This is a genomic window from Caballeronia glathei, from assembly GCF_000698595.1.
GTDB lineage: Bacteria > Pseudomonadota > Gammaproteobacteria > Burkholderiales > Burkholderiaceae > Caballeronia > Caballeronia glathei.
In genome coordinates this window covers 1-106,495 of the sequence record NZ_JFHC01000024.1, presented here as the reverse complement: position 1 = coordinate 106,495, position 106,495 = coordinate 1, and the positions used below count along the sequence as shown (strand labels likewise).

General features: G+C 63.6%; 86 protein-coding genes and 1 pseudogene. 28 read left to right on the top strand and 59 right to left on the bottom strand.

Going from position 1 to position 106,495, the window contains the following annotated elements:
* Positions 1–216: 216 nt before the first annotated feature.
* The 5 genes from BG61_RS39765 to BG61_RS16860 all read right to left on the bottom strand — a co-directional run bounded on the left by BG61_RS39765 (position 217) and on the right by BG61_RS16860 (position 4,477).
* Positions 217–522 (bottom strand): DUF1634 domain-containing protein, encoded by a 306-nt coding sequence (locus tag BG61_RS39765; protein WP_232256358.1) that lies wholly within the window; start codon positions 520–522, stop codon positions 217–219.
* Positions 523–539: 17 nt separating this feature from the next.
* Positions 540–1,403: a sulfite exporter TauE/SafE family protein gene (locus BG61_RS16875; RefSeq protein ID WP_035936674.1), complete on the bottom strand. Its 864-nt coding sequence runs from the start codon at positions 1,401–1,403 to the stop codon at positions 540–542.
* 18 nt (positions 1,404–1,421) lie between these two features.
* Positions 1,422–2,168, bottom strand: a complete 747-nt coding sequence (locus BG61_RS16870; protein ID WP_035936675.1) for a GntR family transcriptional regulator — start codon at positions 2,166–2,168, stop codon at positions 1,422–1,424.
* Positions 2,169–2,307: 139 nt separating this feature from the next.
* Positions 2,308–3,885: an MFS transporter gene (locus BG61_RS16865; RefSeq protein ID WP_232256360.1), complete on the bottom strand. Its 1,578-nt coding sequence runs from the start codon at positions 3,883–3,885 to the stop codon at positions 2,308–2,310.
* Positions 3,857–4,477 (bottom strand): isochorismatase family protein, encoded by a 621-nt coding sequence (locus BG61_RS16860; RefSeq protein ID WP_035936678.1) that lies wholly within the window; start codon positions 4,475–4,477, stop codon positions 3,857–3,859. Before BG61_RS16860 ends, BG61_RS16865 begins: the two co-directional genes overlap by 29 nt.
* Before the next feature lie 117 nt (positions 4,478–4,594).
* Between BG61_RS16860 and BG61_RS16855 the strand changes: the two genes are divergently transcribed.
* Positions 4,595–5,209 carry a LuxR C-terminal-related transcriptional regulator gene (locus BG61_RS16855; protein ID WP_051672580.1) on the top strand — a complete coding sequence of 205 codons (615 nt, stop codon included), beginning with the start codon at positions 4,595–4,597 and terminating at the stop codon, positions 5,207–5,209.
* 281 nt (positions 5,210–5,490) lie between these two features.
* Positions 5,491–6,909 carry a pyruvate kinase gene (gene pyk, locus BG61_RS16850; protein ID WP_035936680.1) on the top strand — a complete coding sequence of 473 codons (1,419 nt, stop codon included), beginning with the start codon at positions 5,491–5,493 and terminating at the stop codon, positions 6,907–6,909.
* A 90-nt stretch (positions 6,910–6,999) separates the two neighbouring features.
* Here the strand turns inward: pyk and BG61_RS41935 are convergent, their stop codons facing one another.
* Positions 7,000–7,767, bottom strand: coding sequence for a hypothetical protein (locus BG61_RS41935; protein ID WP_129572237.1), 768 nt, complete (start codon positions 7,765–7,767; stop codon positions 7,000–7,002).
* Between the two features lie 689 nt (positions 7,768–8,456).
* Between BG61_RS41935 and BG61_RS16840 the strand changes: the two genes are divergently transcribed.
* A complete protein-coding gene (locus BG61_RS16840) occupies positions 8,457–10,829 on the top strand; it encodes a mechanosensitive ion channel family protein (protein ID WP_370818092.1) in 2,373 nt (790 codons plus the stop codon).
* Positions 10,830–11,028: 199 nt separating this feature from the next.
* On the opposite strand, the gene BG61_RS16835 is transcribed toward BG61_RS16840, so the two are convergent.
* Both BG61_RS16835 and BG61_RS16830 read right to left on the bottom strand, forming a co-directional pair.
* Positions 11,029–11,427, bottom strand: a complete 399-nt coding sequence (locus BG61_RS16835) for an RT0821/Lpp0805 family surface protein (RefSeq protein ID WP_035936682.1) — start codon at positions 11,425–11,427, stop codon at positions 11,029–11,031.
* 157 nt (positions 11,428–11,584) lie between these two features.
* A complete protein-coding gene (locus BG61_RS16830) occupies positions 11,585–12,604 on the bottom strand; it encodes a hypothetical protein (RefSeq protein ID WP_035936684.1) in 1,020 nt (339 codons plus the stop codon).
* 501 nt (positions 12,605–13,105) lie between these two features.
* Here BG61_RS16830 and BG61_RS16825 point away from each other — a divergent pair.
* The gene (locus BG61_RS16825) at positions 13,106–14,092 is read left to right on the top strand and encodes a hypothetical protein (RefSeq protein ID WP_051672578.1); all 987 of its coding nucleotides are present in this window, start codon (positions 13,106–13,108) and stop codon (positions 14,090–14,092) included.
* Positions 14,093–14,331: 239 nt separating this feature from the next.
* On the opposite strand, the gene BG61_RS16820 is transcribed toward BG61_RS16825, so the two are convergent.
* From BG61_RS16820 to BG61_RS16760, 13 genes are all read right to left on the bottom strand, one after another.
* Positions 14,332–15,249: a DUF2950 domain-containing protein gene (locus tag BG61_RS16820; RefSeq protein WP_035936689.1), complete on the bottom strand. Its 918-nt coding sequence runs from the start codon at positions 15,247–15,249 to the stop codon at positions 14,332–14,334.
* A 12-nt stretch (positions 15,250–15,261) separates the two neighbouring features.
* Positions 15,262–16,599, bottom strand: a complete 1,338-nt coding sequence (locus BG61_RS16815; RefSeq protein WP_035941745.1) for a DUF3300 domain-containing protein — start codon at positions 16,597–16,599, stop codon at positions 15,262–15,264.
* Between the two features lie 265 nt (positions 16,600–16,864).
* Complete coding sequence (locus BG61_RS16810) at positions 16,865–18,205, bottom strand: ArsB/NhaD family transporter (RefSeq protein ID WP_035936701.1); 1,341 nt, start codon at positions 18,203–18,205, stop codon at positions 16,865–16,867.
* 17 nt (positions 18,206–18,222) lie between these two features.
* Entirely contained in the window at positions 18,223–19,260 is a 1,038-nt protein-coding gene (locus tag BG61_RS16805) for an amino acid ABC transporter substrate-binding protein (protein ID WP_035936704.1), read from the bottom strand.
* 622 nt (positions 19,261–19,882) lie between these two features.
* A complete protein-coding gene (locus BG61_RS16800; RefSeq protein WP_035936707.1) occupies positions 19,883–20,608 on the bottom strand; it encodes an amino acid ABC transporter ATP-binding protein in 726 nt (241 codons plus the stop codon).
* A 70-nt stretch (positions 20,609–20,678) separates the two neighbouring features.
* Positions 20,679–21,335, bottom strand: a complete 657-nt coding sequence (locus tag BG61_RS16795; RefSeq protein WP_035936710.1) for an amino acid ABC transporter permease — start codon at positions 21,333–21,335, stop codon at positions 20,679–20,681.
* Entirely contained in the window at positions 21,332–22,000 is a 669-nt protein-coding gene (locus BG61_RS16790) for an amino acid ABC transporter permease (RefSeq protein ID WP_081868096.1), read from the bottom strand. The genes BG61_RS16795 and BG61_RS16790 overlap by 4 nt, the downstream gene beginning before the upstream one ends.
* A gap of 31 nt (positions 22,001–22,031) precedes the next feature.
* The gene (locus tag BG61_RS16785) at positions 22,032–23,117 is read right to left on the bottom strand and encodes an ABC transporter ATP-binding protein (RefSeq protein ID WP_035936840.1); all 1,086 of its coding nucleotides are present in this window, start codon (positions 23,115–23,117) and stop codon (positions 22,032–22,034) included.
* Between the two features lie 43 nt (positions 23,118–23,160).
* A complete protein-coding gene (locus tag BG61_RS16780) occupies positions 23,161–24,021 on the bottom strand; it encodes an ABC transporter permease (protein WP_035936712.1) in 861 nt (286 codons plus the stop codon).
* Complete coding sequence (locus BG61_RS16775) at positions 24,018–24,944, bottom strand: ABC transporter permease (protein ID WP_035936714.1); 927 nt, start codon at positions 24,942–24,944, stop codon at positions 24,018–24,020. The genes BG61_RS16780 and BG61_RS16775 overlap by 4 nt, the downstream gene beginning before the upstream one ends.
* Positions 24,941–26,029, bottom strand: coding sequence for an ABC transporter substrate-binding protein (locus BG61_RS16770; protein WP_035936715.1), 1,089 nt, complete (start codon positions 26,027–26,029; stop codon positions 24,941–24,943). The genes BG61_RS16775 and BG61_RS16770 overlap by 4 nt, the downstream gene beginning before the upstream one ends.
* A gap of 86 nt (positions 26,030–26,115) precedes the next feature.
* Complete coding sequence (locus tag BG61_RS16765) at positions 26,116–27,564, bottom strand: aldehyde dehydrogenase family protein (protein ID WP_035936718.1); 1,449 nt, start codon at positions 27,562–27,564, stop codon at positions 26,116–26,118.
* Between the two features lie 38 nt (positions 27,565–27,602).
* Positions 27,603–29,333, bottom strand: coding sequence for a 5-guanidino-2-oxopentanoate decarboxylase (locus BG61_RS16760; RefSeq protein ID WP_370818093.1), 1,731 nt, complete (start codon positions 29,331–29,333; stop codon positions 27,603–27,605).
* A gap of 246 nt (positions 29,334–29,579) precedes the next feature.
* Between BG61_RS16760 and BG61_RS16755 the strand changes: the two genes are divergently transcribed.
* Entirely contained in the window at positions 29,580–30,455 is an 876-nt protein-coding gene (locus tag BG61_RS16755) for a LysR substrate-binding domain-containing protein (protein WP_035936725.1), read from the top strand.
* Positions 30,456–30,688: 233 nt separating this feature from the next.
* Here BG61_RS16755 and BG61_RS16750 read toward each other — a convergent pair whose 3' ends face one another.
* From BG61_RS16750 to BG61_RS16740, 3 genes are all read right to left on the bottom strand, one after another.
* Positions 30,689–31,102: a DoxX family protein gene (locus BG61_RS16750; RefSeq protein WP_035936728.1), complete on the bottom strand. Its 414-nt coding sequence runs from the start codon at positions 31,100–31,102 to the stop codon at positions 30,689–30,691.
* A gap of 111 nt (positions 31,103–31,213) precedes the next feature.
* The gene (gene wrbA / locus BG61_RS16745) at positions 31,214–31,816 is read right to left on the bottom strand and encodes an NAD(P)H:quinone oxidoreductase (protein WP_035936730.1); all 603 of its coding nucleotides are present in this window, start codon (positions 31,814–31,816) and stop codon (positions 31,214–31,216) included.
* Between the two features lie 79 nt (positions 31,817–31,895).
* Positions 31,896–32,621, bottom strand: coding sequence for a pirin family protein (locus BG61_RS16740; protein WP_035936733.1), 726 nt, complete (start codon positions 32,619–32,621; stop codon positions 31,896–31,898).
* A gap of 136 nt (positions 32,622–32,757) precedes the next feature.
* Here BG61_RS16740 and BG61_RS16735 point away from each other — a divergent pair, with 136 nt between their 5' ends.
* The gene (locus BG61_RS16735) at positions 32,758–33,657 is read left to right on the top strand and encodes a LysR family transcriptional regulator (RefSeq protein ID WP_035936735.1); all 900 of its coding nucleotides are present in this window, start codon (positions 32,758–32,760) and stop codon (positions 33,655–33,657) included.
* Between the two features lie 130 nt (positions 33,658–33,787).
* On the opposite strand, the gene BG61_RS16730 is transcribed toward BG61_RS16735, so the two are convergent.
* Positions 33,788–34,285 (bottom strand): winged helix-turn-helix transcriptional regulator, encoded by a 498-nt coding sequence (locus BG61_RS16730; RefSeq protein WP_035936738.1) that lies wholly within the window; start codon positions 34,283–34,285, stop codon positions 33,788–33,790.
* A gap of 119 nt (positions 34,286–34,404) precedes the next feature.
* On the opposite strand from BG61_RS16730, the gene BG61_RS16725 reads away from it, so the two are divergent.
* Entirely contained in the window at positions 34,405–35,595 is a 1,191-nt protein-coding gene (locus tag BG61_RS16725; RefSeq protein ID WP_035936841.1) for an MFS transporter, read from the top strand.
* 499 nt (positions 35,596–36,094) lie between these two features.
* On the opposite strand, the gene BG61_RS16715 is transcribed toward BG61_RS16725, so the two are convergent.
* Positions 36,095–37,513, bottom strand: a complete 1,419-nt coding sequence (locus BG61_RS16715; RefSeq protein ID WP_081868095.1) for a DUF2252 domain-containing protein — start codon at positions 37,511–37,513, stop codon at positions 36,095–36,097.
* A gap of 530 nt (positions 37,514–38,043) precedes the next feature.
* Entirely contained in the window at positions 38,044–38,949 is a 906-nt protein-coding gene (locus tag BG61_RS16710; RefSeq protein WP_035936743.1) for a LysR substrate-binding domain-containing protein, read from the bottom strand.
* A 121-nt stretch (positions 38,950–39,070) separates the two neighbouring features.
* Between BG61_RS16710 and leuC the strand changes: the two genes are divergently transcribed.
* The 3 genes from leuC to BG61_RS16695 all read left to right on the top strand — a co-directional run bounded on the left by leuC (position 39,071) and on the right by BG61_RS16695 (position 42,549).
* Entirely contained in the window at positions 39,071–40,483 is a 1,413-nt protein-coding gene (gene leuC / locus BG61_RS16705; protein WP_035936746.1) for a 3-isopropylmalate dehydratase large subunit, read from the top strand.
* Positions 40,476–41,114 (top strand): 3-isopropylmalate dehydratase small subunit, encoded by a 639-nt coding sequence (gene leuD / locus BG61_RS16700; protein WP_035936748.1) that lies wholly within the window; start codon positions 40,476–40,478, stop codon positions 41,112–41,114. The genes leuC and leuD overlap by 8 nt, the downstream gene beginning before the upstream one ends.
* Before the next feature lie 112 nt (positions 41,115–41,226).
* Positions 41,227–42,549 carry a 2-hydroxycarboxylate transporter family protein gene (locus BG61_RS16695; RefSeq protein WP_035936751.1) on the top strand — a complete coding sequence of 441 codons (1,323 nt, stop codon included), beginning with the start codon at positions 41,227–41,229 and terminating at the stop codon, positions 42,547–42,549.
* A gap of 120 nt (positions 42,550–42,669) precedes the next feature.
* Here the strand turns inward: BG61_RS16695 and BG61_RS16690 are convergent, their stop codons facing one another.
* Positions 42,670–43,284: a TetR/AcrR family transcriptional regulator gene (locus BG61_RS16690; protein ID WP_035936754.1), complete on the bottom strand. Its 615-nt coding sequence runs from the start codon at positions 43,282–43,284 to the stop codon at positions 42,670–42,672.
* 84 nt (positions 43,285–43,368) lie between these two features.
* Between BG61_RS16690 and BG61_RS16685 the strand changes: the two genes are divergently transcribed.
* Positions 43,369–44,496, top strand: a complete 1,128-nt coding sequence (locus tag BG61_RS16685; RefSeq protein WP_035936756.1) for an MBL fold metallo-hydrolase — start codon at positions 43,369–43,371, stop codon at positions 44,494–44,496.
* Positions 44,497–44,693: 197 nt separating this feature from the next.
* On the opposite strand, the gene BG61_RS16680 is transcribed toward BG61_RS16685, so the two are convergent.
* A complete protein-coding gene (locus tag BG61_RS16680) occupies positions 44,694–45,611 on the bottom strand; it encodes a LysR family transcriptional regulator (RefSeq protein WP_035936758.1) in 918 nt (305 codons plus the stop codon).
* Between the two features lie 110 nt (positions 45,612–45,721).
* On the opposite strand from BG61_RS16680, the gene metE reads away from it, so the two are divergent.
* Together metE and BG61_RS16670 are read left to right on the top strand one after the other, a co-directional pair.
* Positions 45,722–48,013 carry a 5-methyltetrahydropteroyltriglutamate--homocysteine S-methyltransferase gene (gene metE / locus BG61_RS16675; protein ID WP_035936846.1) on the top strand — a complete coding sequence of 764 codons (2,292 nt, stop codon included), beginning with the start codon at positions 45,722–45,724 and terminating at the stop codon, positions 48,011–48,013.
* A 560-nt stretch (positions 48,014–48,573) separates the two neighbouring features.
* Positions 48,574–48,921 (top strand): BON domain-containing protein, encoded by a 348-nt coding sequence (locus BG61_RS16670; RefSeq protein WP_035936760.1) that lies wholly within the window; start codon positions 48,574–48,576, stop codon positions 48,919–48,921.
* A gap of 307 nt (positions 48,922–49,228) precedes the next feature.
* Here the strand turns inward: BG61_RS16670 and BG61_RS16665 are convergent, their stop codons facing one another.
* Positions 49,229–49,432 carry a hypothetical protein gene (locus tag BG61_RS16665; RefSeq protein ID WP_035936762.1) on the bottom strand — a complete coding sequence of 68 codons (204 nt, stop codon included), beginning with the start codon at positions 49,430–49,432 and terminating at the stop codon, positions 49,229–49,231.
* Positions 49,433–49,525: 93 nt separating this feature from the next.
* Between BG61_RS16665 and BG61_RS16660 the strand changes: the two are divergent.
* Positions 49,526–50,020, top strand: a pseudogene (locus BG61_RS16660) (LysR family substrate-binding domain-containing protein); the annotation flags it as partial.
* 23 nt (positions 50,021–50,043) lie between these two features.
* On the opposite strand, the gene BG61_RS16655 reads toward BG61_RS16660, so the two are convergent.
* Positions 50,044–53,337: an adenylate/guanylate cyclase domain-containing protein gene (locus tag BG61_RS16655; RefSeq protein WP_035936764.1), complete on the bottom strand. Its 3,294-nt coding sequence runs from the start codon at positions 53,335–53,337 to the stop codon at positions 50,044–50,046.
* A 276-nt stretch (positions 53,338–53,613) separates the two neighbouring features.
* Here BG61_RS16655 and BG61_RS16650 point away from each other — a divergent pair, with 276 nt between their 5' ends.
* Positions 53,614–55,842 (top strand): SulP family inorganic anion transporter, encoded by a 2,229-nt coding sequence (locus tag BG61_RS16650; protein WP_035936767.1) that lies wholly within the window; start codon positions 53,614–53,616, stop codon positions 55,840–55,842.
* 188 nt (positions 55,843–56,030) lie between these two features.
* Here BG61_RS16650 and BG61_RS16645 read toward each other — a convergent pair whose 3' ends face one another.
* The 5 genes from BG61_RS16645 to BG61_RS16625 form a co-directional block, all read right to left on the bottom strand.
* The gene (locus tag BG61_RS16645; RefSeq protein WP_232256362.1) at positions 56,031–57,140 is read right to left on the bottom strand and encodes a MurR/RpiR family transcriptional regulator; all 1,110 of its coding nucleotides are present in this window, start codon (positions 57,138–57,140) and stop codon (positions 56,031–56,033) included.
* 43 nt (positions 57,141–57,183) lie between these two features.
* Positions 57,184–59,349, bottom strand: coding sequence for a phosphocholine-specific phospholipase C (locus BG61_RS16640; protein ID WP_035936769.1), 2,166 nt, complete (start codon positions 59,347–59,349; stop codon positions 57,184–57,186).
* Between the two features lie 552 nt (positions 59,350–59,901).
* Positions 59,902–60,723 (bottom strand): class I SAM-dependent methyltransferase, encoded by an 822-nt coding sequence (locus BG61_RS16635; RefSeq protein WP_035936852.1) that lies wholly within the window; start codon positions 60,721–60,723, stop codon positions 59,902–59,904.
* Between the two features lie 120 nt (positions 60,724–60,843).
* Positions 60,844–62,709 (bottom strand): biosynthetic-type acetolactate synthase large subunit, encoded by a 1,866-nt coding sequence (ilvB, locus tag BG61_RS16630; RefSeq protein ID WP_035936771.1) that lies wholly within the window; start codon positions 62,707–62,709, stop codon positions 60,844–60,846.
* A gap of 552 nt (positions 62,710–63,261) precedes the next feature.
* Positions 63,262–66,093: a 2-oxoglutarate dehydrogenase E1 component gene (locus BG61_RS16625; RefSeq protein WP_035936774.1), complete on the bottom strand. Its 2,832-nt coding sequence runs from the start codon at positions 66,091–66,093 to the stop codon at positions 63,262–63,264.
* Positions 66,094–66,863: 770 nt separating this feature from the next.
* On the opposite strand from BG61_RS16625, the gene BG61_RS16620 reads away from it, so the two are divergent.
* Together BG61_RS16620 and mug are read left to right on the top strand one after the other, a co-directional pair.
* Positions 66,864–67,892 (top strand): GlxA family transcriptional regulator, encoded by a 1,029-nt coding sequence (locus BG61_RS16620; protein ID WP_035936776.1) that lies wholly within the window; start codon positions 66,864–66,866, stop codon positions 67,890–67,892.
* Between the two features lie 270 nt (positions 67,893–68,162).
* Positions 68,163–68,720 (top strand): G/U mismatch-specific DNA glycosylase, encoded by a 558-nt coding sequence (gene mug / locus BG61_RS40100; protein ID WP_081868094.1) that lies wholly within the window; start codon positions 68,163–68,165, stop codon positions 68,718–68,720.
* A gap of 120 nt (positions 68,721–68,840) precedes the next feature.
* Here the strand turns inward: mug and BG61_RS16615 are convergent, their stop codons facing one another.
* Complete coding sequence (locus tag BG61_RS16615) at positions 68,841–69,797, bottom strand: LysR family transcriptional regulator (protein ID WP_035936779.1); 957 nt, start codon at positions 69,795–69,797, stop codon at positions 68,841–68,843.
* A 573-nt stretch (positions 69,798–70,370) separates the two neighbouring features.
* Between BG61_RS16615 and BG61_RS16605 the strand changes: the two genes are divergently transcribed.
* The 4 genes from BG61_RS16605 to BG61_RS16590 all read left to right on the top strand — a co-directional run bounded on the left by BG61_RS16605 (position 70,371) and on the right by BG61_RS16590 (position 75,750).
* The gene (locus BG61_RS16605) at positions 70,371–71,045 is read left to right on the top strand and encodes an antibiotic biosynthesis monooxygenase family protein (protein ID WP_035936784.1); all 675 of its coding nucleotides are present in this window, start codon (positions 70,371–70,373) and stop codon (positions 71,043–71,045) included.
* A gap of 455 nt (positions 71,046–71,500) precedes the next feature.
* A complete protein-coding gene (locus BG61_RS16600) occupies positions 71,501–73,126 on the top strand; it encodes an MFS transporter (protein ID WP_035936788.1) in 1,626 nt (541 codons plus the stop codon).
* A gap of 12 nt (positions 73,127–73,138) precedes the next feature.
* Entirely contained in the window at positions 73,139–74,215 is a 1,077-nt protein-coding gene (locus BG61_RS16595) for an HlyD family secretion protein (protein WP_035936790.1), read from the top strand.
* Positions 74,212–75,750 carry an efflux transporter outer membrane subunit gene (locus tag BG61_RS16590; RefSeq protein ID WP_035936792.1) on the top strand — a complete coding sequence of 513 codons (1,539 nt, stop codon included), beginning with the start codon at positions 74,212–74,214 and terminating at the stop codon, positions 75,748–75,750. The genes BG61_RS16595 and BG61_RS16590 overlap by 4 nt, the downstream gene beginning before the upstream one ends.
* A 131-nt stretch (positions 75,751–75,881) precedes the next feature.
* Here the strand turns inward: BG61_RS16590 and BG61_RS16585 are convergent, their stop codons facing one another.
* Positions 75,882–76,709 carry a c-type cytochrome gene (locus tag BG61_RS16585; RefSeq protein ID WP_051672576.1) on the bottom strand — a complete coding sequence of 276 codons (828 nt, stop codon included), beginning with the start codon at positions 76,707–76,709 and terminating at the stop codon, positions 75,882–75,884.
* Between the two features lie 406 nt (positions 76,710–77,115).
* Between BG61_RS16585 and BG61_RS16580 the strand changes: the two genes are divergently transcribed.
* Positions 77,116–78,150 carry an alpha/beta fold hydrolase gene (locus tag BG61_RS16580; protein WP_051672575.1) on the top strand — a complete coding sequence of 345 codons (1,035 nt, stop codon included), beginning with the start codon at positions 77,116–77,118 and terminating at the stop codon, positions 78,148–78,150.
* Between the two features lie 222 nt (positions 78,151–78,372).
* Here the strand turns inward: BG61_RS16580 and BG61_RS16575 are convergent, their stop codons facing one another.
* Positions 78,373–78,837, bottom strand: coding sequence for a hypothetical protein (locus BG61_RS16575; RefSeq protein ID WP_129572238.1), 465 nt, complete (start codon positions 78,835–78,837; stop codon positions 78,373–78,375).
* A gap of 376 nt (positions 78,838–79,213) precedes the next feature.
* On the opposite strand from BG61_RS16575, the gene BG61_RS16570 reads away from it, so the two are divergent.
* Together BG61_RS16570 and BG61_RS16565 are read left to right on the top strand one after the other, a co-directional pair.
* Positions 79,214–79,606, top strand: a complete 393-nt coding sequence (locus tag BG61_RS16570; RefSeq protein WP_169743307.1) for a DUF302 domain-containing protein — start codon at positions 79,214–79,216, stop codon at positions 79,604–79,606.
* A 261-nt stretch (positions 79,607–79,867) separates the two neighbouring features.
* Complete coding sequence (locus BG61_RS16565) at positions 79,868–80,260, top strand: cupin domain-containing protein (protein WP_035936795.1); 393 nt, start codon at positions 79,868–79,870, stop codon at positions 80,258–80,260.
* 76 nt (positions 80,261–80,336) lie between these two features.
* Here BG61_RS16565 and BG61_RS40095 read toward each other — a convergent pair whose 3' ends face one another.
* The 5 genes from BG61_RS40095 to BG61_RS16545 form a co-directional block, all read right to left on the bottom strand.
* Positions 80,337–80,474 (bottom strand): DUF3563 family protein, encoded by a 138-nt coding sequence (locus tag BG61_RS40095; protein WP_075584170.1) that lies wholly within the window; start codon positions 80,472–80,474, stop codon positions 80,337–80,339.
* A 283-nt stretch (positions 80,475–80,757) separates the two neighbouring features.
* Positions 80,758–81,156 (bottom strand): COG4315 family predicted lipoprotein, encoded by a 399-nt coding sequence (locus tag BG61_RS16560; protein WP_035941737.1) that lies wholly within the window; start codon positions 81,154–81,156, stop codon positions 80,758–80,760.
* A 262-nt stretch (positions 81,157–81,418) separates the two neighbouring features.
* Positions 81,419–83,215 (bottom strand): sigma-54-dependent Fis family transcriptional regulator, encoded by a 1,797-nt coding sequence (locus tag BG61_RS16555; RefSeq protein ID WP_129572239.1) that lies wholly within the window; start codon positions 83,213–83,215, stop codon positions 81,419–81,421.
* Complete coding sequence (locus tag BG61_RS39270; RefSeq protein WP_051672573.1) at positions 83,212–86,337, bottom strand: PAS domain S-box protein; 3,126 nt, start codon at positions 86,335–86,337, stop codon at positions 83,212–83,214. Before BG61_RS39270 ends, BG61_RS16555 begins: the two co-directional genes overlap by 4 nt.
* A 490-nt stretch (positions 86,338–86,827) precedes the next feature.
* Positions 86,828–88,339, bottom strand: a complete 1,512-nt coding sequence (locus tag BG61_RS16545) for a CoA-acylating methylmalonate-semialdehyde dehydrogenase (protein ID WP_035936801.1) — start codon at positions 88,337–88,339, stop codon at positions 86,828–86,830.
* Between the two features lie 108 nt (positions 88,340–88,447).
* Between BG61_RS16545 and BG61_RS16540 the strand changes: the two genes are divergently transcribed.
* A complete protein-coding gene (locus BG61_RS16540) occupies positions 88,448–89,389 on the top strand; it encodes a LysR family transcriptional regulator (protein ID WP_035936867.1) in 942 nt (313 codons plus the stop codon).
* A 72-nt stretch (positions 89,390–89,461) separates the two neighbouring features.
* Here BG61_RS16540 and BG61_RS16535 read toward each other — a convergent pair whose 3' ends face one another.
* From BG61_RS16535 to BG61_RS16515, 5 genes are read right to left on the bottom strand one after another with little or no spacing between them, the layout of a single operon-like run.
* The gene (locus BG61_RS16535; RefSeq protein ID WP_035936804.1) at positions 89,462–90,313 is read right to left on the bottom strand and encodes a carbohydrate ABC transporter permease; all 852 of its coding nucleotides are present in this window, start codon (positions 90,311–90,313) and stop codon (positions 89,462–89,464) included.
* A gap of 10 nt (positions 90,314–90,323) precedes the next feature.
* Entirely contained in the window at positions 90,324–91,238 is a 915-nt protein-coding gene (locus BG61_RS16530) for a carbohydrate ABC transporter permease (protein ID WP_051672572.1), read from the bottom strand.
* Between the two features lie 56 nt (positions 91,239–91,294).
* The gene (locus tag BG61_RS16525; protein ID WP_035936806.1) at positions 91,295–92,533 is read right to left on the bottom strand and encodes an ABC transporter substrate-binding protein; all 1,239 of its coding nucleotides are present in this window, start codon (positions 92,531–92,533) and stop codon (positions 91,295–91,297) included.
* Positions 92,534–92,566: 33 nt separating this feature from the next.
* Positions 92,567–94,498, bottom strand: a complete 1,932-nt coding sequence (locus BG61_RS16520; protein ID WP_035936809.1) for a beta-galactosidase — start codon at positions 94,496–94,498, stop codon at positions 92,567–92,569.
* An 8-nt stretch (positions 94,499–94,506) separates the two neighbouring features.
* On the bottom strand, positions 94,507–95,646 hold the full coding sequence (locus BG61_RS16515) for an ABC transporter ATP-binding protein (RefSeq protein WP_035936812.1): 1,140 nt from the start codon (positions 95,644–95,646) through the stop codon (positions 94,507–94,509).
* A 276-nt stretch (positions 95,647–95,922) separates the two neighbouring features.
* Here BG61_RS16515 and BG61_RS16510 point away from each other — a divergent pair, with 276 nt between their 5' ends.
* Positions 95,923–96,945, top strand: coding sequence for a LacI family DNA-binding transcriptional regulator (locus BG61_RS16510; protein WP_035936814.1), 1,023 nt, complete (start codon positions 95,923–95,925; stop codon positions 96,943–96,945).
* 113 nt (positions 96,946–97,058) lie between these two features.
* Here the strand turns inward: BG61_RS16510 and BG61_RS41930 are convergent, their stop codons facing one another.
* The 5 genes from BG61_RS41930 to BG61_RS16490 form a co-directional block, all read right to left on the bottom strand.
* A complete protein-coding gene (locus BG61_RS41930) occupies positions 97,059–97,442 on the bottom strand; it encodes a hypothetical protein (protein ID WP_129572240.1) in 384 nt (127 codons plus the stop codon).
* A gap of 310 nt (positions 97,443–97,752) precedes the next feature.
* The gene (locus tag BG61_RS16500; RefSeq protein ID WP_129572241.1) at positions 97,753–98,220 is read right to left on the bottom strand and encodes a hypothetical protein; all 468 of its coding nucleotides are present in this window, start codon (positions 98,218–98,220) and stop codon (positions 97,753–97,755) included.
* Positions 98,221–98,465: 245 nt separating this feature from the next.
* Positions 98,466–99,320 carry an SMP-30/gluconolactonase/LRE family protein gene (locus tag BG61_RS40090; RefSeq protein WP_075584169.1) on the bottom strand — a complete coding sequence of 285 codons (855 nt, stop codon included), beginning with the start codon at positions 99,318–99,320 and terminating at the stop codon, positions 98,466–98,468.
* Between the two features lie 34 nt (positions 99,321–99,354).
* Complete coding sequence (locus BG61_RS44005) at positions 99,355–99,555, bottom strand: hypothetical protein (protein ID WP_232256364.1); 201 nt, start codon at positions 99,553–99,555, stop codon at positions 99,355–99,357.
* Between the two features lie 277 nt (positions 99,556–99,832).
* Entirely contained in the window at positions 99,833–100,678 is an 846-nt protein-coding gene (locus BG61_RS16490; protein WP_035936821.1) for an alpha/beta fold hydrolase, read from the bottom strand.
* Positions 100,679–100,941: 263 nt separating this feature from the next.
* Here BG61_RS16490 and BG61_RS41925 point away from each other — a divergent pair, with 263 nt between their 5' ends.
* Positions 100,942–101,190 carry a hypothetical protein gene (locus BG61_RS41925; protein ID WP_129572242.1) on the top strand — a complete coding sequence of 83 codons (249 nt, stop codon included), beginning with the start codon at positions 100,942–100,944 and terminating at the stop codon, positions 101,188–101,190.
* 85 nt (positions 101,191–101,275) lie between these two features.
* Here the strand turns inward: BG61_RS41925 and BG61_RS16485 are convergent, their stop codons facing one another.
* The 3 genes from BG61_RS16485 to BG61_RS16475 all read right to left on the bottom strand — a co-directional run bounded on the left by BG61_RS16485 (position 101,276) and on the right by BG61_RS16475 (position 103,767).
* The gene (locus tag BG61_RS16485) at positions 101,276–101,596 is read right to left on the bottom strand and encodes a DMT family transporter (RefSeq protein WP_035936823.1); all 321 of its coding nucleotides are present in this window, start codon (positions 101,594–101,596) and stop codon (positions 101,276–101,278) included.
* Positions 101,597–101,806: 210 nt separating this feature from the next.
* Positions 101,807–102,259, bottom strand: coding sequence for a carboxymuconolactone decarboxylase family protein (locus tag BG61_RS16480; RefSeq protein WP_035936824.1), 453 nt, complete (start codon positions 102,257–102,259; stop codon positions 101,807–101,809).
* 755 nt (positions 102,260–103,014) lie between these two features.
* Positions 103,015–103,767, bottom strand: a complete 753-nt coding sequence (locus tag BG61_RS16475; protein WP_035936826.1) for an SDR family oxidoreductase — start codon at positions 103,765–103,767, stop codon at positions 103,015–103,017.
* Between the two features lie 97 nt (positions 103,768–103,864).
* Here BG61_RS16475 and BG61_RS16470 point away from each other — a divergent pair, with 97 nt between their 5' ends.
* On the top strand, positions 103,865–104,782 hold the full coding sequence (locus BG61_RS16470; protein ID WP_035936828.1) for a LysR family transcriptional regulator: 918 nt from the start codon (positions 103,865–103,867) through the stop codon (positions 104,780–104,782).
* 95 nt (positions 104,783–104,877) lie between these two features.
* On the opposite strand, the gene BG61_RS42820 is transcribed toward BG61_RS16470, so the two are convergent.
* Both BG61_RS42820 and BG61_RS16465 read right to left on the bottom strand, forming a co-directional pair.
* A complete protein-coding gene (locus BG61_RS42820; protein ID WP_158447200.1) occupies positions 104,878–105,021 on the bottom strand; it encodes a hypothetical protein in 144 nt (47 codons plus the stop codon).
* A 110-nt stretch (positions 105,022–105,131) separates the two neighbouring features.
* The coding region (locus tag BG61_RS16465; RefSeq protein ID WP_035941736.1) for a catalase at positions 105,132–106,495 on the bottom strand (1,364 nt) is incomplete at its 5' end.

Here is a 106,495-nt window from a genome sequence, read left to right as displayed (position 1 = left end):
GGACGCCGCGCTTTAAATCGGGCACGGGGCGTTTCAGCGCCCCTCACCAGGCCATTCGAATCAGCTATCGGCCGGGCTGAAATCGTCATGAACGAGATCAGCCCTTACCCACTTCGCTCGCCGGCAGCGACGCTCGACCGGCCAACACCGGGCATCGTGCCGCCACTCTGGCACTGGCTATATTTTCTGCCCGCTATCTCAGCGCGTGAACTCGGTTCACGTTGCGCCGATCATCGATCCGGCGACCACAATCACCAGCACCAGTGCGGCAATCGCGCCGAAACGATAGTCGCGTTGATGCACGAAAGCGCCGAGCATCAGTATCAGACGCATGATCGGGAGGAGGATGAAGAGCGCAATCCCCGCGGTCATGACGTGGGCGGCAACAGCCCCTGTTTCGAAGGGCCAACTGCGCGCCCATGGACCCGGCAGCGCCATGGCAAGTCCCGCAGCAACCGTACTTGCGGCCAGCCACGTCCCATAGTGCAGAAGTCCGGCCAGCCACCGTTCAAGCTCGGCCACGTCCGATTCCGTGCGTCTCATGCCGGAGCGCCGAAAAGGCGAATGCCAAATGCTTCGAGAAGCATCTGTACCGCAAGGACCGCGAGCACGAAGACGAAAAGCACGCGCAACTTGTCGCTCGATACCCGCATGAGGACACGGGCCCCGAGGATCGCGCCCACGACTGATCCGAGCGCCACGGGTGCGGCGATCACGGTCACGATTTCGCCGCGCAGGAAATAGGCGCCGGCACTGGCCGCGGCTGTCACGCCGATCATGAAATTCGAAGTCGCAGAGGAAACCTTGATCGGCAGGCGCAAGGCCATGTCCATGGCCGGAATCTTGAGCACGCCGCTGCCGATGCCAAGCAGCGCTGAAATCAGTCCGGCGCCGTACATCAGGACCATGCCAAGCCCGATGCGATGCACGCGATATTCGATCTCGCGACCGAGCGCGTGATCCGGGTAGCGGGAATCCAGACGCAACGATGCACCCCATGGAGTCGTGCTCGCCGCGGTGACGGCAACGACAGGATCGGAACGCCTCGCAAGCATTTGCTGCGCTGACAGCATCAGGATCACGGCAAAAATGAAATAGAGCAGGGGTACCGGAATGAGACCGCTCATCACCACGCCGGATAACGCTCCTAGCGTCGTGGCGGTCTCCAGAACAATCGCAAGCCGGACATTGGTCAACCGGCCACGAAGAAATGGCGCGGCGCCGCCGCAGGAACACGCGATCACCGAGACGATGCTGGCACCGATCGCGACATGAATGTCGATATGCCCGAACACGGTCAGGATGGGCACGATGAAAATGCCGCTCGCCATGCCCAGCATTCCCCCGAGCGCGCTAGCCCCAAGCGACATGGCAAACAGCCAGAGTGCATGACCTGTATCCATGGCAGATCCCGCGCCGCCCTATCGGCCGTGCGGCTTGCGCCGCGTGAGGCGGGTGACGAACTGGATCTGGTCGCCGCGATAGTGCAACTTCTCATAATCGACGGGACGACCCTGCTCGCTGTACGACGTGCGTTCTATGAGAAAGATCGCGCTACCCGCCTTGACCTCAAGTGCTCGCGCGACAACCTTGTCCGCAGCGACCGCTTCGAGTCGGTACTCCGCTTCCATGAGTGGCGTGTCGTACTTCTGCTCGAGCAACGAGAAGATCGGCTCGACCTCCAGGTCGTTCTCGATGATCTTCTCGCCGAGGTCCTTCGGCAACCATGTCTCATCGAACGATAACGGTGTCCCGTCGGCGATGCGTATGCGCTGGATGTGGACCACCGGCGCACCGGGCTCGAGCGCGAGCTTGCGAGCAACAGGAACGCTCGCGTTTTCAAATTGCTTGACGAGCAGTCGCGCCGTGGGATGGCGGCCATGCACGCGCATATCCTCGACAAATCCGCTCAATTCAGTGAGCTCTTGCGTCAAGCGCGGTTGCGAAACGAACGTGCCCTTGCCGCGGCGGATTTCAATCAATCCCCGGCTGATCAGATTCTGCACCGCCTTCTGAAGCGTGGTCCGGCTTATACCGAACGCCGACAGCAGAGTGGCTTCATTTGGCAATTGCGTTCCCGCGGGGTAAGTCCCGTCTGCAATACGGGACATAAGCGCGGTTTCTACCTGCGCGTAAAGGGGAAGCTGGCTGTCGCGGCTCGTGTTCATAGTGATATCATGACGTCATGACGTCCCTACGTCAAGTCGCGTAAATCGCCACTTCCGGGACACACGGCAACGACTCAGGTCCGTCCGCTTCGGGACAGAATCCGCCCGCCGTCGCCACGGCCAGATCGAGGACGTGATATCAGCAACTGAGCGGAGTCGTCGCGGCCAGATCCCTTCGGTGCGTTTCCGCAAGCATCAGCAGCGCGCCAGTCGAAACGACCGCCGAGCCCACCATGAACCATGCGACGGACGACCCCTTCCCGGTTGCGGAAAGGAGTGCCGTCGTGATGATCGGCGTCGCCGCGCTGCCTAACAGGCCGGAGAGCATGTAACTGACCGACAGGCCCGAGTAGCGAACCTGAGTGCCGAACAGCTCCGCGAGAAAGGTCGCGATCGGGCCGTAGTTGGCGGCGAACGCGGTCATCATCAGCAGGTAGCCCAGCAGCGCGAACGGAAACTCGCGGGTGTCGAGCAGCCAGAAGAGCGGAAACGCCAGCAGCGCCTCGGCAACGATCCCGCCGACGATCACGGGCTTGCGGCCGATAAGATCCGAGAGGCGTCCGAAGGCAGGCAGCATCAGGATGCACAGCGCGCAGGAGATGAGCGCGATAGTCAGCATTGCGCCGCGGGAAAAACCGAGTGTCTGTGTCCCATAGGTCAGTCCGAACGCGACGATCAGGTTGAACGACGTACCAGTCGACATCGTGGCAATGCCCCCGAGCAGTACCTGTTTCCAGTGCTTGCTCAGCAACTCGGCCAGCGGCACCTTGACCTGCGCGTCGGCGTCCTTGACCTTGCGGAACGTCGGTGTCTCCGACGTGTTCAGCCGAACATAAAGCCCGACGAAGACCAGTAGCACGCTGACGAGAAAGGGGATGCGCCAGCCCCATGCGAGCAGGGCCCCATCGGCCAACACCGCGTTGCTCAGCAGAAAAACAAGATTGGCGATCAACGTGCCCGCCGGCACGCCAATTTGCACCCATGAACCATAGAGGCCACGCTGGTTCGCGGGTGCGTGCTCGACTGCCATCAACACCGCGCCGCCCCATTCGCCACCGAGCGCGAGACCCTGCACGATGCGCAGCGTGAGCAGCAGAAGCGGCGCCCAGATACCGATCGACGCATAGTCCGGCAACAGTCCAATGCAGAACGTGGCAATGCCCATCATCACCAGCGACACGAGCAGCATCGACTTTCGCCCTAGCCTGTCGCCGAAATGACCGAAGAGTGCAGCGCCCACGATACGCGCCAGATACGCCGACGCGAACGTGCCAAACGCGAGCAAGGTTCCGATCAACGGCACAGAGCCCGGAAAGAAGACCTTATTGAACACGAGTGCCGAGGCCGTCGCGAACACGAACAGGTCGTACCATTCGACCGTCGTGCCAATGACGCTCGCGACGGCAATTCTCTTCATGCTGTGCTCGGCTTTATCCGTTTCGAAGGTGCCGGCAACGGTGCGGGCTGGATTCATGGGATGCTCCATGGGTAAATTGAGCGCGCGCCGGCTATCCGATCGCCGTCCGCAGAACTGGGCACGGTTCGGGCAAGAGGCGTTGCGGGGCGTATGGGTTCGTATGGGTTCGGTCGGCGGATCCGACCGTCGATTTGAAAGCGCGAAGTCGCGTACTGCGCCGATCGCGCTTCCTGAACTCCGGAGGCGGATACCCGCCGTGGGTCCGCGGGGACTATCTCGTCGACTGCCTGATATACGCAATCACTTCGTCAGCGCTCGACACATCGGCATATCGCCGGCCTACATCGCGCAGATTGTCTCGGTGCGGGCCTTCCTCGATGTCGCCCACACAGTCCTCCGGAACAATCGTGCGGAAGCCCCATTGGAAACTGTCGATAGTCGATGCCCGAATACATCCGCTCGTATTGCAGCCCGTGATGACGACCGTCTCCACGCCCTCCTTGATGAAGTACGGGACTACCGGCGTCTGGAAGAATATCGACGGCCCGGACTTGCAAACCACTACGTCGTAGTCTTCATCGTAGATCTGCGGGTCCAGGGCCGAGCTTGGATGATCGAGTCTGAACTGATCGCGGACAGCGGCCACCTTCCAGTGCGGCATGTCCCGCTCGCTTTTATAAGCGGTGAAACATGTGGCGATGGGTACGTTGTGCAGGCGAGCAACTTTAAGAAGGCGCGCGGTGTTTGCAAGTCCGCGCATGACGAGCGGCGCGCCACCCAGCGGGTATTTCGACTCGGTGAAGGCCAATTGATAGTCCACGACGACGATCCCGACCTTACCTTTCATGCCAATCCCCACCGCTCCATACGAGCGATTTTTGTAGTCATCCATTTCTTCCTCCGTATCAACAGGTTGAATGTCATTGCACGTACGAGTCTACGAGTGCAGAATACGTACACCAATACGTATCGATTACGTACGGAGTCACCCTTACTGCGAGGAGGTGGTATGGACGGAATGCCAGCCGGCGCGCCCGCGTCCGGGCCGATCAACTACGAACAGGTTTTCGCGCACGCGCCGGTCGCGCTGATGGTCACGCGCCAGCGCGTGATATCCGCCTGCAACCGGCAATTTCTGGACATGTTCCGGGCGACCAGCGACGTACTGATCGGCCAGTCGGTCCGAATCCTGTACCCCAACCAGGTGGCATTCGAGCGATTCGGTGCGCGGGTGATTCCGGCGCTGAAGAAGTTCGGTCGAATCACGGAGCCCCGAGCCATGCAGCGGATCGACGGCGAGCTTTTCTGGGTGCATGTCACGGGTGTCAGCGAACACCGGGCCGATCCTTATCGCGAGGCGCTCTGGGTCTTCTCGGAGATGGGCGTTGCCGCGAGTCTGGCGGGTGGTGCAAGTTCGGCCAACAAATTGATCGCAGAGGCCAAAAATTCAATGACCAGGCGCGAGCGCGATGTCGCGGCATTACTCATCCAGAACCAGACCGCGAAGGAAATTGGCATAGCACTGGGTATCAGCCCCCGAACCGTCGAGGTCTTTCGGGGAAAGCTGTTGAAGAAGTTCGACGCTCCCTCGACACACGAGTTGGTCAAGACACTCCTCTCCTGAGGTCGTCCGACGAGAACGAAGTGCTGGTTGATATGGCCGGTGCCGGATTCGAATCGGCCCATTGGGCGATATCGCACACCTCTCACTCATGAATCGAAGTTAATGATGCTTTGAGTTCAGCGCCGGTTTTCGAGTCCGGATGTGGTTAAAGTTCGGTCACACCTACACCACATGAAAGACGGAGACATGAACACCTACCGCATCGCAACCATCCCCGGCGACGGCATCGGCAAGCAAGTCGTCCCCGCTCAGCACGGCGATCTTTCAAGGAGTCTATAAAGATGCGCCGCACTCGAAATGCCAAGATCGTCGCCACACTGGGTCCCGCGAGCACGAGCCGCGAAACCATCGAGTCGCTGTTCAGTGCGGGCGCCGACGTCTTTCGGCTGAACTTCAGCCACGGCACGCACGACGACCATCAGCGCCGTCTCGAAGTCATCCGGTCCATCGAGAAGGACGCGGGTCGGCCCATCGGCGTGCTGCTCGATCTTCAGGGTCCGAAGCTGCGGATCGGCACGTTTTCAAATGGCCCGGTTTCGCTCGTGAAAGGCGCGGCCTTCCGGCTCGATCTCGACGCGACAACGCCCGGCGACGTCACCCGAGTCGCGCTCCCGCACCCCGAAATCTTCGCCGCCCTGAAGGAGCAGACGAACCTCCTGCTCGACGATGGCCGCGTCCAGTTGCGCGTCGAACGGTGCGGGCCGGACTTCGCCGAGACGACCGTGGTCGTCGGCGGACCGCTGTCGGAGCGCAAGGGCGTCAACGTTCCCGATGTGGTCCTGCCGCTCTCCGCGATGACGGAGAAGGATCGCCGCGACCTGGAATTCGGCCTCACGCTCGGCATCGATTGGCTCGCGCTCTCTTTCGTGCAGCGTGTCGAGGACATTCTGGAGGTGCGCAAGATCGTTGGCGACAAGGTCGGGATCGTCGCCAAGCTGGAAAAACCGGCGGCGATCGGCAGCCTCGATGCGATCGTCGACGAGGCGGATGCCGTGATGGTCGCGCGCGGCGACCTCGGCGTGGAGATGCCCGCCGAGCAGGTGCCCGCGATTCAGAAGCGAATCGTTCGCGCATGCCGCAAGGCCGGCAAGCCGGTGATCGTGGCTACGCAGATGCTGGAGTCGATGGTCACGGCGCCGGTGCCCACGCGGGCCGAGGCGTCGGACGTCGCGACTGCCGTCTACGACGGCGCGGATGCGGTGATGCTGTCCGCCGAATCCGCGAGCGGCAGGTATCCCGTCGAGGCCGTGCGGATGATGGACCTGATCATCTCGCAGACCGAACACGACCCGTACTACCGGGAAGTCATCGCGGCGTCCCACGCCGCCCCTCGCGCGAACCCGTCCGATGCGATCGGCTACGCGATGCGCCATGTAACGGGCCTGCTGAATGCCGTCGCGACCGTTGCCTACACCAGCTCCGGTTATTCGGCGCTGCGCATGGCACGTGAACGGCCTTGCGCGCCGATCGTCGGCATGACGCCGCAGGCGGGAACGGCGCGCCGACTCGCGCTCGTCTGGGGTGTGCATCCGGTCGTGTGCAAGGAAGTGGTCGATGCGCTGGAAGTCAGCGAGCTGGCATGCGAGACCGTGCGCGAGGAAGGCTTCGGCACAACGGGCGAGACCGTCGTCATCTCCGCCGGCATGCCGTTCGGCACGCCCGGCACGACCAACCTTCTGCGCATCGCACAGGTCAAGTGAGGCATCGCATGGCACGCATCAAGGATCTTCAGGGATTCGAGCTGCTCGATTCCCGGGGCAATCCCACGGTTGGCAGTGGTGACGCTGCCGTCAACTCTGCCAGCCGAACGCCTGGACGACCCTGATGCGCTGCTGCGTCGTGACCGATGCCCGGATCGCACCTGGCATCGGGAGCTCCAGGCTGTGCCAGTCGCGCCGCGGCACAGCACTCGTTGCGTCCGGCTCCCCGACGAACTCGCAACGCTGTGCCCGCTGCTGGCTCGTCTGACAGGCGCGCACGAAGACCTCGTCCCATGGTTGCGCATCGTTTGCGGATTGCGATCGGGCATCGCCCGCCATCGGACTCGCCAGCCCGACGCCCAGTTTCCCTGCGCTCGCAGCGATCACGATCCAGATGCCCGACTGCCCGATATCCACGGCGAGCGAGCGTCCGTTGCGCGAATTGACCACCGCAATCCGGTCATCGGCCAGATCGGCGATGGCGATGTCCTCGGGCGCGCAGGCCAGCACATGGGACAGCACGAAGCGCACGGTCGCCCGCGCGACCGCGAAGCGCCGGCCGATTGCAGAGGTCGGATACGACCGCATGCGTTTTCGTTCCGCGCTGGTCAGGCACCGGTCCTTGTCCGTCGCGGAAATCAGTCTCCACTCGCCCCGCAGGCGCCAGACAAACAGCTCATGTTGATCGGGAAGGCGAGCCCCTTTGGAACTCGATCTGGAGAATGCGTGGAGGTTCCACTCCACCGTGGAATCGACGTGCTCGAATGGGCTCTCGCTTGCGCTCCGGCTGGGTTGCACGTCGTTGTCCTGGGTGGTTGCTGTCGTTGGTCGGAGGATGCTGGCTCTGGATACGGTCATTCGGATGCGGCGCGAGCGTGGCATCGGTCTTCGATTGACTCTCGATCCTGCAACGGCGCGCCAACGACCAGGATCTGCGTCTGCGAAGCGCCACCGCGGATATTTTGCGCACACAAGACTTAGGAGAAACACAGCATCGCCTCGTTTCGCGATCGCGAACGACGCGCAGGCGGTGGCGGGCGTCACCGCAATGCGCTTGCCGCGTGCGCTTTGCCTGGCCGCGCACCGAGAGCGATGGCACCATCCTTGTGCACCCCTATGCCGCTTTTATGTACCTTGCGAATCACATCGATCCCGCTCCCATGCTTTGGCCTCTTCGAACACCGGCTTCGTCGATGCATATGGCAGAGCAGCATTTGATGCAGTAATCTTTGGCGAGAGCCGGATGGGCGTCGCTTTCGCCACAGGAAGGTTTCATCCGGGCTTCAGGACATCGGATCGCCGCGCAATGACGCGCAGCAGGCGCCGCAATGCCTGCGCCTCAGGCGATCAGCCACAATCTCGGTCAAGCAGGGCGACCTCTTCTGCAAAGGATCGCCATGAATGCATCCACCGGACATGAACCCGGCAGTACCCTGATTTTCGCTCGCTCGCGGACTTGTCCTGTTTTTCGCGGCCGTTGTCCACGCGCGCGTCCCTTTCAGGCTCGCGCGTGGCGGGCGGCGTGGATTGCCTGCGTATGGCTCGCGGTGTCGAGCCTGGTTCTGGCGACACCGCGCGTGACGCTGGCAGCGGGTACGCCTCTGTCCGCCGGGCTGCAGCGTCTCGTCGACGGCACCAAGGGCGCGTCGGCGCCGTCTGCTTCGACGGCGCAGGCCGCATCCGCGCCGTCCGCTGCCAGTCAGGCCGAGCTGGCGCGCTCGCTGGACAACCTGATCGGCACGCTCGACAACGACGCACAGCGCACGGCGCTCGTATCGCAGCTAAAGAAGCAGCGTGACGCCGCACAGGGCGCAACACAGGGCACCGCGCAGGGCGTGGCGCCCGAAGTACCCGCGGAGCCCAAACGCGATTTGCTGGGGACGATTGCCTCAGGCATCGCATCGGTCGAGGCGAATCTGAACGAGGGCCGCACGCCTCTGCACTACTGGTCGGGCCGCGCGCGCGCGGCCGCGAGCGAGTTGAAGGCGATCGTCGCCGGGGAGCGGGGGGAGCCGTTCGGCCAGGTGATTCTCGGAATGCTGGTTACGCTCGCCGCCTGGGGCGCCTGCGCTGCCATCCTGTTCTACGGGCAGCGGCGCATCCGTGCGCGCTATCGCTGGGATGTCTCGCTGGTGCCCAATCCGACATCGCTCGAACTGCTCAGCTTCGGACTGCGGCAGACGGGCCCATGGATCGCCGCATTCCTCGCGGTGCTGCTGTTCGTCGGGGCCAGGTCCGATGCGCTCGGCTACACGCTCGGGCTCGTGATGGCGTATTCGATCGTCGCGGGCGCGGTCTTCTCAGCCCTCTGCACGATTGTGTTCTCGGTGTTCGGCACGGCACACCGGCGCGTCGCGGTACAACTGCTGCTGCCGCGCGCCCGCTCGCTGCTGTTCGTGATCGGCGCATGTGGCGCGCTCGGAGACGCGGCTTCGAATCCCGACGTGACCCAACTGCTCGGCGCGAACCTGGCCGGACTCGTATCGACGTTCGCCAACATGGCGGCTGCCATTTCGAGCGCGTACTTCGCACTCGCGTATCGCCGGCCGGTCGCTCACCTGATCCGCAATCGCGCCTATATCCACCGGCATGATCACAAGCTGGCCACGGAGGCGCTCGAAATCCTCGCGTCGCTCTGGCACATACCCATCCTGTTGATCGCAATCGCCGCGATCATCGCGATGATCGACGGGCGTGGCATGGAGGGGGGCGTCCTGCAACCCTCGCTCGTCAGTGCGCTGCTGCTCGTGCTCACGCTGTTCCTGTCGGCCCTCCTGCTTCATCTGACGCGTGCACGGAACAGCCGGGCACAACGCCGCACGCCGCATCTGATGAGGCTGCTGCGCTTCGGTGGCATGCTGCTGATCTTCGGGATATGGCTCGCGTACATCCGGTTCGAACTGGACCTGTGGAGCGGCCCGGTCGCGCGGCTCCTCAAGCACGGTGCGATGACGCCGGGCGTCAAGTACACGTTGATCGCGCTCACGACGACCGTATTCGGTGCGTGGTTCGTGTGGATTCTGATCGATACGATCATCCTCGAAGCACTGAGCCCGAGCAGCGCGCGCGCCAAGTCACTCGATCCGGGCGTGCGCGGGCGCACGATATTGCCGCTCGTGCGCAATGCAATGTTTGTCATTGTTGTCACGATCGCCGCGTTCGTCGTTGCCGCGAGCCTCGGCGTCAATCTGACACCGTTGCTTGCGGGCGCGGGCGTGATCGGTCTCGCAGCCGGGTTCGGGGCGAAGTCGCTGGTCACCGATCTGATCACCGGCCTCTTCATCATTGCCGAAGAGACGATCTCGGTTGGCGACTGGATCGACATCGACGGCGGCCATGCCGGCACGGTCATAGACCTGACGATCCGCACGGTCCGCCTGCGGGACGGGCAAGGTGCGATCCATACCATTCCCTTTTCGCAGATCAAGATCGTGAAAAACCTGTCCCGCGACTTCGCCTACGCGGTATTCGAAGTACGGGTAGCGTTTTCGGTCGAGATGGACGAGGTCAGGCGCCTCATTGTCGAAGTGGGCGCCGAAATGATGGCCGATGCCCGTTTCCGCAACGAGATACTCGGGCCTGTCGAGGTGTGGGGACTCGACCGGTTCGACGCCAACTGGATGCTGGTCAAGGGGCAGTTCAAGACGCGGCCGTTACAGCAGTGGAGCGTGGCGCGCGCGTTCAACGAGCGGCTCAAGCGCAAGATGGACGACGCGGGCATCGAGATTCCCATGCCGCAGATGCAGGTTCACACGTTGCAGAAACCGGCGGGCGGATCGCCGATGCCCGACAACGTGGAAGACGACGAGAGTCGAGGCGTCTACGGTGCGGATGTCGCTATCGGCTACAAGACCGGCACCACAACGCCTTCCGCCGCGCACGTGCAAGAGCCGCCCCGCACACGGCCTGCCGCCGGTTGAACATCCTGGCTGGCCTCCGGTTCTCGCATCCGGGCTGCGTGGACTGCGATCTCCCTTTTTCTGCGTTGCGCATGCGTCGTGATGCGGCGCAGCCGGAGCCGAAGCACAGGAAGTGCTTTCGCCACAGGGTGTGACCTCGATGGCAGGCCGGACTCGCAACCGCGAGGCCGACCGCCCAGCGTGAGTACACGAGGCCGTGCTACTTCTTCTGTATCTTCCACTCGCCGCTTCCCGTCCTGCATACGTTGGGCGTCCAGGACTGGGACTGCCCTTTTGCGTTCGCGACCAGCGTCACGTGCCGGCAGGTCACGTCACCGTGTTTCGTCGTATCTCGCGGCGTGACGGTGCCTTTGATGCTCACAGGATTGCCCGTTCCCGCGTTGCTCCAGTCGAGCGACTCCCCGTCCTGCTTCGTGTTGAGCGCCACCTGTGCCGCGCTGTTCAGCGCCTGGCGGTCCTCTTTTTTCATGTAGGTAAGCGGCGTGTCGTTGAGGAAGCTGAGATTGTGGGCCCATGACGGCGATCCCCACGCAACCAGCACCACACCCGCAATCAAGCCAGCAAAGCCGCGCGTCACCGCGCGAGATGTCATCGACATGGACAGCCTCCACAAGGTTGGAATTCTCGTCGTGTGAACGGGTTGCGAGGCCAGATCGATCGGTTGGCCCGATGCTTCATCAACTGTCGTCCACGTCCGGCGCGCGATTCGCTGCGGGCCCGGTGCCTTTACGCGCATACCCTCTCTCCCGCGAAGCTCAGAGGAGCCGCGCCGCCTCATCGAACATGTTGCCTGTCGGAAGCAGGTCCGTGCGGGCAAAGCGCACGATTGAAAACGCCCGCGTCTCCTGCAATGGCCCCGGAATCCGCGCCAAAGGGAACTCGATTTCGTCGCCCGGCTGCGAGCTTGCATCGGTCATCACGACATTCATCTTGTCGAGGCGCAATCGCTTTACGTCGACGTGAATGCGCGAAGCCGGCGCCGCGAGCACATCGTGAACGTGATCGAACTTTCGTTCGAGTGCGTCCATCGGCAATCCGAGGTTTTCGAGGTTACGGCTGTTTTCCTCGATCCGCGCCTGCAGCCGGGCGAGCTCGCCGACATCCACCGCAGGCTCGCCGCCGAGAACCGCACTCATACCCGCGCCCTGACGCTCGAGCAATTGAAGCCGCGTCCTGAGCAGCGCACGCTCCTCCTCGAGCACTTCTCTTCGCGAAGCGTCGTCGGCGACGCCCTGCAGGCCGTCGAGCACCAGCTGGTCCACGACACGTCGCACGATGTCGTCCCGCAGTTCAGCGTCCGTGCGGGCACAAATCCTGACCCGGTGATCGCTGAAGCTGACCGTCGTCTGGACCACGTCCGGACGGGCGTGTTCCCCCACTTGCGCGACACCCAGCACGCGGCGCTCGATCATCGCCATGCTGAGCACCGCATATGCGTGCGTCATGTCCGGATTGTCAGCGAAAAAGGCCCGCATGTCGTGCGAGCGGCTGAATACGAGCGCTACGTCGTCTGGAATCGCAAAGAAAGCGTGGATACAGGCATCCGATGACCATGAAGCGGCATTGGCATCTCGCGATCCGGGCAAGGAGGCCACCAGCCTTCCGACATGGTCGATGCACGTTCCGACAGCGGGCGCCATGCGGGCACGGTACTTTTGAACCAGCGCAAGCTGCGGGTCGAGATGCACGATTCGATTCAGCGTCGCCGTCACCCGCTCGTCAGCGGGTTGCGCACTCGCGCGCTCGTTGCGCTTCAGCCAACCGAAAATGCCCACATTGTGTCTCCTGACGGGCCGGCCAATCTTTGCGGGACGGCACTACGTGCACCTGGATCGTTCGGTTCTTCCAAAACAGGTTCCGTATCCACAACTTCAAGCCGCGCAGCACGTGCGGTCGCATGTCCGATCGTTCTACACAGTTCGGTCCGAGTTTTCAAGCCCCCCGGCGTCTTCCGGAGAATGCTCGCGGGCGCAGTGCGCTGCCTTCAAACCATTCTCACTCATTCGTCCGAGGCTTGCCCGATCCTGATTCCGTCAACCTGAGCAAGGTCCACGGGTCCGCTGCCATATGAAGCCCCGGCTGGCCATCCCCATTCCCTTGCCGATTGTGCATACGGGTCAGGACTCGGCCCCGTTCGACACTGTAACTTCATGGCACATCAATACCGAAAGCGCGCGTCCAATATGGCGGCGATTGTGGTATAGACCATCTGTGCACTTGCATCGACAGTTCTTTGAGGTGATGGAAACGGCCAACCGGTAACGACGTACTTGGACATGCCAAAATCCAAACGCTCCTTATCTCGTCGCAAAACAACGCCCGCATGGTGTGCCCTCACCTTCGTCCTCTACGGCACAGTCCACGCGCAGACCACACCCAATGCACCTCCAAGCCGGGAAGTGGTGGGTGCAAACGTCAAGGGCCACGCCGACGCGGTCCTGGCCGTCATGACGTATACAACCGTCCCGGATGTCACGACAAGTTCGCTATCGATCAACAGCGGCGCCACTGGAAATCCCGGATTTGGTCAGACGCAACTGGGGGGCGGCTTTACGATCAGCCGCACCTTTCCGCTCTATCTGGAAGGCACGGTAGCCTATAGCCGCTACGATCCGACCTTCATCGCAACCGACGGGTCCACACAGCGGCCGCTTCCCGCCAAATGGAATACCGCCAGTACGACAATCGGTATCGGCTGGGATTTCCCCATTACTGACGAACTGCGGTTCAGACCGATCCTCAACGGCACGCTGGGCCGCGTGGCGAGCGACCTGAGAGTGGCGCAGTCGATCATCAATCGTGCAAAGGACGCGAACCTCCAGTTTCTGGAGGATGGCGCGCTCAACGCGTACGGCTATGGCGGATCGCTCATGCTCGACTATGAGCGTTACCGGGAAAGCTATGAAATCGATGTCGAACTGCGTGCCACCGACATCTACTTGCGCAGTTTCGGCAGTTCCTCCGAGGCTGTTCAAGGTTCGGCGACGGCACAGCAATTCAGCCTGTGGGCAAGATGGCGCGCGCCGACGGGCCTTCACGCCCTCGACAAACCCGTACGCTACGTGCTGGAAACCGCCTATTCGCATTACTTCGGCGAGAGTGCCGGCGTGCTCGGCTTCAATGACCTCACATCGCTCGGGGTCGGTCTCGAACTCGACAGCAGCAAGTACCCCGTGATCGTCACGCGCACCCGCGCGATGGTGCGGTACGTCTTCGGACACAACGTACACGGTGTGTCGTTTGGATTCGCCATGAGTTTCTAGCCGGACATGTCATTTACGGCATGCCCGCACGAGCCGAAATTCCAGCGCGGCGGGTCGATCGCTTATTCGATCGCTTCTTCGATGCCCGCCTCGCCTTCACAAAAGCGTTCCGTGCTTTTCCTGGTCACGCATGCGCCGCCGGCAGCAAAGCGCAAGTGCGTTGATGCGAATGGTCCTCGTTTGACCGGTCAAAGCCGGTGCGCCATCGTGGTGCCTTTTCGTCCACGCGGCGTGGTGCATCAAGGGGACACCTTTGCCCACCCGGGGTCGGGGTCGAACGATGTCATCGCTGCCGCCTGCTTTGCACTTTCGGGGCCGAGGTCGCGCTCGTAGACCTGCCCGTCATGACTGACCATGAAGCTCTTGATGCCGGTATCTCCGTAGCGGGCGGGCCAGGCAATGACGGCGAAGCCGCCGAACAGCTTGCCGTGCGCAACATAGTCATAGGCGCCGCCCGGGGCATGCGAGCCTTGCGAGGTCAGCAGCTTGTAGTGGTAGCCGTAGTAGCCCGGCTGCGCGGGATTGCGCGTGCCCGCCGTCATGAAGGCAGCGCCAAGGGGGCTCGGCTTGTCATCGGGGCCTGTCGGCCAGTACAGACCATCCCGCTTGCCGGGCGAACTCGACAGCTTCCTCGCATAGGAAAGCACGCCACTGCCGTCGTGGTCCGTCATGGCGTATTCGCGCTGCGCATCGTAGACCGCCAGCATCGTCTGGATAACGGCAAGCTCGTTGCGCCCGATGCGGCGCAGGCGCATTTCCTCGGCCCCGGTCCGCGTGTCGAAATGCCAGCCCTTTGAAGTCTTCACGAGCGGGATGGGCAGTGTCCAGCCGTCGTTGCCTACCGCGATGTCGACATGTTCGCTGTCCTTCGGCCGAAGCGCGTGAGACGTGTCCCAGGCCGTCAGGAAGCGGCTCCGGATTTCGGCACCCACAGGCGGGATGATCTCCCGAAAGTTGGCACCCAGCAAAGCCTTCAGCGTGGCCTCGTCGTTGTTGGCAACGGCATTGCCGAACGAGGTCATTGCCTCTTCCGGGGACCTGAACTCCTTCTGCGCATGGGCAGCCGCGGGCGACCCGAGGCCGAGCACAAGCGCCACGGCAACTGAACTGCTGATGGCGGCGAGCCGGGCCGCGGAAAATCGTAGTCGTGCCTGCATGCTTGTGTCTCCCTAGCGCCTACGTCCGCCACCGCCCCCTCGCATCCCGCCGCCACCGCCGCCACCGCCTCCCCTGCCGAAGCTCGAAGACTGCATGCTGGATTGGCCGCGGTTGAAATCGCGCTGCGAGGCGCCACCGGCACCCACACCCTGGAACGCATTGTCGCGACCGGCGCCTGCGTAGCCTCCGCCACCGCCTCCCGCACCGGGCCGGTCGGAACCCGCCGCGCGATTGCCGGCATTGGCAGTACTCCCTTCACGGCCACGGCTACCGACGCCGGCACCAGCACCGGCACCAACACCGGCATTGTTGGCTCCGCCCCCCCGGTTGCCCGCCCCCGCGTTGTTGGTGCTGCCCGCGCGATTGCCCGCGCCAGCCCGGTCGGCTACGGCGGTGCGGTCGCCCGTGCTGCCGGTGCGGCCACGGAAGTCGCCGCGCGCGTCGGCTCCGGGGGTATTCCTTGCAAATTTCTCGCGGGATGCGTTGTCCCGGTAGGCGACGCCCTGGCGATGGCTCGAGTCATGCTGCCATTTTCCACCCTCGACCTTGGTCCGATCGAAGTTGCGATCGATATTGGTTGCCTTGTTGACGTTGATATTGACGTCCCCACCGCCCCAGTTGCAGTTTCCGAAGATGGCTCCCGCGGCGGCAAGGCCGATCCCCCAGGCAAATCCGGTGGCAAGCGCGGCGCCGGGATAGTAAGCCGGCGACGGCGGCCAGTAATACGGAGGATATGACGGATAGCTCCACGCGCCGTACACGACCGTCGGGTTGTAGGCCGGCACGTAGATCACCTCAGGGTTCGCCGGTTCGATGCGCACAATGGTCTGCGTGACTTGCCCGCCAGCGGGCGGAGGCTCCACGATCACCTTCTGTTGTTCATTGGACTTCAGGTTGCCCGATTCCTGAGCGCGTGCGCGCAGTCGCTGCACCGCAGCGAGCACGTCCTTCTCCTGCGCGAGGAACGCGTCGCCGAGCTTCTGTGTCCAGTCGAGCTTGTCGTTCATCGGCTCGAGGATTTGCGGAAACGCGACCAGCGATTTCACGCTCACATCCCACGGCTGATTCTCTACCGCCTTCACCGCTGCATCGCCCGTGATTTTCGGATTCGCCTTGACCCAGCGCGCGGCATGCACGATTTCCAGCGGATAGGTCGAAGCCATCAGAACCTGGGATAACACTGAGTCCGGATAGAGTGCGATCGGCGCAACCAGAGCCTCTATTTCTTCGGGCTTGAAGGTCGGTGGCGGCGGCTCACCCTGCGCGCTTACGCCGCGAGAATTCATCATCAGCGCTACGAGGAACCACATACAGACCGCGAGAGACAGTCGGTCACTCCACCGGGTCATGGCTGCTCCTTCCAACGTGTCACGATGCCAGATTACGCGCGGATTTCATATTGCCGTTGCAGGTTCCTGAAAAATGGCTATCCGTGTTTCTGTCGCAGTGTGGCTTTAAATAAATGTTAGACCATCGCAGGCCTCCTGGGGAGAGCAAAGCCGCGATCGCTGCTCGCGCCACATGTCCCCGGCAACACGCGGTTTCGCCAATGCCCCGGTCCGTCACGTGGCATGTGCATGACGAGCCATAGGCGCCAGGCGATTCCAAAGCCTGTCAATTCACCCACCGCGACAGCACGAGGACATAAACCGCCGACGCAGCGAGCTGCACCACGGTGATGGGCAGACCAAAGCGCAGGAATGTCGAGAATGTGAGCGCCCTGCCATGGCGCGCGCAAATGCCGGCGGACACGATGTTGGCGGACGCGCCGATGAGCGTGGCGTTCCCGCCCAGCGTCGCGCCGAACATCATTCCGACGAACACCGGAATCGTGGCCGCGGGCCACTGGGTGAAGCTGGCGCTCAGTGCGGCATCGGGCACGGCTTCGGCTGCTACCAGGTAGCCTTTCACGACCAGGATCGACGCCGCGGCGACGGGCACGTTGGCGAGCACGGCCGAAAGCAGCCCGATACCGCCTATCAGCGTCAACGCAACCAGCGTCAGTTCGGTACCAAACACTGCATAGAGCTTGAGCGCCAGCTGCGGCAGCAGCCCCGTCTTCGCCACCGCCTGGACGAGGCAAAAGATGCAGCCCAGAAACAGGAGCGTCTTCCAGTCGACGTCGCGCAAGACGTTGTCGGTAGGCTCGACCTTTGCGGCAAAGCCCACCAGCAGGGCCAGCGCGCTCGCGATCATCGCGACCATCGGAGGCACGACACGCGTCGGCAGACGCTCGCCAAGAACGAACAGGACGATCATCGTCGCGAGTACCGCAAGCGCGCATGCGGCGTAGACCGGCCGGCCGAGCCGCGCGTGAGCAATCCGGGGAGGAAGCGGCCGGCGCAGACGCCAGATGTCGCGCATCAGCCACGGCAACAGCGGCACGATGACGAGCAACGCCAGGACGCCGCCAAGGCTCACGCGCCGCAGATATTCGCCAAAGCTCATGCCGATCGAGCTGCCGATCAGAAAGGTCGCCGGATCGCCCACCAGCGTCAGCAGCCCGGCGGCGTTGCTGACTATCGCGGTCAGCACCATCGGCCCGACGATGTCTGCTTCGAGCGCGGTCGCAACCCGGATGATGATGGGCGCAAGCAGGATGACCGTGGTCGCGTTGGGCAGGAACGCGCATATGGGCGCGACCAGCGCCATCAAGAGGAGAAGGAACCGCTTGCCGCTGCCGCCTGTCGCGCGCAGATAGATGTCGCCGATCAGTTCGAAGAGACCCGTGGTTGACAGGATGCGCGCGACCACCATGCCGCCGAAGAGCAGACTGAGCGGCCCTCCGGAAATGCTCGTTGCGCTCAGCAGGTCGTCTTCGTTCAATATGCCGAGCGCGATCAGCACGCACACGCCTATCAGCGCGGCCACGGCCATGTCCACGATGTTGAACGCGATCGCGAGGATCACCGAGGCGAACACCCCGAGCACGATATAGATCTGCAGTTCGCTCATGAGCGCGCCCCGGCGAACTAGCGCACAGGTGGCGCATACATCAGGCCACCCTGTGTCCATAGGCGGTTGAGCCCGCGATCGAGACCGAGCGGGCTCTGCGCACCGAGGTTGCGCTCGAAGATCTCGCCATAGTTCCCTACGCTCAGGACCGCGCGCTCGACCCAGCCCGGTTCCACTCCGATCGCGATGCTCACATCGGCCCCCGGCTCCAGCGCTCTCGCAATTGCCGGATCGCGCATGCGCTCCTTCACGTTCCCCTGCGTAACGCCGTACTCTTCGGCGGCAATCAGGGAGAACAGCACCCAGCGAACCAGCATCACCCACATTTCGTCCGTGGCCCGGACGACCGGCCCGAGCGGTTCCTTGGCAATCCGCTCAGGCAGGATTACATGCTCCTGCGCACGGCCAGTGACAAGCAGACGAATAGCGGAAAGGTGGGCGGCATCGCCCGTATAGGCGCTGCAAAGCCCTTTGAAGTAGGCGCTCGCCACTTCGCTAGGCGAATCGAGCACGAGCGGCTTTATGCTCAGCTTCCTGGCGGCGAAGTAGTCCGCGAGGTGCACCTCGCTCGATGTGCCCTTTTCGACGCACACCGTTGTGCCGTCGAGACCCGCGACGCTCGTCACCCCGGATTTCTTCGGGACCATGAAGGCCTGCCCGTCATAAAAGAGGATGCCGGGAAATCGCACGTCCAGCGTACTCTCCCGAGTCAGTGTCCACGTCGTGTTGCGACTGAGCAGGTCGACACCGCCGGTGCGCAACGCGGGGAACCTGGCCGAAGCCTTCAGCGGAACGAAGGCGACGCGCTCCGCGTTGCCCAGTGCCACGGCCGCTACCGCGTGGCAGAATTCCACGTCGATGCCCGCCCAGCGCCCCGCTGCGTTCATGGCCGAGAACCCCGCCACGCCTTCGCTCACCCCGCAGCGCAGGACGCCGCGCGCTTTGGCCTGAGCCAGCGTGTCTCCACGCGCGGCCTCAGCCGGCAGATCGACGATCATCAGGAGCGGCAAGGACAACAACAGCAGGCGAATGATGTTGCGGCGAATGAGAGCCATGAACACCCCGGAAACCCGACTTCAGCTAGATGCTTCTTATGATCCAGCCACGAGGCTGGACGTCTATTGCCGTGTCAATCGGTGTTTGCATCTCAGGTACGCACGGCGCGAATCGTTCTTGCCAGGGACAAGAACGCCGGCCGGTCACGCTTCATCCGCATGGCAGGCGCGCCGACAATGCACAGTTCAGGAGCGATGCCTCGCGAACGGGAGTTCCATGTATACAGTTATAGGCGATCTCCGTCACGCGACAAGGGATTGCCAACTGAGCGCACCTCGTGAGGGCGCCGCGCTGCCGTCCGTTGCCCCGGGCACGGTCGAGCGCGATACCGGACTGGCGCAACGAGACGAATCGCAAGCCTGACGTCTCACGGTTTCCTTGGGAAGTGCGATCGAACAAACCGCATGTAAATGAACATTTAATCCCTTCCGAGCACCGTTCTTCTTGCGGTAGTGACACGGGCAAGTCGGCCGTGCCGCTCGCGGAGCGCACGAAAGTCACGGTTAGCGCGGGCGCTGTCGCCGTGATTCTCGATGACAATGACTGACGCCGGCGTACCCGGATCTCCGTGCGCCAGGCGGCGATGAAGGTCCCGTTCCCGAAGCGGCAGAGGTAGCCCGGTTAATGCAGGATCTTCGCCAGGAAGTCCCTCGCCCGCTCCGACTTCGGATTCGAGAAGAACTCATCCTTTCGTTCATCCTCGACGATCACGCCGCCGTCCATGAAGATCACGCGGTGCGCGACCTTCTTCGCAAAGCCCATCTCATGCGTGACACACATCATCGTCATGCCGTCCTCTGCGAGTTCGACCATCACGTCGAGCACTTCGTTGATCATCTCCGGGTCCAGCGCCGAGGTGGGCTCGTCGAACAGCATCGCGACCGGGTCCATCGAAAGCGCGCGCGCAATCGCCACGCGCTGCTGCTGGCCGCCCGAGAGCTGGCCCGGATATTTGTCGGCGTGAGCGCGCAGACCCACGCGATCGAGCAGCGCCATGCCTTTCGCATTCGCTTCGTCCCTGCAACGGCCGAGCACCCTGGTCTGCGCGAGAGACAGGTTTTCGGTAATCGACAGGTGCGGAAAGAGTTCGAAATGCTGGAATACCATGCCCACTTTCGCGCGCAGCTTCGAGAGATTGGTTTTCCTGTCGCCGACGGACGTGCCGTCGATCCTGATCTCGCCCTTCTGGAACGCTTCGAGACCGTTCACCGTCTTGATGAGCGTCGACTTGCCCGAACCGGACGGACCGCACACTACCACCACTTCGCCCTTCCTCACTTCCGTGGTGCAGCCGGCAAGCACCTGAAAATCGCCGTACCACTTTGAAACATTGCTCATGGAAATCATCTGGAAACCTCGTCAAGGTCATGCCACGCCGGCCGCCACGCCTGGTCGGGCGTCGCGACTGGCGGCCGTCTCAGCGGTGCCGTCCGGTCTGATACCTGCGCTCCAGCAGGCGCGCGTACCAGGTCAGCGGAAAGCACATCATGAAATACAGCATCGCGACCATCCCATAGATGGGAAACGGCCGGAACGCCGTATTGGTGATCATCGATCCGGTCTTGGTCAGTTCGACGAAGCCGATGATCGATGTCAGCGCCGTGCTCTTGACCACCTGCACGAGAAAGCCGACGGTCGGTGCCAGCGCGATCCGCAGCGCCTGCGGCCACACGATGTAGCGCAACTGCTGGCCATAGGTCATGCCGAGACTCGCACCGGCATCCCACTGGCCCCGCGGAACCGCTTCGGCACAGCCGCGCCAGATGTCGACGAGACAGGCGCTCGTGTAGAGCGTCAGCGTCACGGCCGCGGCGATCCACGGCGAGACTTCGATCCCGAGCAACGGCAAACCGAAGAAGCCGAGAAACAGCTGCAGCACGAGCGGCGCGCCCTGGAACAGTTCCACGTACCACTGCACCGCATGCTGGAGCGCACGGCGCTTCGACAGGCGCATCATCAGCAGCACGATCCCGACCGCACCTCCGCCCGCGAACGCGATCAGCGACAGCAACACGGTCCAGCGCGCCGATACCAGCAGGTTGCGTGCGATGTCCCACAGGGTAAATTCGCTCATCGCTTTCTCCCCGCAAAAAGGCCGGAGCCGAAATGGTTCAGCATGCGCCGCAGCAGCATCGCGAGGCCCAGATAGATTGCCGTGATCACCAGATAGATTTCAAACGCCCGGAAGTTGCGCGACTGAATGAAGTTGGCCGCATAGGTCAGATCCTGCACGGATATCTGCGACACGACGGCCGACCCCAGCATCACGATGAGGACCTGCCCCAGCAGCGCGGGAAACACGTTTGCGAGCGCCTGCGGCAGCACGATGTGCCGAAACACCCGCCGGCGCGGCAATCCGAGCGCGATGGCCGCCTGGAACTGTCCGCGGGGAACCGATTCGATTCCGGCCCGGACGATTTCGGTCGCATACGCGCCGAGGTTGAGGGTCATCGCGAGCACCGCTGCCTGCATTTCGTCGATGTGCAAGCCAAGACTCGGCAGCCCGAAAAACACGAAGAAGAGCTGCACGAGGAACGGCGTGTTGCGAATCAGCTCGACGTACGCGCCGACCAGCGCGCGCGACCAGCGGGGGCCCGCGGTGGCGAGGACGGCGCCGGCTACGCCCAGCGCCCCTCCGAGCACCGTGGCCGCCGCCGTGAGCCCCAGCGTGATCATCACACCGCGCGCAAGCACTTCCGCGTACGTGTGCAGATCACTGAAATCAAATGCATAGCTCATGTTGGTGTGCAGGTTTGTGGGTAACGAAGCCTTAATGGGGCGCGCGGGGCGCGCGGGCCGCGATCAGCTTGCACGCGTGCGCGGGCAATTCCGCGACCACGGCCATGCCCGTCGTGAGTCCCGGCGTCTCGCGCGGCGTGGTTGCAGCGGTGAGCGTGAATCCGGCGCACTCGATCGTCGCTTCGAGCGTGGCGCCGACATCGCGGATGAAAGTCACCTTCCCTGCGAGATGATTGCCGCTCACGTCAGACGAAGCAGGTTTGACGCAGACGTCTTCCGGACGAATCAGAAGCCGTATCTCATCCGTGGGCACGGACGCGACGCGTGCCGGATCGGCCACGACGATCTGCTGACCACCCGGCAGGCTGACTCCGCCGCGCCCGTCGTGCGTGGCGGGAAGAATGTTGCCGAGCCCGATGAAGTCGGCGACGAACTCGCTGACCGGATTGCGATAGATGTCGAGCGGCTTGCCCACCTGCGCGATACGGCCCCTCTCCATCACGACCACCTCGTCGGCCATCGTCATTGCCTCGCGCTGATCGTGCGTCACCATGATCGTCGTGATGCCGAGGCGCTGCTGCAGCAGGCGGATTTCGACCTGCATCGCCTCGCGCAGCTTGGCGTCGAGCGCGGACAGCGGCTCGTCGAGCAGCAAGAGCTTCGGCGACGACGCGATCGCCCGCGCAATCGCCACGCGCTGGCGCTGCCCGCCTGAGAGCTGCGTGACGGGCCGGTTTGCCATGTGCGGCAACTGGATCAGTTCGAGCAGTTCCGCGACGCGGCGCGTCTGCCCATTCCTGTCGATCTTGCGCAGCCGCAGCGGATACGCGATGTTCTCCGCGACGCTCATATGCGGAAACAGCGCGAGCGACTGGAACACCATGCCGAAGTCGCGCCGGTTCGCGGGCACGCCGGTGATGTCCCTGCCGGCGAACATCACGTGGCCGGAGGTGGGCGTCTCGAGCCCGGCCACGATGCGCAGCAGGGTCGTCTTGCCGCAGCCGGACGGCCCGAGAAAGCAGACGAGTTTGCCGTCGGGCACGCTGAGGTCGACATCGTCGACGGCACTTGCGCCGTTGAAGCGCTTCGTCACGGACTGCAAGGTCAGATGAGTCATGGTCATTCCTTTGGATGGCGCGAAAACGGAGCGCGGCGGGTTGTCAGAGGGCAACGCCTTCGTCGCCGATCAGCTTTTCGAGCACCCAGATCAATGCGAAGTCGATCGCCACGATGAACACCGCGAACGAGAACACTGTCGGATCGAGCGACGACACGGTGCGGCTATAGAGCCACACGGGCAGCGTCATCGTGTTGATGCCGTACAGGAAGAACGTCACGGTGAACTCGTTGAACGAGATGATGAAAGCGAACAGCATGCCGGCAAGGATGCCTGGCTTCATCAGCGGCAGGACCACATCGAACAGCGCGCGGCGCGGGCTCGCACCCATCACGCAGGCGGCTTCCTCGAATTCCGGGCCGATCGCCGCCACCGATGCCGCGCAGTTCTTGACGGTGAACGGCAGCGCGAGGATCACGTGCGCGATGATCAGCCTGAACACGCCGAGTTCGACGGGCAGCACGTTGAAGACGAGCAGCAGCGACAGCCCGAGCATCACGAGCGGATACACGAGCGGCAGCGCCACCAGTTGCTCGACCGCCGGCTTGCCGCGAAAGCGGTAGCGGCTCAGCGCATACGCGGCGGGCACCGATACCAGCGTCGCGATGAACATCGTCGCGATCGCAACCGTCAGGCTCGTGGTGAGTGCGCTGCCCATCGAGAGCACGTCGCTCGCATCGGGAGAAACAAACGTGTGCCACGCGGCGCGATACCAGCGCAGGCTGTACTCGTGCGGCGGAAAGTCGAGCATGTCCGATGCGCTGAACGACATTGCGATCATCGTCAGGATCGGCAGCGCGGCGAGAAACAGCACGACCGTGGCCAGCAGAGTCGACATCCTGCCGAGGCGGCCGGGCATCGTCATCGGCAGGCGAAACGTGCGCGAAGCTGCGACAGTGCTCATGCTTTCGACCCCTCTTCCAGACGTTGTGTGCGGCGCACGAGCCGCTGGGAAATCGCCATCACGACGAGCGTCGCCACCATCAGCACGAGGCCGGATGCGGAAGCCGCCGGCCAGTTCAGCAGCGGCGCGACCTGATCGTGGACGAGGACGGCCAGCATCGGCACGCGTCGTCCGCCGAGCAGCAGCGGCACCGCGAACGCGCTCGCGTTGTACGCGAAGACGAGCAGCGCGCCCGACACGAGCCCGGGCATCGCAAGCGGCAGCATCACGTGGCGCAGTGTCTGCAGGCGTGTCGCGCCCAGTGTCGCGGCGGCTTCTTCATACGAGCGGGACACGGCGCGCATCGCGCTCGAAAGCGGCAGCACGGCAAGCGGAAAGGCCGTCTGGATCAGCCCGAGCAGCACGCCGTGCTCGCGATAGAGCCACTGCACCGGGCGATCGATCAGGCCGCCCGCGATCAGCGCGTGGTTGAGCAAGCCAGCCGGCCCGAGGATCACGAGCCACCCATAGCCCTGGAGCAGCAGATTCACGAGCAGCGGCAGCAACACGCCCGCCAGCAACAGGCGGCGGGCCAGCCGCGACTCGGTCCGCGCCATCGCCAGCGCGACCGGAATCGCGAGCAGCACCGCGCACACCATGCTCTGGAACGCGAGCCGCATGGTGAGCCACAGCGATTTCAGAAAGTAGCCGTCGGCGAGATCGGCGTAGTTCTGTAGCGTGAAGCCGTGCCACTCGTTGCCCGCGGTGCCGAAGCTCATTCGCAGCACCACGAGCGCCGCGGCCACCAGCACGGCGAGAAACGCGAGGATCGGCGCGAGCAGGAGCCACGGACGTGCCTTCGCGAGCGCACCACCCGATGCGCTCGCGGGCAGTTCGTCGGGGGCGCCGGCGCGCCGGGAGGAAAGCGCGGGCATCATGGTCATGCCGCGAAGATTTCGGTGTAGCGCTTGATCCACGCCGGCTGCACGACGGCGAGCGCCTTGTCGTCGTGAAGGAACGCCTTTTCAGCGATCTGCTGCGGGCTCGGCACGAATGCGCGGCTCTCGGCCGGAATCTGCGCTTTCGAATTCACCGGGCCGTTCAGCACGTCGGCGGCCATCCTGCCCTGCACGCCTGCATCGATGGAATGATTGATGAACGCATGGATCAGATCCAGGCTGCCGGGATGGGCTTTCGGAATGACGGTGAACATCAGTTGCGTGGCGAACCCTTCCTTCATGCCGTAGGTCACGCCCATCTTGTATTCGGGCTTGCGGATCTGCGCGGGAAAGAACGCCGGCGAATAGATGCCCCCGATATCGAGCGAACCGGTACGGAACAGGTCGGCCACCTGATTCGGATTTTCGCCGAGCGTCATCACGCGATCTTTCAGCAGCGCGAGCTTCTTGAAGCCCGGTTCGATGTTCTGCTGCGAGCCGCCGGCGAGCTTGGCCGCAATGATCGCGAGATCGACCGCTTCGGCCCATTCCGGCGGCGGCAGGAAGAGACGGCCGGCATACTTGGGGTCCCACAGCGCTTCGTATGAAGACGGCGGCGTCTTGACCGTCGCGGTGCTGTAGATCAGGCCGTCGGACCACAGCAGGTAGCCGACGCCGAAGCCGTTCGCCCCAGTGCGGTATTGCGCGGGAACGTCCTTCAGATTGGGCAGCTTGTCCAGATCGGGCTTCACGAGCAGTCCCGCGTCGCCGAGACCGGCGGCACCCACGCCCGCCAGCGTGATGACGTCATAGGTCGGACGCTCCCCCGCCGCCTTCACTTTTGCGACCATGCCGGAGGTTCCGTCGGCACGGTCGGCGATCACCTTCGCGCCGGTCTTCTCGGTGAACGTTGCGGCGATGTTGCGCAGTGCGGCCGCACCGGTGTCGTCGGACCAGGTCAACAGCCGCAGCGTCTGCCCGGCGAACTTGCGTTCCTGCGCATTCACGTTGATGAACGGCATCGGCAGCGTGGACGCCGCCAGCGCCGCACCGATCCTCCTGATTGCCTGCCGCCTCTTGATATCCTGCATGGCCGTCTCCCGTTTTGAATGATGCGACCGTGGTCCGACTGAGATCCACCGATCGGTGATGCGTGAACGCACTCCTCGCGCGTCGATCAAGGGTGTCCGATTGCGGTCAGCACCTGCTTGATTTCCTGAAATGCCGCGAGTCCGAATGGACCCAGTTCGCGTCCGATGCTGCTGCGCTTGTAACCGCCCCACGACGTTTGCGGAAAAATCAGCTGCGGCGCATTGATCCAGACCACACCCGCCGCGAGCGCGTCGGCAATCCGTTTGCCCCGTGCCGCGTCGCGTGTCACGACCGTGGCTACCAGCCCGAAGTCGGTGTCGTTCGCGGTATCGATCGCCTCTTCTTCCGTGTCGAAGCCGCGCACGCACAACACCGGGCCGAAGATTTCCTCGCGCCAGATGCTGCTGTCCGTGGGTACGTCGATGAAGAGTGCCGGTGTGATGAAGTAACCGGCGCCCACGGGCGACTCGCCTCCGGTCACGAGCCGGGCGCCTTGCTCCTTGCCCTCGCCGATATACCGCCGCACGCGTTCGAGTTGGGCGCGGCTCGTGAGCGGGCCCATCTGGACGCCCGGCAAAAACGGATCTCCGACCACGGTCCGGCCCGCGCGATCGGCGAGGCGTGCGGTCAATGCGGCGGCGATCGGCCGCTCGACGAGCACGCGCGACGTGGCCGAACACATCTGCCCCGCATTGAAGAACGCGCCGCCTGCCACGAGGTCGACCGCGAGATCGAGGTCTGCGTCGGCGCATACGATGATGGACGACTTGCCGCCGAGTTCGAGACTCACGCCCTTGAGCGTGTCGGCCGCCGTCTTCATCACCGTCTGACCGACCCCGGTGCTGCCAGTGAAAGAGACTTTGGCGACGAGCGGATGCGCGGCGAGCGGCGCCCCCACCTCCGCGCCCGTCCCGGTGACGACATTGAAGACCCCGGCCGGCAAGCCGGTCTCGGCCACGATGGCCGCCAGTTCCAGTTCGGGCAGCGGCGTGACCTCCGACGGCTTGAGCACCACCGCGCAACCCGCCGCAAGCGCGGGTGCGAGTTTCCATGCGGTCGTCACCATCGGGAAATTCCACGGCACGATGAGCCCGACCACGCCGGCCGGCTCGCGGCGTATCACTGCCCGATGCTCCGCGCTCGGAATCGTGACCTCCGACTCGGCGGTGACGTCGAGGGCCTCGGCGAGGCCGGCATAGTAGTCGAACGTCGCGATCACATCACCGACGTCGATCCGTGCCTCTTCCAGCGGCTTGCCGTTGTTCAGCGACTGCAGCGTCGCGAGATGCTCGCCGCGCGCTTCGACTCCGCGGGCGATCGCCCTCAGGTATTGCGCCCGCTCTGCACCGCTCGTGCTGCGCCATGAGCGAAAGGCGCGCGCAGCAGCGCGCACCGCGAGGTCGACGTCCGCAGCGCTGCCCGCATCGATTTCCGCCAGCACTTCTTCGGTCGACGGGTTGACGACCGGCAGCCGCGCGCCGTTCGCGGCGCGGCACCAGCGGCCGTCGATGTACTGTTGTGTATGCAGTTGCATGGGGCTCCCCGAACTGTCGGCCGATACGCGTGAGAGGTTCATGCGGGCACCCGTTCGAACCAGTCGCTTTCGAGAATTTCGATCACGGTAGGGACGGTGCCGCGCGCAGCGCGCTGCAATTCCCCGGCCAGCGCTTCCGGCGACGAGACACGAATGGCGTCGCATCCGAATCCACGGGCAAGCGCAATGAAATCCGGCGTGCGGATATCGACACCGACCGGCGTGATGTCGCGCGCGGCCATGTACTTGCGGATCTCGCCGTAACCGAAGTTGTTCCACAGCACGACGATCAGGGGAATTTGCACTTCGACGGCACTCGCGAGTTCCGGCAGCGTGAATTGCAGGCCGCCGTCGCCGACCAGGCAGACGACCGGGCGACCGGGTGCCGCGAGCTTCGCGCCGATGCCTGCCGGCAAGCCATAGCCAAGCGTTCCATATCCCGTCGACGAGTTGAACCATGAACGCGGCGCCGGTGCGTCGTGGACCAGATTGGCGGCATAGACGGGGCTCGTCGAATCGCCGGCGATGATCACGCCGGGCAGCGCGGCAGCGATCTGCTCGACCAGTCGTCTCTGTGAACGGGTCGGCGCGTCGTAGCCGGCGTCGAGCGCGCCGCGCACCTGAGCGACCCGCGCTGCGCCCCACGTTGAGCGGGACTTTGACGACCCACGCTCGTGCAATCGCAACGCGAGGCTGCCCATTGCCTGCTTCGCATCGGCGACGATCGAGAGATCGGGCTGGAAATTGCGCATCAACTGCTGCGCATCGATATCGATCCGGATGAGTTTGCCCTTGATCGCAAAGCCGCCGTCGAAGACGGTGTCATAGTCGGTTTCTCCCAGCTCGGTGCCGACCGCGAGCACGACGTCGGCATCGGCCACCAGCGCGCGCGTCGGCGGAAGCGACTGGGTCGAACCCACCAGCAAGGGGTGGCCGCACGGCAGCAGACCCTTGGCGTTGATCGTCAGCGTCACCGGAGCCTGCAGGTACTCGGCAAGCTCCAGCAATTCCGTAGCGGCGTCCACCGCGCCGCCGCCGACGAGGATCACCGGCCGCTCGGCTTCCGCAAGCCAGTCCGCCGCCTCCGCGATGGCCTGCGGATGCGCCGACGGCCTCGCCGGCGCCGCCACCGGCACGAGCGACATTCCGTGTGCCGGCTCAACGATCACGTCGAGCGGAATCTCGATATGCACGGGCCGCGGCCGCGCGCTCCCGAACACAGCGAACGCTCGCGCAAGCACCTGCGGCAGTTCGTCCGCGCTCAGCAGCGTGTGGGAGAACGCGCTCAGGCCGGCAAACACGGCCTGTTGAGAGGGCAGCTCGTGAAGGCGGCCGTCACCGCTTCCCAGCTGACGCCGCGCATTGACACTGGAGATGACCAGCATCGGGATCGAATCGGCATAGGCTTGCGCCATCGCCGTCGCGATGTTCGTCAAGCCCGGGCCGGTAATCACGAAGCACACGCCGGGCTTGCCCGTCACGCGTGCGTAGCCGTCGGCCATGAATCCCGCGCCCTGCTCATGCCGCGGCGTAACGTGGCGGATGCGGGACGCCGCGAGTCCCCGGTACAGCTCCACCGTATGCACGCCCGGAATGCCGAAGACGTGATCGACGCCGTAACCTTCGAGCAGGGTGACGAGGGCCTCGCCACACGTGGCGTGCGGTGTGCCGTCACCGGCGCCGTGCGCCATCGGGGGCTGCAATTCGCGCCCCGGCTCTGCCCTGCTCGTGCTGCCGGCGAATGCGCTCGTCGTCTCGGGTAGTTTCATTGTTCGCATGACTCTGGATGGGTTCACCTGCGTTCCAGCCGTCCACGCTCGTTCCCGCGAGCATCAGCGCTCGATGGCGAACGAACCATGTCGCGGCTCGCTTTGCATTACCTGTGGACGCATTCTTGCGATCGGACGACGGCCGGGCAATCGATCTTTTTGCATGAACCGCATGACTTGCGCGCATGGCCGGACTCGGGAGAAGTACTCATCGCGCCCGCGCGGCGGCCACGGTACAGTTGTCCGATGCACCGTTTACCCCCGCTCAATGCATTGCAGACATTCGAGGTCGTCGCTCGCCATCGCAGTTTCACGCGTGCGGCGGAGCAGCTCTGCATCACGCAGGGCGCCGTCAGCCGCCAGATCCAGTCACTCGAGGAGTATTACGGCTTCGCTCTCTTCACGCGTCTCGCGAAGGGACTCAGGCTGACGGTCGAAGGCGAATCGCTGCTGCCGACGGTAAAGGAGTGCTTTGCACGTATCGAGGAAGTATCACGCCGGCTCACGCGCACGCGTACCGATCTCGCGCTCAAGGTGCCCACGTGCGTGATGCGCTGGATCGTGCCGAAGATCATGCGCTTTCAGGCCGAATGCACCGATGTGCAGTTGCAGATCACGACGACATGGGATCACAGCGTCGACTTCCAGAGTGAACCGTTCGATGCCGCGATCATCTACGGCCAATCGCCCGGCGCGGACGTCCATTCGATCCCGTTGTTCGAAGAGCGCCTGACCCCTCTGTGCGCGCCGGAGCTATTGAGCACCGTGCCGCTGTCGTCCGCGTCCGACCTCGCACGGCACACGCTGCTTCATCCGACACGCGATCATCGTGACTGGCGAATGTGGCTGGACTACGCCAGCGTCGAGGGGGTGGATGCAAGCCTCGGACAAAGCTTCGAATCGCTCGACCTGGCGGTGAATGCGGCTGCGCAGGGTTTTGGCGTTGCCATGGGTGACGCCGTGCTCGCCAGCGAGGATCTGGCGGCAAGGCGTCTGACGACGCCGTTCGATATCGTGATGACGACGGGGCAGAAATACTATTTCGTCTATCCCGACTGCGTCGCGCATCTGGAAAAGGTCTCGCGCTTTACTGAGTGGATCGCCGATCACAAGGACGATTGACCGTGCAATCCACGACATGCGTTGCGCGCGAGTGGACGGTGCCGAATGTCGTTGCGTTAGCGGATCGAGGCGTTTGGATACGGTGAGAGCCAAACGCGGTCTTGCGTTGAACTGGCGGAATGAACAACCGCTGTTGAATGATGCCTCCGCCAACAGGAGAGCATGAGATCGATGCACGAATCGCACCTGGGTCAGGCCGAGTCGCGCATCGTCTGCATGCCCGCGCTACACCACTATTTCCTGTCGAACGAGTATTTCCCGGGACCTGTCGCGCACAGAAGAAGCAGGCCGCCGATGATGCTGATGTTCTTGTAGAAGTTGATCATGTTCGCGTACTGCTCCATGCCCGTCATGGTCCAGAAGTGATGGCCGATCAATGCCGTGCCGAGGGTATAGAGCGCAAGCAGCAGCGCGAGCGGACGGGTGTAAAAACCCACGACGATCGCAACGCCCACGCCGAACTCCATCACGACAGCGATGATTGCGGAGAGCGTCGGCGCAGGCGCCCCTGTTGATGTCATATAGGCGACCGTACCGGAGAAGCCGGTCAGCTTTTGCCAGCCGAAATAGACAAACAGAACCATCAGCAGCACGCGGGCTACCAGCAGGAGTTCGTCTTTGCGCTGCTCGAGAGAGATGTATCGCATGGTCGTTTTCACCGGATGTTCGATCGTGGAGTCGTGTGAGATGCCTGCGGCGAGGCGCGCTTCTTTCGTCGCGCAGACGCACCCGGCATCTTCCTCTGGATTATGCAGCGCTCAACGGAAGAGCCGCGCCGCCAGTTCGGCGACGTGCTTGCCTTGATACCGGGCGATATCGAGTTCGTTAGCCGACGGTTGCCGGCTGCCGTCCGCGCCCGCGAGCGTGGTGGCGCCATAAGGCGTGCCGCCCGTGATTTCGTTCATGTTGGTCAGCCCGCTGCACGCGTACGGCACGCCCACGATCACCATGCCCTGGTGCAGGAGCGTCGAATGAAACGAGGTGATCGTGGTTTCCTGTCCGCCGTGCTGCGTGCCCGTCGACGCAAACACGCTGCCGATCTTGCCGACGAGAGCGCCTTTCATCCATAGGCCGCCGGTCTGGTCGAGAAAGGTGCGCATCTGGCCCGCCATGTTGCCGAATCGCGTGGGCGTTCCGAAGATGATCGCGTCATACTCCCCGAGTTCGTCCGGCGTGGCGACGTCCGCTGGCTGGCTTAGCTTGACGCCGTATGCTTTGGCCTGCTCGTCAGGAATCGTTTCAGGCACCCGCTTGAGCGTCACCTCCGTGCCGGCCACGCCGCGAGCGCCATCGGCCACCGCGTTGGCCATCGTTTCGATGTGTCCGTACATCGAGTAATACAAGACCAGTACCTTCGCCATCTCTTCCTCCTGCTGGTTGAGCCCCGCTCGTCGAGTCGGGGCGAATTTGAAACTGCCTATCAGTGGCCCGGGCCGTTACTCAGGCCCATTCGCTCGACACTTCGTTGCCGCGCAGATCGAAGACCAGCACTTCCGCATCGTGACCGTCTGCGAACGTGAGGGCCTCTTCGCCGCGCACCCTTGTGCCGTCGCCTTCGCCGAGCCGGATGCCGTTCACGGTAACGTCGCCGCGCGCAACATGCACGTAGGCGTGCCGGCCGCTGTCCACCTCAAGACGTGCGCTTTCGCTTCCGTCGAACAGGCCGGCATACACGCGTGCGTCCTGCTGAAGGACGAGCGACTCGTGCGCGCCGTCGGGCGAAAGCAGGAGGCGCAGCGTGCCGCGCTTTTCTTCGGCGCCAATGTGCATTTGCTGATAGCGCGGCGATGTGCCCTTCAGCGAAGGCCCGATCCAGATTTGCAGGAAGTGCACGGGATCGACACGCGAATGGTTGTACTCGCTATGCGCGACACCGGTGCCGGCGCTCATCAGCTGAACGTCGCCGGGACGGATGACGGAGCCCGTGCCCATCGAATCCTGATGCTCCAGCGCGCCTTCGAGCACATAAGAAAAGATTTCCATGTCGCGGTGCGGATGCTTGCCGAAACCGCGGCCCGGCGCCACACGGTCGTCATTGATCACCAGCAGGTCGGAAAAGCCGACTTGCTTCGGGTCGAAGTAATTCGCGAACGAGAACGTATGACGCGAACTGAGCCAGCCGTGTTCGGCACGGCCGCGTTGGCTTGCGGGTGTGATTTCGAGCATGGTGATCTCCCTGGAATCGATCGGGCGGCAGAAGGACTCCGTCACTTCCCCGCTTCATTGATGCCAAGTGTAGGTCAACTCAAGCGACTATAATCGCTACAAAACAGGAATCACTGTCACATATAGGTGGACAATCGTGCAACTGGACGATATGCGGATCTTCGTCGCGACCGTGGAGGCAGGCAACTTCACGGCGGCGGCCAACAAGCTGCAACTGTCGAAGCAGTTCGTGAGCCGACGCGTGATGGCGCTCGAGGCCTCGCTCGGCGTGCGTCTCCTGGTGCGCAACACGAGAAAGCTTGCGGTCACGGATCTCGGCTACGAGCTATGCGAACGCGCGCGGCGCATATTGGGCGAGGTCGCCGACGCCGAGCAGGCGATGTCGTCAAGACGTGCCGAGCCGCGCGGCCTGCTGAAAGTGAGCGCGCCGATGTCGTTCGGCATGGTTCATCTGTCGCCGCTCGTGGCGGGTTTCGTGCAGGTGAATCCCGATGTCCACTTCGACGTGGAACTGAGCGACCGCTGGGTGGATATCGTTGGCGAGGGCTTCGACATGGCACTGCGCATCGGCACGCTGGCCGATTCCACGCTGATTGCGCACCGGCTGGCGGTGTTTCGCATGGTCGCATGCTGCAGTCCGGGCTACAGGCGCAGGCGGGGCGCACCCGCGGAGCCGGCCGATCTGCAGCGGCATGCGTGCCTCTTGTACGGGGAGGAAGCGCGCGCGGGTTGGGAGTTCATCGTGGATGGCGTGCCCAAGACGTTCAATGTGCGCGGTCCACTGCGGGCGAACAACGGAGAAGTGATCCGCGATGCGGCAGTCGCGGGACTGGGCATTGCGCTGCTGCCGGAATTCATCGTTCACGACGCCTTGCAGCGGGGAGCGCTCGTGTCCGTTCTGGAGCCCCACGTGCCGCCGCCGCTTACGCTGTATGCCGTGTATCCGCATCATCGGCAGAGTTCGGTGACGATCCGCACGTTCGTGACGTTCCTGAGTCAGCGGTTCACGACGATTTTCGGCCCGTCTGACGCTTAACGATCGAGCATATCGGCTGTTCCCGCGAAACGTCAGCGGAGGGTACCGCCTGCCGCACACGCCGGGCCCGGCTGGCTGGGAGAAACGCATCGGCGTTCGCGCCATCCGGCCTCATCGGCAAGACGGTGGCTCAATCCACCCCGAGGATGGCTCTGTTGCGGGCCTTGAGGGTATCGACCGTCGTTTCCGTCGCGCCCTGGCCCGGTTCGAGACGCACGTCGCGCAGCCCAAGCGTGCGCTCACCCACGCGCAGGCTTACGGGTTCGACGGGCAAGCCGCTGCTGCGCTCGACAACCCGTAGCGGCGCTTCGTGCCCGCACCATTTGTCGCCCCATTGCATCAGCGCGACGAGCGCCGGATAGAGCGCTTCGCCCTTTTCCGTCAGCCGGTATTCGCTGCGCCTCTCGCTGCCCTCGGCCAGCACCTTGACCAGCACGCCATGCTCGACAAGGCGGTTCAACCGCGCGGTCAGCACGTTGCGCGCGATGCCCAGGCGACGCTGGAAATCGTCGAAGCGCGTCGTACCCAGCGTGCACTCGCGCACGACGAGCAGGCTCCACCACTCGCCGACCTCGTCGAGCGCGCGTGCAATCGAGCAGTTCATGCCGTCAAAAGTTTTACGGTGCATGCGGGCATTTTAGTCAAGAAAGTTGCGTCACGCAACTTAATCGGCTATCGTAAGTTGCATCAAACAACTTATCGGGCCGATGCACCCGCAAGCGGCCTGGTGCCGTGAAGGATCTCTACATGGATAAACGCCTCCTCGTTCTGGCCAGCGGCATGTTCGCAATTGGCACCGACAGCTTCGTCGTCGCCGGCGTGCTGCCCCAGGTATCCGCCTCGCTCGGCGTGTCCGTCGCGCTGGCCGGGCAAATGGTCACGCTCTACGCGCTGAGTTATGCGCTGCTGTCGCCGGTCATCGCTGCGGCGGCCGCGCGCTGGCCGCGCAAACGGCTGCTGCTCACCGGCCTCGCGGTTTTCGTGCTCGGCAATGTCGTGACCGCGTTGGCACCGGGCATCGAGCTCGTGCTGGCGAGCCGCGTGCTGGCCGGGCTGGGCGCGGCCATGTTCAGCCCGACGGCGACGGCCAGCGGTGCGTCGCTCGTGCCGCCCGAGCAGCGGGGCCGGGCGCTCGCCATCATCGTCGCCGGTCTGTCCAGCGCCACGGCGCTCGGCGCGCCGCTGGGCACCTTCATCGGAGGCTGGCTGGACTGGCGCGCGACGATGTGGTTCGTCGCCGCCGTCGGCACGCTGGCCGCGGCGGGTGTGGCCTGGCGCCTGCCCCACATCCCGACGCCGCCGCCCGTCAGCCTCGCGCGCCGCCTCGCGCCGCTCGGCGATGCGCGCGTGCTGCTGACACTGTTAACCACGTGGCTGGTGTATTCGGGGCTCTTCCTGGTCTACACCTTCATCGGCTCGAGCTTCGACCGCGCCACCGGCGGCAGCGCGCGCATGCTGGCCGCGCTGCTGCTGCTCTGGGGCGTGGCCGCGACGGTCGGCAACCTGGCCGCAGGCCGGCTGACCGACCGCTACGGCAGCCGCCGCATCATCAACGCGGCCATCGCCCTCGTCGCGCTGGACTTCGTGCTGTTGCCCTGGACCTCGGCCTCGCTCGCGACCGCCGTGCCTGCGCTCATCGTCTGGGGTCTGTGCGGCTGGGGTCTGCTCGTGCCTCAGCAGCACCGCCTGATCAGCATCACGCCCGCCGCTGCGCCGCTGCTGCTGGGACTGAACTCGGCCGCCATCTATACCGGCGTGTCGATGTCCGGGCTCATCGGTGGAGCGGCCATCACCTGGTTCGACCGTCATGCCCTCGGCCTCGTCGGCGCGGCCTTCATCACGGTGGGACTGTTCGTCGCCGAATGGGCGCAGCAGCGTATTGCGACCGATCGTCAGCCAGCCAGCGCGGTCGCCGCGCCGTCGAACACGGGCCGCTGATGCGGTAGCGCGCGGTAGCCTCCATGCGGTGCGTGGCGCAGATCCGCGGGTAGAAACGGTATCTATCGCAGCCTCTCCATCCGGCACGTAGTGCTTTGAAGAAGGAGTTGCTGGCGCATTTCGCGCCAATGACACGCAGAAAACGGACCGCCACAGGTCGGCCGAGCAGGTTCTTGCGGGCCCAGTTGGAGTTCTTCAGCGAACGTGGCGATGATCCTGACCAGAGTGTCCTTTGCGACCCAATCGTCGAGGCATTCTGGAAGCGGCATCACGTGCTTGCGGTCTTCGCCTTCCACGGATCGCTTCATCCGGTCACCCGAGCCGAATGAATCCATTCGGCTTAGGGGTTCAGCGCGTTTTTACACAGGCGCAGCCAATGCCCGCTCGGGGATCTCCGAACGAGCTTGAGTCAGACCATCGGCGTGCGGTCGGGACCGGGATGCCGCGAAGAAACGGTGTCCACGGGAAAGCGCCCGACCGCATCCATGCTGCACGGGACCTATTCTTCGACGAGCGCCTCCACCCGTCCGTCGCGAACCGCCTTCACCAAAGCCGCGTGGTCCCGCTCCGTCTGGTCCGCGTACGCGACGGAAAACGCCCCGATCGCCTCATCGAAGGTGTCACTCTTGCCCAGGTAGCCACTGATGGTCGCGGCGTCCCCTGATTTTGCATGGGCTCGGGCCAGGGTCCAGCCGCAGAGTTCGGCATACCGCTTGAGTTGCACGGCTGAAGCTCCCTCGATGGGGAGGGAGAATTTCATGTCCCGCAACTGTCGCACGAAGAAGTCATAGCCTCGCCGGCCGCGTGCCCATCCCAGGAAGATGTCGCTGGAAGACTGCATCAACCGCTGCCCCATGACGACCCGCTGCCCCTGCAGATCGTATCGGCTCTTTCCGGCGTAGGGTTCGAGGACCGAGCGACCCGCCTCCTTGAACTGGAGAATCAGGGGATGATTCATTTCGTCGAATAACAGCGCGATGTAGCAGCGGGTCCCGACGCTGCCAATGCCAACCACCTTCAGGGCAAAGTCTTCCAGGCGATAGCGATCCAGAAGGACGCGGCGCTCGTCTGAAAGCGACTCACGATAATCGGCCAGACCCTCCCTGACCCGTTCGTCGAAATCCCGCGCAGCGACATGGAAGATGATGGGGGGCTGATCGATTATGCGGTGCCGGCCGGCCACCGCACCGGCAATCTTCGGAAAGAGGTTTTCGAGCACACGCTCGCGGGCTTTTTTTGAATATTGCTCCCGTATTTTTCGTGCCTTTTCATCGGGAGCCATCGCAATGATCGTTTCCATATCCAGCCGGTCGTACCAGACTTCCAGAGGATTCATCCTGGAATACTTACGTAGACTCTCGCGATAGGCCCGCACGCAATCAACAGCGGCCTCACGCGCGTCCACGTCCGACAGGTTGCTGTCTCTCCCGGCGATCACGAAACTTACGGCAAGCCGTTTGAGATCCCATTCCCAGGGGGCCGGCAGCGTTTCATCAAAGTCGTTCAGATCGAAGACGAGGTTGCGCTCCGGGGTGGCGAACAACCCGAAGTTCAACAGGTGGCAGTCCCCGCAGGCTTGCACCGTGACAGCGGTATTCGGCGTGGTGGCGAGATCGTAGGCCATCAGCGCCGCCGATCCGCGCAGGAACGTGAACGGGCTGCGCAGCATGCGGCCATACCGGATCGGAACCAGTTCCTGCAATCGGTTCTTGTTCGATTTTTCGAGAAGGTCGATGGGGTCGCGGTGATCGGTGGAAGGTGTCCATCGGGCGTGACTGGCACGGGGAACACTATCCCGCAACGCCCGGCCGACACCGATTCGAGTCGCGCGGGAGACAAAAGAAGCGGGGACGTCCTTCCTCACCGCTCTCGTTGCAGTCCGTTCTGCTTTCTCCATCGCTCTGGTACCGGTGTGCATGGTTGTCTCCTCAGAGGCTTACGCCATGTGCGTGGTTCTTCTTGACCAATGGTCGCCGTGGTCCGGAATGAAATCGCGGTGCGCGACGTAGCCGGACCCGTCTCGCCGGGCACTCTGCATTAATCATAGTGCTGGCTACATTGGCCTGTCGGGAATGTTTCGGCACACCCCTTCCGTTCCGCACTCGCCCTCGCAGCCTCCCGCCGTTCGATGGACGTCAACGGCCGCTGCCCGGTTTGAAGCAGCCCCTCTGCACAAAAGCGTGTCCGCGCGCGATGTGCTTCAGGCCGTCGAACGCCCGACAGCGTCTGCGTCATCGCCGGGGATCGGGGCGGCCGCGAAAACCGGGCGCAACGGAGCGCCGGCTCTGCGAGAAGGGTCAGACGGTGCCGCCTCTCAATGGCACTACCGCTCGCACGCGTTCCGATACAAGGCGCGCACTCAAAATGTCCACGGCGCCATCTCGATGCAAGGAACCACGGCGTTGACCAGCACACCCGATGAGCCCATCTCCCGAGGTGGCCAGCGATCTATGCACGCACCTGCGACGGCCGCTTGAGATACGCGTCAAGGAAATCGATGAACACGCGCACCTTCGCTGACAGATTGAGCCGCTCGGGATAGATCGCATAAATGTCGGCGGAGGGAAGCGACCAATCCGGTAGCACACGCGCGAGCGTCCCCGCGTCGATATACGACTGGACGTCCCATTCCGAACGCACGAGCACGCCATGCCCGTCCAGCGCCCAGCGTAACGTCGCCTCCCCGTCGTTGCTGCTCATCGTGCCGTGAACTTTCACGAGTTCGTGCCGCTTGCCCTTTGTGAAGTGCCATGTGCCGTATGCGGTGTCGTTCTCTCTCAGGACGAGGCAGCGGTGGCTTCTCAGATCATCGGGGAGCCCGGGAATGCCGTGCTGTTCGAGGTAGGCCGGTGATGCGCACACGAAACGCCGGTTCGTGGCGAGCTTCCTCCCCACGACGCGCTGATCCGGCAACTCGCCGAAACGAATGCCGACATCGAACGCGAATTCGGCGAGGTTCATCGGGCGATCAGTCAGGTCGAGCTGCACTTCCACGTCGGGATACTGCCGTCGAAACTCGGAGAGCGCCGGGACGATGTGACGGCGCCCGAACCCGAACGTCGCGTTCACCTTCAGCAGGCCACGCGGCAGTTCGCGGCTGCTGGAAACCATCCGCTCCAGTTCCTGCACCTGCTCCAGCAGCTTCGACCCCGTCCCCAGATAAAGCTCTCCCTCTTGCGTCATGGCCAACCGGCGCGTGGTGCGGTTGAGCAGCTTCACCCCCAGCCGCCGCTCCAGCTGGCTCAGTCGCGCGCTGATGGCAGGCGGCGTGACGCCCAACTCCCGCGCGAGCGCAGAGAGGCTTCCCTGCGTGACCAGTCGCGCGAAGAATTCCAGGTCGGCGATCGAGTCCATTGTTAAATCAAACTGAAGAGTAGGTTAAAGGAGTCTGCATTTTATCGCTATCGCTACCGAATTACACTCCTTCAAACGGCTGGGTCCCGGTCGTCAAAGACAGCCCGTTCGGAGAGAGACGATGGCACAGACGCTTTATCAGAAGATCGTGGGAAGCCATACGGTTTTCCGGATCGATGAACAGCACGTCGCGCTGTATGCCGACCTGCACATCATGAACGAGTACACGAGCCCGCAGGCCTTTGCCGGGCTCGCCGAAAAAAACCTGTCCGTGCGCTGTCCCGAGAAGCAGATGGGCATCGTCGACCATGTGATCCCGACGCACCCGGTTGCCGTCGACAAGCGCACGATCATGATCGATGCGGCCGCGAACCAGGCCGCCAACTTCACGCGCAATTGCCAGAAGCACGGCACTCACCTGTTCGACGTCACGGATCGCGAGCAGGGTATCGAACATGTCGTCGCGCCCGAGATCGGGCTGATCCGTCCGGGCATGGTCGTGCTGTGCGGCGACAGCCACACGACGACCTACGGCGCGCTCGGCGCGCTGGGTTTCGGCATAGGCACCTCGGAAGTGGAACACGTTCTCGCGACGCAGACGCTCGTCTACAAGGTCGCGCGGGACATGCGCATCCACGTCGATGGCGCGCTTGCCGAAGGCACGACGTCGAAGGACCTCGTGCTCTACATCATCTCGAAGATCGGCGCGCAGGGTGCACGCGGATACGCGGTCGAATACAGCGGCCCGGCGATCGCGGCGCTGACGGCGGAAGCGCGCATGACGTTGTGCAACATGACGGTCGAAGCCGGCGCGCGGGGCGCGCTGATCGCGCCGGACGACACGACGATCAGCTACGTTTCCGGGCGAATCAAGGACTTGCCGCAGGCCGATATCGTCGCGGCCGCCGCGCAATGGAAGCAGCTCAGGTCCGATGCCGATGCGGCCTTCGACGTCACGCACCGCTTCGACGCCAGTGCAGTCGCGCCTTTCGTGACGTGGGGCACGAGCCCGGACCAGGCGATTTCGATTACCGATCGCATCCCGGCGTTGTCGAGCGAACCGCTCGAGCGCCACAACGCCTCGAAGGCGCTGAGCTACATGGGACTCGACGCGGGCGAAGCGATCGACGGCCTTGCCATCGATCACGTCTTCATCGGCTCCTGCACGAACGCGCGCATTGAAGACCTGCGAGCCGTTGCCGACGTCGTGCGAGGGCGCAAGGTTGCGCCGTCCGTGCGCGCGATGGTGGTGCCGGGCTCCGGCATGGTCCGCGAGCAGGCCGAGCGCGAAGGCATCGCGAACACGCTGATCGAAGCGGGCTTCGAGTGGCGCCAGCCCGGCTGCTCGATGTGTCTCGCGATGAACGACGACATCCTTCAGCCGGGCCAGCGCTGCGCATCCACGACCAATCGCAACTTCGAAGGCCGCCAGGGACGTGGCGCACGAACCCATCTGATGAGCCCCGCGATGGCCGCAGCCGCCGCCCTGGCCGGACGCATCGTCGATGTACGCAAGGAGATCAAACATGTCTAGGCACGAAATCGTCGCGGGAACCGCGGCTCCCCTGCCCCTCAACAACCTGGACACGGACCAGATCATGCCGAAGCAGTTCCTCTTCGGCATCGACAAGTCGGGACTGGCACGCGGCGTCCTGTACGACCTTCGCACGGACGCATCCGGCTCGCCGAGGCAGGACTTCGTATTGAACCAGCCAGCCTATCGCGGCGCCCGCATGCTCATCACCGGCGCGAACTTCGGATGCGGTTCCAGCCGCGAGCACGCCGTCTGGGGTTTGCAGCAGGCTGGCTTCGAAGCGGTGATCGCGCCGAGTTTCGGCGAAATCTTCTACTTCAACGCGCTCAACAACCGCCTGCTGCTCGTGACGCTCGATGCATCGATCGTCGCGGCGCTGATCGATCTCGTCAGCGACCCCGCAAAGAGCCAGTTGACGATCGACGTCGAACGCCAGCGTGTGGTGACAGCGGACGGCGCCGAATACCCGTTCGATTTGCCTGCGCGACAAAAGCGCATGTTCGTCGAAGGCCTCGACATGATCGAAATGACGTTGAGCGATGCCGACGCCATCGGCGCATACGAAGCCCGCCACTACGCCGATCACCCGTGGATGAAGATCGACCTTCCGAAACAGCAACGCGCCGCGTAAGAAGAGACGCAAGAGCGTCCCGCCTCTAGTGCGCCGCGGCCCGGAGCCGGCAGAGTCCGGCCGGGCCGCCGGGAGAGCACGCACATGAACGATTCCCCTCAGGAGACATGAAATGGAAAGTACGTCGACGCACGCGAGCGCTACGCCGCTCGGACGGCAAACTACGCTGTCAAACTTCACGGTCGGGGGAATGCCTCTCCCGATGTTCGTTGCAGTGGCGCTCGTCACGATCCTCGCCATCATCACGAAGAAGCTTCCCAACGACATGATCGGAGGCTTTGCGGTGCTGATGCTGTCCGGGCTGCTGCTGGGCGAAATCGGACGCCGCATCCCGCTATTCAGGCACATCGGCGGCCCGGCGATTCTCTGCCTTTTCGTTCCGTCGGCGCTGCTCGGCTACAAGCTGATGGACGATACGGCGCTCAAGGCCATCACCACCACGATGAAGACCGCGAATCTTCAGTATCTGTATATCGCGTGTCTCGTTGCGGGCAGCATTCTCGGGATGAACCGCAAGATCCTCATCCAGGGTTTTCTCAAGATGTTCGTCCCGCTTCTGGTGGGCACGATAACCGCCATCGCAGCGGGCATCCTGGTCGGACTGCTGTTCGGCTACGATCCGAAGCACGTATTTTTCTACATCGTCATTCCGATCCTCGGCGGCGGCATCGGCGAAGGAATTCTGCCGCTCTCGATCGGCTATTCGGAGATCACCGGTGCGGCGCAAGGTCATCTGATCGCCATGATGGTGCCGGCAGCCCTGATCGGCAATGTCGTGGCGATTCTCGCGAGCGGCATTCTGAAGCGATTCGGCGAAAAGCATGCCTCGTACAGCGGCGACGGCATGCTGGTGCGCACGGGAGAAGACCAGGAACTGCTCAAGGCACAAAAGGCCGAATCGGCTCTGGATTTGCGGCTGATGGGGTTCGGACTTCTGCTCGGCTGCACGCTCTTTATTCTTGGCGCACTGCTCGCACCGATCACGGGTATTCCTGGCCCGGTCCTCATGATCATCGCGGCGGCACTGCTGAAACTTGCCCACGCGATTCCCGAGTCGATGGAAGTCGGCGCCTATCAGATGTACAAGTTCATGTCGACCAATCTCACGTTTGCGATCCTGGTCGGGCTGGGAGCGCTCTTCGTTTCATGGGACAAGCTGGTTGCCGCCTTCTCGCCGGCATACTTCATCATCTGCGCCTCCACGGTGATCGCCATGATCATTTCGGGCTTCTTCGTGGGGCTTTGGCTCAAGATGTACCCCGTGGAAGCCGCGATCATCACGGCCTGCCACAGCGGACTGGGCGGCACGGGCGACGTCGCGATCCTGTCGTCGTCGAACAGAATGGGCCTCATGCCGTTTGCGCAGATTTCGACCCGGATCGGAGGCGCGGGCATGATCGTGTTCGCCACCCTGGCCATGAAGTGGTTGAGCTGACACGGCCTCCTGCATCGCCTCGTTTGCAATGAACGCAAGCCGCCCGAGGGGCGGCTTGCGTTCGACTACATCGCGGCGATGCGCACAGGCATCACATTCGTTGCACTCGCCGCGCACCCGTCACGCATAGCGCGCAAGAAACATATCGGCGGCGGATTCCGCCACCTGTCTTCGTTCATCCTTGCTGAGGGGCGGCTGTCCCATCGTCACCTGCGGCCAGAAAGCGAACGCCTTCACGAGACCCTGCAACTGCTGCGAGGCGAACGTCGGGTCCGACGTCCTGAGGCGGCCATCGGCAGCGGCCGAACGTATCCACACAGTCAGGTCTTCCTCGCGTTCGCCCATGCGGGCCACCATGTCGCGCGCGCGATCCGGCGAATGAATGCCTGCTGCAATCGCAACGCGTGCGAGCGACAGGAACGCCTCGTCATTCAAGAGATTCAGCTTCTTCGACAGAAGCTGCAGCAACTGCTCGCGCAATGGCTGACGAGCGGAATAAACCGGCGCCTCTCCGGCGTCGCTCGATTCCCACAGTTGCCGCAGGATCGCCGTGAACAGCGCTTCCTTGCTTGGGAAATGGTTATAGACCGTACGCTTCGAGACGCTCGCGCGGGCCGCGATGCGGTCCATGCTGGTTGCATCGAAGCCGGCGGCGAGAAATTCCTCGATGGCCGCAGCAATCACGGCGGCGCGCTTTCGATCCGTCTGGCGTAGAGGTTTGGCACTGGCATCCATCTTTTGATTTTACACCATGCAGTTTACTTTTATTGCCGGAAAAACTACACTTGGCAGTCTACTTTACAGATCGGGACGCCTTACATGACATCGTTCACCGGTTCCATCCGCCGCGCATTGGGCTTGACCGCCGCGCGACGCGGCCGTGAATTGTTCGACTCGTCGGCTCAGCATGATGGCGAGCGCTTTCGCAACGTCAAGCCGCGTCCCGTCGAAGGAATCGGCAAAACCTTGCGCATCGCGTGGAATGTGCTGTTCAGGAAACCGGACGGCACCGCCCCGGCAGGCGCCCTTCCCGTCGATACGCTGACGCGTGCGCAGCTCGACGCCGCGCCTGAGCGCAGCCTGTATCGCCTCGGGCATTCGACCATGCTGCTCAAGCTGCGCGGTCAATTCTGGCTGACCGACCCGGTCTTCGCCGAACGCGCATCGCCGTTTCGCCGGATCGGCCCAAAGCGCTTTCATGCGCCGCCCATCGCGCTCGCCGACTTGCCTCCGCTGCGTGGCGTGATCCTGTCGCACGACCATTACGACCACCTGGACCGCGAGACGGTCCTCGCACTCGCCCGTACGACGGCCGTGTTTCTGACGCCGCTGGGCGTCGGCGACCGGCTGATCGAATGGGGTATCGATGCGTCGAAGGTACGCCAGTTCGACTGGTGGGAGGGCGTGCACATCGACGGTCTGTCGTTCACGGCGACACCTGCCCAGCATTTCTCCGGCCGCGGTCTTTTCGACGGCAACAGCACCTTGTGGGCGTCATGGGTCATCGTCGATGACGATCTGCGCGTGTTCTTCAGCGGCGACACGGGCTACTTCGACGGTTTCAGGACCATCGGCGAGCGGCTCGGTCCATTCGACGTGACGCTGCTCGAAACAGGCGCCTACGACGCCCAATGGCCATACGTGCACATGCAGCCCGACGAAACCGTACAGGCGCATCTCGATCTGCGCGGCCGCTGGCTGGTGCCGGTTCACAACGGCACCTTCGATCTGGCGATGCACGGCTGGCGGGAACCGTTCGAACGCGTGATGGGCCTCGCCGCCGTGCGAGGCATTCCGCTCGCGACGCCACGCATGGGAGAGCGGCTCGATCTGGCCGCACCGCACCGAGGCAAGCGGTGGTGGCGCGACGTCGCCGAGACCGTGCAGGAACCCGGGGCGCTGCGGCGCTGGTTCTCCTGCCGCAATGCCGGGCAAGCGAATTCGTAGGCTGGGTGCCCGCGCTCACCGATGACGGCCCAGGGCGCCTTGCCGCGCGTCAGTCGCGAGCCCGATGAACCGCCCTCCGGAGCGCCCCTTCGTCATTCGATCCGAAGGAGGCGCTCGCAGCCATCGAGCAGCCGCGAAAGTGCCCGCCTCGCAACCTGCAACCGATAGCGCTTGCGCTCGACGCGCCCTGCATTCCGTCATTGGCGCTTGCCGCGGAGCCTGGCTGTTCCCCAGTCCGCCTCGCGCGCAAGCGCGACAAAGGCAGCCAGATAGTCGATTGCATCGTCCGCTTCGCGGGTGCCGAGAAAGATCTGCTTTGCCACTCCCTTCTTGCCAAGCCGCAGAGGCACAAGCGGCATCCGGTCCGCATAGTCTTCCGCCAGCCATCTCGGCAGCGCGGCGACACCCCGCCCGCTCGCGACCATCTGGAGCATGATGTCCGTCGTTTCAATCACCTTGTGCCGCTTCGGCACGACGTTGGCGGGCGTCAGGAATCGGGTGTAGATGTCCAGCCGGTCAGTTTCAACGGGATATGTGATCAGCACTTCCGTCGAAAGATGCTCGGGCACGACGTACGACTCGCCCGCGAGCACGTGTGAATCGGCCACGACGAGCACCTGTTCATAGTCGAACACCGGCTGGAATCGCAGGCCCGGCTTTTTCAGCGGATCGGGCGTGACGAGCACGTCGATGTCATAGCCGAACAACGCACCGATGCCGCCGAACTGAAAGCGCTGCTTCACGTCGACATCGACGTCGGGCCAGCGTGCGAGATAGGGCGAGACGACCTTGAGCAGCCACTGGTAGCACGGATGGCACTCCATTCCGATCCGCAACGTTCCCCTCTCCCCGTTCGCATATTGTTTCATGCGATCTTCGGCATGCTCGAACTGCGGCAGCAGCCGGTTCGCAAGACCGAGCAGGTACTGGCCCGCCTGCGTGAGACGCATCGACCGCCCTTCGCGCGCCCACACCTGAGTGCCCAGTTGCTGCTCCAGCTTCTTCACGGTGTGGCTCAGCGCTGACTGAGTGAGATTCAGCGCGTCGGCAGCGGCGGTCAGGGAACCCTGTCGTTCCACTTCCCTGACGACCAGCAGATGACTACGCTCGAGCATCGCGCCTCCATGAACAAAGTTAATTGATGCATGAAATTAATCCATTTTTATTCATGCACCGAAAATTCTATCATCGCTTCACTCTCCTTTTCCTGGACGGCATGAATCCGATGGTCACAACACACAACCTGGGTTTTCCGCGCATTGGCGCGAATCGCGAGCTGAAATTCGCACTCGAGCGTTACTGGAAGAATCAGTCGTCACGCGACGAATTGAAGAAAGTGGGCGCGCAGCTTCGCGAGCGTCACTGGAAGGATCAGGCGCGCCTGGACTTCGCACCGGTTGGCGACTTCGCCTTCTATGATCAGGTGCTCGACATGAGCTTCACGCTCGGCAATCTGCCCGGGCGTGTGCGGGACTTCCACGGCGACCCGCTCGACAAGTACTTCCGCGTCGCGCGAGGCAGGTCGGCGCAGGACGCAGACGCGCACAGCGCATGCTGCGGCGGCGTCGCGGCGGGCGAGATGACCAAGTGGTTCGACACGAACTATCACTACATCGTCCCGGAGTTCGACGCGGCGACGCACTTCTCGCTCGACGCATCGCGCCTCGTCGAACAGCTCGCGGAAGCCCGCGCGCTCGGCGTGGAAGTCAAGCCAGTCATCATCGGGCCAGTGACGTACCTGTGGCTCGGCAAATCGAAGGACGACTCCGACAGGCTCGCGCTGCTGCCGCGCCTTCTTCCCGCGTACGCCGCGCTGCTCGACTACTTCACGGCACAGGGCGTCGAATGGGTTCAGATCGACGAGCCGGTGCTCGTGACCGAACTCGACGCAGCATGGCGCGACGCGCTTGTCACCGCGTACGACGCGCTCGAGACACGCAGGGTCAAACTGCTGCTTGCGACCTACTTTGGCCCGTTGCAGGAGAATCTCGAACTGGCGTGCAGCCTTCCCGTCGACGGCCTCCACATCGATGCGAGCCATGCGCGCGATGAAGTCGCCCAGGTCGCGGCGCGACTGCCTGCGTCGTCCGTACTGTCCGTTGGCGTGATCAACGGGCGCAACATCTGGAAAACCGATCTGAACGCGGCGCTGCAATGGCTCGAACCGCTGCATCGCGCGCTGGGCGACCGGCTCTGGATCGCGCCATCGTGCTCGTTGCTGCACGCGCCCGTCGATCTAGACAACGAACAGAAACTCGACGTTGAAATCCGTCCGTGGCTTGCCTTTGCGCTGCAAAAGCTCGACGAGCTGACTGTGCTTGCAGGCGCACTCAACAACGGCCGTGCATCGGTTTCCGGCGCGCTGGCTGCCAATGCGGCCGCGATCGAAAGCCGCCGTGTGTCGCCGCGCGTGCATAACCCGTCCGTCAAGGCAGCTGTCGCCAGCATCGACGCTGCGCTGGGAATGCGCGCGAGCGCTTATCCGCAGCGCGCGGAGAAGCAGGCCGCCATTCTGAAACTGCCCGCCTACCCGACAACCACGATCGGCTCGTTCCCGCAGACGAGCGAGATCCGTCACGCGCGCAGCCGGTTCAGGAGCGGCGAGCTCGATCAGGCGGGCTACACGGCGGCAATGGAGCGGGAGATCGCCCGGGCGGTGAAGGAACAGGAAGCGCTGGGACTCGACGTTCTCGTGCACGGCGAAGCCGAACGCAACGACATGGTCGAATACTTCGGCGAACAACTCGATGGCTACGCGTTCAGCCAGTCCGGCTGGGTACAGTCCTATGGTTCGCGTTGCGTGAAGCCGCCCATCCTGTTCGGCGACATCAGCCGCCCGAAGGCGATGACCGTCGAGTGGACCAGCTATGCGCAGTCGCAAACGAGCAAGCCGATGAAGGGCATGCTGACAGGCCCCGTCACCATTCTGAACTGGTCGTTCGTACGCGACGACCAGCCCCGCTCGGTGTCGTGTCATCAGCTCGCGCTCGCCATCCGCGAAGAGGTGCTCGACCTCGAAAAAGCCGGCGTGCGGGTGATCCAGATCGATGAGGCGGCGCTTCGGGAAGGCCTGCCGCTGCGCAGGTCGCAATGGAGCGAGTACCTGCAATGGGCGGTGGAATCGTTCCGCATCACTGCAAACGGCGTGCGGGACGAAACGCAGATCCATACGCATATGTGCTATTCGGAGTTCAACGACATCATCGCGTCGATCGCCGATATGGATGCGGATGTGATCACGATCGAGACGTCGCGCTCCGACATGGAACTGCTCGACGCATTCGACGATTTCAACTACCCGAACCAGATCGGCCCGGGCGTGTACGACATCCATTCGCCCAACATTCCTGCTCAGGAACACATCGTCAACTTGATGAAGAAGGCAGCGGAGCGCATCCCGCCGGAGCGTCTGTGGGTGAATCCCGACTGCGGGCTGAAAACGCGCGCATGGGAGGAAGTGATCCCGGCGCTGCGGAACATGGTCGCCGCCGCGCACACGCTGCGTCAGGCGCACTGACGTCCCGCTGCTGACGCTGTTCGACTCTAGGCGCTCACGTCGATGCGCCGATCTTCGATCCGCCATGCGTGATCACGTGATCAACGGCCGCCCTCGGGTGGCCGTTGCCGCATTGGCGGAAAGGTCGTTGCCCTGCGCGGCGATTCCGGCGCAGCGGCCCGATGCCGGGCTGTGTTGCTGGCATTCGCCCGCCCGGCCAGCGGCCGCGAACGTCCTGCTGTCGATTGCAGCGAACCCGTACTTTCAACCATCGCCAGCTCCTGGAGCCCGTCCGAAGTCGGCGGCGGCTGTCAATTTTAGAGCGACCGTTCGTCCGAATGTCGAGGCTTCGCGTGTCATGGCCGTCATGCACTGTCCGGCAAAGAGGTCTCTCCAGCGGTTCCAGTCGCGCTTGAACGTGTGCATCGGACGAGGGAAACGCCTACAATTCGATTGCCGAACGTCGTGGCCGCCGGTCATCAACGTCGAGGGGCTCATTTTTTATTGCCTCGCTCGCGTCTGACCAGCGATTTTTGCGTCTCTCACACCCAGCTTTGTTACCCTCACCTGAAGGAGAAGAGATGAAATCCATGAAGACCTACGTTGCCGCAGCGATCGCCATCGGCGCCATTGTCTCAACCGTGCCCGTTGTTGGTGCACAAGAGACAGCCGGAACTTCAGCAACAGCCACTCCTTCGTCTGCGAGAGCGGCAAACAGGCAGTTGGCGAAGCGGGTTCAGTCGACGTTGTACAAACAAAAAGGCCTGGATTCTACTGACATTCACGCCATCGCCCGTGGCGGCAAGATCACGCTGGTAGGCATGGCTCACGATCAGTCGCAGATAGACATGGCGGCGAAGCTTGCCGGGAGTGTCTCCGGAGTGACGTCGGTGACCAACAATCTGACAGTGGAAGAGCCTGGACATTGATGTCCGGGTCCAACCGCATCCTTTGACTGCAGCGGCGCGCTGTGAGAGAGGAAAGGTTATCTCCTCTCGACGGCGACGCCCTTGCCGTGAAAGGCGTCTTGCATGGCTGAGTGAAGAGCCTGCTCTTCTTCAGCGCAGCATTCCTGCCGTCGCGCTGTCGTGCGATGGCCTTCCCTTGCGTTCACGTCGGCATTGCCGCTTCAGCGGCGTAACCGTGTGCGTTATCGAATCCATGCATGCACACACGCTGCGCTGCGTCGTGTGCGCAGCGCAGCGTGTTCGCCACCGGCGTTTGCGCGACGCGCGGTCAATCCTTGCGGTTGAGCAGCTCGCCGACGATGGCCTCCGAGCCGAGATACTCATCGAGCGCGGCAAAGAGAAACTCGTTGACCTGCCTGTCGTCGAGATCGTGCAGCTCGATTCCGCGCAAGCGGCAAATGAGTTCGAGGGTCTGGTCGCATGCAGCAAAAACGTCGTGCACGTCACGCGCTGTCGGGGTTTTCTTGTTCATCCATCGCATATCGGCAGTTTGAACGGAAACTTTAGGCGCAGTTTCAAGACGGAACCGCGGCTCAGATGCGGCATTACATACCGATGAGGATGAATCCCGTGTCCGCCGCAGGTGCGGCAACCGGACTTCGGTTGCTCGCGTCGCCACGCATCCGGGCTCGAAATCCGCGTGGTGCTCAAGGAGCCCTTCGTCGTCGCGCTCCCCGACGACCATCCGCTCGCGGCCCAGCCGTCGATCAGGCCCGCCGATCTTCAGGGCTGTCCTGCGTTCGTGCTTGCGCGGCGCTACGCACCCGGCTTTCACGACGAAATGCTCGTCGCACTGAAACGCGAGGGCGCCGATCTCGACATCGCACAGGAACTCGGTGAATTCACGACAATGCTGGCGCTGGTCGCGGCGGGCCTGGGCATCGGCATGATCCCGGCCGAGGCGGCCATCGCCCTGCCGCCGAAGGTCGTGGCGCGTCCGCTCGAACTTAGCGATCACCGGGCAGGCATCGGGCTCGCCTACACGGACCTCGACAATGCGGCCAAGCGAGCGCTGCTCGGCGTGATGCAGGAGTGCATCGGCGACGCACACGAGAAATAGGCGGTTCCAGCACCGGGCGACCGCTACGAGGCGCCGAAAGCGCTCGCGAGCGCCTCATCCACCGCCGGCAAATACGCGACAAACGCCGCCTCCACGAGCGCCCCGCGCACCCGCACGAGTTCCCGCCGCGCGGCTTCATTCCCGCGCCCTTGCATTGCATCGGCGAGCACGCGCCCGCGCGCCGCGAACAACTCCGCCCAGGGCAGCGGCTCCGCGCGCGTGTAGTCCTGAAGCGCCTGCGCATAACGCCGTATCCCGTCGGCATCGGCGGCCGCAAGCATCGCCTCGATCGCATCGCGATAGAACCACAGATGGTTGTGCCCGACCGCGCCCTGCCGCAGCAATTCGGCGCCTTCAGCAAGCAGGCGCCTGCGTTCGTCAGGATCGTCGACGGCACGGCTGAGCGCGCCGAGCGCCTTCGGAGCGCTGAACTGCGTGCCCACCTCATGACATAGCGCGAGCGCGTCGCGCAGCAGCCTCGCGGCGCGCGCATGCTCCTTCGCGTCGATCAGGACGCGCGCCTGAAGCTCCAGGTTCTGCGCCTCGAAGCGCCGCGCGCCGAGCTGGCGAATCAGCCGCATCTCGCGTTCGAGATGCCGGCGCGTCTCATCGGCATCGCCCAGTTCATGCGCGGCGAATGCGCCCATCGTCTCGCCCAGCATCTCCGCGCGCGGCTGGCCGACGAGCGCCGCGGCCCGCGCCGCCGCCGCGCCGTCCTCGCGCGCCTGCCGCGCCTCGTTCAGATACACGCGGCTGAAGCCGACCATCGACCGGTTCGCCACCTCGATGCGCCCCAGCCCGTGCTCCCGGCTCAGCGCGACGCACCGGCTGAAATGCTCGAACGCCGTGCGCATGCGCCCCTGCGCGTAGGCGGCATCGGCAAGACCGCCGAGCGCGCGTGCCTCCGCTTCCGGCGAGCCGGAACGCCGCGCATGGGCGAGCCCGCGTTCGTGCTCGTCACGGCAACCGTCGATCCTGCCGAGCGGAAACAGGATATTGCCGCGCAGATGATGCAGGCGCGCGAGTTCGGCCACCATGCCGTGGCGCTCGGCAACCTGCTGGGCCGCGTCGAGCAGCGCCTGCGCCTCCGCCAGTCCCTCGCTCACCCGCAGACATTCCGCGAGCCCCAGTTGCGCGCGGCACAGGCACGCTTCGTCAGGCGCGCCGGCGACCGCCGCCCGATACGTATCGATCGATGCGGCGACGTCGCCCAGGTCGCGCTGCAATTCTCCTTTCAGGCATGCGAGCACGTGGCGTTCGGCATCGTCGCGTGCAATCTGCAGACCGCGCGCGATGAGCCGCAGCGCGGCATCGGGCAGCCACGCGGCGCGCTGCGCCAGCGCCGCATCGAGGTAGGCGCGCGGCGCGCGAGCGTCTTCCGCGCGGTCCAGATGCTGCGCGCACAGCACCGGATCGCTCGCCGCGAACCAGTCCGCCGCCCGCCGGTGCAGCTCGCGGCGCCGAGCCCGCAAGAGCGTCGAATAGGCGCCCTCCTGGATCAGTGCATGCGCGAACAGGAAGTCGTCGCCTTCGGGCAGCACCAGCGCGTTCGCAACCAGCCCGTCGCACACGTAGTCCGGCGCGTCGACAAGCTTGCGCAACAGTTCGAGCCCGAAGCGCTGGCCGATCACGGCGGCCGCCTGGAACGCCTGCCGGTCGGGCGCGGGCAGCCGGTCCATGCGCGCGAGCACGAGGCTCTGGATCGACGCCGGCACGGCCTCGTCGCATCCTTGCCCGGCATTGCGCAGGAGCTGCTCGAGAAAGAGCGGATTGCCGTCCGCCCGTTCGATGCACGCAAGCGCGACGCGCTGGCTCGCATCCATGAAGCTCTCGGCGAGATTGAGCGCCTCGTCCCGGCGCAGCGGGCCGAGGTCGATCGTCACGAACGGCGTGCCGCGGCAGTTCGCACGCCATGCGGCATCGAGCGGATCGCCCTCGACGCGCGAGGTCATCACGAGCAGGCCCGGCCCGTTGGCGACCGCCGTGGCGAACGCGGACAGGAAACCGAGCATGTGCGGATCGGCCCAATGCAGATCCTCGACGACGATCATCACCGGGCCGCTCCGGCAGGCGTTCTGCACGAGCGCCGCAGCGAGTGAGCGCTTGCCGCGATTGCGCGCGGCGTTGTCCATCGCGTCATAGAGCGTGCGCCATTCGCCTGTCTGCGGCAAGTCGAGGAGGTCGTGCAGGAACATCAGCTGATCCGCCCCGACGACGCCGCAGGACGCCACGCGCTCCGCTGCCTCGCGCCGCTCGCCGTCGCCCGCTGCCGGCGCGAGCCCGAGCAGGCTGCCGACGATTTCGCGCACCGGCTCCTGCGCCTTGCCCATGCCGAAGTCGAGCACGCGGCCACGATGGATCGTGAAGCCGAGCGGCTCGGCGAAACGCCGCATCTCGTCGACGAGCCGCGTCTTGCCGATGCCCGCCTCGCCGCGCACGTAGACGGCCTGTCCGGCAAGCGCCGCCACGCTCGCGCGCGCGATGCCCCTGAACTGCTCGAGTTCCGCCTTGCGCCCGACGAAGCGGCTGCGGCTGCCGCTCGCGCACCCGCCCTCGACGCCGGTGAGGCGCCACACGCGCACGGGCGCGTCGATGCCCTTGAAGCGCATGTCGCCGAGTGCGTCGGCGCTGACGGACTCGCCGAGCGCGCGATGAACGCCGTCCGCGATCAGCGTGTCTCCGGGACCGGCGGCATCGACGAGACGCGCCGCGAGATTCACGGAGTCGCCGATCACGGTGTAGTCGCGAAAGCCCGCGCGGCCCTGCGTGCCCGCGATCACCTCGCCGCTCGCAATGCCGATGTGCGCGGCGAGCGGGCGTGCCGCGAGCCTCGCGAGGTTCGCGAGCGCCGCGTGGATGTCGAGCGCGGCGCGCGCGGCGCGCAGTGCGTCGGTGTCGTGCGCTCGCGGGGCGCCGAAGAGCGCCATCACCGCGTCGCCGATGTGCTTGTCGACGGTGCCGCCGAAGCCGAGCACGATGCCGTCGACCAGCGCCGTGTAGCGGCCGATCAGGTCGCTCAGTTCTTCGGCGTCGAGCGTGCGCGACAGCGCGGTGAAGCCGCAGAGGTCGGCGAAGAGGATCGTGACCTGGCGGCGCTCGCCGCTGTCACCGGTCGCGGACGACACCGGCGCGAGCGCGGCGCCACGCCCGGCAATGGCCGCGAGCATGCGCTTGCGATGCCCGAGCGACGCGACGCCGAGTTCCTTCAGGTCGGCATCGGTGAGCTGGGCGAGCAGGGGGAGATCGACGTCGTTCTCGGCGAACGCATGCGCGTATTGCCCGAGCCCGAGGCCGTCGAGCCATTGACCGATGTCCATTGCCTTCGCCTTGGGGCTTTCCCTCGTCACATCAGATGAATCGGACGGCGCGTTTCGTCACCGGGTGACAATACAGTGTAGGCCGTGCTGCACGCGTGCGGTATGCGCGGCCGCTGGCGGGGAAATTGACACGCCGGCGCGGCGCGGCGGATACTCGTCGGCGAATCGGCGGTGATCGAAACCCGCAGGCCGCCGGCGCCCGCGGCGCCCTCACCGAGTCCCCCAGAAACAGTCGACACCGCAGCGCAAAGCACCCGCACTCCCCGGGAGGGCGCCGTGAAGCCAGGCACCGCAGGTTCCGAGATCGATCGCGCAGGCGCGCGCGTCGCGCGCGTGATCGGCGACCTCTCCGCGGGCACGATCTCGACGCTCGTCATGCTCTGCTACGCGATGAGCCTCGGCACGATGATCTTCAGCGCCGACCTCGCGCGCTATGCGGAGTTCGGAGTTCCAACCGCGCTCGTCAGTTGCGTCGTGACGGCGCTCGTCATCTCGCTGACGAGTTCGATGCGCATGAACATCGGCGGCCCCGACAGCAACGCGACTGCGTTCCTCGTGGGCGTGGCGGCGGGCGTTGCGAGCAGCGTGCGCGCAAACGGCGGATCGCCCGCCGCGATCCTGCTGACCGTGCTGATCTCGATCGCGCTGTGCTCGATCGTGACCGGCGTCATCCTGTTCCTGATCGGCTCGTCGAAGCGCAGCCGTTCACTGCAGTTCCTGCCCTATCCCGTGATGGGCGGCTTTCTCGCCGGCACCGGCTATCTGCTGCTGACGGGCGCGTTTCGCGTGGTGACCGGCCACGCGCCGAGCTGGCACACGCTGCCGCTGCTCGCGCACCTGCACTGGCTCCCGTGGACGCCGGCGCTCGTCGTCGGCGCGCTCGCGATCATCCTTCATCGCACATGGAAGCATGTAGCCGTGCTCCCGCTCACGCTCGGCTTCGGCATCGTGCTCTTCTACCTGCTGCTGCACGCGGCAGGCATCGGCATCGACGAGGCGCGCAACATGGGCCTGCTGCTCCAGCATGTGCCGGTGCACGGGCTGCAGATTCCCGAGCTGCACCTGCCGAGCTCGCTCGCCAAGGGCGACGTCGACTGGCACGCGATCGGCGCGCATCTGCCGGAGACGCTCGTGGTGACGTCGATATCGGCAATCACGATCCTGATGAACTCGACGGCCATCGGCGCGGCGACGGGCCAGAACGTCGACATGAACCGCGAGATGCGCGCGGCCGGCCTCGCGAACATCGCGAGCGGGCTGCTCGGGGGCATGGTCGGCTATCAGTCGTTCAACCGCACGATGCTCAACGCGCGCGCAGGCGCGACGAGCCGCGCCGCCGGCGTGTTCGCGGCACTCTCGTGTCTCGTGGTGCTGGCGGTGTCACCGGATCTCGTCGCGCTCTTTCCACTGCCGGTGCTCGTCGGCCTGCAGCTTTTCATGGGGCTGCGCTTGCTGATGGACTGGCTCGTCGGCGCGTACGGCAAGCTCGACTGGAACGAATATCTGCTCGTGCCGCTGATCCTCGGCGTGATCGCGTTCTATGGCGTGGTCGCGGGCGTCGTCGCCGGCGTGCTTGCCGCGTGCGTGACGTTCGCGCTGCTGTATGGGCGCGTGAGTTGCGTGCGCATGGAGTTCGACGGCAGCACGCGCACGTCCAACGTCGAGCGCACTATCGAAGAGGCGCAGCGGCTGCAGGAACGCGGCATGCAGGTCTGCGGAACATGCCTGCAGGGGTTCCTGTTCTTCGGCACCGCCAATTCGATTCTGCATCGCGTGCGCGAGCGTCTGGACCGTCACGCGTCGACGCCGGTGCGCTATGTCGTGCTGGACTTCGGGGCCACGAACGGTGTGGATGCGTCGGTGTCGGTGTGCTTCATGAAGCTCAAGCAGGAATGCGAGTCGCGCGGCGCGGCGCTGGTGCTGACCGCGCTTCCGGCACGCTCGCGCCAGCTGCTCGCACGTACGGGCACGTTGAGTCTCGGCATACACGAGTTCGACACGCTCGATGCCGGCCTGGAATGGATCGAGGAGCATCAGCTTGCGGCAGACGCGAGCGCGCAGCGAACCGGCGAGGCCGACTTCCACGCGACGCTCGCGCTTCACTTCACGCCGCAAGCGCTCGAAAGACTGCGGGCGTGTCTGGAGAGGTGCGAGGTCGGCGCGGGCGAGGCGCTCTTTCTGCACGGCGAGCCCGGCGATGCGATGTTCATCGTCGAGCGCGGCCGCGTGACGGTGTCACTGCCGCTCGCCGACGGGCGCTCCGTGCGGCTGCGCTCGTTCGGTCCGGGTACGATCGTCGGGGAGATGGCGGTTTATACACAAAGGCCGCGCAGCGCCGACGTCTTCGCCGACGAGCCCGCGATTCTATGGCGCTTGTCGCTCGGAGCCCTGCAGGCGCTGGAACGCGACGATCCGATGACCGCGCAGCAATGGCACCGGTTCGTCGTGAAGGTGATGGCGTCCCGGCTCGCGATTGCCGACGATGCGCTGAGGGTTGCGCTATGAGCGTGCGGCGGGTCGCGCGACCGCCGGGTATCCGGAGCGCGGAACAGTCGCCGCTACTGCCCCGAAGCAGGGATGGAAGGCCGACCTTCGCTACCGAATGACCAGCCTGAGCTTTCTCTTCGATTCTGTCGCGCCGGTCGTTGCCCTTCTCTTTGCTCCCGGACTCTGCCGGTCACCCGGCCGCTTCTTCAGTACCGTTTGATCGACAACACGTCGAACGTATGCCGCAACGATGCGACCGACTTCTCGTACTCGGTAAGCGCGAGGCTTGCGACGAGGACGTCGACGATCGCCAGCTGTGCAAGGCGGCTCGTCATCGCTTCCGTGCGAAAGCGCGTTTCCCGCGCCATCGTGCACAGAACCACATCTGCGTATGCCCGCAACGGCGATTTGCCTACGTTGGTGATGCAGATCGTGCTAGCTCCGGATTCACGCGCAAGGCGCGTCGCGTCCACGGTTTCGTGGGTGCTGCCGGAGTGCGAGACGGTCAGTGTGGCGACTTTCGGACCGGCCAGCGACGCACTTATCGCCTGCACGTGCGAGTCGACGACCGCCTTCGCGTTCAGGCCGATGCGCAGCATCCGGTACTCGGCGTCTTCGGCGATCGGCGCGGCGCTGCCGATGCCATAGATTTCAATGCGCTCCGCCGCCTTCAGCAACGAGACCGCGCGTTCGACGGACTTGATGTCGAGGGTCGCGGCAGTGTCATGCAGCGTTTGAATATTGCTGTGAAAGAGCTTGCGCACGACCGTCTCCACCGCGTCGTCGGGCTCGAGGTCTTCGTGGATGATCTGCACCGGCTGCACGAGTTCCTGCGCCAGCAGGATCTTCAGTTGCTGGAAGCCGGTTGCTCCGACGCTCTTGCAAAACGCGATCACGCTGCCTTCGCTCGACGCGGTACGCTCGGCGACGTCACTCACCGACATATGGATCACATCCTGCGAGTACTGAGCGATGAAGTCCGCAATCCTTTGACTGGCTGGCCCGAGCGTGGGCCTCAAGCCTTCAATGCGCGTGAGAATCCCCGAGCGGGTATCCGGCTGTACGGCTGAGGCGACAGCGGAGCGGCGAGCGCTGGCCGGCATCGGCCGTGCCGCAATGCCTCGTTGCTTTGCTTTCATGAAACCTTCCGATTTTGATTCACAATAGGCGACCTGCCGCGACGCTGCGGTTCGACGCACTTTAATCCAGATGGACCCATCGTGAAGTATGCAGGAAACAGCAGGGATGGTCGGAAGACAATGGCGTGGGCAATCGCGGATAACGGATGTCGTCAGGTGCCGCGACTGGTTGCGCACTGCGGCGCGGCCGCCACGGGGGGCGGCCGCTTTCGGCGCGTCTTTACTGCTGATTCAGCTCGGTCGCCATCGCCGGGTCGGTGACCGACGGTCTGCCGGTTTCCATCCGGCCCGCGAAGCGCCGCTCGAAGCCGCTTGACGCGTCACTGACCGTATAGTCGTACCAGTTGCCGCTGTGCTCGACCGACACCCGATGCTCCACCACGTGAGGACGCGGTACGTTCAATGTCGTCGCGCCGCCGGTCCGGTAAGCATTCGCGGTGACCGTCAGCTTGACGTCGCGCTTGCCGTCGTTGCGAGCCGTGAACACGATCTCGCGCCGCGATACATCGTATGACAGCGTGACTTCCGGCAACGCTGCCGAACCACCAGCCATCGTCGATCCCTTGAACATGCGCACGAAGCCGTTCGGGCCGTAGATCGCGAGGTCATACTTGCCGGCATCCCACGTGCGCGTGTCCCAGTCGTCATTCAGCGACTTGCCGGCCTCGACGGTATAGCGGCGCGGAATCCGGTCCAGATGCAGGCGGTCGTAGACGTGGAATACGACGCCCTTGCGGCCGGTATTGCGGAACTTGAGCGTCAGATTGCCGCTCGACGCATCGACCGCCGAATCGACATGAATCTCATAGGGCAGCGCGCGCGAATACTTCATGCCCGGCTCCTGGAACAGCGCCGCAGGCGTCGCGGGAGCATGGGCGGCCGGCTTCTTCAACTGGTCCGCGATGACGGCCTTGTAGTTGCTCGTGTCGGGCAGCGTCGGCAACTTCGGATCGTTCGGCGTTTCGAAATCGAATATCGAAGTCAGATCGCCGCTGATCGCGCGATGCCACGGGCTCACCGCCGGCATCTGAACGCCGAAGCGCCTTTCGAGGAAACGGCCAAACGACGTGTGATCGAACGTTTCGGAGCAGACCCAGCCTCCCTTCGACCACGGCGACACGCAGTACACCGGCAGGCGCGGGCCAAGGCCCCACGGCCGCACGTTCATTACCACGCCGCTGCTGTTCTGACCGTTCAGGCTGGGGTTGCCTTGCGTGTCCAGATACTCGCCCGTCACATCCACCGTCGATTTGCCGATCGGGTTGCCGTTTGCGTCGAGGCTGGGCACGGCAGGCGGAGGAAGATGATCGAAGAAGCCGTCATTCTCGTCATAGAAGACAAAGAATATCGTCTTGCTCCACACCTTCGGGTTCGACGTCAGCGCATTCAGAATCTGTTCGATGAACGCGGCGCCTTCCAGGGGGCTCGACGGGCCGCCCGGATGCTCCGACTGTGCCGGTGTCGGGAGGATCATGCTCACTTGCGGCAGCGTTTCGCCCGCCACGTGTTGCGCCAGCTGATCGATGGTCCACAGCGACATGCCGTTGTCGTACAGCGGGTCGCCCGGGCGCGAGTCGCGAAAGCTCTTGAACGCAAGACCTCCGTGCATCAGACCGTTCCAGTTGTTGTTCGGGTCCTGATAGAGGCGCCAGCTCACGCCTTTTTCCTGCAGTTGTTCGATCCACGTCTTCCACGTGAACGCGGAGCCCGAGTAGGCATAGCCCGGCGTAGGCAACGCACCGCCGACGCTGCAGCGCAGGTTGTTGATTTCCGCATTCGCAGCGGTGGAGTTCTGACCAGCCTCCCGCGTCGCCGGATCGTAGTTCGAGCCCGACATGAAGACGATGCGGTTCGGATCGGTGCCGCCCGTGATCGAGCAGTGGTAATTGTCGCAAGCGGTAAACGCTTCGGCGAGGGCGTACTGGAACGCGATGTCTTCGCGGCGGTAGTAGCCCATCGAACGTTCGCTCTTCCACTTCGGCCAGAAGCCGGACATGCCTTGCCCCCACGCGTCCTGGGCGTCCATGTAGCTGTGCGGATTGCCGGCCACGCGCAACGCGTTGACGGTGGCGCTGTCGAGGTGAAACGGCTTGATGATGCGCGTGCCGTCCGATTGGGACCACACGGACTGCCCGCTTTGCAGCGGAATTCCCAGGCGGTCGCCAAAGCCGCGCACGCCGCTCATCGCGCCAAAGTAGTTCAGGAAGGAACGGTTTTCCTGCATCAGCACGACGATGTGCTCGACGTCCTGAATGGTGCCCGTTCTGACATTGGCCGGAATCGCGAGTGCACGCGCGATACTGGACGGCAATGCGTTGATGGTGGCAGCCGCGCCGGCCGCTTTGACAGCGCTGGTAAGAAATGTACGTCGATCGACCTTGTTCATTTTTCTCTCAACGAGGTTGGGGGCGAGCAAAGACTAGTCGGCGTGTATGTCATCAAAATGAATAAACCTCAGATCAAATCCGTAAACGTTTTGAGCTATTCTCAGTTTGTGACAGTGGAACGTGCTTGACGGCATCGCGCGACTTGGGAGATTGCGCATGCGCTTCAGGCGAAAAACCGGCGTGAGACCGGGTCGGTGGCAAGGCGCGCGGTCTGCGACGGCACTGGCCACCCGTCGATCGACGCGCTTGACACGGCCGAAGCAGTCGCGGGAATCCCAACGAGCGGCAGGCTCGGCTCAAGTCCTTGGCAGCGCGCACAACTGCGTTTGGCGATTACGTGAGGAAAAGAGTGGCTATCGAGCCAGGTACTCGGGGATAAGGACGCAGAGGCGGCATTTCTCGAGACTGACCGCGTCCTTGGAATTTACGCGCCGGCCTTGAATGCCCGTTCCTGGCTGCGGATTCAACCGGTCTCCAAGGAGCATCGCGATGCCAGTGCGCTTCGATGAGTCCAGGCGCGCGTGCGCCGAGAGCCGGTATCGCGCGCTCCCTCAGGCCTCGACCGTCACGACGTGCGCCTGAATCTTTCCGTCGACGCGACCAGGCCCGAACTTCCCGGCCATTGCGGCAGTGCAAACGTCCGTGGCCCGCGCCAGTTCGGCGGGGCCGAGTGCTTCGAGCTCATTGCGCAACGGAGTTCCCTGGCAGTAAGCGACAGACGGTATGCGGGCGGAGTCTGCACGACTATGTGACGCGACGGTCTCGAACGCGGGCTCGGCAAGAAAGCCTCCAAGCCGGAGGTCTCGCCCGATAGTCTCGCGATCGTGGTATCCGTGCGGAGTGCGGGCGAGAAAACGCGGCGGGGTGGCGGGATAGAGGCGAGCCAGGGCGTCGGTGACGACAAGCGCGAATGCGTTCTCTTCTATCCGGTCCCACACGTTGAAGATGAACGTGCCGCCTGGCGACAATACGCGACGCGCCTCGGCGAATGCGCCGGGCTTGTCGGGAAAAAACATGACGCCAAACTGGCAGACGACCACATCGAACTGGCCGTCTGCGAACGGCAACTGCATCGCGTCTGCCTGACGCCACTCCACATGCCTGCATGCACCGACCGTCCGGGCACGATCGAGCATGGGCTGGTTCAAGTCCGTCGCGACGAGCGCGGTGCTGTCAGGCAATGCCGTCGAGAGTGCACGTGTCAGCACCCCCGTTCCCGCCGCAACCTCGAGCACTTTCTTCGGACCCTTCGACACGACCCGGCTCGCAAGGTCGACCGCGTACGGTTCGAAGATCAACGGCACCAGGCAGGTGTCATACAACTCCGGGATTGACCCGGCGAAGGCCTTGTCCGTGCTGTGCCTATCCGTCAAGCTCAACCTCCATGTGTCGAGAACATGGGAGCGGTACGCTGGGAAAACCGCAATGCTACATCCAGCATACTTCCAAACGCACGTGCTGGACAGTTTCCGCGGTTAGCGCCCGAGGTGCGGTCAGAACATATCCGGAGCCGCTCGATGCTCCATGCCCGTCCCTTCGGGCGTCTGCCCGGATCGGGACGGTATGAACGGCCCGGTAATCATCGTCGAGTAGCTTTGCCCAGGCCCCACCATCGGAAACACATCGGCGTTCTGGTCGACCATGACTTCGAGGAAAGCCGGTCCGTCGAATGCCACGAACGCCTTGAGCTTGTCCTCGAGTTCGCTCATTGCTTCGACGCGGCAGGCAAACTCGAACCCGTCGGCCTGTGCCGCCATGACGAAATTCTTGCGATGGAGCGACTTGTCGCTCACGCACAATCGCCCCTCGTAGAAAAGACGCTGCCACTGCCGGATCATCCCGTCACCGAGATTGTTGAGCAGCAGCACCTTGACGGGCACGCCATACGTGCTTGCCGTCTCCAGTTCGCCGACGTTCATCCGGATGCTGCCGTCACCATCGATGTCGATCACGAGGGCATCCGGTCGCGCCAGTTGGGCACCGATAGCTGCGGGCAGCCCGAAACCCATCGTCCCCATGCTGCCCGAAGTAAGGAAGCTTCGAGGCTCGACGAAGTCGAAGAACTGCGCAGCCCACATCTGATGCTGTCCGACACCCGTGCAGATGATTGCGCGCCCTCCGGTAATTTCACTGAGTTTTTCGACGACGAACTGCGGCTGGATCGCCGGGTTGCTCCGGTCGTAATTCATGCCGTAGATCCGCTTCAGTTCCCCGATACGATCGAGCCAGTCCAAAGGCCGCTGCCCGGCTGGATCGTGCTTCATCAATGACAGCAGCGTATCCTTCGCGTCGCCTACGTGCGTCCAGTGCGCCCGCTTGACCTTGTTGATCTCCGCCTCATCGATGTCAATATGCGCGACGTACCGCGCTCCGGGCGCAAATGCGTCAGGGCGACCACCGGCAACACGATCATCGAATCGCGCACCCACCGCGATCAGGAAGTCGCAATCCTCCACTGCGTAGTTCGCACAGGCCATGCCGTGCATGCCAAGCATGCCCAGCCACAGCTCGTGTTTCGCCGACATTGCGCCAAGGCCCATCAGAGTGGTCACCACGGGGATCCCGTAGCGCTCTGAAAACTGACGCAGTTGAGCCGTTGCGCCGGCCGTGATGATGCCACCACCGGCATAGATCAGGGGGCGCCTGCTTTGCGCCAGCAGATCGAAGAATTCGGCACGCTTGCCCTCTTCGAGACGGGCGCCTCTTGCGACCATTCGAAGACGGTCCGAGTAGCCTCGAAACGCCAATGTGCCTTGTCCATGGTAGGTTCCGGTCCAGTTTTGAATGTCCTTCGGCACATCCACGACAACCGGTCCGGGACGGCCGGTGCGAGCGATTTCGAATGCGGTCCGCAGTGTCTGTTCCAGCTTCGCCGGGTCGGTAACCAGAAACACCTGCTTTGCGCACGCCGACATGATGTTGAAGACCGGCGCTTCCTGGAACGCATCACTGCCGATCGCGGCACGAGGTACCTGTCCGCATATGAGGACGACGGGGACCGAGTCACCGTTGCAGTCGGCAATCGGCGTCACCGCATTCGTCGCCCCCGGACCGGACGTAACCATGAATACGCCAACTTTTCCGCTGGCGCGCGCATAACCGGCGGCCATGAAACCGGCAGCCTGTTCATTCGCGGGTACGACGAGCTTGATCTGGCGCTCGGGATGGTCCTCGTGCATTTCGTTGAAACGAAAGACAGCGTCGTACGTCGGCAGGATCGCGCCGCCGCTATAGCCGAATAGGGTATCGACGCCCTGTTCGCTGAGTACGCGCAGGATGATGTCAGCACCCGACATCGATTCGCCGGTAGCCGGCGGTTTCAGGAAGGCATCCAAAGCAGTGTTCGGGTTCTGGGTCATGGCTGGCTCGCATGGAAACGGGCGCTGACAATGTCAGCGGCCAAGATCAAGGGGCAATTTCCCTTCCAACTCGAGAACAGCGTATGTTCCGTACCAGCTTATGGACGATTGCTCCGACGGGTTCTCCGTACAAGGCACAGTCCACCCAGCACTTTTTTGATGTGCCTCTGGAAGAATCGTGAGGAATGGTTCCACCCATTCTGACAACGATTGAAGCGGCACGCACGCCCCGGGAGGGCTGTATATGGGCCAAGATAGGCCGCATTTGAGCCATTGCGACGCGGCTCCGGTCGCACGGCTATTAACAGCATGCAAACGGCCGCGAGCCCGGAGTTATTCGCGCCCGACCCGATGACCGGGGAACCGGGTACGCTGGCGCGCGCACATCGAGCAGGCAGCGGGCCGCGCCCACCACCGTGCAGTTCGATCACACCACCGGTCCGGACGGCGGACCAACGAGATGCCATTCATGAAACGCGCCGCCGCACACATGGACGGTCGCCCCGAGCAGTTGAAACCTGCGTAGAGCGACATCGCAATACGCAGGCGCGATTACATCGCGAACGCATCAGAAATCAGCGCCGCCTGTCTCGCCGCGTGTGCCGAGTGATAGCCGGGCGCAGTCGATGCGGATGCGGGCGACCCGGCATACTGCAGTTGCGCGGCCGAAGGCAGGATCTCACGCAACTGCGGCTCGATGGCGCCCCACGCACCCTGGTTGCGCGACTCCTCCTGACACCAGACCACCGTCTTCAGATTCGGATAGCGCGCGAACTCCGCAGCCAGTTGCCGGGACGGAAACGGATACAACTGCTCGACACGGATGAGCGGTATATCAGCGCCTCCAGACGTGCGGCGATGTGCGAGCAGGTCGAAGTAGACCTTGCCCGAACAGGCGATCACGCGCTCCACGCCCGATGCCCGCGACGCTTCGACCTGCGTGTCCCCCAGGATCTCGCGGAATGCGCCCTTCGCCAGATCGTCGAGCGTGCTTACCGCTTCCGGATGACGCAACAGCGACTTGGGCGTCATCACGACGAGCGGCCGGCGATCGAAGACGGCGGCTTGCATCCTGAGCAAATGAAACAGCTGCGCGGGCGTCGTCGGCTGGCAAACCCGCATGTTGTCCTGCGCGCAGAGTTGCAGGTATCGCTCGAGCCGCGCTGACGCGTGTTCCGGTCCTTGCCCCTCTTGCCCGTGCGGAAGGAACAGGGTCAATCCGCTCAACTGCCCCCACTTGGCGGCACCCGCTGCGATGAACTGGTCGATCACCACCTGCGCGCCGTTCGCGAAGTCGCCGAACTGGGCCTCCCACACGACGAGCGCGTTGCGGTTCACCGTCGAGTAGCCGTATTCAAAGGCCAGCACCGCTGCCTCCGACAAAATGGAATTCGTCACTGCGAACCGGCCGCGTGCCTTGTCGACGTGATCGAGCGGGATGTATACGCCGTCCGACCGGCTCGTCCGCTTTTGATTGTGCAGCACGGCGTGGCGATGATTGAACGTCCCTCTCGCGCTGTCCTGCCCGCTCAACCGGACATCGACCCCCGCACCAAGCAACGAGGCGAATGCCAGGTGTTCGCCCATTCCCCAATCGATCGGCTTCGTTCCGGCCGCCATCTCGCGGCGCGCCGCCATCATCTTGCCGACCAGCGGATGGAGTTCATATCCGTCCGGAACGGTCGAAATCTGCTGCGCCAGTGCACGCACCTGCGCGGGCAACGGAGGGCCATAGATGACGGGGCCGGAATAGTCCTCGAGAAACTTGGGCCATGCCGGTATGTCGTGTTGCCGCCCGGATGCCGCGGGCGCCTCACTCTCGCGCGCACGTTCGAGGCCGTCGCGGCATGCGTTCACGTAGTCCTCGACCTGTCCGGTGCTCACCGCGCCTTCCTGAATCAGCCGTTGTGCGTACACGGTCCTCGCGCCCGGGTGACCGGCGATCGAACGATACATGAGAGGCTGCGTGACGTTGGGCGTGTCCTGTTCCTGATGCCCGTGCTTGCGGAAGCAGACCAGATCGATCACTACGCTGCGCCTGAAGGCCGTGCGATAGTCGAGCGCGAGCCGCACCGCCATGGCCACCGCTTCGGGGTCGTCAGCGTTGACATGCAGAACCGGTGCCTCGATCATCTTCGCGATATCGGTGCAGTAGAACGACGAGCGCGTATCGCGTGGGTCCGAAGTCGTAAACCCGATCTGATTGTTGACCACGATGTGAACGGTTCCGCCCGTACCGTGCCCGCGGGTATACGAAAGGCTCAACGTCTCCATCACAACACCTTGCCCGGACATCGCCGCGTCGCCGTGAATTTCGACAGGCAGCACGTCACTGCCGTCCCCCGCGCCGGAGACTTCCCCTTTCGCGCGCGCCATGCCCTGCACGACCGGATTTACGATTTCCAGATGCGACGGATTGAATGCGAGCACGACGTCCACCGGCCCGTCGCTCGTCTGCGTGACACTGCTGAAGCCCTTGTGGTACTTGACATCGCCTGCCGGGAGATCATCCCCGTTCTTGCCGTCGAACTCGTCGAAAAGTGCGCGCAGGGGCTTGCCGGCGATGTTCACCAGCACGTTCAGACGTCCGCGGTGCGCCATGCCCATCACCACCGTGCTTACCTTCTTCGATGCGCCATAGCGGACGAGTTCGTCCAGCAGCACGATCAGCGATTCCGCGCCTTCCAGCGAGAATCGCTTTTGCCCGACATAGCGCGTGTGCAGGTACTTCTCCAGTCCTTCGGCGGCCGTCAGACGTTCGAGGATCCGATGTTTCTCCGCTACCGAAAACGAAGGCCTCGCTCGTGTGGACTCGAGCCGCATCTGCCACCAGCGCCGCTCGCCGGCATCGGACAGATGCATGAACTCGGCGCCCAGCGTGCCGCAATACGTCTGCTCGAGCGCCGAGACGATCTCGCGCAGCGTTGCGTCGTCTTCAAAGAGAAACGTGTCGGCCGTGCTGAAACGCGTAGACATGTCTGCCGACGACAGGCCGTAAAACGTCGGCAGGAGTTCGACGGGAGCATGCGGCGAAGTCCACAGCAGCGGGTCCAGCTTTGCCTTGCGCGTGCCGACCATGCGGAACGCGGCAATCAGCGACTGTACCGCCACCTGCTTCCGGGCGATCGCAAGACCGTCATCGAGCGTCATCGCCGAAGCGGGCGACCGCTTGCCCAGATCGACGAAGGTGGAAACGACGGGGGCGTGCGGCTCGTCATCGCGGTCGCTCCCGTCGCTGGCAGGCGTTTCGCGCAACGCATCGAAATAGGCGCGCCAGCCATCCGGAACCGACGCCGGGTCAGCCAGGTAGAGCTCGTATTGCTCCTCGACATAGGGGGCGTTTCCACCGAACAGGAAGGAGCTTTGACGTTTTTGCATCAGCATGATGAATCTGTCCTCGATTGGCGTCAGGGCCGAACTTCGACCGTGACAAGTCGTGAGGCGGCTGTAGCCTCGTCCGGGCCAGTCCGGAGTGCAACCAGGGTCCAGCGACGGAAGTGACTTTTCGACGGCGAACGACACCTGCGCATGAAGCCGTCCACTCATGACCAACCACTCGCATGTGGGCTTCCTGACGCGGGATGTCCTGGTGCGCCCGAGCCTTGAGTTCCCAGCCGCATTGATGAGATGAAGAGTAGATGGCAGGCACGGCAACCGGAATACACAAATGGCGCCGTGCCGGGCCAATCGGAACCGGATTTGGGCCACCTGGCCGGTAACGCCCGTGTACGCGGGCACCTGCCGGGATTGAAGGGTCGCGTGCCGATGCACCGATACTCCATGTAACAAGTGATTGTCAGCGCGGCGTCTATATCCCGGCCCGCTTCGCTTCTATAGTTCAACCCAGAGCACCAGCCCGATGTGAAGTTCCCGTGCTGCTGCCGGTGAAGAGGCTGATGTGCTTCGCTGGAAGTCGCGCTGCGGTGCTACGCACCGGTGCAGAACGTTGCGCATGGGCGCCGCTCAGGCTTGATCTTCGGGCAACAATGCGAATGACCTTTGCCTGATGCGACACACTCGGAACGCGGCCGTAGCGCTAAGCTCGGCGGCCGCCTGTTGTCGGGAGTCTGTCGCGCTTCTTCGGTTCGTTGTGGTGAAGCGTCAATTGACGCCGCCAGCGACAGCGTGCTTACAATCAATGAGGGGGTCAGGGCATGAAGGTCGGCATTGTCATATTCGATGGTGTGCAGGCGCTGGATGTTGCGGGCCCCCTGGACGTATTCGCAGAAGCAAACACATTTCTCCCCGAGCATCAGAGATATCAGGTCTCTCTCGTAGGACAGCGGGCCGGCACCGTGTCCTGCTCGAACGGGATGCAACTCTCAGTTCCCTACAGCTACGCGGACTTCGATACTCCATTTGACCTGCTGTTGATTGCAGGAGGACCGCAGTTGCCCGATGCGCAACCACGGCGCGAGCTTTTGAGGTGGTTGCAAGACCAGGCACGCGGCGCCGCGCGGTTTGGCTCGGTTTGCAACGGAGCGTTCGTGCTCGCGCACGCGGGGCTGCTTGACGGCAAGGAAGTGACGACCCACTGGGCGGATGCGGGCCGTCTCGCTGACGAGTTTCCCCGGGCCGCTGTGCAGCCCGACAGGATCTTCATTCGCGACGGACGCCTCTTCACCTCTGCCGGGGTGACGGCAGGCATCGACCTGTGTCTGTCACTCGTGGCGGAAGACTGGGGGCACGAGCTTGCCGTGCGGGTTGCGAAACGTCTGGTCGTCTACATCCAGCGGGAAGGCGGGCAATCGCAATACAGCCCCTACCTCGGAGTCAGGAAGGACCAGGACCCGATCGTCGGCAAGGTGCTCCGATATGTGACCGAGCACATAACCGATACGCTGTCGATCGAACAGCTTGCTAGCGCGGTTTCAGTCAGCCGGCGTACCTTCTCGCGGCTCTTCGCGAAGTATGCAAAGGTGACACCGTCCGCGTTTGTCGAGCAGGTTCGCGTCGACACCGCGAGGAGGCTGCTCGAGGAGACAGACGCTCCTCTCAAGACGGTCGCGTTCAAGTGTGGCTTTCACAGCGCCACGCATATGCGAACGACTTTCTCCCGGCGGCTCAACGTGACGCCCAAGCAGTATCGCCAGCGATTCCGTTGTGCCGCAGGCAAACAGCAGGTGGCTTATAGCAGTGTCGACGAGCAAGTCGAGTCCGAAGAACTGGAAAGTGTGAGATAGCTTCCAGGTCCAGCCGACGTTGGCCGGGCCGTGCGGGTACCCTTCGCGGCCCTCGCGTGGCAGGGCGGTGGAATGTATCGTCGCTGGCCGGAATCGCGTCACCTTTGACCTGAAATTGATCCTCTCGTCGCTTGTGCGCCGCCGTGCGGTGCCCCAGACTGCCAACGTGGCCCTCCTTCCGAAGGGGAAACACGCGGCACCGGTTTCAAGTCCTTCCTTCGGAGCGTCCGGGCCGCCCATCGTTCCCGTTCGGCGGAACGAATCCACTTGATGAACAGGCCCGCACCATCCATGACGCTCTCCGATTCACTTCCATGTCTTCCAGACATCCTCGGACCGGGTTTGTCAGTGGTATTTTGCGGAATAAACCCGGGCGTCCTTGCGGCATCGACCGGCCGCCACTTTGCCGGCAGAGGCAACCGGTTCTGGCGGACCATACATCTGGCGGGCTTTACCCCTGAACAGATTCCTCCTGAAAACGACCGCACGCTCCTGCAGTATGGTTGTGGCCTGACAACCGTAGTCTCGCGTCCAACCGCGCGAGCGGACGAGCTATCACAATGGGAGTTCGACGCGGCTGCGTCCGGCTTCGAACGGAAGATCGAACGATATGCACCGCAATGCGTTGCCTTCCTCGGAAAGATGGCGCTTGGCGCATTGTCCGGCAGGCGCGACATCGACTGGGGTCTGCAACCGACAGCCTTCGGCGGCGCTCGCGCATGGGTGTTGCCGAATCCCAGCGGCCTGAACCGGACATTCACCCTCGACGCGCTGGTGAGCGCCTACAGGGAACTCCGTGTTGCAGTCGCAACGGCAGGTCCGGTTTAGAGAACCCGACAGGACGCGTGGGTGCCGCGAACGCATGTTCACGGAAATCCGCGCGCGACCTCAGTCGTCGTGATTGCACACATGCCTGCCTGTGCGATCTGACTTGCCCACCATCACGCCCTATTCGACCGAATCCAAGACTCTGGCGGTTCCATTGACAGCCATCGCGCGGTCCACGTATTGAAGGTGGACGTTTCTGCGCAAAGTGTCGGTCACGAACTCCACGAAGGCCTGAATCTTGCCGCTTGCGCCTCGCCGCTCCACATGGAGCAAATTTACCGGAGTCGACTCGGGTTCGAATCCGGTCAAGATCGGCAGCAGACTTCCATTGAGCACCTCGGGAGCCGCCTGGTAGGAGAACAATTGCGTGATCCCCACGCGGTCCACGGCGTCCATGACGGCCGCGGGAGCCAGATTGACGATCATTCGTGGCTGAACCCGGACCGGCAGCCTCAGACCGTTTTCATGAAACACCCATTCGAGCGGATTCGACACGCCCGTGAACGACACGCAGTGGTGACCGGCAAGCTGCCTGGGATGAACGGGTTCACCATGCGCCGCGAGATAAGCAGGGGCCGCGTAGGTTCGACGCCGTACAAAGCCCAACGGCACTGCGTATATCGAGGAATCTCCCAGATGGCCGATACGAATGGCAATATCCATGCCCTCCTCGAGAAGCCGCGTGGTGCGATCGACATACACTGCGTGAACGCTGACGTCCGGATAGTGCCGGGCATACGCATCCACCAGCGGCGCGATGAATCGCTGTCCGAACAGCACCGGAGCCGAGATGGTCAGTGTGCCCACCGGATTGTCCTGGCGAGCGGCGACATTCGCATCGGCGTCCGTGACGGCATCCAGCACCCTGCGGCAGGCATCGAGATATGACATGCCCGCCTCCGTCGGCCGGACTGAACGGGTTGTGCGCGCGAGCAGTTGCACTCCCAGGCGGGCTTCGAGCGAGTTGAGTGCGCGCGAGACCGCCGGGCCCGACATTCCAAGTTTCTCCGACGCGCCGGTAAAACTGCCCCGGTCAACGATGGCTACGAATACCTCCATCTCGCGCAATCTGTCCATCTGGATTCTCAACTTGAATGTGTTTGCAAACGGTAAATACAGCCGGGATGCGCCTTCCTCATGGGCACCGCGTCATGGTGGGTCACGGACACCTCGCAATTCTAGGCGTCATGCCCTGCATGGTGACGCGCTCATTGCGCGGTTGGCTCAAAGAAGACCACAAATGGCCACCGTCGAACGCTTTCAATGAGGCAACGAAGTGGCCCTTCGCGCCATGCCATGTCCGTGAGCTTTGCTTTGTTGGCCAAGAGGAAATTGACCATTTCCGGATCGGCGTGTGGGCGGGGTGTGTGACGAGCCTGGCAGGATTCGCGCACGGAATGGCCCAATACGAGGCCTGCCGGGACTTCAAGAACCTCGTTCCATCTCCGACAATCAAGCAACCGATCGCCCTGTGCAAGGCAATCGGCGGCGGGTGGATGTCCACGTATGCGAGAGCGGACGTTCTTCATTGAGGTGACTCGATGAATTCGCCATGTCGCCCTCGCGAGGCGCACCGCAAGATCACCTGCATCGCTGCGGTTGCATGTTTTCCCACATCGCCAGTCATCCTCAACCAGACGAAGGAGTCCCATGTTTTCTGCAATGCTCGAAGTCAATCCGATCCCCGAACAATTCGATGCTTATCTCGGCATGGCCAAGATGCTGCGCCCGGAGCTTGAAGCGATCGATGGCTTCATCGACAACACCCGCTACGCAAGTCTGACGCGCCAGGGATGGCTGCTCTCGCTGTCGAACTGGCGCGATGAGAAGTCGCTGGTCCGCTGGCGAGTCTCGGCGAACCATCACAAGGTGCAACAGGCGGCGCGCGATCGTGTGTTCGCCGACTATCGCTTGCGCATCGGCCAGATCATCGCAGATACGCGTGTGCCCGCCGGGCAGACGTTACTCGAACAACGTCTCGATGCAACCCAGACGGGCGTTGGCAAGGCAGTCACGCTGCTCGATGCGAAGCGCGCGCCGGACTGGGTCAGGCAGGCGGGCGCAGACGCAGTCGCGAAGTCACTCGGGCTCGATGCAGCGGTATCCGGCCTCGTCGCCTGGGACGCGTTCGACGCGCTGATGACACCCGGCGACGTCATCGCAGTGGCGACGTGGGACGACCTGGCAGCCGCTCAAGCCTTCGAGCGCAAGGCGACACTGCCGGAGGGCGTGCGCCTGCGGCACATCCGCGTCATCCGGGAGTACGGAATGTTCGATCGCCGCGAGGCACCGCAGTACTTTGCAGAGATGCAGCCCGGGACCTGACGCGGTCGTAGCGCGAGATTGGCGTGCGGACAACGAAACAGGCAGGCCGCAACGCCCGCCAAGTGTGTCGATGCTCAGTCGAACGGTAGCGGTTCGACCCGATCTATCTCGGCGAGATCGGTTCTGTTGGCCGAATGGAAAAGGACCGTTTCCGGTGAGCACGTTGTCGAGGTAGTGGCAGCGGCGATAACGTTGGCCAGATTCTCAAACGGAATGGCCTGATACGCGACCTGTATCGGCTTTAAGAAAACTGACCGGTCTCCTAGAATTAATCAACCCATTACGCGGCAGCGATACGGTAATGAACCGGCCCGAATGACTGGATAAAAGAACCAACAAGGTCATTGGTTCGGGCTTTTTCGCGGAGCATCTGGGATCTTTGCGAGCACCGGGCGTGAGAGGGCGAAAGTCCCAATGAAACGCCCCATTAAACACTAGCAGCCTAGCGGACCCTTATGAACACCGCCACCCCAAGCACAACTGGAACGGCAGAACAGAACTTTGCACAAACGCCGGCGCCGGTTTCCGTACGGGAGGCAGGGGCTCCTGTACAGCAGGCGCCCACGGAGGCCAGGCTGTCGCTGCGCCTTGCCATTGGCCTGATCGGCGTGCTGCTCGCGTCGCTGCTGGCGATATTGAACGAACAGGTCACTGCGGTGGCGATGGCCGATATCCGGGGGGCGTTCTCCATCGGACACGACGACGGGACCTGGCTGACCGCTCTCTTCGAGGCTACGAATGTCGCCACGATGGTATTTGCTCCATGGTTCGGCGTGACGTTCACGCTGAAGCGCTTTACGATCGGCGCCGTGCTGGCCACGATGTTCTTCGGAATCCTGTGTCCGTTTGCACCGAGCCTCCTTGCCCTTTATGTGTTGCGTGCGCTGCAGGGCGTGGCAGGCGGATGTCTGCCCCCAATGCTGATCATCGTGGCGCTCCGTTATCTTCCCCCGAAGATCAAGTTGTATGGCCTCGCAGGCTACGCACTCACCGCGACCTTCGGGCCGGCGCTCGGCACGCCTCTTGCCGCCTTGTGGACGGAATATGTCAGCTGGCAAATGGCGTTCTGGCAAATCGTGCCGCTTGGCCTCGTGAGCTGTGTGGCAATCCAGCAGGGACTTCCGCTCGATCCTTCCAAACTCGAAAGGTTTCGTTCGTTTAACTGGCGAGGATTCTTGTTGGGGTTCCCCGCGATCGCCATGCTCGTTATTGGTCTTCTGCAGGGTGATCGTCTTGACTGGCTGAATTCCACGTTCATCTGCGTGATGCTCTATGGGGGAACGCTGTTGTTCGTGGCGTTCCTCGTCAACGAGTGGTTTCATCCGCTGCCGTTTTTCAAGCTTCAACTGCTTTCCCGCAGGAACTTCGCGCACGGGCTTTTGACACTGGTGGGCGCGGTCGTGCTGCTGGTGGGTGTCGCCGTCATACCGGCCCAGTATCTCGCCAAGGTTCACGGTTACAGGCCGCTGCAAACGACGCCCCTCGCCTTGCTGCTTGCCATTCCGCTATTGATTGCGCTTCCTCTGACCGCCGCCGTCCTGAACATCCGGCGGGTCGACTGCCGCTGGGTCCTGGCCATTGGACTTTCCCTGATGGCCACCACGTGTTTCATGGGGAGTTTCATGACCTCCGAGTGGATCCGCGAGAACTTCTACTGGCTTCAGTCGATACAGATCGTTGCGCAGCCGATGGTGATCCTCTCGATCCTGATGGGCGTAACGACAGGCCTGCCTCCCACGGAAGGGCCGTTTGCTTCGGCCATGTTCAACTCGCTCAAAAGCTTTACCGCCGTCGCGGCAACCGGTCTCATCGAAGGGCTCGGTACTGCGCGCGAACATTTTCATTCCAGCATGCTCGTGGACCGGCTAGGCAACAACGCGCTGATTACGAGCCAGTCCATCGATTCCGCTCATGGCCTCGGCGAGCTCGCGCATCGGGTCCACGAGCAGGCCGTCGTACTGACATCGGCGGATCTCTATCTCGTGATGGCGGGTATCGCCCTCGCCTTTCTTCTCGTTATTCCTGTGTTGCCCGTGCGTATCTATCCGCCATGGAGCACTACGCCGCCCTCTTCCCGCTAAGCGACGATATATATGTCACCCGTCATCCGATTTCCTTTCAGAACATTAAGTCTCGTCGCGTGCGTGGTCGTGCTCGGCGTCGTTGCATGGGCCTGCATCAGGCTGTTTTCCAACTCCGATAGCGAGACCACCAACGATGCCTATGTGACCGCCGACTTCACGCTGGTGGCACCGCGTGTCGCGGGCCAGCTTTCAGACGTGCTCGTAGAAGACAACCAGCAGGTGAAGGCCGGGCAATTGATGGTACGCATCGATGACCGCGACTTCCGGGCCGCATTGATGAGTGCGCAGGCGGATGTGGTGGCGGCAAAGGCATCCGTCGCGAACTACGACGCCGAGATCGCGCGGCATCCCGCGCTGGTCGACCAGGCGCGTGCCACGCTTCGGTCGGATGAGGCGGGGATCGAGTTTGCACGGGCGAACGCCGCGCGCTACCAGAATCTCTCGGAAACCGGCGCGGGAACGACGCAGGAGAAACAGCGCGCTTCGAGCGCACTGGCGCAGGAACTCGCGCAACAGTCCCGAGACCGGGCCGCACTCGCTGCAACCGAGCAGAACCTCGACGTTCTGCGTACCCAGCGCGACAAGACAGCAGGCGCGCTGGCGCACGCCGAGGCCGCGCTCGAGCAGGCGAAGCTCAACCTGTCCTATACCGAGATCCGCGCGCCCGTCGACGGCAAGGTCGGAAGACGTTCGGCGCGGGTCGGCGCATTCGTTACGACCGGCGCGCCGCTGCTCGCAATCGTCCCGCTGTCGGACGCGTATATCGTCGCCAACTTCCAGGAGAACCAGCTCGCCCACATGCGGCCTGGCCAGCCAGTGCGCATCAAGGTCGACAGCTTTCCCGGCGTCGTGGTTCGAGGACATGTGGACAGTCTTGCCCCCGCTACAGGCGTGAGCTTCGCGCCTATAGCGCCCGATAACGCAACGGGCAACTTCACCAAGGTCGTCCAGCGCGTGCCTGTCAAGATCACGATCGACCGCGGACAAGAGGCCGCGTCCGCACTGAGCGTGGGGCTTTCTGTCGAAGCGGAGGTCGCCGTCGGCAAGCGTGCCGATACGCGGATCGCAGGAGTAGCCCAGAAATGAATGCGCGCGAATTCTCCATCCGCACGCCGGTGCTGGCGGTGTTGCTGTGCACCGCGCTCACAGGCTGTCTCGTCGGCCCGGACTTCGAACGTCCGCAGACGAGCACGCCCGATGTGTTCGACCGCACCCAGTCCGCGCAGGCATCGAGCAGAGCAATCGAAGCCGAATTCAGTCCGGAATGGTGGACGCTGTTCAACGATCCCATACTGGACTCGCTGGAAAAACAGCTGACCGACGCGAACCTCGACGTGGCGGCGGCGTCGGCGCGTCTGCGGCAAAGCCGGGCCGAGCAGCGCATCGTCGGTGCCGAAGAATATCCGACGCTGACCGGCGCCGCATCCTATTACCGCGAGCGTGGAAGCCCGAACGGCATCCTGTCGCTGCTCGGGGTGACGCCGACCGGAGGTCAGGTGCAGTCGGCCGCGGGCGACACGCCGCTCGGCGTGGCGCCGTTGCCGGGTTCCAAAGGCTCGCCAGCGTATGACCTGTACCAGTTTGGCTTCGATGCGTCGTGGGAACTTGACTTCTGGGGTCGCGTTCGACGCGGTGTCGAGGCCGCTACGGCGTTGAGCGAAGCCTCATACGAAGACCGGAACTCCATCCTGTTGTCCGCGCGCGCCGAACTCGCGCGGGACTACGTTCAGTTGCGTGACACGCAGGCTCTGCTCGAGATAGCCAGGCAGAACCTCGGAATCGCCCGCGATGCCGTGAAGCTCACGGAAACCCGGGTACGTGAGGGCGTCACCACGGAGCTGGACGTGGCCAACGCGTCCGCACAGGCGGAGTCGATCGAGAGCCTGATCCCGACTCTCGAATCGCGTAGCGCGACCACGATCAATGCGATTGGCGTGTTGCTCGCCAGGGAACCGGGCGCGCTACGGCAAATGCTCGGCGAGCCGCACGATGTTCCTGCACTCCCTGAACAGGTGCCCATCGGCGTTCCGTCGGAGCTGGTGCAGCGCAGGCCCGACATCAGAAGAGCGGAAGCTCAACTGCACGCGGCGACGGCGGCGATCGGAATGGCGAAGGCCGATTTCTATCCACGCATATCGCTGAACGGCAGCGCAGGGTTCCAGAGCCTTCAGCTCTCGAATCTCGCCGACTGGGCGTCCGGCCAGTTCGTCATCGGGCCGTCGATCTCGCTTCCCATATTCGAAGGCGGACGCCTCAAGGGAACACTCCACTTGCGCGAGGCACAACAGCAGGAGGCGGCGATTGTCTACAAGCGGACCGTACTTCAGGCCTGGCGGGAGGTGGACGATGCGCTCGTCGTGTACGACGCCGAACAGCGTCGGCGCGATCGCCTGAAAGCGGTCGTCAGCCTGAACCAGCGCGCGCTGTCGATTGCGCGCCAACGCTACAAGGCCGGCGCCGTCGATTTTCTCGACGTGCTCAACGTGCAGAAGCAGTTGCTCGACGCGCAGAGCAAACTCGAGCAAAGCAAGGCCGACGCCGCCGCCAACCTCATCACGCTGTGCAAGGTGCTCGGCGGCGGATGGGAGTCGACCTATGCCAGACAGGACGTTCCTCATTGACGCGGCATCGAGTGAAGACATGTGCGTGGTGACGCATCCTCCCGCCGGCACGAACCTGCCGCGGTTGCGCACGCACTCGGATCATCAAAGGTCGCTTTCAGCGGCGACTTTCGCGGGTGGCCGCTGAAAGGCTAGTTGCGCCGTGTCGTCATATAGCCAAGGTAAGCGATGATCGCATCGAGATCGGCATCGCTGATGGCTGCCTGATCGAAGCCTGTCATTTTCATGTCCGGCCAGACGCGAACCGACCGGGGATCGCGGATGAGCGCTTTAAGGGCCCAAGGCTGAAGATACTCGGTCGGATTGTGCGGCCGATTGAGATCCGGGCCGACCGATGCGTCACCGGCGCCGTTCATCCGGTGGCACACCATGCATTGCGTTGCAACGAGAATCTGGCCGCGGCGGATGGGGGAATCGGCGGGCACATTCGCGTCGACCGCGAGTTGCGGCCACCTTGTTGCGCGAGCCGGAACGGCCCGCATCGAATCGACATTGAAAGGCCACTGTTCGCTCATCACGCCCGAGGCAGCCGGCTTGAGCCAAACGACATAGAACGGACCCACGGCAGCGCCGCCGGGACTGCGGGGCCATGGTTTGTCGCTGGGCTCGATGGCCAGCCACGGAACCGCCCCTTTGCCACTGTCGTCAAGAACGAGCCTGGCTGGCAGGTCGGTGACGAAACCATCCGTTGCCGTGATCTGAAGTTCAGCGTCTTCGGATAGATCCTTGACGCCGGGAAGCGCCCGCAACGGCACCGCACGATAGGTCATCGTTCGATGATACGTGACGTCCCCCGGCACGACGATCGTGGCGACGTCCGGCCTGGACAGCAATTGTTCGGTCGTGAGTTTTTTCATCGAACCGACATCGATGATCAACTCCGCGGCCACGACCGGCGAAACGGACAGCAACATGCTCGCAAGGACGAGCACACACTTCAGTCCACGATTGACGTTCATCGCGATGCTCCAATTCACCTGCGCCGACGCGAAAGTCCGGGCGGCGGTTGCCCGGAGATCGGGCCGGTCTTTTAGAAATATCACGCGAGTCACCGCACACTGGGTTCAAACATCCATTTGACCACGATGACGTGACATCGGATTCAGTCCGTGACTCGAACGTGTCTGAGCGCCGGAAGGCCAATGTCGCAGCACGCCGCGCGCACCACGCCGGCACGGCGCCCGATCGGCGGGACGCGGCGGTAGCCGTCTCGACACGGCTCACGGCACTTGTGAACCTGCCGGGAATCCCCGCTTCCGGGGTGCGCGGCCGGGTGTATGCTGGGCCACACTGCGCATCCCTCCCCTTCGCGAAGCTGCATGCCCCGGGGTGGCCGTCGGCGAGGATTGGTGCAAGGAGAGCCTCATGTACCGCCACCGCATGATCTGGGCGTTCGTCCTCGCCGCCGTCATCCCCGTCGCGTCTGCGCTGCAGGCCGCCGACGAGCAGGCGGCGGCGCCTTCGGCCGCTTCACCGGTGGTCAAGGGCGACTTTTCAGGTCGGGTCGATATCGGCGGGCGATCGCTCTATCTGGAGTGCCGCGGCCAGGGTAGCCCCACGGTGATCCTGGAAGCGGGCTCCATGGGCCGGGCCGACGTCTGGAGCCGAGACAGTCTGCATCCCGCAGGCGCGCGGACCATGGTCCTGCCTGCCGTGGCCACGTTCACCCGCGTCTGTGCCTACGACCGGCCGGGCACACTCGGCGAGGTCAACCCCAAGCTCGACCCGCAGGGTCCCCTGTTCTTCCCTGGCCGCAGCGATCCGGTTCCCCAGCCGCGTACCGCGCGGGACAAGGTCGCCGACCTGCACGCGCTGCTGAGCGCCGCCCATATCCCCGGCCCCTACGTGCTGGTTGCTCACTCCGCGGGCGGCCTGCTGGTGCGGCTGTATGCCAGCACCTACCCGGACGAGGTAGCGGGCATGGTGCTGCTCGACACCACGCACGAGAACACGTGGCTCCGCTTCCACGAAGCGCTGACGCCCGCGCAGTGGGCACAGTTCGAAGCGCTCACGGTAAAGAACCAGGAGTTGCTGGACGCCTATCCGGAGGCGGAGCAGTGGTGGACTGCCCCGCTGGAGGACGACGCCTCCACCGGTCAGGTACGCAAGGCGAGAGCGGGCGCGCCGCTGCGCCCGATGCCGCTCGTCGTTCTGGCCCACGGCATCCCCTTTGACGCCCCGTTTCCGGGCTGGCCGACCGGCAAGATGGAAGGGATCATGAGCGCGCTGCAGGACGATCTCGGCCGACTCGTCCCCGGCGCGCGGCGCGGCGTGGCCGCGAAGAGCGGCCACAACATCCATCAGGACCAGCCGGAACTGGTCATCTCGGCAATTCGGCAGGTCGTCGATGCGGTGCGCGATCCGGGCGCATGGACCGCTGCGGCGGCGCCCGCAAAGTAATCGGTCCGTTGCGGCCTGGCTCGCGAAGCCGTTCGGCAACGCCCGTCAAGCGCATGTCGGCGAGGCGCTGGCCGCACGGTGCGAAGGAGTCAACGGACATGGCGGCCGAACTCCGGGCGGCTATCGCCGCCTCAGTGCACGCTTGCTTGCCACTGCCCGTCTGCGTCCCAGGGAAGCCATCAAGGCTCGGCTTGCGGGTTCATATCGAGCGCGTAGGGGCCGTCAAGGGGCCCGCACCACGATCGGCGGCAACCCGAGCCGCCGCTGCGATGCCCGATATGCTGCGACGAAATCCGGATTGTCGCGTCGCACCTTGTCGAGCCACGGAGCGAGGTCACGCTCGCACGACGCGTCGGCGATCTCCGTGAAGCAGATGGACTCTGCCGGCAGCCGTTGCGCCGCCCAGTGAAATGCGAAGAGCGTCTGCCGGTCGGCTGGGGTCAATTCAAGCGTGGTGGCACCGTCTCCGGCAAGCCAGCGCTGAATCGAAGCGCGAAGCGCGGCCTCCGTCTGATCCGGGGCGTAGCTGAACACATGTGGCTCTCCGGACCGGGACGCGTGCAGATCGCGAACCGCGACCGCAACGACAAATTCCGTGGCGCGCAGATGGTGCGGCATGTCCGAGGCAGAGGCGCTTGCGCAAGCTTGGGCAAGCAATGACGCCAGCACTGATGCAAGAATCTTCATGGGCATGCGAGTCCGTCTGTCCAGACGACAGCATAGTCAACTCGGACGTCCGAATACTTAGCGCGAGCTTACACGGCGGCATCTGAGGGCGGTGTGCAAGGCGCGCGCGATGCACGAGCATGAGAGCAGCTGATTGTGTTTTCCACGCTAGCTGTTCTCTTCCGGGCGTCGATGGCCTGACCATGGGAGCCGCGCCATGCGCTATGGATAGCCCTCGTGAATGCCAGCAGCGGTCGCGGACGTGCGAGAAGAACTAGCGGCATCACGCCTGTGAGAAACGTACCTGTCGATTAATATCGCACAAGCAATCGCTGAAACGGCTTGCATTCACAGATTCCTTCATCGCGGCGATCTTCGGAGAATTCCATGCTTCCTGATGTGGCAGACAACGGCATCGTCACGGTGGCCACGCACCGTTCTGTCGAGCAGGCTCGCCGACACGCTCGCAAGGCTGATCGAAGCAAAGCACCTCGTTCTGTTCGCCCGAATCGACTTCGCGGCGGACGCGCAGCGCGCGGGATTGACGATGCAGCCGTCGCAGTTGCTCGTGTTTGGCAATCCGCGAGCCGGTACGCCACTGATGCAAGCCGTGCCGACGCTGGCGCTCGACCTGCCCCTGAAGGTGCTGGTGTGGCAGGACGCCGATGACCGCGTCTGCCTTTCGTACAACGCGACGAGCTATCTGCAAGCGCGGCACGGCGCCCCTGCCGAATTGATGATTCCCGTCGACGGTATCGGCGCGCTCGTGCAGGCCGCTGCGGCTAGCTGAGGCGGCCGGGGTCAGGCGCGTGGCGGTGGCCGCGAAGGCCCGTTGTTCAGGTTGAGCCGATGTTCCAGTGTGCCCGCGATCGCGCGGGTCGTTGCTCTCATGCTCGACCGGTCAAACGTGTCGGCCGCTCATGCATCGCGAGCATCCGCTATGCAGGTGGCATGGGCGACAATTCACGCCTGCGCGATCAGCCATTTGCACGCATCGCCCCAGTTGTAGACTGACCTTCTGCCGGGAAAGCGAATTTCAGGGAGATGCGCAATGTCCTCTGCACTGACCTACATGCGGCTTTACGCTGACCGTGACGGCGAATCGCACTTCGGGCCGATGATTATGGAAACGTTCACACGTGACTTTGCGCCGCCGGCACCGGCCTTCAACGTTTCAGGCTTTGTACCTGCTTTGCGCAGCGGCTTCCTGCTGTTGCCTGCCGGATGGACGGGCGATCTGCATCGGTCACCGCTGCGCATGTGGATATTCGTTCTCCACGGAGAAATGGAATTCGAAGCATCGGACGGAGAGCGCCAGCCCGTCCGGACCGGCGACGCGCTGCTCCTTGAAGATACGACCGGACGAGGACATCGAAGCCGCGTGATCGGCGACATCGTGGCAAGACTCGCGGTCGTCGAACTTGAACCGGCTCGTGACGAGTGACGGCGAAGTAACGAAGGGCATCAATAATTCGACAGAGTGGGCCTGAGCCGGCCACGACACCACCGGCCACGACAGGCTATTCGCTTGTTTCGATCGCACGCATGCGACGTTCGAGTTCGCACATGTCGACCGACGACGAAAGGTAGGCGTCGCGGCGGCTATGTTCAGCGCGCTCGAGCAAGTCGATCAGCGCTTCAAGGAGCAATGCAAACATGGTTGACTCCGGAAACAACGATTTGACGCACGGCGGAGGCCGTCGTGTCCCGTCAATGCAGTGAAGCGGCGATATGACACGACGACGAATGGAACGACAGCTATCACCCTGGATCGGACAAACCGGTTTTCGATCCGGCTGAGGTTCTAGTCCGTCATGGCTATCGGAAATCCGTCCACGAAACGCACGCAGCGCGGCGTGTCGTATCGCGCAACCGGCATCGCTTCGGCGTCAGCCGCATGCCCGCGCAAGACGCGAGCTTCGGCGCGATTTCCCGCGGGAGTCAGAAATCGTTGTCGTCGAACGGGCTCGCCATCGCCACCGTATGACGCGAACCCGAATGGGCCGACACGGCACGATGCACCGCATGCCAGTTGCCGCCCGCGTTGTCACGGCCGATGCCACCGGGCTTGGGACCGCCCGCGTCGAGGCGCACGGGATGGCCCTGGTAGGCTGCCTGTGCCAGGCCGGCGCCATGGACGGCCGGCTGCGCGCTCGCAGGCACGGTCGGCAGGGCGGCCGTGCAGGTGTCGCCGCATGCGCCCTGATTGACGGCGGGCGCGTTTTCATCGACTACATAAGCGGCCGTGCTCTCGGCCGGTTTCAACATGTCGGAAATGGCGACGGGGCCGGCCACACTCAGGCTGACGATTGCCGCGCCAACGCATAGCGATCTGCTCATCACGGTGTCTCTCATTACCAGTTCGCAACGGACGCGAGCCGCGACCACGGCGGTTGCGGCTCTCGCACATTGCGAGCACCCATGATGCGAAAGACGTGCCATGCGCCACGCGCAGCCCGCGAACCGCACATGCGCATCGCCGGGCGCCTTGCCCTGCAATGCTTTGCCGCGATGGAAAGTACCGCCGCGCGGTGGCGCTGCGCCGCGCGGCGGTCGTGGCGTTCACGGCAGTCTTCGTGACTTTCCCGATATCTCGTGAAAGTCACGCCTTGCGCGTGATGGCGAGCCGCTTCATCCGCGATTCGAGCGTCGTGGGCTTCAGACCGAGGCGCTCGGCCGCGCCCGCCTTGCCGCTCACGCGCCAGCCGGTTTCTTCGAGCACCCTGAGGATATGGCTGCGCTCCGCTTCTTCAAGCGTCACCGCGCGTGCGTCGCCATCGCCGGCCGGTTTTGGCACCTCGGCGTCGCAGGCGGGCGCGGCGCTGCTGAACCAGTCGCCGAGTGCGAGCTTGCCGCCCTGCGTCAGGATCACGGCGCGCTCTATCACGTGCTGCAGTTCGCGCACATTGCCGGGCCAGCGGTAGTTTTCGAGCACGGAAAGCGGAGCCTGCGCAATGGCGTCGATGTGCTTGCCGTACCTGGCCGCATAGCGGCGCACGAAATGGGCGGCCAGCGGAGCGATGTCCCGGCGGCGCTCGCGCAAGGGCGGCAACGCGAGCGGAAACACATTGAGCCGATAGTAGAGATCCGCACGAAACCGCCCCGCGGCGGCCTCCTCGGCGAGACTCCGGTTGGTGGCCGCGATGATGCGCACATCGGCCCTCAGTGTGCGCGTGCCGCCGAGCCGCTCGAACTCGCCGTCCTGAAGCACGCGCAAGAGCTTCGCCTGCACATCGAGCGCGAGCTCGCCGATCTCGTCGAGAAAGAGCGTGCCGCCGTCCGCCAGTTCGAACCTGCCTGCCTTGCGCGCAGTTGCGCCGGTGAACGCGCCTTTCTCATGACCAAAGAGCTCGCTTTCGATCAGATTGGCGGGCAATGCCGCGCAATTGAGCTTGATGAGCGGGTGGCCGGCGCGCGGGCTCATCCGGTGGATCGTCTGTGCGATCAGGTCCTTGCCCGTGCCGGTTTCGCCGGTCACGAGCACCGAGGCACCCGTGCCGGCCACCTGATGTACCTGCTCCATGACTTCGCGCAATCCTTCCAGGCCGGCGAGTTCCTCACCGGCCTGAGCCTCCAGCAACTCGTCCTGAAGACAACGGTTCAGCCCGCGCAGCTGCCCGACCTCCGCCTCGGCTTTCCTCCGCTCCTCGATGTCGCGCAGGATCAGCGTGTAGATCACCTGCCCGCCCGCCTGCGCGCACGAAAGCGTAGCCTCGATCGGAAACGGAGCGCCGTCGGCACGTACGGCGTTGTGGCCTTCGGTCAGCCAGACCGGCGCCTGCGGACATCCCGCATGCATGTAGTCACCGAGCATCCGGCACAGCGGCGCGGAAAGGAAGCGGTTGCAGGGCCCGCCCAGGGCTTCGCCCGCCTGACAGCGGAACACGCGTTCGGCCGCCCGGTTGAAGAGCGTGACACTGCCTGTTTCGTCGAGCGCGATGATCGCGTCCATCGCGGACTCGATGATGCGCGAGAGCCGTTGCTCGCTCTCCTGAAGCCTGGCCCTCAGGCGCTGGACTTCCAGATGAGTGGCGACGCGCGCCAGCACTTCCTCGTGCTGGAACGGCTTCGTGATGTAGTCGACGGCGCCGAGTTCGAGCCCCTTGACCTTGTCGACGGTATCCGTCAGCGCGCTCATGAAGATCACCGGAATGTCGCGCGTCGCGGGGTTCGACTTGAGGCGCGCGCAGGTCGCGAACCCGTCGAGGCCGGGCATCATCACGTCGAGCAGGATCAGGTCGGGCCTCGCATAGTCGATCTCCTCGAGCGCGCTCTCGCCGTCTTCCGCGACCGAAACCGCGAACCCGTTGGCGCCGAGAAGATCGAGCAGGATCGACAGATTCGCAGGAACGTCCTCCACGACGAGAATGAGCGGCCTCTCCGCGATGACCGGATTCATGGCGCGTGTGCAAGGCTCTTGAGCCAGCGGCGCAGTTCCTTCATGCGATACGCGTCGCCGAGTTCGCAGATCCGGGCAGCGAACGGCGCGTGGATGCGATCGCGCGCCGCAAGGCCGTTCGCCTCGTTCATGAGCTGCCTGACGTCGCCGCGCGATGCAAGGTCGAGAAACCTTTGCAGGTCCGCTGGAGGCGGCGCGACGAGCGCCTCGTCCAGCGTCTCGCGGGCAGCCTCGTCGCTTCCGGCGCGCAGCACCGTGAGGTCGAGATGCGCGCAAAGCAACTCGACCAGCTTCTCCTGGCGAAAGGGCTTCGGAATGAACTCGTCGGCACCCGACTCGATGCAGCGCGCACGGTTGTGCTCGAACGCGCTCGCGGAGATCGCGAAGATCACCGTGTCAGCGAGCCCTGGCATCGCGCGAATGCGGGTGGTCGCGGCGAGACCGTCCAGGCGCGGCATGCGTATGTCCATCACGATCGCGTCGGGCTTCAGGCGCGCCGCCTCGCTCAGCGCCACCTCGCCGTCCTCGGCCTCGTGCACTTCGAAGCCGATGGGTTCGAGCAGGTCGCGCAGCAGGCTGCGCCCGTCCGGCTCGTCGTCCACCACCAGCACGCGACGGCGCTCGCCCGCGATACCGGTCACGAGGTGGTTTGCGGCCGTCGCCGCTGGCGCTTCTCCCGGTGCGAGTTCCAGCTCGAACCAGAAGCGGCTGCCCTCGCGTGGCGTGCTGGCGACCTGCAGTTCGCCGCCCATCAGATGCACGAGCCGCTTGCTGATGGCGAGCCCGAGGCCGGTACCGTCGACGACGGTAGCCGGGTCCCGCACCTGGTGAAACACGTCGAAGATTTCCGACAGATGCTCCGGACGGATGCCAATGCCGGTGTCTTCGACAAGAAAGCACACGCGCTGCCCGATGAGCCCGGTTTTCAGGGCCACGCCGCCCCGTTGCGTGTACTTGATCGCATTCTCCAGAAGATTCGTGAGCACCTGCCGCAAGCGGCGTTCATCGGCGCGAACCATGTGCGGAATGTCCGACCACTGCGCGGTGGTGAACGCGAGGTCCTTGGTCTGCGCCCGGCTTTTCATCATCCCCGCGATGCTCTCCAGCAAGCGGTGCAGGTCGAAGTTGTCCATGGTCACCTCGAGCGTACCGGCCTCGATCTTCGCCATGTCGAGAATCTCGTCGATGAGCCCGAGCAGGTGCTCGCCCGATTGCTCGATGATGGTCAGTGCCTTGCTTTGCCGCTCGTTGAGACCGGAGTCGCGCCGCAGAAGCTGCGCGTAGCCGAGCACGCTGTTGAGAGGCGTGCGCAGTTCGTGGCTCATGTTGGCAAGGAATTCGGACTTCGCGCGATTGGCTGTCTCGGCGGCTTCCTTCGCGCAATTCAACTCGGCCTGCGCGCGCTTTCGTTCCGTGATGTCGCGCACCGTCGCGGTCACGAGCTTCGCTGCGCCGAGGATCGGCGTGACGGATATCTCGACCGGAAATTCCGCGCCGTCGGATCGCAGCGCCGATACCTCGATCCGTCTGCCCAAGAGCGGTCCTTCGCCGGTCGCGAGATATCGCACGAGCCCCCGGCGGTGCGCGCCGCGCAGTTGCGGAGGGACGATCAGGCCAGCGAGTTCGCGGCCGATCACCTCGTCGCGCCGGTAGCCGAAGGTCCGCTCCGAGGCGGGATTGAACTCGATGATGCAGCCGTCGGCGTCGATGCTGATGATGCAATCCATCGACGCATCGAGAATGCCGCGCATCCGGGCCTCGCTCTCGTGCCGCGCCGCCTCGGCCCGCTTTCTGTCGCTGATGTCGATCACGCTGCCGCGCACCAGCCGGCGCGTGGCATCCGGCAGCCTGACGAGCCTGACCTCGCAGGGAAACAGCCTGCCCTCGGGATCGACATGCAGCCATTCGAACACCGGCACGCCGCCATCGAGCGCCTCCTCGACCTTCTCGCGCGCCGCCACGCCGGATAACCGGCCGTCGGGCTGGAATTCAGGACTGAGTTCGACAGGACCGATGCGCAGGAGCGACTCCCGGTCGCGTCTGTAGAGGCGCGCGGCCTGCTCGTTCACTTCGACGAAGCGCAGCGTGTCGACATCGAGCAGCGTGATCGCGTCAGGCGAATACGCCAGCATCGTGGACAGGCGCTGCTCGCTCGCGCGCAGCGCCTGTTCGGTCCGCATGCGCTCGCCGATGTCGATGACACTGCCGCGCACCAGCCTGCGGGTCGCGTGCGGAAGTCGCACGAGGCGCACTTCGCAGGGAACGACGTCGCCCGAGGCATTGCGATGCATCCACTCGAAGACTGGCGTACCGCCCGCGAGCGCCCTGTCGATCATCTCGCAGCGCGCCTCGCTGGACACGCGTCCATCCGGCTGAAACTCGGGGCTGAGCTCGACCGGATCGATGCGTAGCAGCGCCTCGCGCTCGCGCCCGAACAGGCGCGCGGCCTGCTCGTTGGCCTGCACATACCGGTCGGCATCGACATCGAATACGAGGATCGCATCGGGCGCATAGGCGACGAGTGTCGCGAGTTGCTGCTCGCTCTCGCGCAGCGCTTCTTCGGCACGCCTGCGGTCGTCGCGCTCGATGGCGAGCGCAATCAGATTGGCGAGTGCGATGCCGAACAACCGGTCCTCGGGCGTCCACGGCATGGGCACGCCGACCTGCTCGTGGCATAGCACGCCGTCAACGCGGCCGTGCAGAAAGATGGGGGTATCCAGCATCGCTGCGACCCCCAGTGGCGTGAGATACGTCTCCGAGAATTCGCGGGTGCGCGGGTCGGCGTGCGCGTCGTCGGCGACGATGGCCTCGCTCGATGCGAGTGCCTGAAAATAGGCGGGATAGAGTTCGGCCTGCAACTCTGCACCCCTGCTGTGCCTGTCGAGGCTCGACTCGTAAAGGTCGATGCAGTGGATTGCCGAACGGGACTGCGCATAGCGCCAGAGGCTCACGCGTTCGACGCACATCAACTGTGCCGCCGTCTCCGTGATGTACCGGAGGGTCTGCTCCAGATTTTCGTTCTGATAGAAGTCGATACGGGTCAGCGCGGCGAGTGCCGCTTGTCGTTCGAGCAGCCGTTCGCGTCGCGCACGTCGCGCCGATAGTGGCCCTGGAGTCGTCACCTTGGTTCTTCCTGATGCAATCGACAGGCGCCATGGATGCCGGTACCAATACGGACACGGGCTTTGTCCGGCACGACGGAAGCATCCGGCGGACCACCCTGTGACCGCAATCCGTTGCTACTGTACACCCGGTAATCGAGCTTGGGTACCTCGCGCAACGGGCGCGCACTCGAATGGTGCGGCGATCGTTGCGGGGTGCGCTGCCATCGTTTGGGCGGATTTGATCCGCACTCAATCGTTCAGCAGGCACCTACTAATTCAGTGTGGAGATTGCGCATCGGTAGCGTGTCGCGCGATACACGCAGCGACGCGTCAGAGAGCCGGTTTCGCGTGGCAGCGTTCTCCGTCGGGAGATTCAACGCGCTGGAAGCGCATCGTCATGGACGGGCACGAACGCCCGCATCACATGAATTCGTAGCGTTAGCTGCCCGCTTTCCCATACAAGACAAGCGGGCGATCCTCCACGTCCACGAGCGCCGGAGCGCGCTGCTTACTTCGCCGTCGGCATCGCGAATTCGGCGCCCTTCTCCGTGGCCTCAGGCCAGCGTTGCATGATCGACTTCTGCTTGGTGTAGAAACGCACGCCCTCCTCGCCGTACGCATGCATGTCGCCGAAGAGGCTGCGCTTCCAGCCGCCGAAACCATGCCACGCCATCGGCACCGGAATCGGTACGTTGATGCCGACCATGCCCACTTCGATCCGGCGCCCGAACTCGCGCGCGACATGGCCGTCGCGCGTATAGCATGCAACGCCGTTGCCGAATTCGTGCGCATTGATGAGTTCCACCGCTTCGGTGAAGTCCTTCACGCGCACGCAGGCGAGCACCGGCCCGAAGATTTCTTCCTTGTAGATGCGCATGTCGGGGGTGACGTTATCGAAGAGCGTGCCGCCCGTGAAGAAGCCGTCTTCGTGGCCCTTCACCTTGAGGCCGCGGCCGTCCACCACGAGCTTCGCGCCCTCCTCCACGCCGAGCGCGATGTAGCCTTCGATGCGATCGAGTGCCTGCCGCGTGACGATCGGCCCCATTTCGGCGTCCGCTTCCATGCCGTTCTTCACAACCAGCGTGCGAGCGCGCTCCGCCAGCCGCTCAATGACCTTGTCGGCGATGTCGCCGACCAGCACCGCGACCGAGATCGCCATGCAGCGCTCGCCCGCCGACCCGTAACCGGCGCCGACCAGCGCGTCGACCGCCTGGTCGAGGTCGGCGTCCGGCATGACCACCATGTGATTCTTCGCGCCGCCGAGCGCCTGCACTCGCTTGCCGTGCTTCGCGCCCGTCTCGTAGATGTAGTTCGCGATCGGCGTCGAGCCGACGAAGCTCACCGCCTTGACATCCGGATGCGCGAGCAATGCATCCACGACCACCTTGTCGCCCTGCACCACGTTGAAGATGCCGTCGGGCAGGCCGGCTTCCTTCAGAAGATTGGCCATGAACAGGGACGCCGACGGATCACGCTCGCTCGGCTTCAGGATGAACGCGTTGCCGGCTGCGATGGCGACCGGGAACATCCAGCAGGGAACCATGCACGGGAAATTGAACGGCGTGATGCCCGCGACCACACCGAGGGCCTGACGCGTCGTCCAGTTGTCCATGCCCGTCGAAACCTGCTCCGTGTAGTCGCCCTTGAGCAGTTGCGGAATGCCGCAGGCGAATTCGATGACGTCGATTCCGCGCGACACTTCGCCCTGCGCATCCGAGAACACCTTGCCGTGCTCGGCCGTGATGATCGCGGCGAGTTCGTCGCGATGCTTGTTCATCAGTTCGAGGAAGCGCAGCATGACCCGGGCGCGGCGGATCGGCGGGGTATTGCTCCACTTCGGAAACGCCGCCTTCGCGCTCGCGACGGCCGCATCGACATCCGTCGTATCGCCCAGCACCAGCTTGCGAGGGCGTTCGCCCGTTGCCGGATTGAAGATCGGCTGGCTCCGGGTGCCGGAACCGTTCACGCGTTGACCGTGAATGTAATGAACCACGTCTGCCGTATCGTTGAACGCTTGCATGTCGACTCCTCTACATTGATGGGCGATGTCAGGAGTGTAAAAAGCATCGGGCCCGGAGCAAAGGCGCTATGATTGAAATCATTGTTTTGAATGGCGAACAATCATTTCATGGACGCGCAAAAGGTTGAAGGGCTCTGGACACATCTGCACTGGCTGACCGTGCTGGCCGAGCAGGGCAGCTATACGGCCGCAGCCGCGCGGCTCGGCGTGAGCAAGGCCGCGATGAGCCAGCGAATCGCGGAACTGGAGCGAGCCGCGGGGGTGTCGCTCGTGCAGCGCACTACGCGCAGCGTGCGGCTCACGGAGGCCGGGCAACACCTCGTCGACAATACGCGCGGCCAGTACGAACATATCGCCACGAGCTTTGCGAACGTGCGCGAACTGGCCGGTGTCGCGCGGGGACTGATTCGCGTCACCGCGCCGGTCGCTTTCGCCCGGCAACAGCTCGTGCCGCGAATGGCCGGATTCTTGCGGGCGCACCCGGAGGTCCGCGTGCAACTCGAAGCATCCGACCGGCTCAGCTCGATCGCCATGGAAGGCTTCGACCTCGCGATCCGGCATAGCGCGCAGGTACCGGAGACGCACGTCGCCTGGAAGCTGTGCGATACGCATTCGGTCATCGTCGCCACGCGCGCTTACCTCAGGCGCAGTGGAACGCCCGCGACACCCGCCGAGCTGTCCGCGCACGATTGCCTTTTCTATCCGCGCGCGCTCGCCTCCGGCATGTGGTCGTTCGAGCGCAAGGGTTCGAGAAAATCCGCTTCGGGACCGTTCACGCTGACGGTCAACGGGCCGTTCTCGGCCAACAACAGCGAGGCGCTGCGCGACGCCGCCCTCGACGACCTCGGCATTGCGCTGCTTCCCGACTTCACTGCGCAGGCCGGGGTGCGGGCGGGCAAGCTGGTTGTCGTCCTGCCGGACTGGCGTCCGGTCGGCGCGTTCGCCGAACAGATCTACGTGGTACGCCCCTACACGTCTCATGTGCCGCGCGCGGTCACGCTGTTCGTTGCGTACCTGCGCGAGACGTTCTCTGGCGGCTTTCCGATTTGATTTGCACCGCGTCCGGTCCGGGTGCGGGGTGCCGGATAGCTTTCGCCCTGATGAGTGACCGGGGTGATGGACTTACCCCTTGGTCGCCCCGAACGTCAGCCCTGCCACGAAATGCCGCTGCATCGCGAAGAACATCATCACCGACGGAAGCGCTGCAAGGATCGACCCGGCCGAGACGAGGTTCCATGCCGTCACCCACTGTCCCTTCAACGCGGCAACGCCCACCGTGATCGGGGCGGCTTCGTCACCCTGCGTGAGACAGAGCGCCCAGAAGTAGTCGTTCCAGACGAACGTGAAGACGAGGATGGCGAGCGCGGCAAGTGCCGGCCGGATCAGCGGCAGGATGATCCTGAAGAACACCGTCCACTCGTTTGCGCCTTCGATGCGCGCAGCCTCGACCAGTTCGAACGGCAACTGCTTGATGAAGTTGCGTAGAAAAAGCGCACAGAACCCGGTCTGAAACGCGACGTGAAACAGAATCAGCGCGCCGACCGTGTTGAACAGGCCGAGTTCCAGCGAGAGGTCGCGCACCGGAATCATCAGAATCTGAATCGGCACGAAGTTCCCCGCGACAAACGTCGCAAACAGCACCGAGTTGCCCCGAAAGCTGTAGACCGCCAGAGCGAAGCCGGCCATTGCCGCAAGCGCGATCGACCCGACGACAGCAGGCACCGTGATCAGCACACTGTTCCAGAAGTAATGAAGCATCGGCGACGTCGTCAGCGCCTCCCGATAGTTCGCGATCAGCGAAACATGCTCCGGCCAGCCCCAGTAGTTGCCCTGCACGAGTTCGTCGGAGGAGCGAATCGACGTCACCATCACGGCGATCAGCGGCAACAGCCAGATCATGAGCGCAAGGGGCAACGACAGCTTGTAGAGCACGCGGCTCGCGGGTTTCCATTTGTCGATGGGTGTCGGAAACATGGCCTGCTCCTTACTGCTCGGTGCGCAGCATCCTGCGCAGGTGATAGACGATGTACACCATCATGATCGCGAGCAGCACCACAGCGATCGCGGCTGAATACCCGATGCGGTAGTACTTGATCGCCTGGTCGTACATGTAATACGCGAGCACGGTCGAACTCTCGAACGGCCCGCCTCCGCTCATCACGGCAATCAGGTCGAAACTGCGCAGCGCGCCGATGATCGTGACCACGATCGCCATGAAGGTCGTCGGGCGCAACTGCGGAAGAATCACGTGCCAGAGCATGGTCCAGCCCTTTGCGCCTTCCATGCGCGCCGCCTCGATCTGCTCCGAATTCAGCGACGTCAGGCCCGTCAGGTACAGGATCATGCAATAGGCCGTTTGCGGCCAGAGCGCGGCGAAGATGATGCCGAAGGTGACATAGCGCGCATCGCCGAGCACGGGGACGCCATGTCCGAGTATCAGCTTGAGCAGGCCGAAGGTCGGGTCGTAGAACCAGCTGAACATCAGGCCGACCACCACGCCCGAGAGCACGAACGGCGCGAAGAACAGCGACTTCACTACGCGGATGCCGGCCACGGCCTGATTCAGATACAGTGCGACGGCAAGCCCCATCGGTGGTGCGAGCAGAAACAGCACGAGCCAGAGGACGTTGTTCTTCAGAGCGGTATAGAACGTCGGCGCCTGAAACAGCTCGACGTAGTTCGCGACGCCGACGAATGTCTTCTCCGACATGCCGTCCCAGTTGTAGAAGCTGAGCCCGATGCTCGACACGATCGGCCATATCACGTAGATGCCGACCATCACGCACGCCGGCGCGAGAAAGAAGAACGCGGCAAGCCGCTGCTGGCGCGCCATCGCCGAGGCGCGGCGCCGCCGCTTCGCTTTCGTCGCGGAGAGCGCGAGTGTTTCGGAAGACTGCATGATCGTGCTCCTTGCCGGCGAAGCGCGCCCGGAAAGAGCGCTTCGCCGCGTCGAACTCACTTCTTGTAGATGCGCTTGCGCGTCGCTTCGAGTTGCGCCAGGATCGAATCGAGCTTGGACGGGTCGGAGATGAACTGCTGCATGCCCTTCATGCCTTCGTCAGCCATTTCCTTCGTCATGTCGCGATCGTAGAACTGCGCGATGCCGCCCTTCGTGTTCGAAAGGATCTGGAAACCGATCTTCGAGATCGGATCTTCCGGTTCGGGCGACTTGCTGTTCGCCGATAGCGATCCCAGCCCCTTCGCCAGTTGCGCGCCGACCTCGGGCGTCTCCATGTACGCGAGGAAAGTATGCGCGTCGGCCTTGTTCTTCGCCCTGGAGGGAATGTGCATCGACTCGACCGGGCCGTCCTCGGCGGTCGGCACCTTGTCGTCGATGATCGGAAACTGGAAGTAGCCCATTTCCGGCTTGATGTTCTGGGGAAAGCCCGCCGCGATGAACGTTCCCATCAGCATCATCGCCGCCTTGCCCTGGAACAGGAACGGCTGGACTGAATCGAGGTCGTAGGAAAGCGAGTTGTCGATGAACACCTTGTCGTCGATCAGTTCCTTCCACGTCGTATACACCTTCTTCACGCGGGGATCGGTGTAGGGCACATCGCCCGCCATCAGTTTCTGGTGAAACGCATTGCCGTTGATGCGCAAGTCGAGATAGTCGAACCAGCCCGCGAGCGTCCACGCGTCGCGGCCCGCCACGGCGACAGGGGCGATGCCCGCGGCCTTCAGCTTCTTGCATGCATCGAGGAATTCAGGCCATGTCTTCGGCTCGGTGGCGATGCCCACCTTCCTGAACAGGTCTTTGCGATAGAACATGCCCCAGGAATAATAGACGGTCGGCGCCGCGTACTGCTTGCCGTTGTATGACGAAGCCTCCTTCGTCGACGCGTACATCGAATTCCAGTCGTTCTTGTTCCAGTCGTTCGTCAGGTCCTCGAAGAGCCCGCGCTTCGCGTAGTACGCCATGCGCTCGCCGTTGTGCCACGTCACGACATCGGGCGACACGGTGGAGAGCCAGCCGGGAAGCTGCACCTTGTAGGCCTCTTCATCGACGAAGGCCACCTTGAGGTCGATCTCCGGATGCGCCTTCTTGAACTGGTCGAAGATCTGCTGCCAGACCACCCGCTGCCCCGCGCCCTTGAACGCGACGTTCACCGCCAGCGTGCCCGCCTGCGCCGTTCCCGCCAGCGCCGCCGCGACCGCTGCGCCGGCCAGTGTCCTGCGAATCGTGCTTTTCATGCGTGTCTCCTCCTTGACGAGTGTTATGTGCTGTTATTGCGCGCGATAGATCGAAACGCCCTGCGGCGCCACCTCCTCGTGTCCCGCGACGAAGCGCGCGGCTTCATCGATGCGATACGGCACCGCGCCGTAGTTGAAGACGTAGGTCAGCGGCCCGCGCCGGCTCACGCGAACGCCTTCGGGCAACCGGCGCGGCGCGAGCCCCGCTTCGCCCGCGATTCCTTCGAAGACCTGCCGCGTATAGGCATCATCGAAGATGCTTGCGAGATAGGTGATCGACCCGTGACGCACGATAGCCGGATGCCCGTCGGCAAACCGTGCCTGCACCTCTACGCCCTCGCCGCCCTCGATGAAGTCACGCCAGTGCCGCGCCGCGCCGCCGCCTTCGACCGGCTCGGTTACGTTCGGTCGCATCGATTCGACCCGCCAGACGCGAATCGGCAGCACGTCGCCGGGAGGGAGCGTGGCGGGAATCGTGAGGCTAGCGGTCTTCGATCCGGTGCGCGGACCCAGCACGACCTGCGCATCCGATGACGCGAGCCGCGCCGCCAGACCGTCCGCGAGCACCGGCAGCGGCGGCACGACGATCATGCTGTAGCCGTCGAGCGGCGCATCGGCGGGAATCACGTCGACGTCGAGCCCGAGGCTGCGCAACGCGCTGTAGTACTCGAACGCGAAGCGCGGATAGTGGAAATCGGCACCCTGCGGATGAATTTCGAAGAGCCACTTCGCTTCGTAATCCCAGATCAGCGCGACCTTCGCGCTCACCCGCGACTCGCCCTCTGCTTTCAGCACGTCCGCGATCTCCCGCGCGACGGCCTGCGCCTCGGCGCCGCCCACGTCGAGCCGGTTGTCGGGCGTATTCAGGCCCGCGTGCATCTGTTCCTGTCCGAACGGCGCCTGACGCCAGCGGAAATACGACACGCAACCCGCGCCATGCGCGAACGCCTCCCAGCTCCACAGGCGCACCATGCCCGGCAGCGGCGCGGGATTCCACATGGCCCAGTTCACCGGGCCGGGCTGCTGCTCCATCACCCAGAACGGCTCCTTCGACATGCCGCGATAGACATCGTGATTGAACGACGCGAAATCCGGGTGCCCGGTGCGCAGCCACTTCGCCTTGATCGACGGCTCGAACCACTGCTCTTCGAGGGCGCCGAGCGGATAGCTGTCCCATGTGGCGATGTCGAGATCGGCGGCGACCTTGTAGTGATCGAACTCCGTGAACAGCTGCATGAAGTTGTGCGCGACGGGCCGCCCGGGAGAATGCGCGCGGATGATATCGACCTGCATGCGGTTGTAGCGCGCAACTTCGTCGGAGGCGAAGCGCCGGTAATCCAGGCGGTGCGACGGATGCGCTTCGGTCACGGTCGCGACGGGCGGATCGATTTCGTCGAAGCTGCGGTACTCCATGCTCCAGAACACCGTGCCCCAGGTCGCGTTCAGCGCATCGATGCTTTCGTAGCGTTCGCGGAGCCATTCGCGAAAGCGCTTCGCGGCCGCATCGGAATAGCTGACCACCGTATGGTGGCAACCGAATTCGTTATCGGTCTGCCAGTACGCGACAGCCGGATGCCGCCCATATCGCTCCGCCACCGCCGCGCAGATCTTCTTCGACGCGTCGAAGTACGACGGCGACGAAAAATCGTAGTGCCGCCGCGAGCCGAACTTGCGCGCGCGGCCGTCGGCGCCTACCGGAAGGATGTCGGGATGCTGGTCGATCAGCCACTTCGGGGGGGTCGCGGTCGGCGTGCACATGACGACTTTCAGGCCCTCCCCCGCGAGCGTTTCGACCGCACGATCGAGCCAGTCCCAGCGATATTCGCCCGGCGCCGGCTCGATCCGGCTCCACGCGAACTCGCCGATTCGCACCCGGTCGATGCCGAGCGCCTTCATGCGCGCCGCATCGTCCTTCCACATGGATTCGGGCCAATGTTCCGGGTAATAGCAGACTCCAAGACGCATGTGCGCTCCTACGCAAATTGGGCAACGGAAGCCGAAGCGACGGCGAATCCGTCTTCGGTAAAGAGATGACACGACGCGCGCGGCACGTTGAACGCCACGGCGTCGCCCTGCCGCGGCGTGCGGTCTCCCGGCGCCTTGGCGATCAGCACGGTGCCGCCCGGCTGGTCGAGATGCAGATAGCTGTGCTCGCCCAGTTGCTCGACGAGCGAAACCGTACGCGTGATGTGCTGGCGGGCGGGCGCCACGGCCGGATCGAGATGTTCGGGACGAATGCCCAGCGTGACCGGCTGATCCGGCTGCAAGCCCGCGCCGCAGACGTCCGTGTCGATGGGTTCATCGGTGCCGTCGAGCCTGATGCGCACGCCGGCGTCCGTTGCCGACACGACCCGCGCCGGCAGGAAGTTCATGCGCGGCGAGCCGATGAAGCCCGCCACGAAACGGCTCTTCGGCCGGTGATACAGCTCGAGCGGCGTGCCCACCTGCGCGATGCTGCCGTGCTTCGCGGTGTCCGCTCCGGCATGCAGGAGCACGATCTTGTCGGCGAGCGTCATCGCTTCGATCTGGTCGTGCGTCACGTAGACGACGCTCGCCTTCTCGAACTGCCTGTGCAGCCGCGCGATCTCGACACGCGTCTGGCCGCGCAGGGTGGCATCGAGATTGGAAAGGGGTTCGTCGAAAAGAAAGACGCCCGGGCTGCGCACGATCGCCCGCCCGATCGCCACGCGCTGCCGCTGGCCGCCCGAAAGCGCCTTGGGACGCCGCTCGAGCAGCGCTTCGAGTTGCAGCACGCGCGCCGCTTCGCGCACCTTGCGGTCGATTTCGTCTTTCGGCGTCTTCGCGAGCGTGAGGCCGAAGGCCATGTTCTCGTAGACCGTCATGTGCGGAAAGAGCGCGTAGCTCTGGAACACCATCGCGACACCGCGCTGCGCCGCCGGAACATCGTTGACGAGCTTCGCGCCGATATACAGGTCGCCGTCGGTGATGTCCTCCAGGCCCGCGATCATGCGCAGCAACGTCGACTTGCCGCAACCCGACGGGCCGAGAAACACGCAGAACTCGTGTTCGCCGATTTCGAGATCCACGTCGCGGATCACTGGCGCGTGATCGCCGTACGCCTTCTGGACCGAACGTAACGATATGCTCGCCATGTCGTCGTCTCCGTGTTTACGCGCGGAGACAATCGAAGGTTAAGCGTTTAACCTGCTGCCGATCAAAAAACGATCTTGTTTAAGGATCGTTTGTAGCCGGTGTCTCCGTCTGTATTTATAGAACTGCTTTGCCGGCGAATTTAGCGCCGACGGCCTGCGAATGCAAATGCCGGGACACTATCCCAAATCGTGACGTCCGGACATAAAGTTGTACAGGAACCGTCACGCCCGGCACAGTGCGCGCGGCCAGCACAAACCCGAACCAGCATCCAACCGATGACCACCCTCACCGAAGTGGCGAAGCTCGCGGGCGTAACCGCGGCGACCGTCTCCAACGTGCTGCGCAAGCGCGGCAAGGTGGGCGAGGCGACGCGCAAGCGTGTGCTCGAAGCCGTCGATGCCCTCGGCTACCGGCCGCACCTGACCGCGCGCGCGCTCGCCGAAGGCAGCGCGCCCACGCTCGCGCTGATGGTGTCGAGCATCGCCAATCCGTTCTATCCGGAGTTCGCGCTCGCGGCGGAGCGCGCAGCGCGCGAGAGCGGGCGCTTTCTCATCGTGTGCAACACCAACGAAGATCCGGCGATCGGGCGGGCATACCTCGAACAGATCGCGGGCACGCTGTCCGAAGGCGTGCTCGTGATGAACGCGAACCTCGATTTCGACGACCTCCGCAAGACGCAGGCGCGCGGCACGGCCGTGGTGCTGTGCATGTGGGAGCGGCCCGGCGCGCCGCCGGGCATGCCGTGCATCGCGGTGGACTTTTTCGCCGCGGGGGCGATTGCCGCCCGGCATCTGCTCGACCTGGGGCACACGCGCATCGGCGCGATCATCGGAAGTCCGCCGGGCGGCGTTCAGGCGGCACGCTACGAAGGCTTCTGCGCGACGCTGCGCGAGGCGGGCATCGCGCATGTTCCTGCCGAGAGCCGCTTCACGCGCGATTCGATTCGAGGCGGCTACGAGGCTGCGTCAGAACTGCTCGCGGCATTTCCGGACCTGACGGCGATTTTTGCCACCAACGACCTGCCCGCACTGGGCGCGACTCACGCTGCGGCAGACGCCGGACTGCGGATACCGGAGGACCTGTCGGTGATCGGCATCACCGATATTCAACTGGCACGCGAGTCGCGGCCCGCCCTTTCCACGGTCGCCGTGCCCACGGAAATAGCGGCAACGATGGCGGTAAAGCTGCTGCGCGCCCTGATCGACGGCTCTGCGGCGGGCGCGCTCATGCAGGTCGCGCCAACGCCAGGTCTGGTAGTTCGCGCCTCGACGGGTGCGGCGCGCAAGCAATACCCGTAACGCCGTACAGCTGGTTCGTGAATAAGGGAGACGACGCGGCGCACGGCGGGGTAAGTTTCATCACAATCGACGCTTCGACGAACCAGTCTGCGGAGCGCGATCTCGTCGTCGGACTAGGCGAGCCCGTGGGGCTTGCGACAAGCGACGACACGCTGTTCATCACGGGTCAGGCCAACAATCGCATCGTGAAAGTGAAGCTGAGCGCAGCACTCTCCGCCGCCGCGCCAGTCGCGTCGAATGACATCTTCGTCAATGTGAGCGCGCCGGATCTTCTCGCGGCGGCACCCGGCGGCATGCTCTACACGAAGTGCGGCGAGCACAGCTTGTGCCGCTATTCGCGCACGGGCGAGACCACGGTTATCGCAATGGATTTCGACGAGCCGCGCGGCATAGCCGTCGACGCAGTGCGCAAACGCCTGTTCATAGTCGATCGAGCGCGAGGCAACAGAGTTCGGACGAGTGCGGGAATCTCGACAGCAATCCTGTCGAACGAGCATGCGTACACTCATTTCAGGCCATTCGTTATATTCTCGGACCGCTTGCCTGCTCCACGACGCACCGCCAAACGGCGTGTGGCGTCATAACGCGAAGGACACAAATGCACAACCGGTACACGGCTTAAGCACTTGAAGCGAATCCCTCGCGATCGCGCTCACGCAATTGACCCGCAGCGCTCATCCTCCCGCCGGAGCCGATTCGTGGTCATCATGCGGGCGGAGTGCCCGCCACATTTCTGATCTTCCCGGTGCTGCTCGGCGTGCTTTTGCTTTTTCTCATCGCCTGGCTGTTCGACGAAACGTCGCTCGATTACCTGCCGCGCTCGCTGAATGCGCGCCCGAGCTTCAGGCGCACCGCGACATGCGCAAGCCTGGCGAGATCGGCGGACACGCCAAGCACCCTGGCGGTCTCCTCGCAGGTCAGGTCGTCGACTTCCGACAGCAGCAACGTGGCCCGTTCGAGCGGCGCCAGCAAACGAAATTCGAACAGCATGCGCGTTTGCGTGTCCGTGGGCGCCACGGACGAGCCTCGCGCCACACGACCCGTCCGCTCGTAGCTTTCGCAGGCGCCGCCGCTTCTCAGCACGCCATGCGCGGCAGCGAGCATGCGTACCAGCGTTTCGCGTTCGCTGACGCTCAGTACCGCTTCGATACCGGCCCGGCACGCATTGGCCAGCATCGCTTCCGCGAGCGGTGCGTCCTCGGTGGCCCAATATGCAAACGCCCATACCCGCGCGACTAACGCGCGTAAAACAGCTGGATTTGAACCTGCATTCATGTGTGATGCTCCGCTTGGACAAGCGCGGCCCCGATCGGCGCCGCGCTTGTCGCTGCGCGCTACAGTGTGTACGACTGGCCGCGCGGCCGTGATTCGTCGTGATGCCCTCGGAGGCTCGAGGTCGATTTTGACACGCGTGAGAAGAACATCTCGTTGGCTTCATGCCCGGCGCCCGGCGTCTTGGTCGGCTGCCCATCCACGCCCGGCGCGTTCATGTCGATGAGAAGGAAGCTGATGCCTTCCTGCTATGCGACGTTGCATCCGTCTCCGGGAACATCGACGCGCGAGACATGGATCGCTGCGACGCGCCTTCCGCTCATCAGGTCTTCTGGAGGACCATCAAAAGTACAGCAGAAGAGGGTTCGTCCGTCGTCGCCGCCGAGTTGGCAGGCGACCGCACGTCCGTCGAAGGAAATGCGGTCCGTTACCGCTCCCCCATCGAGCACGCGAAGTACCTCGCCCGTGTTGAAGCACGGTACCCAAATGCCGCCTTCCCGGTCGACACAGATACCGTCAGGCTGTCCATCGCCCATGTCCGCGTACACGCGACGCCCCGACAGATTTCCGTTTGCATCGCGATCGAAACTGGTGAGCCGATTCGACCACGACTCAGCGACGACAAGGGTCCGGCCTCCATCCTTCAGGACCATCCCGTTAGGGAAGTCAAGGCCGCTTGCGGCTACTCGTGCGGTTCCATCCGGATCGACGACAAAAAGATCAGCCGGACTTTTCGCTGCGCCGCCAAACAGGTCGTAACCAAAGTTGCCGACATAACTCTGACCGTGGACATCCATGACGAGGTCGTTGAGGTCGGCTGGCGCGAGAGACGACAGATCCGCGTACCGCACCAGATCGCCGTTGATGACCCGCTTCAGCTTGCGATCGGTCATGGAGACGACGATCGGTGATCCGTCGGGAAGAAAGCCGATGCCCGAGGGGCGATTGGGGACGTCGCAGACAACTTCGCGCTTTCCATCCGACGTCACGCGATAAAGCTTCTTGTCGGTAATGTCCGAAACCCAGAGGTGACCCCGATACCATCGAGGTCCTTCCAGAAAGGCGAAATCGTCCGCAAGCAATTGCGCTTGATGTGTCTTCATGCAAAAGGTTCTCCATACCGCACTGTCGCAACCTTTACGAATCGCGGGAGCCGGGTGCGCTTGTGTAATGCATCAACACGCTGTTCTTCCCGGTGACGATCCAGCGAGAAACCACGCGATCGCCAGCCTCTGTTTGAAAGGCTTCGATGACATCAGATAGAAAGTGGTCGATGCTCGCGAGAAACACCACGACCGCACCACCACGGCGCATGGGCGTTTCATCGCTCGAACCCACTCTACTCATTCCGAGCAGTGCCTTTAAGGCCCGATTCAGATAATGAATCTTCCTGCCCGCAGTGGTAATCGAGGCCGCGAGACCCCCTTCAGCACCCTGTTTTTTTCCCGTTCAGCGGGCGCCGGTTGCGTCGCGACGCGCTGGCCGCCCGTTTCGCACGGGCTCTCGCCGCACTGAATGCGTCGGCGGGTCAGTGTCCGGTGATCCGTTCCCGACGTCGACGTCGACGTCGGCAGTCGACCGCGCTCCCACTCGAGAGCGCCAGTCGGCGGAAAATTCACAACGCCCGCGTCGTTGCGCGGCCGCCTTCTACATCCTGCAGAAAGCGCTCGAGAACAGGATCGAAGTCGCCCGGCGCTTCCCAGAACGATGCGTGCCCCAGTCCGGGTAGCCGATGGCAGCGCCGTTCCCACAAGTTGCCATAGGCGACCGAGTCGACGTAATCGAGATTGACCAGGCGATCTGCGCCACCGTTCACGACCGCGAGCGGAATATGGCTGCCTGCTACCGCCACGCGCTGGTCCCCGCCTTCCCCGGCGCGCGCGGCCGCGAAGAGACGTTGGCGGAAGCGGCCGTCTGTCCGCGCAACGGCATCACGCAGGAACGGCTCGGCCGACTCGCCGAAGATTCCCTGAATGAAGCCGTCGATGTCGGCGTCAGACAGGTCCCGCCGCCCCGCGACCCCTGAGTGCGGCGAACCCCTGAAGCCTTCTGCCATGTTATCGAACCCGACGGCGGGGGTGCCGGAGATCATCAGGCCTCGCATACCGGGAAAGCGAGACAGCATATCAATGCCGATATGCCCGCCAAGCGACCAGCCGAACACGACACACTCGGTCACGCCAAGCTTTTCGAGCAGTTCGACGGAAGCATCTGCCAACCCGGGGCGGGTGTAGCTACGCATGGGATCGGGCGCGTCGCTGGACTCGCCGTGGCCCGGCAGGTCGAAGGCGATCAGGCGGTAGCGTCCCGCAAGCCGTCCTTGCAGTTGATGCCGGAAGACGCCACGGCAGGAAGAATTGCCATGGACAAGCAGCACGGGCATGCCACGTTCACCGCTTTCCTCGACAGCGAGGGAACCATGCGACGTAGTGATAATGTGCTGACGAGTTGCGATGCGCATGCAGATATCCTTGTCTTGATGTGAACGGTTCCCGCTAAAACACGGAAACGGCAAGCTTGCGTCGAATCGAATCGTGTTCAAACGAGACGCGCGGACCACGGGTTGCCGACCGGGACGGGTTTCCTTTTCGGTCAGTTCAACGCGCTTCTCCGATAGGTTGGTGTTAGCGCGAATCACTCGCGAAGTATTAGTTTTAAGTCGCGTAGTGCGCGCCCTCCTTTCCATAAGGTCAATCCGCATTTGCGCGTCGATCTGAAATTCACATGGCATTGCAGATTGATTCAATCAGATGCGGCGTGTCTCAGAGCTTCGATAACTCAAGAGAACACCCGAACGCGCCCATTAATTCCAGCGCGCTCGACATAGCGAAAAATCAGCGGTCGCCAATTGCTCGTGCACATTCGGATCGGCGAGCAAGGGCTGCTGAAAAAGGAGTTCAAATGCGGGCGCGTCTTGCAAAGAACCTGATGCGTGACGAACTTCAGGCCGACGTGTCCGAGATTTTCCTTTAGATCGAACCCGGACTTGACGTGTGCGCGAGCGGGGTTCTAAGCCCACCTTGCAGGCATGTTGCCTGTACTTGGCCAGCAATCGTCGTCAGTTCCCCGGTACCAGCTTGAGTCCCACCACGCCTGACAAAATAAGAACGATGCTGAGTATCCTCAGCGGCGCGGCGGATTCGCCCAGCACCGCCATTCCGAGAATCGCCGTGCCTGCCGCGCCAATACCAGTCCAGACCGCGTAGCCGGTCCCCATAGGCAGCGTACGAAGCGAAAATGAAAGAAGGAGAACGCTCGACAAGCCTGTGGCAACCGTAAGCAATGCCGGTATCAATCGCGTGAAACCTTCCGACGACTTCATGGCGAAGGCGAATGCGATTTCCAGAATACCGGCGAGACCAAGTAGTGCCCATGACATCTGTGAAAGATCCGTTCGTTGATTCGCCCGCGCGCTATGGCCCGGGCGAAATCTGATGAGAGCTCTATTGCGGGGCGTGGGGAACCGCATGCGGCTCGATCCGCCGATGCCGAAGAGGGCCGGAGAAAGCTCGAAACCGGACACTCCGTAACGAAGCGGGCGCCAACGATCAGACATATCGATGCTCGAAGCGCCCGCTTATGCGGCATCTCAAGCTTTGGCTGCCGCGGGCGGCGTGCGGAACGCAATTCCGAATCGATTGAATGCGTTCATCAAACCGATCGCGTATGTGAGATCGGCAAGCTCCTTATCGGTGAACCCGGCGGAAGCGGCTTCATATTCGGCATCGGGAACGCCAGTCTCGGCTACGCGTGTCACGGTCTCAGCCCAGGCGAGTGCGATGCGTTCGCGGGGGCTGAACACGTCACGTGCGTCGCGCCACACCGGTACCAGTGCGAGCTTGTCTACAGCAAGACCGGACTTGAGCAGATCACGGGTATGCATGTCGATGCAATATGCACAGCCATTGATTTGCGAAACCCGCAGATACACGAGATCCACCAGTTCTTTAGGCAAACCGCTCTTCTGGAGAGTGACATAGACCCCTCCGAAAGCCTTGAAGCCTTCGGGTGCAGCTTTGGCATAGTCAATGCGATGGTTCATGGAAAGTCCTTACCTGGGGTTGTTGAAGGACTCCATCGTGCTACATCTTGGACTACTTTATAAGGTCCATAATCGGTCTTTTGATATAGACCATAATCCTTCCAGATTCGATGGAACAACCTACTCAGGAATGGTCTCCCACAGTCAAGCGGGCGGACGCCTGGAGTCAACCAACTTCCTCGCCCTTCCATGACGCTTTCCGCTTCAGGTTTCCTGACCAAGTGAGTTAGTGGAATCCATTTTCGAAGAACTGTCGCCTGAGGGAAGGCGACCACCGCAACCTAAGACGCTCCCCGCCATGCAGCCTCGCCGGTGGGTGTTTGCATTGCGGTTTTCAGGGGATGAAATAGACGCAGAAGCTCTCGTGCAAGAAGCGTGTGCACGGGCCCTGGCCGACGCGCACGCCTGGAATCCGGCGTGCATGCGCTCCTTGGCATGTTTGCGCTCACGGTCGATATCTGGACCAGCGAGCCTGCAACGCAGACTGCGTGCGCGCATTCGCGCTTCTATCCGTGAGATGCCGCCGTTCGAAATCGAGCCGGGGGTGCCCGATATCGTTGCTGTCGAGTCAGACCGCTGGATCGTGCAGGCAGTGGCACAAATGCCGGATCCACAGCGAATTGCCGTTCTGTTACGGATCGTGCGATGCCTGCCCTTATCCGCGCGGTCCGCATGCATGTCACGGAGAAGACCGGGCAGGCGTTGACTTCCTGAGCCACGCGCGATGACGCTCGCAGTTTGCGTGGCGGCGTCCCTCAGATCTGCGCCATGCCCCCGTCAACGAACAGTTCGATGCCGTTCACGAAACTGCTGTCGTCAGACGCAAGGAAGACTACCGCCTTGGCAATCTCGTCGGGTGTGCCGACGCGCCCTTGCGGTATCGTCTTCACCTGCACGTCGATGAAGCCTTGCACCTGTTCCTTCGACAGACCGAACAGGTCATAGCCCGGCGTCGGCACCACACCGGGGCTGATCGCATTCACGCGGATGCCCCGGTCCTTCAGGTCGAGCGTCCAATTGCGCGCAAAGCTGCGCACTGCCGCCTTGGTCGCGCTATACACGCTGAAGGCCGGGTTTCCCACGGTCGTGGTCGAGGACGCGTTGAGGATGATCGACGCCCCGCTTCGCATCAGCGGCAGGGCCTTTTGCACGGTGAAGAGCAAGCCGCGGACATTGGTATTGAAGGTCGTGTCGAAGTGCTCTTCGGTGATCTGGCCGAGCGGTGCCAAGCCCCCGCCGCCGGCGTTGGCGAACACGACGTCGATGCGGCCCTTTTCCGCTCGTATGATCTCGTAGATCCGATCGAGATCGGGCAGCTTCGACACGTCACCGCGGATGCCGAACGCGTTCTCTCCAATGCTTTTTACGGCCGCATCCAGCTCGGCCTGGCGGCGCCCGGTAATGAAGACGTACGCACCTTCCGCGACAAAGCGCCTGGCCGTGGCAAGCCCTATTCCGCTGTTACCGCCCGTGACGAGCGCAATCAAACCTTCAAGTTTGCGTGGCATTCGAGTATCCGTTTCGTTTGTAAACGAAACAAAGGATATCCACGCCCCCTGGTTTTCGAAATAGAATCGATTGCAAACCATCATTGCAGGATTGTCGATGTCGAAGATGCCGGATTTCGAAGGCCTCGCGATGTTCGCGAAGGTGGCGGAGGAGCGCTCGTTCGCAGCTGCCGCCCGCGCCATGGGTCTGTCAGTCGCGACGGTTTCGCGCGGCGTCGGCCGGCTCGAACAACGGCTGGGCGCCCGGCTGTTCAATCGCACGTCGCGCCAGCTTGCACTGACCGAGTTCGGGCAGACGCTCGCGCAGAGCGCAAGCCGCATCTATAGCGCTGCCGAGGAAGCGGAGGCCGCCGCGCGGGAGTTGTCCGCGCGGCCCCGCGGCCTCATCCGTCTGGCGGTGCCAATGTCATTCGGGTTGCGGTGGGTCGCGCCAATTCTTCCGGATTTCTTCCGTGAGTACCCGGAAGTCTCGATCGACCTGCAGCTTTCAGACGCGACAACCGACCTTGTCGGCGAGGGCTTCGATGCGGCGCTGAGAATCGCGGTGCTGCCGGATTCCTCGCTTGTCGCGCGCAGGCTTTGCGCGGTTTCGCGGTTCGTAGTCGCGGCCCCTGCCTACCTGGAGAAGCACGGTCCACCTGAGCATCCGCGGGACCTTGTCGGCCGGGACTGCCTCGGCTATGCCTATCGTGCGCGCAGCGACGTATGGCGCTTCGTCAACGACGCGGGCGATGAAGAGGCCATCACGCCGACCGGTCCGCTTCGCGTGACCAATGCGGATGCCCTCGTCCCGATGGTGCTCGCGGGACTTGCCGTCGCCGAGCTGCCCGAATTCATCGCAAGTGAATACCTTCGCGACGCACGAATGGTGGCCCTGCTGACCGACTGGACGCTGCAAAGGGGCGGGCTTTACTTCGTGACCCCTTCGGGCCGTGCACGTCCTGCGAAAGTCGAGGCGCTCGCCGACTTCTTCCGCAAACGGCTGTCCGACCCGACATGGCGCTGGTCGCAATGAATCGCGGCTGATGTCAGCGCTGCACCGCGCGGGAATATCGGCACGGCGACAAGTTGTTCACAGTCGAACGCACTGGCGATTGTCGAAATCCAGCATTAGCGCTGTTGTGCATGACCCGACGCGCTGCCCGGCTTGACTGTGTGGCCCTGCGCCTGCTGCGCGCCCACGGGGGCGGCGGCAACAAACACGCCTGCCGCGGCCACCAGGACGGCGGTCTGCACTGCAAGAATGAAATTCATGGCGATGCTCCTCGAAGCGTTGAAACGGCACGCAGGCCATCGGCATCCGGCGCCGGGCGCGCCTCATCGTCTCATGCGCGCCCGTTTTTCTTCAGCCGACGGCGCCGGCTTTAACCCGCCTGCGACTCGGCCGCACGACGCTCGAGTTCCGCGAGCGCCTTCGCCACGCCCGCACCGTATGCAGGATCGGCCAGCGTGCAGTGCTCGACATGCAAGGTCTGAACGGCCTTCGTCGTGCCCTGCATCGCGCGCGCCGTGTTCTCGAACAGCACCTGCTGCTGCTTCGGTGTCATCAGCCGGAACAGCGCGCCTGGCTGCGAGTAGTAGTCGCCGTCCACGCGATGATTCCAGTGATCCGCCGCACCATCGACCGACAGCGGCGGCTCGCGATAGTCCGGCTGCTCCTGCCACTCTCCGCGCGTGTTCGGCTCATAGGATGCGGCACCGCCATGATTGCCGTCGACACGCATCTGGCCGTCGCGGTGATAGCTGTGAAACGGGCTCTTCGGCGCATTCACCGGGATCTGGTTGTAGTTCACACCCAGCCGATAGCGCTGTGCATCGGCGTAAGAGAAGAGCCGTCCCTGCAGCATCTTGTCGGGTGAAAAGCCGATGCCCGGCACCACGTTCGACGGGCTGAACCCCGCCTGTTCCGTTTCCGCGAAGAAGTTATCGATGTTGCGGTTCAACTCCATCACGCCGACTTCGATCAGCGGATAGTCCTTCTTCGACCAGATCTTGGTGAAGTCGAACGGGTTCGAATGATATGCGCCCGCTTCGGCCTCCGGCATGATCTGCACAAACAATTTCCAGCGGGGAAACTCGCCCCGCTCGATGCTTTCGTACAGGTCGCGTTGCGAGCTTTCACGATCGCGCCCGGCGAGCACCTGCGCTTCTTCATCGGTGAGATTTTCGATGCCCTGCTGCGAGCGGAAGTGAAACTTGACCCAGAAGCGCTCGTTCTGCGCGTTGATGAAGCTGAACGTGTGGCTGCCAAAGCCATGCATATGACGAAAACCCTTCGGAATGCCGCGATCGCTCATCACGATCGTGACCTGGTGCAGCGCCTCGGGAAGCTGCGTCCAGAAGTCCCACTGGTTTTGCGCACTGCGCATGCCGGTGCGCGGGTCACGCTTGATGGCGTGGTTCAGGTCGGGGAACTTGAGCGGATCGCGGAAGAAGAACACCGGCGTATTGTTGCCCACCAGATCCCAGTTGCCCTCGTCCGTGTAGAACTTCAGCGCGAAGCCGCGAATATCGCGCTCGGCATCCGCCGCGCCGCGCTCGCCCGCCACTGTCGAGAAGCGCGCGAACATCGGCGTCTCTTTGCCGATCTGCGAAAAGATCTTCGCACGCGTATAGCGCGTGATGTCGTGCGTCACGGTGAACGTGCCGTGCGCGCCCGCGCCTTTCGCATGCATGCGGCGCTCGGGGATCACTTCACGCGCGAAGTGCGCGAGCTTCTCGATCAGCC

Coding starts and splice junctions, on each gene's coding strand:
- mug (WP_081868094.1), top strand. CDS start 68,163: ATGAACAGGCCCGCACCATCCATGACGCTCTCCGATTCACTTCCATGT.
- BG61_RS16860 (WP_035936678.1), bottom strand. CDS start 4,477: ATGGATGACTACAAAAATCGCTCGTATGGAGCGGTGGGGATTGGCATG.
- BG61_RS16765 (WP_035936718.1), bottom strand. CDS start 27,564: ATGCAACTGCATACACAACAGTACATCGACGGCCGCTGGTGCCGCGCC.
- BG61_RS16655 (WP_035936764.1), bottom strand. CDS start 53,337: ATGGACATCGGTCAATGGCTCGACGGCCTCGGGCTCGGGCAATACGCG.
- BG61_RS16620 (WP_035936776.1), top strand. CDS start 66,864: ATGAAGGTCGGCATTGTCATATTCGATGGTGTGCAGGCGCTGGATGTT.
- BG61_RS16515 (WP_035936812.1), bottom strand. CDS start 95,646: ATGGCGAGCATATCGTTACGTTCGGTCCAGAAGGCGTACGGCGATCAC.
- wrbA (WP_035936730.1), bottom strand. CDS start 31,816: ATGGCGAAGGTACTGGTCTTGTATTACTCGATGTACGGACACATCGAA.
- BG61_RS16510 (WP_035936814.1), top strand. CDS start 95,923: ATGACCACCCTCACCGAAGTGGCGAAGCTCGCGGGCGTAACCGCGGCG.
- BG61_RS16470 (WP_035936828.1), top strand. CDS start 103,865: ATGTCGAAGATGCCGGATTTCGAAGGCCTCGCGATGTTCGCGAAGGTG.
- pyk (WP_035936680.1), top strand. CDS start 5,491: ATGCGCCGCACTCGAAATGCCAAGATCGTCGCCACACTGGGTCCCGCG.
- BG61_RS16490 (WP_035936821.1), bottom strand. CDS start 100,678: ATGCGCATCGCAACTCGTCAGCACATTATCACTACGTCGCATGGTTCC.
- BG61_RS16785 (WP_035936840.1), bottom strand. CDS start 23,117: ATGACTCATCTGACCTTGCAGTCCGTGACGAAGCGCTTCAACGGCGCA.
- BG61_RS16815 (WP_035941745.1), bottom strand. CDS start 16,599: ATGACCCGGTGGAGTGACCGACTGTCTCTCGCGGTCTGTATGTGGTTC.
- BG61_RS16715 (WP_081868095.1), bottom strand. CDS start 37,513: ATGCACACCGGTACCAGAGCGATGGAGAAAGCAGAACGGACTGCAACG.
- BG61_RS16760 (WP_370818093.1), bottom strand. CDS start 29,333: ATGAAACTACCCGAGACGACGAGCGCATTCGCCGGCAGCACGAGCAGG.
- BG61_RS16855 (WP_051672580.1), top strand. CDS start 4,595: ATGGACGGAATGCCAGCCGGCGCGCCCGCGTCCGGGCCGATCAACTAC.
- BG61_RS16730 (WP_035936738.1), bottom strand. CDS start 34,285: ATGCACCGTAAAACTTTTGACGGCATGAACTGCTCGATTGCACGCGCG.
- BG61_RS41935 (WP_129572237.1), bottom strand. CDS start 7,767: ATGACCGTATCCAGAGCCAGCATCCTCCGACCAACGACAGCAACCACC.
- BG61_RS16570 (WP_169743307.1), top strand. CDS start 79,214: ATGTGGCAGACAACGGCATCGTCACGGTGGCCACGCACCGTTCTGTCG.
- BG61_RS42820 (WP_158447200.1), bottom strand. CDS start 105,021: ATGAATTTCATTCTTGCAGTGCAGACCGCCGTCCTGGTGGCCGCGGCA.
- BG61_RS16485 (WP_035936823.1), bottom strand. CDS start 101,596: ATGTCATGGGCACTACTTGGTCTCGCCGGTATTCTGGAAATCGCATTC.
- BG61_RS41930 (WP_129572240.1), bottom strand. CDS start 97,442: ATGCTCGTTCGACAGGATTGCTGTCGAGATTCCCGCACTCGTCCGAAC.
- BG61_RS16680 (WP_035936758.1), bottom strand. CDS start 45,611: ATGCTCGAGCGTAGTCATCTGCTGGTCGTCAGGGAAGTGGAACGACAG.
- BG61_RS16565 (WP_035936795.1), top strand. CDS start 79,868: ATGTCCTCTGCACTGACCTACATGCGGCTTTACGCTGACCGTGACGGC.
- ilvB (WP_035936771.1), bottom strand. CDS start 62,709: ATGACCCAGAACCCGAACACTGCTTTGGATGCCTTCCTGAAACCGCCG.
- BG61_RS16540 (WP_035936867.1), top strand. CDS start 88,448: ATGGACGCGCAAAAGGTTGAAGGGCTCTGGACACATCTGCACTGGCTG.
- BG61_RS40095 (WP_075584170.1), bottom strand. CDS start 80,474: ATGTTTGCATTGCTCCTTGAAGCGCTGATCGACTTGCTCGAGCGCGCT.
- BG61_RS16520 (WP_035936809.1), bottom strand. CDS start 94,498: ATGCGTCTTGGAGTCTGCTATTACCCGGAACATTGGCCCGAATCCATG.
- BG61_RS16665 (WP_035936762.1), bottom strand. CDS start 49,432: ATGAACAAGAAAACCCCGACAGCGCGTGACGTGCACGACGTTTTTGCT.
- BG61_RS16530 (WP_051672572.1), bottom strand. CDS start 91,238: ATGCAGTCTTCCGAAACACTCGCGCTCTCCGCGACGAAAGCGAAGCGG.
- BG61_RS16625 (WP_035936774.1), bottom strand. CDS start 66,093: ATGCTGATGCAAAAACGTCAAAGCTCCTTCCTGTTCGGTGGAAACGCC.
- BG61_RS16695 (WP_035936751.1), top strand. CDS start 41,227: ATGGAAAGTACGTCGACGCACGCGAGCGCTACGCCGCTCGGACGGCAA.
- BG61_RS16800 (WP_035936707.1), bottom strand. CDS start 20,608: ATGATTTCCATGAGCAATGTTTCAAAGTGGTACGGCGATTTTCAGGTG.
- BG61_RS16595 (WP_035936790.1), top strand. CDS start 73,139: ATGTCACCCGTCATCCGATTTCCTTTCAGAACATTAAGTCTCGTCGCG.
- leuC (WP_035936746.1), top strand. CDS start 39,071: ATGGCACAGACGCTTTATCAGAAGATCGTGGGAAGCCATACGGTTTTC.
- BG61_RS16790 (WP_081868096.1), bottom strand. CDS start 22,000: ATGAGCTATGCATTTGATTTCAGTGATCTGCACACGTACGCGGAAGTG.
- BG61_RS16795 (WP_035936710.1), bottom strand. CDS start 21,335: ATGAGCGAATTTACCCTGTGGGACATCGCACGCAACCTGCTGGTATCG.
- BG61_RS16690 (WP_035936754.1), bottom strand. CDS start 43,284: ATGGATGCCAGTGCCAAACCTCTACGCCAGACGGATCGAAAGCGCGCC.
- BG61_RS16560 (WP_035941737.1), bottom strand. CDS start 81,156: ATGAGCAGATCGCTATGCGTTGGCGCGGCAATCGTCAGCCTGAGTGTG.
- BG61_RS16580 (WP_051672575.1), top strand. CDS start 77,116: ATGTACCGCCACCGCATGATCTGGGCGTTCGTCCTCGCCGCCGTCATC.
- BG61_RS16545 (WP_035936801.1), bottom strand. CDS start 88,339: ATGCAAGCGTTCAACGATACGGCAGACGTGGTTCATTACATTCACGGT.
- BG61_RS16600 (WP_035936788.1), top strand. CDS start 71,501: ATGAACACCGCCACCCCAAGCACAACTGGAACGGCAGAACAGAACTTT.
- BG61_RS16820 (WP_035936689.1), bottom strand. CDS start 15,249: ATGCAGGCACGACTACGATTTTCCGCGGCCCGGCTCGCCGCCATCAGC.
- BG61_RS16535 (WP_035936804.1), bottom strand. CDS start 90,313: ATGTTTCCGACACCCATCGACAAATGGAAACCCGCGAGCCGCGTGCTC.
- BG61_RS16825 (WP_051672578.1), top strand. CDS start 13,106: ATGCCAAAATCCAAACGCTCCTTATCTCGTCGCAAAACAACGCCCGCA.
- BG61_RS16810 (WP_035936701.1), bottom strand. CDS start 18,205: ATGAGCGAACTGCAGATCTATATCGTGCTCGGGGTGTTCGCCTCGGTG.
- BG61_RS16590 (WP_035936792.1), top strand. CDS start 74,212: ATGAATGCGCGCGAATTCTCCATCCGCACGCCGGTGCTGGCGGTGTTG.
- BG61_RS16525 (WP_035936806.1), bottom strand. CDS start 92,533: ATGAAAAGCACGATTCGCAGGACACTGGCCGGCGCAGCGGTCGCGGCG.
- BG61_RS16755 (WP_035936725.1), top strand. CDS start 29,580: ATGCACCGTTTACCCCCGCTCAATGCATTGCAGACATTCGAGGTCGTC.
- BG61_RS16775 (WP_035936714.1), bottom strand. CDS start 24,944: ATGACCATGATGCCCGCGCTTTCCTCCCGGCGCGCCGGCGCCCCCGAC.
- BG61_RS16770 (WP_035936715.1), bottom strand. CDS start 26,029: ATGCAGGATATCAAGAGGCGGCAGGCAATCAGGAGGATCGGTGCGGCG.
- BG61_RS16555 (WP_129572239.1), bottom strand. CDS start 83,215: ATGAATCCGGTCATCGCGGAGAGGCCGCTCATTCTCGTCGTGGAGGAC.
- BG61_RS16585 (WP_051672576.1), bottom strand. CDS start 76,709: ATGAACGTCAATCGTGGACTGAAGTGTGTGCTCGTCCTTGCGAGCATG.
- BG61_RS16875 (WP_035936674.1), bottom strand. CDS start 1,403: ATGGATACAGGTCATGCACTCTGGCTGTTTGCCATGTCGCTTGGGGCT.
- BG61_RS16475 (WP_035936826.1), bottom strand. CDS start 103,767: ATGCCACGCAAACTTGAAGGTTTGATTGCGCTCGTCACGGGCGGTAAC.
- BG61_RS16870 (WP_035936675.1), bottom strand. CDS start 2,168: ATGAACACGAGCCGCGACAGCCAGCTTCCCCTTTACGCGCAGGTAGAA.
- BG61_RS16710 (WP_035936743.1), bottom strand. CDS start 38,949: ATGGACTCGATCGCCGACCTGGAATTCTTCGCGCGACTGGTCACGCAG.
- BG61_RS16670 (WP_035936760.1), top strand. CDS start 48,574: ATGAAATCCATGAAGACCTACGTTGCCGCAGCGATCGCCATCGGCGCC.
- BG61_RS41925 (WP_129572242.1), top strand. CDS start 100,942: ATGGCATTGCAGATTGATTCAATCAGATGCGGCGTGTCTCAGAGCTTC.
- BG61_RS16835 (WP_035936682.1), bottom strand. CDS start 11,427: ATGTCGATGACATCTCGCGCGGTGACGCGCGGCTTTGCTGGCTTGATT.
- BG61_RS16615 (WP_035936779.1), bottom strand. CDS start 69,797: ATGGACAGATTGCGCGAGATGGAGGTATTCGTAGCCATCGTTGACCGG.
- BG61_RS16805 (WP_035936704.1), bottom strand. CDS start 19,260: ATGGCTCTCATTCGCCGCAACATCATTCGCCTGCTGTTGTTGTCCTTG.
- BG61_RS40090 (WP_075584169.1), bottom strand. CDS start 99,320: ATGAAGACACATCAAGCGCAATTGCTTGCGGACGATTTCGCCTTTCTG.
- BG61_RS16750 (WP_035936728.1), bottom strand. CDS start 31,102: ATGCGATACATCTCTCTCGAGCAGCGCAAAGACGAACTCCTGCTGGTA.
- BG61_RS16740 (WP_035936733.1), bottom strand. CDS start 32,621: ATGCTCGAAATCACACCCGCAAGCCAACGCGGCCGTGCCGAACACGGC.
- BG61_RS16605 (WP_035936784.1), top strand. CDS start 70,371: ATGTTTTCTGCAATGCTCGAAGTCAATCCGATCCCCGAACAATTCGAT.
- leuD (WP_035936748.1), top strand. CDS start 40,476: ATGTCTAGGCACGAAATCGTCGCGGGAACCGCGGCTCCCCTGCCCCTC.
- BG61_RS16780 (WP_035936712.1), bottom strand. CDS start 24,021: ATGAGCACTGTCGCAGCTTCGCGCACGTTTCGCCTGCCGATGACGATG.
- BG61_RS16640 (WP_035936769.1), bottom strand. CDS start 59,349: ATGAACAAGGTCGATCGACGTACATTTCTTACCAGCGCTGTCAAAGCG.
- metE (WP_035936846.1), top strand. CDS start 45,722: ATGGTCACAACACACAACCTGGGTTTTCCGCGCATTGGCGCGAATCGC.
- BG61_RS16685 (WP_035936756.1), top strand. CDS start 43,369: ATGACATCGTTCACCGGTTCCATCCGCCGCGCATTGGGCTTGACCGCC.
- BG61_RS16725 (WP_035936841.1), top strand. CDS start 34,405: ATGGATAAACGCCTCCTCGTTCTGGCCAGCGGCATGTTCGCAATTGGC.
- BG61_RS16500 (WP_129572241.1), bottom strand. CDS start 98,220: ATGAATGCAGGTTCAAATCCAGCTGTTTTACGCGCGTTAGTCGCGCGG.
- BG61_RS16480 (WP_035936824.1), bottom strand. CDS start 102,259: ATGAACCATCGCATTGACTATGCCAAAGCTGCACCCGAAGGCTTCAAG.
- BG61_RS16575 (WP_129572238.1), bottom strand. CDS start 78,837: ATGAAGATTCTTGCATCAGTGCTGGCGTCATTGCTTGCCCAAGCTTGC.